Annotated in this window: 90 protein-coding genes, 2 pseudogenes, 1 CRISPR repeat array and 1 other annotated feature (2 of these 94 running past the window's edge); of the genes and pseudogenes, 64 read left to right on the forward strand and 28 right to left on the reverse strand. The window is 42.2% G+C overall.

Going from position 1 to position 115,343, the window contains the following annotated elements; translation table 11 throughout:
• The 3 genes from ACZ43M_RS02300 to ACZ43M_RS02310 all read right to left on the reverse strand — a co-directional run.
• Positions 1–1,070, reverse strand: the 5' portion of a protein-coding gene (locus tag ACZ43M_RS02300; protein ID WP_464505878.1) for a sodium/proline symporter. 394 nt of this gene lie to the left of the window's left edge; the window shows 1,070 of its 1,464 coding nt (coding positions 1–1,070); its start codon is at positions 1,068–1,070; its stop codon lies beyond the left edge, outside the window.
• Positions 1,071–1,206: 136 nt separating this feature from the next.
• A complete protein-coding gene (locus ACZ43M_RS02305; RefSeq protein ID WP_464505879.1) occupies positions 1,207–2,427 on the reverse strand; it encodes an allantoate amidohydrolase in 1,221 nt (406 codons plus the stop codon).
• Entirely contained in the window at positions 2,420–3,133 is a 714-nt protein-coding gene (locus ACZ43M_RS02310) for an L-2-amino-thiazoline-4-carboxylic acid hydrolase (RefSeq protein ID WP_464505880.1), read from the reverse strand. Before ACZ43M_RS02310 ends, ACZ43M_RS02305 begins: the two co-directional genes overlap by 8 nt.
• Positions 3,134–3,290: 157 nt before the next feature.
• Between ACZ43M_RS02310 and ACZ43M_RS02315 the strand changes: the two genes are divergently transcribed.
• The 4 genes from ACZ43M_RS02315 to ACZ43M_RS02330 all read left to right on the forward strand — a co-directional run bounded on the left by ACZ43M_RS02315 (position 3,291) and on the right by ACZ43M_RS02330 (position 12,056).
• Positions 3,291–4,172, forward strand: a complete 882-nt coding sequence (locus tag ACZ43M_RS02315) for a LysR family transcriptional regulator (RefSeq protein WP_464505881.1) — start codon at positions 3,291–3,293, stop codon at positions 4,170–4,172.
• 32 nt (positions 4,173–4,204) lie between these two features.
• The gene (locus tag ACZ43M_RS02320) at positions 4,205–6,277 is read left to right on the forward strand and encodes a DUF4179 domain-containing protein (protein ID WP_464505882.1); all 2,073 of its coding nucleotides are present in this window, start codon (positions 4,205–4,207) and stop codon (positions 6,275–6,277) included.
• Between the two features lie 99 nt (positions 6,278–6,376).
• Positions 6,377–6,618, forward strand: a binding site (T-box leader).
• Positions 6,619–6,664: 46 nt separating this feature from the next.
• Positions 6,665–9,748, forward strand: coding sequence for an isoleucine--tRNA ligase (gene ileS, locus ACZ43M_RS02325; protein WP_464505883.1), 3,084 nt, complete (start codon positions 6,665–6,667; stop codon positions 9,746–9,748).
• A 160-nt stretch (positions 9,749–9,908) separates the two neighbouring features.
• Positions 9,909–12,056: a sensor domain-containing protein gene (locus ACZ43M_RS02330; RefSeq protein WP_464505884.1), complete on the forward strand. Its 2,148-nt coding sequence runs from the start codon at positions 9,909–9,911 to the stop codon at positions 12,054–12,056.
• 95 nt (positions 12,057–12,151) lie between these two features.
• Here the strand turns inward: ACZ43M_RS02330 and ACZ43M_RS02335 are convergent, their stop codons facing one another.
• Positions 12,152–12,640 (reverse strand): hypothetical protein, encoded by a 489-nt coding sequence (locus ACZ43M_RS02335; RefSeq protein ID WP_464505885.1) that lies wholly within the window; start codon positions 12,638–12,640, stop codon positions 12,152–12,154.
• Between the two features lie 92 nt (positions 12,641–12,732).
• On the opposite strand from ACZ43M_RS02335, the gene ACZ43M_RS02340 reads away from it, so the two are divergent.
• Positions 12,733–13,323 carry a vWA domain-containing protein gene (locus ACZ43M_RS02340; RefSeq protein WP_464505886.1) on the forward strand — a complete coding sequence of 197 codons (591 nt, stop codon included), beginning with the start codon at positions 12,733–12,735 and terminating at the stop codon, positions 13,321–13,323.
• 68 nt (positions 13,324–13,391) lie between these two features.
• Here the strand turns inward: ACZ43M_RS02340 and brnQ are convergent, their stop codons facing one another.
• Positions 13,392–14,762 carry a branched-chain amino acid transport system II carrier protein gene (gene brnQ, locus ACZ43M_RS02345; RefSeq protein ID WP_464505887.1) on the reverse strand — a complete coding sequence of 457 codons (1,371 nt, stop codon included), beginning with the start codon at positions 14,760–14,762 and terminating at the stop codon, positions 13,392–13,394.
• A 420-nt stretch (positions 14,763–15,182) separates the two neighbouring features.
• Between brnQ and cas3 the strand changes: the two genes are divergently transcribed.
• The 15 genes and pseudogenes from cas3 (at position 15,183) to ACZ43M_RS02420 (ending at position 33,721) form a co-directional block, all read left to right on the forward strand.
• On the forward strand, positions 15,183–17,612 hold the full coding sequence (gene cas3 / locus ACZ43M_RS02350; RefSeq protein ID WP_464505888.1) for a CRISPR-associated helicase Cas3': 2,430 nt from the start codon (positions 15,183–15,185) through the stop codon (positions 17,610–17,612).
• A gap of 181 nt (positions 17,613–17,793) precedes the next feature.
• Entirely contained in the window at positions 17,794–18,513 is a 720-nt protein-coding gene (cas5c, locus tag ACZ43M_RS02355) for a type I-C CRISPR-associated protein Cas5c (protein ID WP_464505889.1), read from the forward strand.
• Positions 18,510–20,411 (forward strand): type I-C CRISPR-associated protein Cas8c/Csd1, encoded by a 1,902-nt coding sequence (cas8c, locus tag ACZ43M_RS02360; protein WP_464505890.1) that lies wholly within the window; start codon positions 18,510–18,512, stop codon positions 20,409–20,411. The genes cas5c and cas8c overlap by 4 nt, the downstream gene beginning before the upstream one ends.
• A 16-nt stretch (positions 20,412–20,427) precedes the next feature.
• Positions 20,428–21,291 carry a type I-C CRISPR-associated protein Cas7/Csd2 gene (gene cas7c, locus ACZ43M_RS02365; protein ID WP_464505891.1) on the forward strand — a complete coding sequence of 288 codons (864 nt, stop codon included), beginning with the start codon at positions 20,428–20,430 and terminating at the stop codon, positions 21,289–21,291.
• 19 nt (positions 21,292–21,310) lie between these two features.
• Entirely contained in the window at positions 21,311–21,940 is a 630-nt protein-coding gene (gene cas4, locus ACZ43M_RS02370; protein ID WP_464507924.1) for a CRISPR-associated protein Cas4, read from the forward strand.
• Positions 21,937–22,964: pseudogene (gene cas1c / locus ACZ43M_RS02375) on the forward strand (type I-C CRISPR-associated endonuclease Cas1c). The gene cas4 and the pseudogene cas1c overlap by 4 nt, the downstream one beginning before the upstream one ends.
• Positions 22,965–22,974: 10 nt before the next feature.
• Positions 22,975–23,265: a CRISPR-associated endonuclease Cas2 gene (cas2, locus tag ACZ43M_RS02380; RefSeq protein WP_464505892.1), complete on the forward strand. Its 291-nt coding sequence runs from the start codon at positions 22,975–22,977 to the stop codon at positions 23,263–23,265.
• Positions 23,266–23,434: 169 nt separating this feature from the next.
• Positions 23,435–27,021: a CRISPR direct-repeat array (repeat unit 32 nt; unit sequence GTCGCACTCCTCGTGAGTGCGTGGATTGAAAT).
• A gap of 505 nt (positions 27,022–27,526) precedes the next feature.
• The gene (cyoE, locus tag ACZ43M_RS02385) at positions 27,527–28,462 is read left to right on the forward strand and encodes a heme o synthase (protein ID WP_464505893.1); all 936 of its coding nucleotides are present in this window, start codon (positions 27,527–27,529) and stop codon (positions 28,460–28,462) included.
• Between the two features lie 303 nt (positions 28,463–28,765).
• Positions 28,766–28,903, forward strand: a complete 138-nt coding sequence (locus tag ACZ43M_RS02390; RefSeq protein ID WP_464505894.1) for a hypothetical protein — start codon at positions 28,766–28,768, stop codon at positions 28,901–28,903.
• 12 nt (positions 28,904–28,915) lie between these two features.
• The gene (locus tag ACZ43M_RS02395) at positions 28,916–29,377 is read left to right on the forward strand and encodes a cytochrome c oxidase subunit II (protein ID WP_464505895.1); all 462 of its coding nucleotides are present in this window, start codon (positions 28,916–28,918) and stop codon (positions 29,375–29,377) included.
• Between the two features lie 14 nt (positions 29,378–29,391).
• Positions 29,392–31,068, forward strand: a complete 1,677-nt coding sequence (locus ACZ43M_RS02400; RefSeq protein ID WP_464505896.1) for a cbb3-type cytochrome c oxidase subunit I — start codon at positions 29,392–29,394, stop codon at positions 31,066–31,068.
• Positions 31,069–31,153: 85 nt separating this feature from the next.
• On the forward strand, positions 31,154–31,783 hold the full coding sequence (locus ACZ43M_RS02405; RefSeq protein ID WP_464505897.1) for an SCO family protein: 630 nt from the start codon (positions 31,154–31,156) through the stop codon (positions 31,781–31,783).
• The gene (locus ACZ43M_RS02410; protein WP_464505898.1) at positions 31,783–32,343 is read left to right on the forward strand and encodes a hypothetical protein; all 561 of its coding nucleotides are present in this window, start codon (positions 31,783–31,785) and stop codon (positions 32,341–32,343) included. Before ACZ43M_RS02405 ends, ACZ43M_RS02410 begins: the two co-directional genes overlap by 1 nt.
• Before the next feature lie 83 nt (positions 32,344–32,426).
• Positions 32,427–32,936 (forward strand): methylated-DNA--[protein]-cysteine S-methyltransferase, encoded by a 510-nt coding sequence (locus ACZ43M_RS02415; protein ID WP_464505899.1) that lies wholly within the window; start codon positions 32,427–32,429, stop codon positions 32,934–32,936.
• 59 nt (positions 32,937–32,995) lie between these two features.
• Positions 32,996–33,721, forward strand: coding sequence for a DUF3784 domain-containing protein (locus tag ACZ43M_RS02420; RefSeq protein WP_464505900.1), 726 nt, complete (start codon positions 32,996–32,998; stop codon positions 33,719–33,721).
• Positions 33,722–34,609: 888 nt separating this feature from the next.
• On the opposite strand, the gene ACZ43M_RS02425 is transcribed toward ACZ43M_RS02420, so the two are convergent.
• Entirely contained in the window at positions 34,610–35,833 is a 1,224-nt protein-coding gene (locus ACZ43M_RS02425; RefSeq protein WP_464505901.1) for a helix-turn-helix domain-containing protein, read from the reverse strand.
• Between the two features lie 168 nt (positions 35,834–36,001).
• Between ACZ43M_RS02425 and ACZ43M_RS02430 the strand changes: the two genes are divergently transcribed.
• From ACZ43M_RS02430 to nagE, 5 genes are all read left to right on the forward strand, one after another.
• Positions 36,002–37,300 carry an MFS transporter gene (locus ACZ43M_RS02430; protein ID WP_464505902.1) on the forward strand — a complete coding sequence of 433 codons (1,299 nt, stop codon included), beginning with the start codon at positions 36,002–36,004 and terminating at the stop codon, positions 37,298–37,300.
• 260 nt (positions 37,301–37,560) lie between these two features.
• Positions 37,561–37,905 (forward strand): hypothetical protein, encoded by a 345-nt coding sequence (locus ACZ43M_RS02435; RefSeq protein ID WP_464505903.1) that lies wholly within the window; start codon positions 37,561–37,563, stop codon positions 37,903–37,905.
• Between the two features lie 94 nt (positions 37,906–37,999).
• Positions 38,000–38,962, forward strand: coding sequence for a LacI family DNA-binding transcriptional regulator (locus ACZ43M_RS02440; protein WP_464505904.1), 963 nt, complete (start codon positions 38,000–38,002; stop codon positions 38,960–38,962).
• 258 nt (positions 38,963–39,220) lie between these two features.
• Positions 39,221–39,703, forward strand: coding sequence for a PTS sugar transporter subunit IIA (locus ACZ43M_RS02445; RefSeq protein ID WP_464505905.1), 483 nt, complete (start codon positions 39,221–39,223; stop codon positions 39,701–39,703).
• Between the two features lie 169 nt (positions 39,704–39,872).
• Positions 39,873–41,318 (forward strand): N-acetylglucosamine-specific PTS transporter subunit IIBC, encoded by a 1,446-nt coding sequence (gene nagE / locus ACZ43M_RS02450; RefSeq protein WP_464505906.1) that lies wholly within the window; start codon positions 39,873–39,875, stop codon positions 41,316–41,318.
• A gap of 57 nt (positions 41,319–41,375) precedes the next feature.
• Here nagE and ACZ43M_RS02455 read toward each other — a convergent pair whose 3' ends face one another.
• A complete protein-coding gene (locus ACZ43M_RS02455; RefSeq protein WP_464505907.1) occupies positions 41,376–42,191 on the reverse strand; it encodes a PRD domain-containing protein in 816 nt (271 codons plus the stop codon).
• A gap of 221 nt (positions 42,192–42,412) precedes the next feature.
• On the opposite strand from ACZ43M_RS02455, the gene ACZ43M_RS02460 reads away from it, so the two are divergent.
• The 3 genes from ACZ43M_RS02460 (at position 42,413) to ACZ43M_RS02470 (ending at position 45,362) form a co-directional block, all read left to right on the forward strand.
• Positions 42,413–43,021: a class I SAM-dependent methyltransferase gene (locus tag ACZ43M_RS02460; RefSeq protein ID WP_464505908.1), complete on the forward strand. Its 609-nt coding sequence runs from the start codon at positions 42,413–42,415 to the stop codon at positions 43,019–43,021.
• 40 nt (positions 43,022–43,061) lie between these two features.
• Positions 43,062–43,706: a LytTR family DNA-binding domain-containing protein gene (locus ACZ43M_RS02465; protein WP_464505909.1), complete on the forward strand. Its 645-nt coding sequence runs from the start codon at positions 43,062–43,064 to the stop codon at positions 43,704–43,706.
• 141 nt (positions 43,707–43,847) lie between these two features.
• Complete coding sequence (locus tag ACZ43M_RS02470; protein WP_464505910.1) at positions 43,848–45,362, forward strand: acetyl-CoA hydrolase/transferase family protein; 1,515 nt, start codon at positions 43,848–43,850, stop codon at positions 45,360–45,362.
• Positions 45,363–45,948: 586 nt separating this feature from the next.
• Here ACZ43M_RS02470 and ACZ43M_RS02475 read toward each other — a convergent pair.
• Positions 45,949–47,787 carry a CocE/NonD family hydrolase gene (locus tag ACZ43M_RS02475; RefSeq protein ID WP_464505911.1) on the reverse strand — a complete coding sequence of 613 codons (1,839 nt, stop codon included), beginning with the start codon at positions 47,785–47,787 and terminating at the stop codon, positions 45,949–45,951.
• 270 nt (positions 47,788–48,057) lie between these two features.
• On the opposite strand from ACZ43M_RS02475, the gene ACZ43M_RS02480 reads away from it, so the two are divergent.
• From ACZ43M_RS02480 to ACZ43M_RS02490, 3 genes are all read left to right on the forward strand, one after another.
• The gene (locus ACZ43M_RS02480) at positions 48,058–48,600 is read left to right on the forward strand and encodes a histidine phosphatase family protein (protein ID WP_464505912.1); all 543 of its coding nucleotides are present in this window, start codon (positions 48,058–48,060) and stop codon (positions 48,598–48,600) included.
• Positions 48,601–48,647: 47 nt separating this feature from the next.
• The gene (locus tag ACZ43M_RS02485; protein WP_464505913.1) at positions 48,648–48,872 is read left to right on the forward strand and encodes an aldo/keto reductase; all 225 of its coding nucleotides are present in this window, start codon (positions 48,648–48,650) and stop codon (positions 48,870–48,872) included.
• Positions 48,873–48,950: 78 nt separating this feature from the next.
• Entirely contained in the window at positions 48,951–49,988 is a 1,038-nt protein-coding gene (locus ACZ43M_RS02490) for a DUF418 domain-containing protein (RefSeq protein WP_464505914.1), read from the forward strand.
• Positions 49,989–50,181: 193 nt separating this feature from the next.
• Here ACZ43M_RS02490 and ACZ43M_RS02495 read toward each other — a convergent pair whose 3' ends face one another.
• The gene (locus ACZ43M_RS02495) at positions 50,182–50,514 is read right to left on the reverse strand and encodes a redoxin domain-containing protein (protein ID WP_464505915.1); all 333 of its coding nucleotides are present in this window, start codon (positions 50,512–50,514) and stop codon (positions 50,182–50,184) included.
• A 362-nt stretch (positions 50,515–50,876) separates the two neighbouring features.
• Between ACZ43M_RS02495 and ACZ43M_RS02500 the strand changes: the two genes are divergently transcribed.
• From ACZ43M_RS02500 to ACZ43M_RS02520, 5 genes are all read left to right on the forward strand, one after another.
• Positions 50,877–51,827, forward strand: coding sequence for an ABC transporter permease (locus ACZ43M_RS02500; protein ID WP_464505916.1), 951 nt, complete (start codon positions 50,877–50,879; stop codon positions 51,825–51,827).
• The gene (locus ACZ43M_RS02505; protein ID WP_464505917.1) at positions 51,820–52,770 is read left to right on the forward strand and encodes an iron chelate uptake ABC transporter family permease subunit; all 951 of its coding nucleotides are present in this window, start codon (positions 51,820–51,822) and stop codon (positions 52,768–52,770) included. Before ACZ43M_RS02500 ends, ACZ43M_RS02505 begins: the two co-directional genes overlap by 8 nt.
• Positions 52,767–53,528 carry an iron ABC transporter ATP-binding protein gene (locus ACZ43M_RS02510; RefSeq protein ID WP_464505918.1) on the forward strand — a complete coding sequence of 254 codons (762 nt, stop codon included), beginning with the start codon at positions 52,767–52,769 and terminating at the stop codon, positions 53,526–53,528. Before ACZ43M_RS02505 ends, ACZ43M_RS02510 begins: the two co-directional genes overlap by 4 nt.
• A gap of 39 nt (positions 53,529–53,567) precedes the next feature.
• Positions 53,568–54,524 carry a siderophore ABC transporter substrate-binding protein gene (locus tag ACZ43M_RS02515; protein WP_464505919.1) on the forward strand — a complete coding sequence of 319 codons (957 nt, stop codon included), beginning with the start codon at positions 53,568–53,570 and terminating at the stop codon, positions 54,522–54,524.
• Positions 54,525–54,706: 182 nt separating this feature from the next.
• A complete protein-coding gene (locus tag ACZ43M_RS02520) occupies positions 54,707–56,167 on the forward strand; it encodes a PAS domain-containing sensor histidine kinase (RefSeq protein WP_464505920.1) in 1,461 nt (486 codons plus the stop codon).
• A 131-nt stretch (positions 56,168–56,298) separates the two neighbouring features.
• Here the strand turns inward: ACZ43M_RS02520 and ACZ43M_RS02525 are convergent, their stop codons facing one another.
• Positions 56,299–56,835, reverse strand: coding sequence for a ribonuclease H-like YkuK family protein (locus ACZ43M_RS02525; protein ID WP_464505921.1), 537 nt, complete (start codon positions 56,833–56,835; stop codon positions 56,299–56,301).
• Between the two features lie 228 nt (positions 56,836–57,063).
• On the reverse strand, positions 57,064–57,573 hold the full coding sequence (locus tag ACZ43M_RS02530) for a DinB family protein (RefSeq protein WP_464505922.1): 510 nt from the start codon (positions 57,571–57,573) through the stop codon (positions 57,064–57,066).
• Between the two features lie 285 nt (positions 57,574–57,858).
• On the opposite strand from ACZ43M_RS02530, the gene ACZ43M_RS02535 reads away from it, so the two are divergent.
• The gene (locus tag ACZ43M_RS02535) at positions 57,859–60,237 is read left to right on the forward strand and encodes a M14 family zinc carboxypeptidase (RefSeq protein WP_464505923.1); all 2,379 of its coding nucleotides are present in this window, start codon (positions 57,859–57,861) and stop codon (positions 60,235–60,237) included.
• 91 nt (positions 60,238–60,328) lie between these two features.
• Here the strand turns inward: ACZ43M_RS02535 and ACZ43M_RS02540 are convergent, their stop codons facing one another.
• Positions 60,329–62,725: a M14 family metallopeptidase gene (locus tag ACZ43M_RS02540; RefSeq protein ID WP_464507925.1), complete on the reverse strand. Its 2,397-nt coding sequence runs from the start codon at positions 62,723–62,725 to the stop codon at positions 60,329–60,331.
• Between the two features lie 428 nt (positions 62,726–63,153).
• On the opposite strand from ACZ43M_RS02540, the gene ACZ43M_RS02545 reads away from it, so the two are divergent.
• Both ACZ43M_RS02545 and ACZ43M_RS02550 read left to right on the forward strand, forming a co-directional pair.
• Positions 63,154–63,309 carry a hypothetical protein gene (locus ACZ43M_RS02545; protein ID WP_464505924.1) on the forward strand — a complete coding sequence of 52 codons (156 nt, stop codon included), beginning with the start codon at positions 63,154–63,156 and terminating at the stop codon, positions 63,307–63,309.
• A 221-nt stretch (positions 63,310–63,530) separates the two neighbouring features.
• Positions 63,531–64,859, forward strand: a complete 1,329-nt coding sequence (locus ACZ43M_RS02550) for an IS3 family transposase (RefSeq protein WP_464505451.1) — start codon at positions 63,531–63,533, stop codon at positions 64,857–64,859.
• 61 nt (positions 64,860–64,920) lie between these two features.
• Here ACZ43M_RS02550 and ACZ43M_RS02555 read toward each other — a convergent pair whose 3' ends face one another.
• Positions 64,921–65,025, reverse strand: coding sequence for a methionine/alanine import family NSS transporter small subunit (locus tag ACZ43M_RS02555; RefSeq protein ID WP_464505925.1), 105 nt, complete (start codon positions 65,023–65,025; stop codon positions 64,921–64,923).
• 1 nt (position 65,026) lies between these two features.
• Positions 65,027–66,531: pseudogene (locus tag ACZ43M_RS02560) on the reverse strand (sodium-dependent transporter).
• Between the two features lie 240 nt (positions 66,532–66,771).
• Here ACZ43M_RS02560 and ACZ43M_RS02565 point away from each other — a divergent pair.
• Complete coding sequence (locus tag ACZ43M_RS02565) at positions 66,772–68,076, forward strand: S8 family peptidase (RefSeq protein ID WP_464505926.1); 1,305 nt, start codon at positions 66,772–66,774, stop codon at positions 68,074–68,076.
• Between the two features lie 145 nt (positions 68,077–68,221).
• Entirely contained in the window at positions 68,222–68,815 is a 594-nt protein-coding gene (locus ACZ43M_RS02570) for a biotin transporter BioY (RefSeq protein WP_464505927.1), read from the forward strand.
• Positions 68,816–68,846: 31 nt separating this feature from the next.
• Here the strand turns inward: ACZ43M_RS02570 and ACZ43M_RS02575 are convergent, their stop codons facing one another.
• From ACZ43M_RS02575 to ACZ43M_RS02585, 3 genes are all read right to left on the reverse strand, one after another.
• Entirely contained in the window at positions 68,847–70,103 is a 1,257-nt protein-coding gene (locus ACZ43M_RS02575; RefSeq protein WP_464505928.1) for a GGDEF domain-containing protein, read from the reverse strand.
• Between the two features lie 436 nt (positions 70,104–70,539).
• A complete protein-coding gene (locus tag ACZ43M_RS02580; RefSeq protein WP_464505929.1) occupies positions 70,540–71,739 on the reverse strand; it encodes an MFS transporter in 1,200 nt (399 codons plus the stop codon).
• 186 nt (positions 71,740–71,925) lie between these two features.
• Positions 71,926–72,762, reverse strand: coding sequence for an aldo/keto reductase (locus ACZ43M_RS02585; RefSeq protein ID WP_464505930.1), 837 nt, complete (start codon positions 72,760–72,762; stop codon positions 71,926–71,928).
• Between the two features lie 178 nt (positions 72,763–72,940).
• Between ACZ43M_RS02585 and ACZ43M_RS02590 the strand changes: the two genes are divergently transcribed.
• The 5 genes from ACZ43M_RS02590 (at position 72,941) to ACZ43M_RS02610 (ending at position 80,244) form a co-directional block, all read left to right on the forward strand.
• Complete coding sequence (locus ACZ43M_RS02590) at positions 72,941–74,560, forward strand: M20/M25/M40 family metallo-hydrolase (RefSeq protein ID WP_464505931.1); 1,620 nt, start codon at positions 72,941–72,943, stop codon at positions 74,558–74,560.
• 238 nt (positions 74,561–74,798) lie between these two features.
• The gene (locus ACZ43M_RS02595; RefSeq protein WP_464505932.1) at positions 74,799–76,181 is read left to right on the forward strand and encodes an L-cystine transporter; all 1,383 of its coding nucleotides are present in this window, start codon (positions 74,799–74,801) and stop codon (positions 76,179–76,181) included.
• An 841-nt stretch (positions 76,182–77,022) separates the two neighbouring features.
• The gene (locus ACZ43M_RS02600) at positions 77,023–78,255 is read left to right on the forward strand and encodes an allantoate amidohydrolase (RefSeq protein ID WP_464505933.1); all 1,233 of its coding nucleotides are present in this window, start codon (positions 77,023–77,025) and stop codon (positions 78,253–78,255) included.
• Positions 78,256–78,619: 364 nt separating this feature from the next.
• Positions 78,620–79,021, forward strand: a complete 402-nt coding sequence (locus ACZ43M_RS02605) for a LytS/YhcK type 5TM receptor domain-containing protein (protein WP_464505934.1) — start codon at positions 78,620–78,622, stop codon at positions 79,019–79,021.
• A gap of 5 nt (positions 79,022–79,026) precedes the next feature.
• On the forward strand, positions 79,027–80,244 hold the full coding sequence (locus tag ACZ43M_RS02610) for an ATP-binding protein (RefSeq protein ID WP_464507926.1): 1,218 nt from the start codon (positions 79,027–79,029) through the stop codon (positions 80,242–80,244).
• A gap of 206 nt (positions 80,245–80,450) precedes the next feature.
• Here ACZ43M_RS02610 and ACZ43M_RS02615 read toward each other — a convergent pair whose 3' ends face one another.
• A complete protein-coding gene (locus tag ACZ43M_RS02615) occupies positions 80,451–81,689 on the reverse strand; it encodes an IS110 family RNA-guided transposase (protein ID WP_464505251.1) in 1,239 nt (412 codons plus the stop codon).
• Positions 81,690–82,183: 494 nt separating this feature from the next.
• The gene (locus ACZ43M_RS02620; RefSeq protein WP_464505935.1) at positions 82,184–83,422 is read right to left on the reverse strand and encodes an IS110 family RNA-guided transposase; all 1,239 of its coding nucleotides are present in this window, start codon (positions 83,420–83,422) and stop codon (positions 82,184–82,186) included.
• Positions 83,423–83,764: 342 nt separating this feature from the next.
• On the opposite strand from ACZ43M_RS02620, the gene ACZ43M_RS02625 reads away from it, so the two are divergent.
• The 5 genes from ACZ43M_RS02625 (at position 83,765) to ACZ43M_RS02645 (ending at position 89,400) form a co-directional block, all read left to right on the forward strand.
• A complete protein-coding gene (locus ACZ43M_RS02625) occupies positions 83,765–84,520 on the forward strand; it encodes an NRDE family protein (protein ID WP_464507927.1) in 756 nt (251 codons plus the stop codon).
• Between the two features lie 145 nt (positions 84,521–84,665).
• Positions 84,666–85,838: a galactokinase gene (locus ACZ43M_RS02630; protein ID WP_464505936.1), complete on the forward strand. Its 1,173-nt coding sequence runs from the start codon at positions 84,666–84,668 to the stop codon at positions 85,836–85,838.
• Between the two features lie 13 nt (positions 85,839–85,851).
• Positions 85,852–87,348 carry a UDP-glucose--hexose-1-phosphate uridylyltransferase gene (gene galT / locus ACZ43M_RS02635; RefSeq protein WP_464505937.1) on the forward strand — a complete coding sequence of 499 codons (1,497 nt, stop codon included), beginning with the start codon at positions 85,852–85,854 and terminating at the stop codon, positions 87,346–87,348.
• Entirely contained in the window at positions 87,345–88,403 is a 1,059-nt protein-coding gene (locus ACZ43M_RS02640; protein ID WP_464505938.1) for an aldose epimerase family protein, read from the forward strand. Before galT ends, ACZ43M_RS02640 begins: the two co-directional genes overlap by 4 nt.
• A gap of 4 nt (positions 88,404–88,407) precedes the next feature.
• A complete protein-coding gene (locus tag ACZ43M_RS02645) occupies positions 88,408–89,400 on the forward strand; it encodes a LacI family DNA-binding transcriptional regulator (protein ID WP_464505939.1) in 993 nt (330 codons plus the stop codon).
• A gap of 131 nt (positions 89,401–89,531) precedes the next feature.
• Here the strand turns inward: ACZ43M_RS02645 and ACZ43M_RS02650 are convergent, their stop codons facing one another.
• A complete protein-coding gene (locus tag ACZ43M_RS02650; protein WP_464505940.1) occupies positions 89,532–90,437 on the reverse strand; it encodes an SDR family oxidoreductase in 906 nt (301 codons plus the stop codon).
• Between the two features lie 191 nt (positions 90,438–90,628).
• Between ACZ43M_RS02650 and ACZ43M_RS02655 the strand changes: the two genes are divergently transcribed.
• Complete coding sequence (locus ACZ43M_RS02655; RefSeq protein ID WP_464505941.1) at positions 90,629–91,363, forward strand: sulfite exporter TauE/SafE family protein; 735 nt, start codon at positions 90,629–90,631, stop codon at positions 91,361–91,363.
• A gap of 51 nt (positions 91,364–91,414) precedes the next feature.
• Here the strand turns inward: ACZ43M_RS02655 and ahpF are convergent, their stop codons facing one another.
• The 6 genes from ahpF to ACZ43M_RS02685 all read right to left on the reverse strand — a co-directional run bounded on the left by ahpF (position 91,415) and on the right by ACZ43M_RS02685 (position 98,230).
• Complete coding sequence (gene ahpF, locus ACZ43M_RS02660; RefSeq protein WP_464505942.1) at positions 91,415–92,995, reverse strand: alkyl hydroperoxide reductase subunit F; 1,581 nt, start codon at positions 92,993–92,995, stop codon at positions 91,415–91,417.
• 14 nt (positions 92,996–93,009) lie between these two features.
• A complete protein-coding gene (gene ahpC / locus ACZ43M_RS02665) occupies positions 93,010–93,570 on the reverse strand; it encodes an alkyl hydroperoxide reductase subunit C (RefSeq protein ID WP_464505943.1) in 561 nt (186 codons plus the stop codon).
• Positions 93,571–93,889: 319 nt separating this feature from the next.
• Entirely contained in the window at positions 93,890–94,933 is a 1,044-nt protein-coding gene (locus tag ACZ43M_RS02670) for a hypothetical protein (protein ID WP_464505944.1), read from the reverse strand.
• 153 nt (positions 94,934–95,086) lie between these two features.
• Positions 95,087–95,872: a metal-dependent hydrolase gene (locus tag ACZ43M_RS02675; RefSeq protein WP_464505945.1), complete on the reverse strand. Its 786-nt coding sequence runs from the start codon at positions 95,870–95,872 to the stop codon at positions 95,087–95,089.
• 125 nt (positions 95,873–95,997) lie between these two features.
• Positions 95,998–96,969 (reverse strand): NAD(P)H-dependent flavin oxidoreductase, encoded by a 972-nt coding sequence (locus ACZ43M_RS02680; protein WP_464507928.1) that lies wholly within the window; start codon positions 96,967–96,969, stop codon positions 95,998–96,000.
• 115 nt (positions 96,970–97,084) lie between these two features.
• The gene (locus tag ACZ43M_RS02685) at positions 97,085–98,230 is read right to left on the reverse strand and encodes an MFS transporter (RefSeq protein WP_464505946.1); all 1,146 of its coding nucleotides are present in this window, start codon (positions 98,228–98,230) and stop codon (positions 97,085–97,087) included.
• A 259-nt stretch (positions 98,231–98,489) separates the two neighbouring features.
• On the opposite strand from ACZ43M_RS02685, the gene ACZ43M_RS02690 reads away from it, so the two are divergent.
• The 10 genes from ACZ43M_RS02690 (at position 98,490) to ACZ43M_RS02735 (ending at position 107,131) form a co-directional block, all read left to right on the forward strand.
• Positions 98,490–99,257 carry a YhfC family intramembrane metalloprotease gene (locus tag ACZ43M_RS02690; protein ID WP_464505947.1) on the forward strand — a complete coding sequence of 256 codons (768 nt, stop codon included), beginning with the start codon at positions 98,490–98,492 and terminating at the stop codon, positions 99,255–99,257.
• A gap of 151 nt (positions 99,258–99,408) precedes the next feature.
• A complete protein-coding gene (locus tag ACZ43M_RS02695; protein ID WP_464505948.1) occupies positions 99,409–100,386 on the forward strand; it encodes an efflux RND transporter periplasmic adaptor subunit in 978 nt (325 codons plus the stop codon).
• On the forward strand, positions 100,386–101,096 hold the full coding sequence (locus ACZ43M_RS02700; RefSeq protein WP_464505949.1) for an ABC transporter ATP-binding protein: 711 nt from the start codon (positions 100,386–100,388) through the stop codon (positions 101,094–101,096). Before ACZ43M_RS02695 ends, ACZ43M_RS02700 begins: the two co-directional genes overlap by 1 nt.
• Positions 101,065–102,240, forward strand: coding sequence for an ABC transporter permease (locus ACZ43M_RS02705; protein ID WP_464505950.1), 1,176 nt, complete (start codon positions 101,065–101,067; stop codon positions 102,238–102,240). The genes ACZ43M_RS02700 and ACZ43M_RS02705 overlap by 32 nt, the downstream gene beginning before the upstream one ends.
• An 86-nt stretch (positions 102,241–102,326) precedes the next feature.
• A complete protein-coding gene (locus ACZ43M_RS02710) occupies positions 102,327–102,998 on the forward strand; it encodes a response regulator transcription factor (protein WP_464505951.1) in 672 nt (223 codons plus the stop codon).
• A gap of 9 nt (positions 102,999–103,007) precedes the next feature.
• Positions 103,008–104,258: a sensor histidine kinase gene (locus ACZ43M_RS02715; RefSeq protein ID WP_464505952.1), complete on the forward strand. Its 1,251-nt coding sequence runs from the start codon at positions 103,008–103,010 to the stop codon at positions 104,256–104,258.
• 142 nt (positions 104,259–104,400) lie between these two features.
• On the forward strand, positions 104,401–104,748 hold the full coding sequence (locus ACZ43M_RS02720; protein ID WP_464505953.1) for a PadR family transcriptional regulator: 348 nt from the start codon (positions 104,401–104,403) through the stop codon (positions 104,746–104,748).
• Positions 104,735–105,751, forward strand: a complete 1,017-nt coding sequence (locus tag ACZ43M_RS02725; RefSeq protein ID WP_464505954.1) for an HAAS signaling domain-containing protein — start codon at positions 104,735–104,737, stop codon at positions 105,749–105,751. Before ACZ43M_RS02720 ends, ACZ43M_RS02725 begins: the two co-directional genes overlap by 14 nt.
• Before the next feature lie 97 nt (positions 105,752–105,848).
• Positions 105,849–106,394 carry a PepSY-associated TM helix domain-containing protein gene (locus tag ACZ43M_RS02730; RefSeq protein WP_464505955.1) on the forward strand — a complete coding sequence of 182 codons (546 nt, stop codon included), beginning with the start codon at positions 105,849–105,851 and terminating at the stop codon, positions 106,392–106,394.
• A gap of 110 nt (positions 106,395–106,504) precedes the next feature.
• The gene (locus ACZ43M_RS02735; protein WP_464505956.1) at positions 106,505–107,131 is read left to right on the forward strand and encodes a histidine phosphatase family protein; all 627 of its coding nucleotides are present in this window, start codon (positions 106,505–106,507) and stop codon (positions 107,129–107,131) included.
• 859 nt (positions 107,132–107,990) lie between these two features.
• Here ACZ43M_RS02735 and ACZ43M_RS02740 read toward each other — a convergent pair.
• A complete protein-coding gene (locus ACZ43M_RS02740) occupies positions 107,991–108,974 on the reverse strand; it encodes a Gfo/Idh/MocA family protein (RefSeq protein ID WP_464505957.1) in 984 nt (327 codons plus the stop codon).
• A gap of 496 nt (positions 108,975–109,470) precedes the next feature.
• On the opposite strand from ACZ43M_RS02740, the gene hflX reads away from it, so the two are divergent.
• The gene (gene hflX / locus ACZ43M_RS02745; protein ID WP_464505958.1) at positions 109,471–110,730 is read left to right on the forward strand and encodes a GTPase HflX; all 1,260 of its coding nucleotides are present in this window, start codon (positions 109,471–109,473) and stop codon (positions 110,728–110,730) included.
• Positions 110,731–110,911: 181 nt separating this feature from the next.
• Positions 110,912–111,466, forward strand: coding sequence for a DinB family protein (locus tag ACZ43M_RS02750; RefSeq protein ID WP_464507929.1), 555 nt, complete (start codon positions 110,912–110,914; stop codon positions 111,464–111,466).
• A gap of 74 nt (positions 111,467–111,540) precedes the next feature.
• Here the strand turns inward: ACZ43M_RS02750 and ACZ43M_RS02755 are convergent, their stop codons facing one another.
• Positions 111,541–115,343, reverse strand: partial view of a phosphodiester glycosidase family protein gene (locus ACZ43M_RS02755; protein ID WP_464505959.1) — the 3' portion only. 316 nt of this gene lie beyond the right edge of the window; 3,803 of the gene's 4,119 nt are visible here — the last part of the coding sequence; the start codon falls outside the window, past its right edge — the gene reads right to left on this strand; its stop codon occupies positions 111,541–111,543.

Genomic DNA, 115,343 nt, shown 5'->3' on the forward strand with positions numbered 1-115,343 from the left:
TCCTCACTTACTGAGGTTGTAATAACAAGCAATTGAGAGGAAGCTGTTGACATAATGGCGGCCAATATGCCAGCGATAATGATTCCAGCTACCCATGGCGGCAGTAAATCAAATACCATATGAGGCAAAATCATTTCTGGATCGTCAATCGTTCCTTGCTTATAGATGACAGAAGCAAAAATGGCAGTAATAAACGCGCCAACATAGACAATTAAAGTCCAAATCAATGCAACCGTTTGTCCCGTTTTCATGTCTTTTTCATCCTTAAATGCCATGAAACGTGAGCTTAATTGTGGTTGGCCGCCAAGCCAGCCAAAGAACCAGGAAAGATTCGTGAATAACATCGCTCCAAGTGCCAACCCGGTCATTCCCCCGAACCAGCTGTCTGCACCATTCCCCATTGAACTTAATGCGGTAGAAATGGATAAATCTTGATGCTGAATCTCTGTAAAGCCTGCAATTGGGACAATGATGAATGCCAAAACCATTAAAAAGCTTTGTATCGTATCTGTCCATACAACCGACATAAATCCACCCATACAAGAGTAAGCAATAATAATCAGGGCAATGATGATAGTTCCAATCGTGATATTCAATCCTGAGAATGAGAAAAGTGTTTTCCCGACACCGGAGAATTGAGCTGCTAAATAGCATGTAAAAAAGACAACCATAATGATGGACGATAACCAACGAATCAAGTTACCATGGGCGGGAAATCTAACAGCGATATAATCGGTTAACGAATAAACATTATATTTTTTCGTTTCTTTCATAAACCGTTTAGCCAAAACAAACCAGGAAAAAATGATTCCTAAAAACATTCCCGACAAAATCCATATGCCTGATAAGCCGGAAACGTATATAAATCCAACTGCGCCTAAAAACATATAGGCCGATTCACCGGTAGCCCGCTCGGAAAAGGCCAATGCCCAGCCAGGCAGCTTATTTCCCCCAAGAAAGTAATCGGCATGGTCTAAATTTTTTCTGCTAAAAAACACCCCTACGCCAAGCATAATGAAAAGATAAATGATAATTTCCCCAAATACAACCGTTGATCCTGAAAAATTCATGTTTTTCGCTCCTTGAAATAAAAGTGGATATAAATATAACTAAACATAGTGAAATAGTATGAATAAGGGCATTTAAAAATCAGAGCCTAATCTAGAAAAATAAACAAGTATATTAGGCTCTGTTTTTGCTGCTTTTTTAGTTGTCATTCAGCTTTATTATGGTTCGATATAAGACATTTGCTGCTTTTTCGATATCCTGTTCTGAAGAAAATTCCCGTGGATTGTGACTGATGCCATCTTTTGATCTGACAAAAATCATGCCAATAGGAAATAGTCCTTTAAATTGCATGGCATCATGCCCTGCCCCGCTTGGTAAGCTGACTACAGGTTCATGTTCTTCTTGAATGCTTTCTTTAATAAAGGTTTGTAGATTTTCATCACAACGAACAGGGGCAACACGCTGTAATTCTGAGATTTCTAAGCCTAAATGTCGTTCGGCTGCTACTTTTTCGGCAAACGACTTAATTTTTATTTCAACTTGATCACGGATTTTTTCATCAATATCGCGAATGTCGATTGTCCATTCCACTTCACCAGGAATGACATTCACACCATTTGGTTTTACGAATAATTTTCCGACAGTAGCGACAGCAGCTGGATATTCCTTAGCTATTTTCTCGGCTTCTGCAATAATGAGACTTGCTCCAACCAGTGCATCCTGCCGCCCGCTCATCGGTGTGGCACCAGCATGCTCGGACAATCCGGTCAATCGAAACTGAAGCCATAACGGACCTGCAATACCTGTTACACATCCAACTGCTGTATCCTTGTATTCTAGGACCTTTCCTTGCTCAATATGAACTTCTAAATAGCATTTTACATGCTCCAGCTTTGCGCTTTCAATGGCACCATTTCCCAACCCATAATCGGCAATGGCTTGTTCTATTGAAATTCCTTGATCATCGGCAATTTCTAAATTATCAGTTGTTAATGTGCCAGCAACTGCACGACTTCCGATCATGCCAAAACCAAATCGAGTTCCTTCCTCATCCTTAAAGGCAATAACTTTAATAGGATGTTTTAGTTGAATTTGTTTTTCTTTTAAGGATTGAATCACTTCAATGGCAGTTAAAACACCTAGACTGCCATCATACTTTCCTCCATTTGGAACAGTATCTATATGAGAACCAAGTAAAACAGCAGGTAAATCAGGGTATAGTCCATCCAGACTCCCAATTAGATTACCTACAGCATCATAATGAACAGACAGGCCTGCAGCTTCCATATAATCCTTAACTAATTCATTTGCACGTTTTTCATCGCTAGTGTAAGAGAAGCGATTAATGCCCCCGTCTTTGGTTCTTCCAATCAGCGATAACTCTTCTAAATGTTTCTGTAATCGATGGATATTAATCATGGTCTTCCTCGGAATCCTTTAATTGGAAACGGAAATGGCATGTTCCTTCTTCTAGAATATATTGATCATGAATGACATTAAATTTTTTGTTAAACCCTTTTGCAATGGCAGGATCGATCATTTGGCAATAGAGAATCCCATATTTGTGCATATTATCGTCGGCCCACTGTTGGCCTAATGGACATACTGTAAACGTCTGCTCAATTTCCTCAGGTTTGTTCACCGTTTCATAGGTAAATAATTCACTTCTGCCCATATCGTAGTTTGTTAAATATTGATCAATTGAGTTGTCTGCCCCGTTTACTCTAGCTCTTTGGGCAATGCCGCGGCCGCGTTTCTCACCAAATTGCCAAACCCCTTCTTTAATCGCTTTTTCGCCTTCTTCACCAAATTCATCGACTACTGCTTTTGTGATTTGAGCAAATAATTTGGCAAAGAGAGCAAAAGGGGTAAGATTTTCATACTTATTTGCTGTGTTGTGATTTTTGGGAATATACTTGAATAAGGTATGATTCTGTCCTTCCTTTGTAGCTTGTATTGCAATGTCTTCAGCATCTTTATAGCCAAAGTTTTCAAGTCCCTTTTGCAGTAATGCAATTCCTTTTTCCTTAAATTTTGAAGTAACCTGTTCATCTATTTCAGTGAATATTTTTGCTGTCATAACTTCCATGGATTGTGGGGGTATAACATGACTTGCTATACTCAAGTTCAACACCTCTTTAAAAATTTATATATTTAAAAACAATAAAACCGATAAAATTACTAGTATTTTGATTGTTATTATAAATTCAATGGTTTATATAAATCAATTGAATAATTATAATACTAAGTATGAAAAAAATTCATGATTGGGGTGTCTTTCCTTGTCTCTAATTAAATATGAAATTTTTAGAACCGTTGTGGAAACTGGAAGCATATCTAAAGCTGCAGAAACGATCGGACTAACTCAATCCGCCGTCAGTCATGCCATTGCCAGTCTAGAGTCTGATTTTGGTTTTACATTGTTAACCCGGGGACGTTCAGGTATTCAACTAACCATCAATGGTGGAAAAATATTGATATACGTAAGGGAAATATTGAAATGGAATGAGCAAATGATGCAGGAAGTTTCAAAAATTAACGGCTTGGAAACCGGTATTGTACGAATTGGTACACTTCCGAGCGTATCAATCCAATGGCTGCCGAAAATCATTAAACAATTTAATAAGGAATTTCCCCATATTGAAATAAGGTTATTTGAAGGAGATTATGATGAAATCGATCAATGGATCTTAGATGGAACCATTGATTTTGGCTTTATGTCCTTACCCGTTTCAAAAGCATATGAAGTTATTCCATTAAAAAAGGACAAACTTTTATGTATTGTACCGGATACACATCCTCTGGCAAGGCAGGAACTCATGCATTTAGAGCAGCTTAATGATGAAGCGTTCATTATGCCTAAATCAAGCATTGATAAGGATGTCCATCGAATTTTGAAAGAACATAAAATCAAACCTAAGATTAAATACGAAATTGCGGAAGATCAAGCCATCATTGCCATGGTGCAAAATGGTCTGGGGATTAGCATCCTGCCCGAAATGATTCTGTATCGCATTCCTGAAAATATTCGAATCCTTCCATTGGAGGATGATTATTACCGCCACATTGGGATTGCTGTCGCATCATTTCGGAATTTAGCACCAGGATCAAAAAAACTAATAGGTTTTATACAAGAATGGTTATATGATGGAAATAACTACTAGTTTAAAGAGAATATTTAAAGGGGGACACATTTATGATCCCAGCAAAAATGGATCCCATATCAATCATTACTTTAAGAGAAAAAAGTGTTGAGTCCGTAGTAGATTGGTTCGATCAGCATAAACAATCGTTCTATACTTTAGGTTTTTCTTATCTTAGGACTCAGCAGCAAATGGAAGAGCTTTTTTATAGAACGATTTTAAAAGTCCACAAGGAATTGCCTCAGTATAAAAATGAAACATCATTCGAAATGTGGGTAACGACCCTTTTCGTACCTATTTGCCGGGAGCTTTCTGCTGATAAAAGTTTACAAGGTTCTGAGCAAAGTGAACCGCGTCAGGATTTATTTATAGCGCTTGATAACTTAATAGAGTACGAAAGAGAAGCGGTAGTTCTTACATATATAAAAAAAATCTCTCAGGAGGAGACGGCACATCTTCTCCAAGTTTCTGTTGAAAAACTGAAAGAGTATTTATTTTCTGGAATTCAGTTACTTAGAAAAGCAATGGAGTTCGGCTCATCCTTTAATGGCTGTGAGGAGTACCATAAGGTTTACATAGATTACTTAGAAAGAACGTTAGAACGTTCGAAAAAAATTGAGTTCGAAAAACATGTATATCATTGCCAAGACTGTCAAGAGGATTTGGCTGCGTTTCAGGATGTCATGTTAACACTGTCAAGTCTTACAGAAAGGCTGGAGCATTTTCATGTACCAACCCAGTTCATGGACAACATTAAAGCCAGGCTGGCAGAAGAGGAAAAGCAAAGACAACAGAAGATCAAAAAACGTAGAAGAATAGGGATTGTTTTTGCAAGTGTGCTTGCCCTATTAATTGGTATAGAAGGGATGACAGGGTCTTTTTCCAACCTTTACTATACGTGGACAGAAGAAGACCAAGAGTTACGTACCTTTTTGAATCAGGACTTGGGTGAAAGGCTGAATCTGAAAGCGGAAAGCAATGGGGTGAAAATTAAGATTAAGGCCGCGATTGCCGATGAAGTACAGACGCTAGTTTTTTATGAAATAGAAGACATAAATGAAGACAATCAATATATGATGAATTATCAGGATGGGGTCTATGTTGAGAATGAACATAAAATCATGACTTCAGGCTTTCCAAGATACTTTCCACCGGATCTTGAATCGGAGGTAAATAAGGAAAAAAAGAACGTGTATCAAGGGAAAATGAGCCTGCTTCCACTCTCTACGGATACTGGGACAATCAAACTTGAGATAAAAAAACTTCAGAAATTGATACACGATCCTTCTAATCAGAATGGTTTTAATCCCTATGAAAACATGGATTATAAAACAGGGGAATGGAAGTTCGAGATTCCCGTGACTAAACAACCATCTAAAGAATATGAACTGAATGAAGAAACGGAAATCGAGGGGATACCGGTCCGCTTTAATAAACTATCCATTGCTCCAACAGCGACAATTCTCCAATATTCTCTTAATGTTGAACAGTCAGCTAAGCGGATAGATGCACTTAATTTTGAGCATTTGATAATCAATAATAAAAAATTAAAGGCTGATAGGTATGGCAGCAATTTTGTGGATTCACAGCTAGATATGAATTGGTTTGCTTTCCGAACATATTTTGAGCCAATCATTGGAGAAAGCCCCAAAGAAGTTCAGATTAGCTTCCAATCAGCCCAATTATCCGTTGACGACCATAAAACCATCAAGCTGGATGCTTCTAAAGTATATCCGCAAACCTTTGAATATGCAGGCAGTACCATTTCCATTGACAAGGTGGAAGTTGGAGAGCCTACAAGTGTTGTCATTAGCAATCATGAAGTTGAAAATCGAGAGTTTGAGGCGCTTAACTTCAATATTCTAGGACAGGGTGACAACGAAACTACCTCAATGGATATGAATGTTGAGGGAGTGGTTATTGATAAAAACGGGGTGGAATACGATATGGATAAACATCCAGTCGCCTATGAAGAAATCGAGCAGCCCCGTTATTTCTTTACCGTTCAGAGACTGGAATTACACAGTAACAACATTCAAGAGAAAGTGATTCCTAAAAGCCTGGAGATTTATGGATACAGCACGACAAAGTATTTGGATGATGTTGTGAATATTTCGTTAGAATAACTGTATATAAAGGGGTGCGGCTTAAGCTGTGAAGTTTTGTGATCATAACCCCTTGTTTTTATGTGTAAGGGATGGTATTATATACAAAATATTCCATTAATAAAATCAATGAAGAGAACAAGTACGTAAGGATAGAATCTACAGCGAGCTGGGGTTGGTGGGAGCCAGTGAGGAAGCCTTAACGGAAACAATCATCTCTGAGATGCAAGACTGAACACTGTAGTAAGTCTTGACGGGTTTCCGCCGTTAAAAGGAACACGTATGATAGTACGGTGACAAAGCGCTGTTGTGTTTTTCAACAGAATTTGGGTGGTAACGCGGGTAATGCACTCGTCCCTTTCTTTAGGGACGGGTGTTTTTTATTTTTCTAAAAAGGAGGTTTTGATTATGGAGTTTAGCAATCAGAAGAAAAGCAGAGTGCAGCGGGAAAAGCGGATATTGGATTATTGGGTGAGTAACCATATTTTTCAGCAGTCCATGGAAAATAGAAAACATAATGAAACCTTCGTCTTTTATGAAGGTCCGCCCACTGCCAATGGCCTTCCCCATGTTGGCCATGCATTAGGAAGGACACTAAAGGATATTATCGCAAGGTACCATACCATGAACGGAAAGCATGTGGTAAGAAAAGCAGGTTGGGATACACATGGCCTGCCAGTAGAATTAGGTGTGGAGAAGGACCTGGGCATATCCGGCAAGCAGGAAATTGAAAAGTACGGTGTTGAAGCATTTATTAATAAATGCAAAGAAAGTGTTTTTTCCTACGAAAAGCAATGGCGGGAATTTACTAGGGATTTAGGCTATTGGGTGGATATGGACCATCCATATATGACAATGGATAATCATTATATTGAATCAGTTTGGAATATCCTCGGAACCATTCACGAAAAAGGATTACTTTATAAAGGGCACCGTGTTTCACCTTACTGTCCCAGCTGTCAGACTTCCTTGAGTTCTCATGAAGTGGCTCAAGGATATAAAAATGTGAAAGACTTAAGTGCCACGGTTAAATTTAAACTTAGTGAAAATGAATATGTACTGGGCTGGACCACTACTCCATGGACGCTCCCGGCTAATGTGGCGTTAGCGGTAAATGGAAATCTTGAGTATGTAAAAGTCCAAATAGACCACGAAACGTATATCGTATCTTCAGCCAGATTGGATCAGGTAATAAAAGCCCCATATCAAATTCTCGAAAAAATAAAAGGGAAAGATTTGGTGGGACTTCCCTATCAGCCTCCATTTGAGTTTGTAAAGGTAAACACTGGTCATAGTATTGTCGCAGCTGATTTTGTGACGGACGATAGCGGGACAGGAATTGTTCATATTGCACCAGCGTACGGAGAGGACGATTATAGGCTTGTACAGGAAAACGGGCTTTCCTTTGTCAATGTAGTAGATGAATCCGGCAGATATATGGACGTGGTTACGCCGCTTGCGGGAAGGTTTGTGAAAGAATGTGATGTGGATATTGTGAAGCTGCTGCATGACAAAGAGCTGCTTTTTCATAAAGAGAAATATGAACACTCCTATCCGCACTGCTGGAGGTGCGATACTCCGTTACTTTACTATGCGACGGAAAGTTGGTTTATCAAAACAACTGCATTAAAGGCTGAATTTATACACGAAAACCAGCAAGTAAATTGGTATCCAGACCATATCAAAAATGGCCGCTTTGGAAACTTCTTAGAGGGTATGGTCGATTGGAATATCAGCCGAAAGCGCTACTGGGGGACCCCTTTAAATGTTTGGGTGTGTTCTTCATGTGGTAAAGAAGCGGCGCCAAAGAGTGTTGAGGAATTAAAGGAGAGAGGTGTTGAAGAGTTTGCACATGTTGAGCTTCATAAGCCATATGTAGATGCAATCAGGCTAAATTGCCCATCTTGTAAGGGAACAATGCATAGGACGCCTGAAGTGATTGATGTCTGGTTTGACAGTGGTTCCATGCCATTTGCCCAATACCATACACCTTTTGAAAATGCTGAACTCTTTCAAAAACAATTCCCAGCTGATGTGGTGATTGAGGGAATTGATCAGACAAGAGGCTGGTTTTATTCATTGCTAGCTGTCTCTATCCTTTATACTGGCAAAGCTCCTTATAAAAATGTGCTGGCAACGGGCCATGTTTTAGATGAACATGGACAAAAAATGTCAAAAAGCAAAGGCAATGCCCTCGATCCAGTTGATCTTATAAAAACCTTTGGTGCTGATGCCCTTAGATGGTCACTGATTGAGGATAGTGCCCCATGGAATGCCAAGCGTTTTTCCGACCGAAATGTACAAGAAGCAAAATCCAAGCTAGTTGATACACTTTCAAGTCTTTATCATTTTTATAAGCTTTATGCTGATATAGATTCCTTCAAGCCGCAAGTCCACTCAACCGGCACTTTATCGGTTATGGATAGATGGATTCTATCACGGCTGATGACAACGGCATCCCTGATGAAAAAGGAAATAGATCTTTACCAGGTAACGAACGCTGCAAGATTGGCAGGCCAGCTTGTTGAACAAGTCAGTAATTGGTATGTACGCAGAAATCGGGAACGGTTCTGGAGCCAAGGGATGACGGATGATAAATTGGCAGCGTTTCATACTTTACACAAAGTATTATTGGAGCTTACCAAGCTGTTGGCGCCTTTTGTTCCTTTTATAACAGAAGAAATTTACTTCTCGCTAACAGGAGAAAGTGTTCATTTGACTAGCTATCCTAAAGCAGTGATAGAGCTGATTGACGAAAAGCTTGAAAAACAAATGCAGGCAGTTCTAGAAATTGTTGAGCTGGGGAGAAGTGTTCGGAATAAGCATCAAATTAAAACAAAACTACCGCTTGGAAAAATGGTGGTTATCTCAAACAATCAAGAAGCAGGGGCACTTGCTCCTTTTGAAGAAAGTATCAAAGACGAACTTAATGTAAAGACTGTCGAGTGGGTTGATTCCTCGCAAGAGTTTATTGAGGTAAAATTGAAGCTCAATTTCAAAACAGCGGGTCCGCGCTTAGGTAAAGTCGTGAATCAGGTCAATCAACGTCTAAATAAAACCACAGCAGAGGAAGTAGAACATTTTCTACACACAAAATCCCTTGCTGTAACATTACAGAATCAAGAGGTTGTATACCTGGGGGAAGATGATGTTCTTGTTCAGAAAACTGCAGTCCTAACAGGTTTCTCCGAGGCCGCTAACCGGAATTTCACTGTTATTGTCGATATAAATATCAGTGATGAACTTAGAAAGGAAGGAATGATCCGCGAGTTTATTAGAGGCGTTCAGGACCTTCGTAAAAAAATGGGTTTGCCGGTTGATAAGAGAATAGACCTTTATATAAGTTGCTCGAAAGCTCTAGAACAATCAATAGTTGAACATAGTCCATTAATAAATAGAAGCATAATCCTAAGTAACCTCCATTTTTCGCCAACAGAACAAATGGAATCACTTATCGTTGGGGATGAGGAAACTCTTGTAGGAATTATGTAAAAATATCTAACCTGGGTAGTGGCTATGGTTGTACAATAAAGGCAGGCGGTAAGATATTCATTACCGTCTCTTTTTTATGTGCAATTGAAAGAAAATTTAAAAATTATGTCAAAATAGCTCGATTACTGTGGTAAAATTTTCATTAACCGGGAGGTGGTTAATGGTGTGGCAAATGGAAATAGGACTAATATTCACTTTAACATTTATTTTAATCATTCTGTTTGCAGCATGGAAATTTGCCAAACAATCCAGGCAGCTAAAAACGAGTCAACAATACTACCAGTCTCTCTATCATTATAATCCCGACATGATTTTAACATTGGATAAGGAAGGCAGGCTGACAAGTGCCAATGATGTAGTAGAATCATATGGCTATAAGGTGGATGAACTGCTGAAACAGCCCTTCTCTGCTTACGTTGTTCCGGAAATGCTAAACAAGACTTTTAAGAACTTTAAAGAGTCAATTAATGGATCTTCCACAAACTATGAGACAGCCATTTTTAGTAAAGATGGTAAGCGGATTGAATTAGAGGTAACAAGTATTCCGATTATTATTGATAAAAAAACTGTTGGTACCTATGCGATTCTTAAAGATATAACCCGATTCAAGTACGCCCAAAATGCTTTAATTGAAGCGGAATACAAATATCGAAGCTTGGTTGAGGAATCTTTAGTAGGGATATATATCATCCAAAATGGAAAATTTGTGTATGTGAATCCCCCAATATTGGAGTGGTTTGGCTATACATATGAAGAAACGATTGGTTCTAAACTCATTGATTATATCCACCCCGAGGATGTCTCGATTGTTGAAGAAAATATCTCAAAAAGATTGCAGGGCGGAATTAAAGGTGTTCGGTTTCGATATCGCGGGATAAGAAAAGATCAAAGTATCATCTATATGGAAGTCTATGGGTCGCAAACCATCTATCAAGGCATGCCAGCCATTATCGGCAGCGTCATTGATATTACTGAGCAAAAAAAGGCAGAAGAAAAGATTAGGCACATGGCCTACCATGATGCATTAACAGGGTTGCCAAACCGTTATCAGCTATCATCCCAATTTCAAAACGCCTTGTTGGATAAAAAAATGAATTACGCCGCTCTTCTTTTCCTGGATTTAGACCGCTTTAAATTGATTAATGATACGCTTGGTCATGACCTTGGGGACCTATTGCTGCAAAAGGTTTCCGAGCGGCTTCAGGAATGTGCAGGTATCGAGAATTACCTTGCCAGGCTTGGCGGAGATGAATTTATTGTATTTCTTCCAAATTCTGAACAAGAAAGCGCTTCACATACAGCGAAGCAAATTCTTTCTCGTTTGAATGAATCCTTTTTGTTAAATGAATATGAAATATACATTACTCCAAGTATAGGAATTAGTCAGTACCCGTATGACGGCGGGGATATTGCCACCTTAATCAAGAAGGCTGATTTGGCAATGCATCAGGCCAAACGTATGGGGAAAAATAATTTCCAATTTTACGAGAAGAAAACAATGGAACAAACCAATAATCGTCTGGAGATGGAAAAGGACCTTCGTAAGGCTCTGGAGCGGAACGAGTTTATCCTATACTATCAGCCGAAGTTAAGCATTGGTTCAGGAGAAATGATTGGGGTGGAGGCTTTGATTCGCTGGAATCAGCCCCAAAAGGGCATTATTTCGCCTGCGGAATTTATACCTTTGGCGGAAGAGACCGGCATGATTATCCCGATTGGGGAATGGGTGCTGCGAACGGCGTGTACCGAGATACAGGCACTAAATAAGGCTGGGTTTCCTCCGATGATTGTCTCGGTCAATTTGTCACTACGGCAGTTTTTTCAGCCGAATTTTACCCAGATGGTTGGCCAGGTTTTAAGCGAAACAGGATTATCTCCTGAAAGCTTGGAACTTGAGATTACCGAAAGTATGACGATTGATACACATCATGCCCTCATGATTGTCAATGAACTAAAAAAATTGGGCGTAAGAATAAGCTTGGATGACTTTGGCACAGGCTATAGCTCGCTGCATTATTTAAAGCAATTTCCAATCGATAAACTAAAAATTGATCGCTCATTTATTCGCGACTGTTTAACAGACGCTAACAACGCAACCATCGTAAAAACAATCATTGCCATGGCCCATCAGCTGAAAATGGAAATTAATGCAGAAGGGGTCGAGACAGAGGAGCAGCTATATTTTCTTCAGCAGAATTTTTGCAATGAGGTGCAAGGATATTTGTTTAGCCGGCCATTGCCGATTGAAGAAATTAAGCAAAACTATCACGAGATTACAAGAATGGCAAATCAATTAAGTGCATCATAGTTATGGTAAAAAAGGTAACAATCCTTTGAGGAATGTTACCTTTTTTTGGTTAGCTTTCCTTATCAAACACCAGGACATAGGTTCCTTAATTTTTGTTAAGCTAACACACCGATTAATGGCTTCAAACTAAAGTAATCCAATGCCTGATTGACATCGTGAATATCGTAAATTCTTTTTTCAACACAAAACTGTATGACTAAATCAAACGTATCGCTATCAGACAAGGAGTAACCGGCAGCACTTAACAGCTTGTCGGTGTTTTTTTTATTTAATTGAAGTGCTAGTGCCAGGGCAACAACTGTATTTTTGCTCGGGCGATAGTCCGGATTGGTGCGGATTTTTGAAAAATGGCGGCGGTCAATTCCGGCCTTTTTATAGATTTCCGAATCGGCAGCGCCATTTTTATCAATAAAGCTAAACAAGGTTTGGTTAAAGGACGGCTGGCGCTTACTTTTTATATAGTCTTGGAGCTCAAGGCTATAGGCTTCCTGTGAAACACACTCCTCCATTTTAGAAAAAACTAAACTGTTCAGGTGAAGGTCTAAGTACTTCTGCAACTCTATTAATAGCTTTTGGTCCAGCATAATTAACCTCCGAAATGTCGCCTGACAAGCGACCAAATAATGGATGAACTTAACTATTATTATAGTATAAACAAACCGAAAGGATGATAGAGATGAACAGGAATTTGACTGAAATTATATTTTTGCTTGATAGGAGCGGCTCGATGGCGGGGCTTGAGAGTGATACAATTGGCGGGTTTAATGGCTTTATTGAAAAACAAACAGAGATGGAAGGTGACACACGGGTTACAGCGGTTTTATTTGATGACCAATATGAAATCCTTTGGAATGGAGTTGAAGCTGAAAAGGCGAAGCTTACTAAGGAAAATTACTATGTAAGAGGGATGACAGCGCTGTTGGACGCGGCCGGGAAGACCATCTTGGATGTAGGTTATCGGTTGGCGAAAACTAATGAGGAAGACAGACCGGGCAAGGTAATCTTTGTGATTACAACAGACGGAATGGAAAATGCCAGCCAAGAATTTACCTATAAAAAGGTAAAAGAGTTAATCAAGCACCAGCAGGAAAAATATAAATGGGAGTTTATCTTTTTAGGAGCTAACATCGATGCCTCTGAGGAAGCTGACAGCCTGGGAATTGATGCAGCAAATGCTTATAGCTTTGAAGCATCGGAAAAGGGTGTGGAAGTTATGTACAACATGGTGAGTGAAGCAGTGTCGGAAAGAAGAAAAGGCAAGCGGTAATCGTGTCAATAAAAGATGAAACGCACTTGAAATCAAATTCAAAGTGCGTTTCTTTGTGCCAACAAAGGCTATGATGTTTTTTCACCGAAAGGAATAGGAAGGAATTTTTTTAAGAGAACAATTGCTGTACTGATTATGATCGCTATCAACGCTGGAAGAAGCCAGCCAAGCCCTTGGTTATATAGAGGCAGAGTCCGTTCGTAAAAAGCAACAATTGGGGTCAGCCATTGGAAATAATCCAATTCAAGCTGCTGACAAAGGGTTTTAAAACCATCAATCACACTTACCATAAAAGTGATAGCTGTTGCCGAAGCATAGACCAGCTGCGAATGCTTAAAAAGCTTAGATAAGAAGGTCAGCAGCATGAGCACAATGGCCAGCGGATACAGCAGCATGAGTACTGGAATCGAAAACTGGATAATGTTTGATAATCCAAAGTTGGCAATAATTAACGAAACCAGAGAAAAGAAAGCTACCCACATTTTGTAACTAACTTTTGGAAGTAATGTATGGAAATATTCTCCGCACGAAGTAATCAAGCCAATACTTGTTGTCAGGCAGGCAAGAATGATAATAATCGACAGCATGATGGTTCCAGCGGTCCCAAAATAATAGGCTGCCGTTTTTTCGAGAACGGGGCCTCCTGTATCAAATAAACCAAATCTTTCCGTGCTTGTCGCTCCTAAATAAGCTACACCAACATAGATGATTCCAAGAAAGACAATCGCCACAATCCCGGATTTTGCGGATGCGGAAAGAATACTACGGGTAGAGGTTATTCCTAACGCTATTATCGCCTGGATGACGATAATGCCAAAGACAAGCGATGCCAGAGCATCCATTGTGTTGTATCCTTCCATAAAGCCTTTCACAAATGCTCCGTTTGCATAAGTTTCATGAGGTGCGCCGATTGCTCCCATTGGTTTTACAATTACCATCACCAGTAATGCAAAAATTAAGATGATGATTGCTGGCGAGAGCACTTTCCCGATTGAGTCAACCAACTTGGCCGGGTTTAACGAAAACATCATGGTAATGGCAAAAAATAAGAAAGAAAAAATCAAAAGCCCAATTTGTCCGCTGCTATCACCTAAAAAAGGCGCAACGCCGATATCATAGGCAACGGCACCTGTCCGAGGCGCGGCAAAAAATGGCCCGATCGTCAAATAAAGAAGTGCTGTAAAAACGACACCATAAAGCGGATGTACCCGGCTTGCCAATTCCTGCAGGTTCTTTGTTCCAGATACGCCCATCGCCAGGATTCCTAGAAATGGCAGGCCAATACCTGTCAAAAGAAAACCTGCAACTGCCACCCAAACATTTGACCCAGCATATTGGCCGAGTGAGGCAGGGAAGATCAGATTCCCGGCACCAAAAAATAAGGCGAATAACATAACGCCAATAATAAAGTATTTAGAAAATGGCAATTTATTGTCCATGTACGACTTGCTCCTTTGTTTCCTATTTCACAAAGACCAATTTTACTATTCGCAAAATTTAAATGCAATATTTTTTGTGAATTTGGAATCGCTGAAGGGCTGGTAATGTGCTTTAAAGTGAATTGCCGTTGCCTTAAATATTCATTATAAAAGTAGTATTTGTTTCGGGTCCTTATTGAAATACTAAAGCTGGAATTGTGACAAATGTGTGAAAAGAGAATAAAAGAATAATGAGTTTCGTTGACAATTACCAGTTTAATTACAATAATAGAACTATAGTATGATAATTAAGGAAGTTAAAAATAACCTAGCTCAATCTACCTATATGAAAACTCCGTGAAAAGCAGAAGTTTACCATCTTTAAGGTGTCTTCTGCTTTTTTGTATGTTTTTTTCAATTGATTATTGAGGAGCGATTTCATTGGAATATATTGCCCATATTCGTGAAAGTGATCTGGAAATTCAAACAGTAGAGGAACATTTGTTAGATGTTAAGGTTTTAGCAGAATCTTATGGTGAAAAGCTTGGTATTAGGAATTTATCAGGACTTGCTGGAATGCTGCACGATTTAGGTAAATATACGGTTGAGTTTAGACAATACATAGTTGAAGCTGTGAATAATCCCGATGCTCCTCCAAAAAAGGGAAGTGTAGATCATTCCACTGCTGGCGGTAAACTTTTATATGAATTATTTCACACAGGTAAGATAATCAATCCTTACCAAGCGATAGCTGCTGAAATTGTTGGAAATGCTATTCTCTCTCATCATTCTTACCTTCAAGATTTTTTGAGTCCGGAACTGGAGTCAGATTACTTAAGAAGGGTTAAGGATAAAGATCTTGGTGAATTCGACAATAGCAAGAAAGTCTTTTTTGAAAAAGTAATGTCCGAAACTGAATTTCAAGAATATGTAGCAAAAGCCGCAGGAGAACTTGAAAAATATTTATCAAAAGAATCAAAAGAAAATTGGGGAATACAGTTAATGTTCTTAACTAAATTTATTTTTAGTTCATTAATTGATGCGGATCGGACCAACACAAGATTATTTGAGGAAAATAAAAGTAATGATGTTGATGTGGATTATGAAAAGTTGTTTGATAGCTATTATCAAAGGTTAATGAATAAAATCAATTCATTTAAAGAACATGCGAAAGTACTGACTCCAATTAATCTATTAAGAGGTGAGATGTCTGACCAGTGTGAGAAATTTGCAGAGAAGCCATCAGGAATTTACACCTTATCCATTCCAACTGGTGGAGGAAAAACACTGGCCAGTCTAAGATATGCGCTTAAACACGCAAAGCAATTTAATAAAAAAAGAATCATTTATGTTGTCCCCTACACGACAATAATTGAACAAAATGCTGAAGAGGTTAGAAAAATATTATTGGATGATATCAATATTTTGGAACATCACTCCAATGTTATTGAAGATGAGCAGGTGAATGATGAAAATAAATCTGGAAGAATGAGTATCCAACAAAAATTGAAACTGGCAAAGGATAACTGGGATTCGCCTGTAATTTTTACCACAATGGTGCAATTTTTAAATGTTTTCTACGCCAAAGGTAGCAGAAATATTAGAAGGCTCCATAATCTTGGTGAATCGGTGATTATTTTCGATGAGGTACAAAAAGTACCGATTTCATGTGTGTCTGTATTTAATCAGGCTTTAAATTTTTTAAAAACATATGCACAGGCAAGTATTGTGCTTTGTACAGCTACTCAACCGGCTTTGGACTTTGTTGAACATAAATTGGAAATTGAAACTGATGCAGAAATCGTTGAGGACTTGGAGAATGTAGTAGAGGCTTTTAAGAGGGTTGATATTATTGATCGCGCCTCAGATGAAACTTTTAATAATGAAAAATTGGCTGAGTTTATAGGTGCAAGAATGGAAGTGATCCAAAGTGTTCTTGTTATTTTAAATACAAAATCAGTTGTAAAAAATCTTTACAATCTCTTAAAAGAGCAAAAGAATGATATACCAATATATCATTTAAGTACTTCCATGTGTGCAGCACACCGAACTGGAATTTTGGGAGATATCAAACAGCAACTTAATGAGGGAAATAAAATTATCTGTATAAGTACACAATTAATTGAAGCTGGTGTGGATGTCAGCTTTGATTGTGTGATTCGATCGTTGGCTGGCTTGGACTCGATTGCCCAGGCTGCGGGAAGATGTAATCGGCATGGAGAAAATGATATCCAAAATGTATATGTAATTGATCACGAGGAAGAAAAACTGGATCGCTTAAAAGAAATAAATATTGGAAAACAGATAGCAAGAAAAATTTTTATTGATTTGAGGCGAGATAAAAAGAGTCATGGTGGGGATATCCTATCAAAACAAGCAATGGGGAGATATTTTCAAGAATTTTATACAGAATTCGAATCAAATTTAAATTATTTCATACCGAAATTAAAAAAGAATATGACAGAGTTGTTGACCGCTAATAAAGATAAATCAAATTATCACCTTGAATACTATCAAAAAGAAGGTAAGCCATTGCCATTGTTTTTAGTTAACAGTTATAAAACATCGGCAGAACACTTCCGTGTAATTGAAGATAATACAACAACAGTCATTGTGCCTTATGAGGAAGGAAAAGAAGTTATTGCGATGCTAAATGGCAATACAACCATAAGTGACCTGACAAAATTATTACGAAAGGCTCAGCAGTATACGGTTAACCTTTACAAAAATGAACTAGATACCTTAGCGGAAAATGGAGGGTTGGTCAGTTACCTGGACGGCAAAATCTTTGCCATTAAAGAAGGGGCCTATAGTAATGAATTTGGTCTCAATATTGAGAATGATAGTGTTTTAGATTCGCTAATGTTTTAAAAACCTATCTAAATTAAGATAGGTTTTTAAATAATATAATATATTTTTCAATCCACGATTTAACAGCGACACTTTATTATATCACATTGAGTAAAAATAATTGATTTTCACATATTATATAATCTTATAGGGATATTATGGAAACCAAAATAAAAAGTGGAAATAAAAGGAGGTGAAATCAGTGAGAAACTCTATAGAATTTGAAGTTTATGGAAGGTATGCTCTGTTCTCTGATCCTTTGACAAAGATGGGCGGCGAAAAGCTTTCCTACCAGGTGCCAACATATCAGGCGCTAAAGGGGATTGTTGAATCGATTTACTGGAAACCAACGTTATTAATAGTTGTGGATGAAGTTCGTATCATGAATGCTATTCGTATGGAGTCAAAAGGTATCCGGCCAATAGAATATAGTGGTGGAAATACACTTGCCAATTACACTTATTTAAAAGATGTTCGATATCAGGTCCGTGCACATTTCATATTCAACCCTCATCGACCCGATATGGCCTTTGACCGGAATGAACACAAGCACCATAACATATTAAAGCGTTCCCTAAATGCAGGGGGCAGACGGGATATATTCCTTGGAACCAGGGAATGTCAAGGTTATGTGGAACCGTGTGTATTCGGTGAAGGTGAAGGATTCTATGATAATTATGGAGAGATTCATCTTGGAACGATGATTCATGGAATTAATTATCCAGATGAAACGGGAAGAAATGAAATGGAAGTCAGGTTATGGAATCCGGTTATGAAGGATGGTGTGATTCAGTTTATTCATCCGGACAAATGCACTCAAATTCGAAAAATCACTAATACGGCTTCTAAGCATTTTGATTCAACTAATGTTGAATCAGTTGATGAGTTGTTGAAACAATTAGAAGAGGGGGTGAACGAATGAGTTGGTTACTAAATTTATATGAGACCTATGAATCGAATATTGGCCAAGTAGGGGTAATTGAAAAAAAGCATAATGAGAAAGAATATACCCTTTTGCCAATATCTCATACTACACAAAATGCTCATATAGAAGTGGAAATAACTGAAGATGGCGAGTTTCATTCCGCTATAGTTATTGATAAAAATGATGCAAGTACATTAATTCCTTGTACGGAAGACTCAGCTAACAGGGCTGGATCTAAAATTGCCCCATATCCGCTCCACGATAAATTATGTTACGTGGCAGGAGACTTTGTCGCATATGGAGGAAAAATAAAAAAAGAAGAGCCATTTACATATTATATTGCACAATTGGGAGAATGGGCTCGCTCACCGTATGCAACTCCAAAAGTTAAAAGTATTTATACTTATATAAACAAGAAAAAATTAATCGAAGATCTAGTTAGAGAAAAAATATTATTTTTAGATGCCAATGGTCAGTTAATCGAAACATGGGATAAAAAGTATGAAGCTATACATGGAGAAAAACCTGCTATTTTTTCTGCTGTCGCTGGGGGTCAAGATAGTGCTTTTGTTAGATTTAATGTTTATTCGCCTGATAGGGTTTTAAAGAAGGTATGGAAAGATATCGATATGTACAAATCATTCATTCGTTATTATCAAGACTTATTAGGTGATGAGGATATTTGCTATATTACGGGGAAAAGACTTCCTAGTACCGATAAACACGCAAACAAGATCCGTAATGCCGCAGACAAGGCGAAATTAATATCAGCTAATGACACTAGTGGTTTCACATTTAGGGGACGGTTCAATAAAGGTCCTGAAGTTGCCAGCATTAGTTATGAAGTATCGCAAAAGGCACATAATGCCCTAAAGTGGTTAATTAACCGACAGGGAAGAACAATAGATAATCGTGTTTTCCTAGTATGGGGGAACGATGATCTTGATGTCCCTAATCCATCAGAGGATTCCTTTGATATCTACTCATTTGGACCATTATCCCCGAAGGATGAGAAAAGGGAAATAGTTTATACCGGACAAGAATTTGCTAAAGAAGTAAGTAAAGCTTTAGATGGATATAAGAATAATCTATCTACCAAGTCCAAAGTCAACATTCTAATATTGGATTCAGCTACAACAGGGCGTTTGGCAGTACTTTACTATCGAAATATGCACAAGGAACTTTATCTAAATAGACTGGGAAAATGGCACTCTACCTGTGTATGGCTACATCGTTATCGAAGAAATTTAGAAGGTGACTATGTTCACTTTTATGGAGCCCCATCAACAAAGGATATTGCGTTTGCGGCATACGGCCCAAGAGCAAATGAGAAAGTAGTAAAGGGATTAATGGAACGGATGCTCCCTTGTATTGTTGATGAAAGAGAAATTCCTCTTGATATTATTAGGAGTGCTCTTTATCGGGCTTCAAATCCGGTATCAATGGAAAAGTGGGAATGGGAGAAAACCCTCAGTATTACTTGTGCCTTAATAAATAAAAAGGAGGGACATGATGTGGCATTAAATTTGGAAAATAATGACCGTGATTATTTGTTCGGCCGCTTGTTAGCAATTGCCGATGTTTTAGAAAGACGTGCATTGGGGTCAGATGAAACTAGAGCTACAAATGCAATTAGATATATGAATTCCTATTCAAAAAATCCAGCTAGAACGTGGAAAACCATTCAAGAAAGCCTGCAGCCTTATCAAGCGCGCCTCGGTACTAAAGCCCGTTATTTATCCGGGTTAATTGATGATGTCGCTTCTAGAATCCAGTTTGAAGATTTTAATAATAAACCTTTAACAGGTAAATACTTATTAGGTTTTTATAGCCAAAGACATGAATTATATCAGAAAAAGGAAAAAGTAGATTCTAAAGAGGAAACTTCAGTTTAAAGGGGGAGGAATTTATATGACTATTTTAGATCATAAAATTGATTTTGCTGTTGTAGTATCAGTAACGAAGGCCAATCCTAATGGAGATCCGTTAAACGGGAACCGCCCAAGACAAAATTATGATGGACATGGTGAAATTTCAGATGTTGCTTTAAAAAGAAAGATTAGAAACCGTCTCCAAGATATGGGTGAATCTATTTTCGTTCAATCTAATGATAGAGCAGTAGATGATTTTAAAAGTTTAAGAGAACGGGCTGAGTCAAATGCAGCACTTGAGAAAATATTAAAGTCGAAAAATAGCTCCAATGACGAATTCGCCAAGATTGCATGTGAACAATGGATTGATGTCCGCAGTTTTGGCCAAGTCTTTGCCTTTAAAAGTTCTGGAAGCGGTTCCGGTGTATCTGTTGGAATAAGAGGGCCAGTTTCCATTCATACAGCAACCAGTGTAGACCCGATTGACATTACCAGTATGCAAATAACTAAAAGTGTAAACTCTGAACCAGGGAAGGAACGAGGTTCGGATACAATGGGCATGAAACACCGTGTAGACTTTGGACTTTATGTGTTTTATGGCAGTATAAATACGCAACTTGCAGAAAAAACAGGATTTACAAATGAAGATGCTGTAAAAATGAAACGTGCACTTGTTACCCTGTTTGAAAATGATGCATCCTCTGCAAGACCGGATGGAAGTATGGAGGTGCACAAAGTTTATTGGTGGGAGCATAATTCTAAGATTGGGCAATATTCATCTGCTAAAGTGCATCGTTCTTTGGAAATTAAACATGAGGCAGAGGAACCAAAGGCCTTTGAAGATTATACGATTACCTTAAAAGAACTAGACGGATTAAGGGTTGATGTCATTGACGGAATTTAATGACGAAGATAATTATTTGATGTTATCGGGGATTCAACACTTTCAATTTTGTAAGCGGCAATGGGCACTGATCCATATCGAACAGCAATGGGAAGAAAATGTAAGGACTGTTGAAGGACAATATCTGCATCAAAAAGCGGACCAGCCGTTTATACGAGAGAAACGGGGCAATAAACTCATAGTTCGTGCCATGCCTGTAAAGTCAAGTGAGTTGAAAATAACGGGTGTATGTGACGTGGTAGAGTTTATTGAAGACAGTAATGGTGTTGAAATAGAAGGTGCTCAAGGAAAATATATTGCCTATCCTATCGAATATAAACGTGGGAAACCCAAGAAAAATGACGAAGATATTTTGCAATTGACAGCTCAAGCTATTTGTTTGGAGGAAATGCTTCTTTGTGATGTCAGCAAGGGATACATGTTTTACGATGAAATAAAACATAGAGTTGAGATTCCGTTGACGGATGATTTAAAAGGTAAAGTAAGATCAATAGTTATGGAAATGCAAGATTATTATAAACGGAGATATACGCCTAAAGTTAAAACTGGATCTTTTTGTTATAGTTGCTCCCTTCAAAATATTTGCTTACCTGAAATATTGCATAAACGGTCCGTAAAAAGTTATATTGATGGGAAGATTCTTGAATGAAAAAATTGCTGAATACTTTATTTATTAATCAACCCGATGTTTATTTATCATTAGATGGTGATAATATTGTTCTTCAAAAGGAACAGGAGAAAATAGGAAGACTGCCGCTTCATAACCTTGAGGCGGTTGTATCTTTTGGCTATACAGGAGCAAGCCCGGCCTTAATGGGCTATTGTGCAGAAAGAAATATTTCGTTAGTCTTTTTTACGATAAATGGGCGTTTCCTTGCCAGGGTAATTGGGAAAAGCAAGGGTAATGTTATTCTAAGGAAGAAGCAATATCGTATGGCCGATGATGAAGTCCTTTCGTCAAAAATTGCCCGAAATTTTATTGTAGGAAAAATTTATAATAATAAGTGGATTATCGAAAGAATGACAAGGGATTATCCATTAAGGGTAGATATTTCTCAATTTAAAGAGATTTCACAACATCTTTCTTCACTCATTAAAGAAGTCAGACAATGTGAAGATTTAGAAAGACTAAGAGGATTAGAGGGACAGGCTGCTATTAGTTACAATAAACTGTTTAATCAAATGATTTTGCAGCAAAAGGGAGATTTTTATTTCCACACTCGTTCCCGAAGACCACCGTTGGATAATGTAAATGCCATGCTTTCTTTTGCTTACACCTTATTAGCTAATGATATGGCCTCGGCATTGGAGGGGGTAGGGTTGGATGCCTATGTCGGTTTTTTGCATCGTGATCGGCCAGGGCGGGTGTCATTAGCTTTAGATGTTATGAACTGCGTGGTGTCTATGCTGATAGGTTTGTTTTATCATTAATCAACAAAAAAGTTGTAAATAAGGATGATTTTCTAAAAAAAGAAAATGGGGCCGTCATAATGACTGATAATGCTCGGAAGAAATTCTTAACCGCTTGGCAAAATAGAAAGCAGGAAAAGATTACCCATCCTTATTTAGGAGAAAAAATACAATGGGGATTAGTACCACACGCTCAAGCTTTATTATTAGCCCGTTATTTACGTAATGACCTGGATGAGTACCCGCCATTTTTATGGAAGTAGGTGTTTCATTTTGTTAGTTTTAATTACTTATGACGTTTCTACAATTAGTATTGGAGGAAAGAAGAGACTTAGAAAGGTTGCGAAAGAATGTCAAAATTATGGCCAGCGTGTTCAAAATTCTGTTTTTGAGTGTAACGTAGATGCAGCCCAATTTGCAGGATTAAAGCTGAGATTAACAGAAATTATAGATAAAGAGCGTGACAGTCTTAGGTTTTACCAGTTGGGTAATAATTATAAGACGAAGGTAGAACACGTTGGGGTAAAAGAATCTATTGATTTGGATAGTCCGTTGATTTTTTAGTGCGAAGGTTAAGCACGCATAAAATCTCAGTGGGTTTCGCACCAAATTTTTTATCTATTAATGTTGAACATTGTAGTATTTTGTTTTTTGTTCTTTAGTTATCTAAAGAAAATAGTGGTATTCGGAATCAAAAATATGCTATTTGTATTTTTTTTGATTGAAAATCGCTGTCGCACTCCTCGTGAGTGCGTGGATTGAAATCTGCTCGTTGTTACGGAATTTGATAAATGGTACCCGTCGCACTCCTCGTGAGTGCGTGGATTGAAATTGAATGTTGTTGTACATCTTTTTAGGGATGAGAGGGTCGCACTCCTCGTGAGTGCGTGGATTGAAATGACTTAATTGATGATTTCCAGTACAACACTCATGTCGCACTCCTCGTGAGTGCGTGGATTGAAATAAAGCTACAACAAAGTAGAAAATGGCAAGAAAAGGTCGCACTCCTCGTGAGTGCGTGGATTGAAATACGGGCGCACGGATGAATTTTGAAGGTGTTTTAGTCGCACTCCTCGTGAGTGCGTGGATTGAAATAACTAATTAGAAAAACAACATTGCCTTTGGTAATAGTCGCACTCCTCGTGAGTGCGTGGATTGAAATGCCCTTTATCAGTTTTGAAACTATATTAGAAAAAGTCGCACTCCTCGTGAGTGCGTGGATTGAAATAACAAGGTATGAAAAATTATCATGTACAAACAAGAGGTCGCACTCCTCGTGAGTGCGTGGATTGAAATCCGAAGGAAATCAGTAATTTCTTTTTCACCAAGGTCGCACTCCTCGTGAGTGCGTGGATTGAAATACATTTATTTTTGATGACGGATTTGCTAATGATGTCGCACTCCTCGTGAGTGCGTGGATTGAAATTAAACCGATGCTCAATAAGAAATGGGCGATATCGTCGCACTCCTCGTGAGTGCGTGGATTGAAATACTTCCAATAATTCAGCTAACTTAAATAATTCCGGGTCGCACTCCTCGTGAGTGCGTGGATTGAAATCAGTGGAAGTAACAAGCTCCTTTAGACCTATCGGTCGCACTCCTCGTGAGTGCGTGGATTGAAATCGTGGAAGGTGCGAAGTTTTGGTTTAACTGCAACCGTCGCACTCCTCGTGAGTGCGTGGATTGAAATGCTCCTGGAGTTCCCGCGCTGCCTCCCTTTTATGTCGCACTCCTCGTGAGTGCGTGGATTGAAATATCCCAATCACTCCTAGTTTTTTATTGGAGTAGTCGCACTCCTCGTGAGTGCGTGGATTGAAATGAGGAAGTAGGATTGCGTGGCAGAAAGCCAAACGAGTCGCACTCCTCGTGAGTGCGTGGATTGAAATCGGGAAAGAGGCTACACCAATATTATTGATACCCCGTCGCACTCCTCGTGAGTGCGTGGATTGAAATAAGGAAGGAGGTTGAATTGTGGACCCGATCACCGTCGCACTCCTCGTGAGTGCGTGGATTGAAATCAATGTATTAAACAGCGGGATTGCATCCAATGACAGTCGCACTCCTCGTGAGTGCGTGGATTGAAATTTGTTGGGACAGGCCCAAGTCATAAAGGAGATGAGTCGCACTCCTCGTGAGTGCGTGGATTGAAATGGTCATGGTGTAGCCTCCTTTTATTCGGTTGGCGTCGCACTCCTCGTGAGTGCGTGGATTGAAATCAGCAAGAATTAACCAAAATGACGGTAGCGTCGGGTCGCACTCCTCGTGAGTGCGTGGATTGAAATCCTAGGCTTCTAAGTCTGTCCACCCGGTTGGGAGTCGCACTCCTCGTGAGTGCGTGGATTGAAATACCTGGCACGATCTTTGCTTAAGTGAAACCCCTGGTCGCACTCCTCGTGAGTGCGTGGATTGAAATACGCTGTGCATACTTCCAGGCTTTTGTTGGCTGCGTCGCACTCCTCGTGAGTGCGTGGATTGAAATAGCAACAACAAGAACAGGCACGCATTCAAGAGTTGTCGCACTCCTCGTGAGTGCGTGGATTGAAATCAATGTCTTGCCGGATTCCCAGGAAGCACGGGCCGTCGCACTCCTCGTGAGTGCGTGGATTGAAATTCTGTAGCGAAAGTAGTTAGGAAGGTGTTACCAGTCGCACTCCTCGTGAGTGCGTGGATTGAAATCGCAATACAGAATTATTAGAAATAGACATACTGTCGCACTCCTCGTGAGTGCGTGGATTGAAATGAGGCTGAACGCAATGATTACGCAAAGCAACTCGGTCGCACTCCTCGTGAGTGCGTGGATTGAAATATTTTATAAAGTCGTTACTAACAACCGTTTTGAATGTCGCACTCCTCGTGAGTGCGTGGATTGAAATGCATATTTCGATTTGGGATGCGGAAACGGCGGGGGTCGCACTCCTCGTGAGTGCGTGGATTGAAATTGCTAAAGACCAAATTCCCGAAAGTGTCTGGCAGGTCGCACTCCTCGTGAGTGCGTGGATTGAAATTATAAGACTAATTTGTCTTTGGAATATATTAAGGTCGCACTCCTCGTGAGTGCGTGGATTGAAATCGGATTCCAGCGGGTAGCTTGAGCGTTGGGTTTGTCGCACTCCTCGTGAGTGCGTGGATTGAAATTGTATCACGACTTTGGAAAGTACTGTCATTTGCTCGTCGCACTCCTCGTGAGTGCGTGGATTGAAATTAGATATTGGCTAAATAAAACAAATATCCTTGTGTCGCACTCCTCGTGAGTGCGTGGATTGAAATCTGCATCCTTGCTGTCATTCCTGGGGATATCATCGTCGCACTCCTCGTGAGTGCGTGGATTGAAATAGGCATAGCTTGGATTAGGCGTATCTTTTCGTCGTCGCACTCCTCGTGAGTGCGTGGATTGAAATAATTTAGACAGTGAGGCCTTGGGTGATCGGCAGGTCGCACTCCTCGTGAGTGCGTGGATTGAAATATCCCACCAAAAATCCACATCTTCGAGGATGCACGTCGCACTCCTCGTGAGTGCGTGGATTGAAATGTGCATCCTAGCGGTGATACCTGGAGACATCATCGTCGCACTCCTCGTGAGTGCGTGGATTGAAATATATTGCAAAACTAATAAGGAATTGCGTCATGGTCGCACTCCTCGTGAGTGCGTGGATTGAAATGGTGACGAATACGGGATTGAAGAGTAGTAAGGAGTCGCACTCCTCGTGAGTGCGTGGATTGAAATCTCTCGTCCTTATAATCGAACACACACCGATATAGTCGCACTCCTCGTGAGTGCGTGGATTGAAATACTCTGCTGGGAAAGCACATCCCGCAACTCAAGCCGTCGCACTCCTCGTGAGTGCGTGGATTGAAATACTCTGCTGGGAAAGCACATCCCGCAACTCAAGCCGTCGCACTCCTCGTGAGTGCGTGGATTGAAATCTTGTGGTAATCGAACGAAGAAAAAGGTTTTAAGCCGTCGCACTCCTCGTGAGTGCGTGGATTGAAATACAAGATGGTACAGATTCAGAATCATATACCTTTGTCGCACTCCTCGCGAGTGCGTGGATTGAAATTTTCATCTGTTTTTGAAACGGATCCAGCAGATTAGTCGCACTCCTCGTGAGTGCGTGGATTGAAATAGCGATTGAGGCAAGGGTTATCGCATGGCTGGCAGTCGCACTCCTCGTGAGTGCGTGGATTGAAATATCAAGAAAAAGGAAACTGGCGCAAACAATGACGTCGCACTCCTCGTGAGTGCGTGGATTGAAATAAACAACCAATGTAGAATAAATTCCCCATCAAAGTCGCACTCCTCGTGAGTGCGTGGATTGAAATTTATTGGTCTTTATGTCGTTAATGAGGTGATCGTGTCGCACTCCTGAGTGAGTGGATTGAAATCTCACATCATGGAATGGACTGCAAGAGATTAGGCGTCGCACTCCTCGTGAGTGCGTGGATTTAAATCAATATCCTTATGTATTCCACGGTTGTATGGTCGGTAATACCTATTATTGTTTGAAATGCTGTTTTTTAGGTTAATCCTTTAGTGGGTGCATATTGGTAAGGATTTAGTCCTTCGAAAGATATAATTTGGGGGGCTGATTCTTTTATTTTCTGTATCGACGATTAAATTATCTTTAAGCAAATCCCAATATTCATTCTTTTTACAATTCTTTTTTTGCTATAACTTACCTCTTTAATAACAAAAATTATATTGTTACTTTAATGTCCTTCCTGAACGGGCATTGGCGATATTTACAATAGGTGAATAGTAAAAAGTATGTTAATATAAAATCAAAATGACTAATTACCCAAACCAATCATGGGGGAGGTTAATAATTTGAATCAAAATGGAATTCTTACTGCTCAAAACGGCAAAAGTACAGCAATTTCAAATAACCGTACTCGCATTTTTGCTGACATAAAGTCACTTTTTAAAGGTCCAGTGCTAATTGCCAATGTCCTCCCTGTTTTTACAGGATTTTGGCTGGCTCTGTATTTTACAAATGCATCATTTATAGACTATTTAGATGTTTTTCTTTTGACCATGATCGGCAGTACATTAGTAATGGGCGGGGCGCTTGTTATCAATAACTGGTACGATGTAGACATCGACACTGTCATGGATCGGACAAAAAACCGCCCGACCGTGACTGGTCATTTTTCTCTAAAATTTGTATTAGCACTTGGAATTGTCCTGACAGTTCTCGGTTTTGTCCTATTAATGTTTACTCGATGGGAAGCCGTTGCCTATGCATTTGTTGGCTGGTTTACTTATGTAATCCTGTACACCATGTGGTCGAAACGAAGATACACACTAAATACTGTTATTGGTGCCGTTTCCGGCGCTGTCACTCCAATGATTGGCTGGACCGCGATTGAACCTGGTTTTCATATTGTTCCAATCATTTTATTTTTGATTATTTTTATTTTTCAGATGCCGCATACGTTTGCGATAGCAATTAAGAAGTACGATGAGTACCGTGCTGCAAAGGTAGCAATGCTGCCGGTAGTCTACGGGATTGATGTCACTAAACGGCAAATGGTTGTCTATATTGCGTGCTTGCTGCCGCTGCCATTTTATCTAGGATCACTTGGCACCGCCTTTATTTTGATCGCAACTCTCCTCAATATTGGCTGGTTAATCATAGCCATCAGCGGCTTTTTTACAAAAAATGATCTAAAATGGGCACAAATCAATTTCCTTTATTCAGTCAATTATGTAACGATTTTGTTTGTTTTAATGTTCTTGGTAACTCTTCCTGCATTTAATTAAATATTAGTAAAAACTCAAGACCGTCCTTTGCATGACAAAGGATGGTCTTTTTCTGTTCACAAATTTGTCATTAGTTTGGTTGGATTTAAATTCCTTATTTCAATATAACAATTAATAACGTTAAGAAGGTAATAATGCCGTTAAAATGACCTTTATGATAAGCACTCCTCTAAAATGGCTTCGCTAAAAATAATAAATGCTGTTTAGCCTCACACTGCCTATGTGATGCAGTTCACTACATTGAGAACGATTCCTATTTATCATAAAAAGTACAAAGAACTTAACAAAAAGGGGGATCTTGAGATGGGTTCTGTAAAAGGTAAAAAAGCTCAGAAACACGAAGCTCCATTAAAAGGCACGTGGATATCATTGGGTGTAGTGTTTGGCGTCATTCTTGTAACTTATTTTGTACTTTATGGTTTATATATGGCGAGAGTATAGGGGGGATAAAAGATGCATAAGGATGAAAAGATTTGGCTTACATTAAGCTTCGGTATGATTATGATATTTATGCTTATCACTGGTTATCAGGCATTTGCATTGGAAATGGGACCGCCAAGTAACATGGAAACCATTGATCCGCAAAAAGTAGATCAAACAGCTCCATTTGATAAGCCGGGGATTACAAAAGTCGGTGAAAATGAATATGAAGTGGTTATGACGCTTGCAGCATTTGCTTTTAATCCTGCTAATATCGAAGTACCTGCTGGTTCAACAGTACACTTTACATTAACTTCAAAAGATGTTGTCCACGGATTTGAAATTGCCGGAACAAACACAAATGCGATGGTTATGCCAGGGCATATTCAAAAAATCACGCAAAAGTTTGATAAAGCTGGAAGTTATTTAATTCTTTGTAATGAATATTGTGGGGCTGGCCACCAGTTAATGTCCACAACTATTACGGTTAAATAAAGGGGGGAAAGACAATGCAAGCAACAGCAAGTAGTTTTAAAAATAAAGCTAATAAGCTATTGGGCATCAGCAAAGAAGATGCCAGAATTTCAAAAACATATATATCCATTTCATTTATCGCACTATTAATTGGTGGATTTTTAGGATTAGCACAAGGTTTAAACCGAGCAGGGCTGTTTGAACTGCCAGCATGGTTTAATTATTATCAGGTTCTTACAACTCACGGTATTCTCTTAATTCTAATATTTACGTCGTTCTTTGTAACTGGATATTTCTATGCAGGAGTGTCACATGATTTGGGTGGCCTGCTTCCAAAGGTAAGAAAGATTGTCTGGACAGGATTTGCTTCAAGCATTATTGGAGCTGTACTGGTTGTTATTCCAATCTTGATGAATGAAGCATCCGTTATGTACACATTCTATCCTCCGATGGCAGCACACCCAATGTTCTATTTTGGATTGGTGTTTGTGGCATTAGGCGTTTGGTTAGCGTGTACCGGAATCTTTATCAATGTTGCACACTGGAGAAAGAATAACAAAGGAAAGCATGTTCCGATTTTCTCTTATTTTGCAACTGGAGTGTTTGTGTTGTTATTCTTCGCGACACTATTTGTGGCAACTGAAGTATTTATGATTATCCCTTGGGTACTAGGCTGGGTAGACGGAATCAATGTCTTGGTATCCCGTACCTTGTTCTGGGCTTTCGGCCACACATTAGTAAACATTTGGTATCTATCTGCAACATCTGCTTGGTATGTAATTGTTCCAAAAATTATCGGCGGTAAGCGCTGGAGTGACACATTAACCCGCGTTGTTATTATTGCCCTAGTTGTAATGAACATTACTGGTGGATTCCACCACCAAATCATCGACCCAGGTATCGATGAAGGCATCAAATATATGCACGTATTCATGAGCTTGGCAATTGGTTTCCCATCATTGATGACAGCCTATGCATTATTCGCAGTATTTGAACGTACTGCTAGACAAAAAGGCGGAAAAGGACTTGTTGGCTGGTGGAAATTGATGCCTTGGAAGGATGTTCGCTTCCTGGCTCCATTTATCGCAATGCTTTCCTTTATCCCTGCGGGTGCTGGCGGTATCGCACAAAGCACAAACCAATTGGACCAAGTCGTTCACAACACAATGTGGATCGTCGGACACTTCCATTTAACACTAGGTATGACAGTTGCCTTAACGTTCTTTGGAATTAGTTATTGGTTAGTGCCATTTATCTCAAATCGTGTATTAACACCGCAAATCAATAAAATTGGTGTCGTTCAAACTTGGGTTTGGACTATCGGTATGATCTTTATGTCCGGAGCCATGCACTATGTAGGTTTGATGGGTTCACCACGTAGAACTTCTTATTCAACATACGGGGATCATGCAACAGCATTAGGCTGGGACCCATATTTAATGCTTCTGGCAGTTGGCGGCACAATGTTAATCATCGGGGTTATTCTTCAAGTGTACGCTGTATTCAACATGATGTTCTTTGCACCAAAAGGAGAAACTGAATTTCCAATCGCGGAAGAAGAAGACAATGCATCGAAAACTCCTTACTGGACAGAGCGCTGGGGTTTATGGATTGTTGTTATGTTAATCATCGTATCAATGGCTTACGTTATTCCATTAACCGACATGATTGTCAATGCACCTCCAGGATCACCACCATTTAAGACTTGGTAATCGCGAAGATTTTTTGAAAAAGAGATAGCTCGCTTCGTTGGGCTATCTCTTTCTATTAAAAACAATAGAGTTGGAAGTGATCGTTATGATCAATAAGCATACGAAATACTCAATCTATATCGTTTTAGCTTTTGGATGCATTCTATTCTGGTTTGGTACCGATGGATTTACTGCCTTTACGGCAGAAACAGCACGAGTCAACAAATTAATGGACGAAAAGCCGCAGTTCCCTGATGTTACCCTCGAGGATAGCCAAGGGCGCAACTATTCTTTCTCTGAATTTGAAAACAAGTATGTATTCATTACATTTTTATATACATCCTGTACGACAGTTTGCCCGCAGCTGGAAATGAACATGTCGGAGGTTTATCATAAGCTGCCAACCAAGTATTTGGGCAAGGATATTATGTTTTTAAGCATCAGCTTTGACCCGGGGCGAGACACCCCAGAAACCCTGAATAAATATAAAGATTATTTTAAAAGTGACGGGGAAACATGGCGGATGGCCCGAATATCGAATCAAAAGGAATTGGACTCTTTGTTAAAAGAGTTTGGTGTTATCGTCATACCTGATGGGAATGGCAGTTTTGCCCATAACTCCGCATTTTATCTAGTCGACCCAAATGGCAAGCTCATCGACGTAATGGATTATAAAAAAGTCGATGAGGCGGCAGCTGCGCTCACTACGATTTTGAAAAAGGAGGCGGGAGAATAATGTTAAACCAATCCTTTTATGGTTTATTGCTATTTCTCTTCCTGGCTGCTCCTCCTGTTGCCCATTTCATGGAATCAATCATGGTTGTTCACATGCATATGCAAATGCCAATGCTGGTGATTGCCGGGATGTTGATGGCCAAATTTGTTCAAGGTCGATTCCCTGCCTTTTTTGAAAAATGGAATGTCAATGGCGTACCGGGCGCCATGTTATTTTTCATAATCGTCCTCTACTGGACAATGCCGCGGACAATGGATGAAGCGCTGGGAGAAACCGCGGTAGAAATATTTAAGTTTATCAGTCTGCCATTTATCGCAGGTTTTGCTTTAAGAGATAGTTGGAAAAAGTTAAAACCGACCGGAAAAAATCTGATTCTTATTGGTTTTATCGTCATGTATTTTGGAATGGGCTTGCTCTACATCATTTCACCTGTCCAGCTTTGCAATAACTACTTAATCATTGAACAATTGACATTGGGCTGGGGGTTCGTGACGACAGCCATCTGTATTGTCATCTATATGGTTTACAATTACTTTGTCGACCCTTCAGATTATATTTGAAAAACAGCCGCATCGGTTTCTCGCCGGGCGGCTATTTTTGTATAATAAAATTAGCACACTGGATATTTGATGGAGGGAAAATTATGAGTACACAGTACATTTATTGGTCATTGTTGAAGCATAAGGATTGGCAGTTATATCTTGCGGCAACGGAAAAAGGTCTTTGTTTCGTCGGTTCCCAGGGTAAGGGCTTGGAAGAGGTCTCCTTATGGGCAGAAAAGGTCATGCCTGGGTGTATGCTGGTGGAGGATGCAGAAAAACTAAGACCTTATGCTGAGGAACTAATACAGTATTTTGATGGGAAACGAACAAGCTTTACGATTGTGTCCGACTATCATGGAACAGAGTTTCAGCGTGCTGTTTGGGGAGCACTTTGTGAAATCCCATTTGGGGAAACGAAAACCTATTCTGACATTGCTGCCCAAATTAATCGGCCCACTGCGGTTCGTGCTGTCGGAGCAGCCATTGGTGCCAATCCGGTGATGATCACTGTCCCATGCCACCGGGTGTTAGGGAAGGATGGGAAGTTGACTGGCTTTCGTGGCGGATTGGAGATGAAATCACGGCTGTTGCAATTAGAGCGGAAGGCTTAAGTGGTCTCGCAGGCAGGAAAAGAAATTTGTAAAAGTGCTTTAAAGTAAAGGGGGCGTTAATGATGACGCTATTAATCATCCAGATAGCTATGATTTTAATGTTTTTGCTGTTGGGCTGGGCAATGTTACGAAGAGAAGCTTATTGGCTGCTGTCCGGGTTTGCAACCCGCCCAAAGGAAGAACAGGAGGAACTGATTGCCAATGGTTTCCCGCAAAGGACAGGGAAGCTGATGATTGCAACGGCGGTCGGCATGCTACTATTAATGCCTTTATACTGGACATCAATTTCGTATACATTTGAAATTCAATTTGGCTTTATGATTGTGTTTCTATTGGGCGGTTTAATTTATCTATCACAATATGAAGTTCCTAAAAAAAGAAAGCGGAGCTATATTATTTCCACTTCGCTGTTTGTCATTGTCATTGCAGCGCTTGGTGTCCTCGAATATATCGCCTATAAAGACTATGAACTGATTGCCCGTGAGCAATATTTTGAAATCACTGGTGTGTACGGGGATGAATGGTCCTATCAGGATATCAAACAAGTGGAGCTGCTTGATGAAATGCCGGAGGTCACCTTCAAGCAGGACGGATTTGGCATGTCCACAATTGCCAAGGGACGCTTCAAAGTAAAAGACTATGGCAGCAGTTTGTTGTTCATTAGGAGAGATGCCTCTCCATGCATTTTTATCGAAACAGGCAAGAAAAAAATCTTCATTAACGCAAAAACCTCGAAGCAAACAGTGGAATGGTATGAGGAATTGAAAACAAAAATTGGAGATTAATTGAAGGGCAAAAGAATGGCGGTTAATTTCTTTTTATCTTTATCTTCTCTTTCTACGTGAATTTCATGAAAGAGGTAACGTATCGCCCCTCTACGTGACCGAAAATCTGAAAAATCCCCGAAAGAGGTAACGTATCGCCTCTCTACGTGACCAAAAATCTGAAAAATCCCCGAAAGAGGTAACGTAGGTCCGCTCTACGTGACCAAAAACCCGAAAGAATCACGAAAGAGGTCACGTATACCCGCTCTACGTGACCAAAAACCGGAAAGAATCACGAAAAAGGTAACGTATCCCTGCTCTACGTGACCAAAAACCCAAAAGAATCACGAAAGAGGTCACGTAGTCCCGGTCTACGTGACCAGAAACCGGAAAGAATCACGAAAGAGGTCACGTATACCCGCTCTACGTGACCAAAAACCGGAAAGAATCACGAAAAAGGTCACGTAGGCCCGCTCTACGTGACCAAAAACCCGAAAGAATCACGAAAAAGGTCACCTAGGCCCGCTCTACGTGACCAAAAACCCGAAAGAATCACGAAAAAGGTCACGTAGGCCCGCTCTACGTGACCAAAAACCTGAAAGAACCACAAAAAAGGTCACGTAGGCCCGCTCTACGTGACCAAAAACCGGAAAGAATCACGAAAAAGGTCACGTATCCCCGCTCTACGTGACCAAAAACCGGAAAGAATCACGAAAAAGGTCACGTATCCCCGCTCTACGTGACCAAAAACCCAAAAGAATTACGAAAGAGGTCATGTATGCCGCCACTGCTTGGTAAACAACACCAAAACATAATTACCTGGACGCACATAGGCTGACTATTCCCCGATGCTCGAAAAATAGTCAAAAGCGCCGTCATCCCGTCCCGTAGGCACAAAACAACTTTATTTTACGAAGAAAGCTTTATTTTTCTATAAGCATCCAAGGCAAAATCCTTATACGTAGTTGGCAGCAGCGTTGCGAAGTTTTCAACGGCTGTTTCAGCCCATTTTTCAGCCTGTTCCATGTTCCCCAGCTCATGATGGCATAGGGCCTTGTACGAATCCAAGACATAAAACAGAGAAAGGTCGAAGGGATGATGCGCATAATCCGGAATTTCCACCCTTTCAAAACAAGCGAGGGCGGCGGCAAACTGCTTTAGACCAAAAAGGGCTTTGCCTTTTTCAATCAGGAACCAATCAGCAAAAAAATCCTCCATTTCCGGGTGAGCAAAAAATAAATCGATCATTTCCAAAGCTTTGTGATAATCGTGATTGTCCCCATTTAGCGACATGACCTGGAAGAGCTTATAAAAGAGTTTCGATTGCAAATCATCGGCAAATTCTCCGTATTGCTTTAATTTCATAACATAGTGCTCTTTTTTTTCATGATTGGGCATCATTTCTGCTTGTGCTGCCGCCAGCCGGTATAAATCATCAATCCGATAAAAAATCCGGTGCGTTTTTGAAAAATCGATCGCACCTTCCATTACTCGCGTTGCCGATTGTGAATCACCTACGGCAAAATGCAGCACAGCCTCATGGTAATCCAAATCAAGCCGGGTAATAGGGTCAATATAAGCATGGTTTGTTTCAAGTTCAGTCCGTTCATGAAGAAGGATATTTAACGAATCTACATAGTCATGCTCAATAAATTTCATCATCGCCTGGTAGATGCCAATATCTGCCCGCCGCTTCGTTAAATTCATCTCGTCATACAATTTCGCTGCCCGATCTAAATAGAGCTCCCACCCGCTAATTTTTTCGCGATAAAGACAGCGGCCATATATATCCAATAACCTTGCTGCTTCATATCCTTGCGAAAGGTTGTCAAGATAGGGCTCAATCAGGGTAATCAGCGGTTGATATTTTTCGCTTCCTTTCACTTCCTCAGAGTGAAAGAGTTTTTCAGCTTGTTCAAGGGTATCCCTCAATTCCTGAGTAGAAACCTCTTCAAGAAGATCGGAAATTTCCACCTGCAGTCGTTTGGCGATATAAGCTAGGCTTTCCATCGATGGCATTGCTTTATTATTCTCGATTAGGCTGAGCATGCCTTTTGTCAATTCGTCCCCAGCAAGAGCCTCGAGCGTCATTTTCTTCTGTTTTCTAATTTTCCGAATCTGTTCACCTAACATCGGTACTGTCACTCCTTGGAGCCTTAGTAAGTACTAAGCCTTGGCACTTAAGTCATTCATTATTTTACTATATGTTTAATTATATTAAACTTTTTCTTGAAATGGAAGAAGTTTCATGTTATGATTTGTTTAATTAAATTAAACTTTTTAAAAAGGCAGGGAAATGAAATGGACGCTAGCTTTAAATTGAAAAAAGCGACGTATCATTTATGGACGTTTACCATTAGTAAAATGATTTCTTCGTTTGGTGCGCAGGTTTATGCCTTTGCGGTTAGTTTCTATATTTTACAAGCGACAGGATCGGCAACGAGCTTTGCGGCAAATCTTGTCTGCAATATCTTGCCGCGGACGCTGGCGGCGCCGTTTGCAGGTTATATTGTAGATAAATATCCTCGAAAGATTATTGTCATTGCTGCCCAGCTTGCGACAACCCTGGCAATTGGCGGATTATTGGCTGTCAGTTTGACCTCCGGTTTATCGTTGACCGCCATTTATATCACTTCCTGTATCCTATCGTTAACCTCCATGTTCTCTGGTGTGACCTTTACTTCTTCAGTAACCGGGCTTGTTGACGAGGCGAGAGTGCAGCGGGCGATGTCCTTAAATCAGATGTCAATTTCCTTTGCTTCCATTGCCAGTCCGGCAGGTGGAGGCTTGTTGTATGGTGCTGTTTCAATGCCGGTCTTTTTGATTACGTATATGATTGCGTCTGTTATCGCTGTTTTACTCGAATCCACCATGAACTTTAATCTATTTGCCAACAGGAAGGAAACAGCTGAAGGCGAGCAGAAAGAATCAATGTGGCAAAGCATGAAGGCAGGGGTCAGTTATCTGAAATTGCAGCCATTGCTGATGGTGATCATCTGGGTTTCATTGTTGGTCAATTTCCTGTTTGGTGCTTTTGAGGTAGGCTATTCCTTTGTTTTAATTGAAAAATTAAAAATGGCTTCTCAGCACTTCGGTTTTACCCAAGGGGCCTTTGCTGTCGGGATGCTGCTTTTTTCGATTTATTTTTCAATAAGAAAAGAAGTGAGGTTCCCGCTGATCGTTGCCAAGCGAGGTATTATTGGGATGGGGATAATCATGGGGGCCATCGCACTGCCGTTGTTAATAAAAATGTCCTATAACGGATACTTTGGCTATTATACGTTAGCAATGTTTGGTCTTGGATCATTGGTGATTATCGTTAACACCCCAATGCAGGTCATGATGCAAAAACAAATTGCCGATGATTTTAAAGGTCGTGTGTTTTCTATTCTCGAAACGATGGCGATGGCGTTAATGCCGCTGGGAATGGTGCTCTACGGTTTCTTATATGATGTATTCCCGGCATATTGGGTCCTAATTTTGTCAGCTGCTCTATTGGTTGGCGTTGTGTTGTTCATGGTGAGACCATCCGTAATCAGGAAGGCACACCCAGAGCCTGGGGAGAAAACAGCTGTGAAACCGGAGCTGAGTGTTCAATAATAAATAAAATAATTACGGTAAGACCTTTGCCTGGACGGTGAAGGTCTTTTTAAATTTTTCTCTTGCTATGAAACGCATTTCACAACTTACACTTTATGTAAATCAAAGGGAAGTGAGGAGAAGTCAAATGTTTGAATTGATTGCATTATGTTTGATTATTTATTTTTCCGCTTACTTTTGCTTAAAAGAGTCAGGACAATCCATAGAGATAACACCATTAAAATCGTTTGATGATTATTTTCCTAAGTGAGGGAGTGAGGATGGTGGAATTTCATAATAAGATGTTTAAGTGCAGGAATGCTTTCGGGCATCGGGATATTACGAATGAAACGATGTTCTTTTATAAACAAAATGGTGCCATCATTCAAGCTAAATACTTTGGGGGAAGGGTTAAATATGGCGAACTTATTGGCTTAATAACCGAAAAAGGTGTCCTCCAAATATCTTTTAATCATTCCAATACTGCTTCTCAATATTCTGGGGGCGTTGCGACATTCATTCCTGAAGCAGGGAAGAACCAACAAATTATGCTGCAAGGAAAATGGACCTGGGGCGATGGTACAAACCTTGAGGAAGAATTCATAATGGAAGAGATAAGCTTGTAACCGTCGGAATTTTTTATCGGCGGTGTTTTTGTTTTCTGGCAATTTGCAAAAAATTGGTTTACTATTTTCTTAACAAAATAAATAAGGTGTTCATATGACAAATATTAAGGATCTGGCCAAAATGGCTGGTGTATCGGTAACGACTGTATCCCGGGTCTTGAATAATCACCCATATGTAAAGGAAGAAAAACGGCAAGCGGTCCTAAAGGCCATTGCCGAAAGCAATTACCAGCAAAATATAAATGCTGTGCACCTTAGCAGAGGGAAAACTTTCCTTGTTGGCGTGATGATGCCAGTCTCTGACCATCCGTATTTTGCGGCACTAGTTACCGGGATAGCTAGTGAGGCGTTTAATCATCAATACAATCTAGTGTTAATCCAGACAAATTACGAACTGGAGAGGGAAATTGCCGCACTGCAAATGCTGAAACAAAAACAGATTGATGGCCTTATCATCTGTTCACGTAATTGTGATTGGACCACGATTGAAGAATATATTCCCTACGGTCCGATTGTATTGTGTGAGGATACCAATGGTAAAAACGTTTCAGCCACGTTTATTGACCACTACAAGAGTTTCATGAAGGCGCTTGAATATTTGTATGGAAAGGGCCACAGAAAAATTGGCTACTGCATTGGCCGCAGAACGGGCACGAATAGTAAATTTCGTGAACAGGCCTATCGGGATTTTTTGAAAAAATACAGCCTGCCATATAACCGAGATTATGTTTTCGAACAATGTCTATACTTGGAGGATGGTGATCGGGTTATTCGGGGGATTTGCGAAATGGCGGACCCGCCTACGGCCTTGCTCGTGACGAGTGATCAGGTGGCGGCAGGAATTTACACGCGTGCCAAACAGCAAAAAATTTCAATACCGGACGAACTAGCCCTTATTGGCTTTGATAATCATCCAATAGCGAAAATGATGAATATCACCACAATGGAAATTCCGCTAGTCGAAGTTGGCAAGAAGCTGTTCCGGCAGGCCATCAACGAAAGTGAAATCACCTATCGGGAAATTGCCGTCAAATTAATTGAAAGACAGACAGTATGAAAAAGGTGTCAGTCACGATATTTTACGATTGTTACCGTTTACAAAATATTTTGTTTATGTTAAGCTAAACATAGTTACATATCGATCACATGTTACTGATACGATCAGGCATGGTGGTAAAGTAGAAGGAATCATTCTGTCCTTTTATTATACCCCCATGCCTTTTTTGCATTTTGCGGCCGCTTATTAAATTTATTCTTTTTATTAGGTAAATAGTAATAATGCGGACATTCATTTCATAGTAAGGGAGTAATAAGCATGTTTAAACTTTTTAAAAAGGCAAAAGAGCTGGAAATATACACACCGGTCAATGGCAAAATCATTCCGCTTGGAGAGGTTCCCGATCCGGTTTTTAACACGAAAATGCTTGGTGAAGGGGCAGCCGTGGTACCTTCCGGGGGAGATATTCATGCACCTGTCGACGGCAAAATCATCCAAGTCGCACCGACACAGCATGCGATTGGTATCCTTGCTGAGGATGGCTCAGAAATTTTGATTCACGTAGGGTTGGAAACGGTGGCATTAAAAGGTGAGGGCTTTAATCCGCTTGTTAGTGAAGGAGATAAAGTCACTGTTGGCCAGCCGTTGTTGGAGGTTGACTGGGATTACATCACCCAGCATGCAACTAGCGCAGTCACACCGATTGTCATAACCAATAGCCACGATAGCAAAAAACAATACGACATTACAGGGGAAACCGAAGGGGTTGCCGGCAAGACAGTAATTATCACAGTTAAGTAAACAGGCACAGGGTGTGAGCAGCCCGGCAAAAAAGGTGCTGGGCTGTCAAATCGTTAAGGAGGTGATTTTTTTCAAACAGTAAGCAGGGTGCTTTATAGTTTTAGGTATTATTTTTTCTCATTAGTTTTTTTATAACACTATTAATCTATTTTTAAGGGGGTAATACAAAATGATGAAATATCTTCAAAGACTTGGCCGTTCGTTGATGCTGCCTGTCGCAGTTTTGCCGGCTGCCGCAATTTTGATGGGTATTGGGTATTGGATCGACCCGACTGGCTGGGGTGCGGATAGTCCGCTGGCCGCTTTCTTGATCAAAGCTGGGTCCTCGATTATTGATAATATTCCAATCCTGTTTGCTGTCGGTGTTGCGTTGGGAATGGCGAAAGAAAAGGACGGTTCTGCAGCCTTGAGCGGTCTGGTTGCCTTCCTTGTTGTAAAGACATTGTTATCAACAGGAACTGTTGCCATGCTTGAGGGGATTAAACCGGAGGCTGTTGACGCTGCGTTTGGCAAAATAGAAAACGCTTTCGTCGGGATTCTTTCCGGTATTGTCGCTTCAATGATGTACAACCGTTTTAGCCAAGTTAAGCTGCCGGATGCGCTGGCGTTCTTTAGCGGTAAGCGGCTTGTGCCGATTATGACGGCTGTCTCGATGATTGTGGTGTCTGCCTTATTGTTCTTTATCTGGCCTGTTATTTATACTGGATTAGTTTCCTTTGGTAAAGGAATCGCTGAATTGGGCGCTGTCGGTGCCGGACTTTATGGATTCTTCAACCGTTTATTAATTCCAACCGGTCTTCACCATGCATTGAACTCCGTATTCTGGTTTGACGTTGCCGGCATTAACGATATCGGTAACTTCTTGTCCGGTAAGGGTGAAAAGGGTGTTACTGGTATGTATCAGGCCGGTTTCTTCCCTGTTATGATGTTTGGTCTTCCGGCTGCAGGTCTTGCTATGTTCCATACTGCTAAAACAAAAAAGAAAAAGCAAGTGGCTTCACTAATGCTGGCTGCCGGTTTCGCCGCCTTCTTTACGGGGGTAACTGAACCAGTCGAATTCGCGTTCATGTTTGTAGCACCTGCACTTTATTTCGTACACGCTGTTTTGACAGGTATTTCTCTATTTATTGCAGCAACATTCCACTGGACTGCCGGCTTTGCATTTAGTGCCGGATTTGTTGACTTCTTCCTAAGCTTAAGAAATCCAATTGCGAACCAACCGTACATGTTGCTCGTTCAAGGTCTGGTATTTGCCGTTATTTACTACTTCCTGTTCCGCTTTATCATTACAAAATTCAACTTGATGACACCTGGTCGTGAAGAGGATGATGATGAGGCTGTAACAAGTGGCGCTCAAGCGGGCAATAATAAATTCGCTTCCATGGCATCCACCATTTATGATGGACTTGGCGGAGGCGCAAACGTTACATCCATTGATAACTGTGTCACACGCCTTAGAGTCGAGGTTAAAGACATGAAAGCTGTTGACCAGAAGAAAATCAAATCGACGGGCGTACCGGGAATCAATGTTGTTGGCCCGCAAAGCATTCAAGTCATCGTTGGGACGAACGTACAGTTCGTGGCAGATGAGATGGCAAAACTGCATAAGAAGTAGGCTTTAAAAAACTAACGCTTGGATGGATCCAAGCGTTTTTTTGTGCATCTATAAAATTTATTTTCGCAGCCTTTCGATATGCAGGGTTAAATAACCAAGTTCATGTTCCGGGAGAGTGATACCGTAATTCCGCGCCAGCTCGGCGGCCACCTTTTTGGCACAGGCGAAGGCTGTCGTAAATTTCCCTTTAATCATTTTCAGCATCTCGTCATCCATGGAATAGCCTTCCGTCGTATGGATTCTCGATATGGAAAAACGGAGATGGGTGATGAGGCGCTGATACGATAAGTCATCCTCATCTAATGGGATATGGAGGGTATCCCTGATGGTCTGGACCATGCTGCCCAGAACGGCGGTTTGCCGGAGCGTTTGCTTCATATCCCGGCCTTGAAGCTTTGCAGTATGAAGGTGCAGCGCAATATAGGCGGCCTCATCAACAGGCATTTTTACATTGGTCTTCTCCTCAATATGTTTAATGGCCCATAAGCCGATTTCGAATTCCTTTTTATAAAGGAGCTTAATTTCTTGAAACAGTTTATTTTTTATATGGATCCCGTCACGAACCCGCTCAATTGCAAATGACAAGTGGTCAGTAAGCGCTATGTGGATATGGTCATTTAGCTTTGTCCCCAGCGTCTTTTCGGCATAGGTGATAATTTCTTCAGAGAGGGCAAAATGGTCCTCTGGTATTTGCTGCAGCAGCTGATGGAATTTTTCATTTTCCTTTAGGACAAACAGTTTTTCAATTCTGGCGGGATTAACGATGTCATGCTTCTTTTTATGAAAGGCAATACCAGCGCCGATAGCGATCTTTTCTTCATTTTGATCCATGACGACCACGGCGTTGTTATTAAGGATTTTTTTGATTTTCACTTCTGGACACAACTCCTTGGTCTGTCTTCCGGATTAGTGGGAAATCGCTGATGACGATCTTTAAGGGGCTAATTTAGGTGGATAGCTAACCGCGGAACAAATCATTCTACTTTAGAAATTCGACATAATTTTCGTTACTCCTGCAGGCCAGCCATAAAATCTGATAAACTGATGATTATAGAGGCACGTTATTTGTTATTTTACCTGACTGGGAGTAGCTTATGAAGGAATATTACTATGATAAATTGCTGAATATCAAAACAAGAGGGGAGCAGCAGGGCTTTCATAACTCGCTGCATTACCATCACTACGAGCCGACGCCATACAGTGCGCTGGAGGAATTGTTTAAACACTATGAATTGAAAAGTAGTGACCGTGTGGTAGATTTTGGCTGTGGACGAGGAAGACTGAATTATTATATCGATTATTTTTTTCATGCTTCTGTGACGGGTATTGAAATGGATGAGGGTCTGTTTGAGGCAGCGGTGGTTAATCGTGACAGCTACGTGCGGAAAACGAAAAATCATCGTGACAGGATTCACTTCCATTGCTGCTTGGCCGAAGAATATCCTATTGATTGTCTGGACAACCGGTTTTATTTTTTCAATCCGTTTTCGATTCAGGTTTTTCGCAAGGTGATTAATCGGATTCTAATGTCAGTTGAGGAGTCCCCCCGGGGTATAGATGTGATTTTATATTATCCTTCAGCAGATTATATTTATTATTTGGAAAACGACACTAGCCTGCAACTGGTGCAGGAAGTCAAGGTTCCATTTGTTTATGAACACAATCAGAATGAGCGGTTTTTAATTTATCGTCTGAGCATGTAGGCTAAGGGTATCTAGGCTGTTGAAACAGAGGTGATTTGGGATGGAGAGTATTACGGTTGTTTCGTTGTTGGATGTGATTAGTGAGCTGTTCTCGGAGGAGATTTCAATTGCTGTTTGTAATACACGGGAGTATATATACTACCGGCCGAGCAAGCGGATTGATTTAAAAATCCGCCCCGGTGACCTGTTGAAGGAGGGGACAATTGCGTTTAAGGCGGTACAGTCGAAACAGAAGGTGTCGGAATTTATTGACCGTGAGGTGTTTGGCGTTCCTTACCATGGCATGGCGGTGCCGTTTTTTCATGAAGGGAAATTGGAGGGCTGTGTGACCGCCATTTTCCCGGCACTGACGAGCGGGAAATTGGTCGTGACGATTAAAACACAGGATGGGTGGATTCCGGTTCCATTTTCACAGGTTATCTATCTTGAGGCCAGGGAAAAGAAGACGTTTGTTTACGCAGAGGGGCACAGCGGTACCCATAAATATTCACTTCAGGATTTTGAGTTCCAGCTGCCAAAGGATGATTTTATCCGCTGTCACCGCTCGTATATTGTCAATGTCAATCAGATCAAAGAGATTCACCCTGATACCCACTCGACTTTTATTTTAACGATGAAGAATGGGGATAGGGTGCCGGTGAGCCAATCTTATTCGAGCTATTTTCGCAGACTGTTAGGATTTTAGTTTTTAAGATAGAATTAGCTGCTTTAGACAGCAGATTTTCTGTCTCGTCTGAATATTCCGTAACTAATCCCCAAATTATCTAAATGAAAACTTTTATCGGTTAAAATGAAAATAAAATTCCATTGGGGAGTGGGATCAAATATGGAAAACAAATTGGAGCGAATCAGAGATAAGCGGCTGTTAGACCGTGTGGTTACACCTGAAGAGGCTGCATCATGGATAGAGGACGGCATGACGCTGGGGTTAAGCGGATTTACACGTGCCGGTGATGTGAAAGCGGTTCCGTTTGCGCTGGTGAAACGTGCACAAACAGAATCATTAAAAGTGAATGTTTATACTGGGGCTTCTTTAGGTTCTGATGTCGATAAACTGTTTGCAGAAGCTGGGATCCTTGGGAAGAGACTGCCATTTCAGGCTGACCCGACCATGCGCAGTAAAATTAATAATGGCGAGCTGATGTTTGTCGACCAGCACTTGTCACACACAGCAGAATTGGTCCGTGCCGGAGTAATGGAGCCTGTCGATTTCGCCATTTTGGAAGCGTATTCAGTTGCGGAGGATGGAATGGTGATTCCAACTACGTCAGTAGGGAATTCGTTATCGTTTGCGTTAAATGCCAAGGGAATTATTGTTGAAATCAATATGGCTCATCAGGTTAACCTTGAAGGACTGCACGACTTGTATGAGCTGGGGAAACAAGGGGAGCGCGGCCCAATTCCGTTGACAGGGGTAAAAGACAGGATTGGTACTCTTGGAATTCCAGTTGATATTGATAAGGTACGAGGTATTGTGTTTACAAATCAGCAGGATTCACCATCTACGATTGTCCCGCCGGATGAGGAAACCGTAATAATGGCCAATCATTTAATTGACTTTTTACGGGCAGAAGTGAAGGCTGGGCGTCTAACTAATGAGCTGGCACCGCTGCAGTCCGGGATTGGTTCGGTCGCCAACGCTGTACTCCACGGGATGTTGGATTCGGAGTTTGATAATCTCGAGGTGTACTCGGAAGTATTGCAGGATGCTGTGTTTGATTTAATCGATGCCGGCAAGGTCCAATTTGCGTCGTGCTGTTCGATTACGTTGTCTGAGCAAAAGATGAAAGAGGTTTACGGAAATTTTGAAAAATACCGTGACCGCCTGATTATGCGGCCGCAGGAAATTTCCAACCATCCGGAAATCATTCGCCGTCTCGGGCTGATTTCGATCAATACTGCATTGGAATTGGATATCTACGGGAATGTCAACTCGACCCATGTGTTAGGGACAAAGATGATGAATGGTATTGGCGGATCGGGGGATTTCGCTCGTAATGCCCGACTGGCGATTTTTGTAACTAAATCAATTGCCAAGGGTGGTAACATTTCGAGTATAGTGCCATTTGTTTCACATGTTGACCACACTGAGCATGATGTAGATGTCATCGTAACAGAACAGGGTTACGCCGACTTGCGCGGGTTGGCGCCAAGACAACGGGTGGAATTGATTATCGAGCGCTGTGCCCATCCGCTGTACCGCCAGCAGCTGCGTGAGTACTATCAGGAAGCGCTGACCAGAGGCGGCCAGACTCCGCATGTGCTCGAGAAAGCCTTCTCATGGCATACCCACTTTGCAGCGATGGGAACTATGCTGCAAAAGATAAAGGAAACAGTTTAGATATTTAATAGAAAAAGAGGCTGTGGTCGACTAAAGGGTTCCGTTTCCTAACGCTTAGCGTTAATTTTGCACAGGAAAATGCAAAGCAAAATGTGATCCTTTTTGCACATACAATGTAGTGCAATTTTTAAGACTAGAAGGATTAAGAACATTAAACATAGCAAGGGTTTCTACCCTTGCTATTTCTTCGGATTGCGTATTTAAGAAGTTTGTAAGTTATTTCTGCCTCTCGTATCGATGGTTGGGTAAGTATGAGAATTGCTAAGCGGAGAATTTCCGCCTAATACATAAAAGGGAAGCTTAAGTAGGGGAAATAAGAGGACAAATTCCGGTTAACTGCTCTAAATAAGATAAAATCTAGAGATTTGGATAAGATAAGCGGAAAATCTCCCCCTATTCTTAAGGAAATATGGGTATTTCCCGATTTAGCCGGAATTCCTCCGTTTATTTTTCATACTTAGTGAAATCAACATTCCTATAAATTAACAAAACTCCAAATTACCATACAATTTGAGGGTCATTTTGCATTACATTTTTAATGTTTGCGATAGTTAACGGAACCTGTCAGGGGTCGACAGCCTCTTTTTTATGGCACTACCGGTAAGATGATGTGCGATGGGTAGGTTTTGCTGTTCAGAATCGTAGCGATTCCCCCAAGCTGGTTTAGCAGCGACGGGGCCGGCGACATCGAATGCGGGAAGTCGCTTGGTCCAATCGCAACGCGGAGACGATGCCCTTCTTTGATCACGATGTTAGTAGGGAAGATTTCCACATTTAATTCCATAACTTCACCTGGTTTTACCTCTTGGACTGCTTCTCTCGTGAACGGATGCCATGGCTGAACATTTTCCCCGTTTAAATTACGGCTTTTGCTTCCATCAACAGCACGGTGGGAGGCAGCCAGCCAGCCTGCTGTTATTTCACTTGAAGTACCATCCGGGGCGACATCGGTTACTCGTACTGTCAGGACCAATTCATTTGCGGTCGTTTTGGCGAAGATTTTTGCGGCAATTGGGCCTGAGATTTTTAAATCACTATTAAGGATTGGCGTTGTATAAGTGATTTCTGCCAGCTCTGTTAAGCGATTGTCTTTTGTACACGGGAGATAGCCAAGGGCCCCCGCTGTCCATTGCGCAGAGCTTCCGGAACAGATTCCGTTCAACGGCTGCTGCAGCATGGTCGTTCCAGTTTCAAGCACGGAAGGTGTATCCTTGGTTAACAGCCTTCCGCCTCTTAGATATAGTTTCTGTGCTGATGCCTGCGGATTCGGCCAATCTGCCTGAGTCTCGAACTGGTTTTCACCTAGGACATATTGGGTAACATCGGGAATCCGCTCGACATTGGTGTTCATATTTTTTAAATATTTATCAAACCATCTTAGAGCAATTTGCTCTAGTGCTGGTACATTATTTGCCGGTAATCCATCACCATAGGTAAGATGGGTCCAGTTGCCAATCAGTAATTTCGAGGGTACACCTGTTGATTTTAATTTTTCATAGAGAAGTGGTGTCCCGCGCTGGAAAATGTCATGCAACCCGCCGGTGAAAAAAGCCGGAACTTTCACTTTGTTGACGACTTGTAACGGAGAACGCGTCGAGAAAAACGTCCCGTCGTAGGCAAAGTCGCCGCCGGTTAACGCGGAACTTAGCGTGTTAACAGGGAAGCCTGTTATTTGGCCAATATTTTTCAATAGAACCGAGCCTGCCATGACCGGGTCAGTTAATGTATAGGTCGGCGGCATTAGGCCGCTTGACGTGACAAGTCCAAGCCATAGCGGGATAAATCCGGTGTTGATCAGGCCGCCGGACATCATAATGTCACGATAGGCATCGCCCATTGGCACAATGGGAAAAATGGCTTTCAATCCTTTTGGCTGGTAGGCGGCGGTGAAAATTTGATTGATGCCCCGATAGGAAGAGCCATATAATCCGACATTTCCATTGCTCCATGGCTGGCTGGAAGCCCACTCAACCAATTCCTTTCCGTCTTCTTGTTCCATCGGGCCAAAGGAGTCCCAAATCCCTTGGGACGAGCCGGTGCCGCGGACATCGACGACCATATGTACATAGCCGCGCTTAATAAAATATTCGTTACGGTGTTCGCTGCCGGTGCTGTTTTTACTGTATGGTGTTTGTGTCACGATGACCGGGAATGGACCAAAGCCATCCGGAATATGAACATCTGCCGCTAAAATTGTCCCATCACGCATCGTGATAAATACATCCTTTTGAGTGGTGTAGCTGGAATACTCTTCGGGCCGATCATAGATCGTATCGTCCCATTTTTGTACGGGTTTGCTAATTACCGGCGGTTTGGCCGATAACTTTTGAGATTCAATGAGGTCAGCGTGCACTAGAACCGGGGACATCATACCAGTCAACATCATAAGCAACATAACACCAATACGTAACCTTCGCCACTTCATAAACAACCTCCTAACAGAATAATAGCAGTACCGCATCGTACTACCTAGATTTTACGAATATTTGGAAATGAAAGAAATACTGGAAAGTGCCTATTTATACCAATTCGTACTACACCCAAAGGAGTAATAGTGGTATTGGTGTCAGGCACCATTCGTGGACATTTGTCCGTGTGGAGTGGACACGCATTAAGATAGAGGATTTTAGCACGGGATGGCGAATTAGATGTTAGAGATTTTTACTGTTGTGGAAGTTGTGGAGTGGGGGAGAAGATGGTGAAGCGGATTTATGTTGTGCGGCATTGTGAAGCGGAGGGGCAGCCTAGTTTGGCGCCGTTGACGGAGAAGGGGTTTCAGCAGGCGGACGAATTAGCCCGGTTTTTGGTTGATGCGAAGGTGGAACGGGTTATTTGTAGTCCGTTTCTGCGGGCGGTGCAGTCGATTGAACCAGCAGCTAAACAAAAAGGGCTGCAGGTTGAAAAGGATACCCGATTAACGGAGCGGATCTTAAGTACTAAGGTTTTAGAAGATTGGCTATTAAAGCTTGAAGCGACCTTCGAAGACTTGGATTTAAAATTTGATGACGGAGAGTCCAGCCGAGAGGCAATGGGCCGAATTCTTGAAGCGGTAAAAGAAGTCTTAGAAGGTGAGGTTGAAAATACCCTGATTGTGACCCATGGGAATTTGATGTCCTTACTATTACACTACTATCAACCTTCATTTGGATTTGAAGAGTGGAAGAATCTAAGTAATCCGGATGTTTACCTATTATTTTTTGATAAGAGTGAAGTGGCAATTGAACGTATTTGGCGGTAAATTATTTAGTAGTGGAACAAGATTGGTAAGGTATAGGAGTAATCATAATGTTGTATACAAGTTTGGGAAAAACAGAAGTTAGCATCCCCAGAATTGGGCAGGGGACCTGGACCTATGGAGAGAAGAAGAGTGATGCCTGTGAACAGGTCAAAGCCTTAAGATTTGGAATCGAGAATGGGCTGACCTTAATTGACACGGCAGAGGAATATGCCAAAGGTGGTGCTGAAGAAATCGTTGGGGAAGCCATTCGTGATTGCCGCAAAGAGTTCTAATTGTGTCAGGCAGGCATCAATGGGAGTGATTCCACTAGTGGAACCGGTGTCAGGCACCACTTTAGAGGAGATGTTCTAATGAATGTAAATCGGCGGATTGATGTGCTGGATTATTTGCGGGGGTTTGCGCTGCTGGGGATAGTGCTGGTGAATATTGGGCCGTTGTTGTTTGTGAAGGTACCGGAGACAGGTTCGGCGGACGGGGCCTATTGGCGGTTACTGTATATGTTTGTGGAGGGACGTTTTTATACGATTTTTACCTTTTTGTTTGGGATAGGATTTTATATTTTTATAACAAGGGCCATCGCAAAAGGGAAGAACGGATACCTGCTATTTCTCAGACGTGCAGTCATATTATTTCTATTTGGATTGATACATGTAAGATTCCATCCTGGTGAGGCCTTATCGGTGTATGCCGTCTGCGGTCTGCTGCTGCTCCCATTTTACAAGGTTCATAAAGTGATTAACCTTGTGGCAGGGGTCGCGTTGTTGATTGTTTTTGGCTTACTATCATTTAAGCTTTTCATCGTGATTCCCGTCATGCTTTTGGGAATTGCAGCGGGGCAATTTCAAGTATTTGAAGACCTTCCTAAAAACATCCGAAGTATAGCTGTTTTTACAGGAATTATGTTTGTCTTAAGTGCGGCCGGGCTGATTTTTCAATTCCAGTATGCCCCGTTTGTATTCGGAACTGTATCGGAAGCAGAATTCAAGGAGACACAGATGTTTATCGAAATTGGAATCATGGTGGGTCCGATTGTTTCCGCGGTTTACGCAGGCTCGCTAATTTTAGTATTGCAGTTTCCGTTAATTCAAAAGCTGCTTTTACCGTTAAAAAGCTGCGGCCGAATGGCACTGACGAATTACATCATGCAAACTGTCTTTATCTATCTGGCGGGATATGCCTTCGATTTATTCGGTAATATCACATACCTGCAAACCTTGTATATCTGTATCGCTATCTATGCCATTCAAATTACCTTTAGCGTCATCTGGCTGCGTTATTTCCAATACGGACCGTTGGAATGGATTTGGCGGGCCGCCACTTATTTGCAGATGCCGCCGTTTAGACGTGTTAAAGCTCCGGAAGATAGACTGAGAATCTGTCAGCAATGATAAAAGCCGGGAGTACATTTACCCCGGCTTACTTTAATTTCTCTAATTCCGAAAAAACTGCTTCATAATCTTCCTTCTTATCAGCCTTGAACGAAGTATTTATGTAACTGATGATCCCATCCCTGTTCACAACAAACACAGAGCGGATGGCGACTTCACCTTTTTCGTTGAACACCCCATAGTTTTTAATCGTCTACCTGTGCCAATCTGATAATAACGGATATGGCAGTGTTCCCATACTTGCGGCAAAAACACGGTGGGAAGGGAGATGGTCGGCGCTAATGCCAAGTACCTCCGCGCCCAGTTCCTCGAATCGTTTGTAGTCCTCTTTCCAAGAGGTTATCTCTTTCACTCAGCCAGGGGTAAAGTCCATGCCATAAAACGCGAGCACAACATTCTTTTGCCCGCGATAATCGGAGAGGGCGATTTTCTCCTTTGTCGTTGCGGCTAACTCAAAGTCAGGTGCGGGATCTCCAACTTTTAATAATGGTTCCAAGCAAACTCCTCCTTCCGAAAAAATAAGCACCCTACTAGTTTCCCCATCATGGTAAAAATTAAGACGGGCAAAGGAAATTCATCCGATTTATGAGGTTTACACTGTATTTATGTCACAAATTAGTCAAAATTGAGTGAAAATACTTCTCATTTATATATTGACTTCAAATGTGACTTTGCTATAATCAAACATGTAAGTGATAATGATTTTCAATTTCACCTGATCCTTGTTTGAATCTAACTAAATAGAATAAGTAACGGCCTTTTTTTATAGACTATGATGATAATAATTCTCAGTTATAGCTTAATAAAGCCTTTTTTTATACATTTATGTGATAATGATTCTCAATAGAAACTTAGTAAGCTAGAAAAATAGAATGTTTGGGGACAGCCATGAAAAAACGATATTTACTGCCTGCCTTAATAGTTTTATCAATCATTTCATTATTCGTTGGTGTCAGCAGCATTTCGCCGATGGACCTGTTGGATGTTCAATCAGAGGAGACACAAATTTTCCTAATTAGCAGACTGCCGCGCCTAGTTGCCATTCTTCTTGCTGGTGCGGGAATGAGCATTGCTGGATTGATTATGCAGCAGCTGAGCCGGAACAAATTTGTCTCGCCGACAACGGCGGGGACACTGGATGCTACCAGACTTGGGATTTTAGTTTCGATGCTGCTGTTTGCAAACGCTTCGATGCTAGAAAAAATGGCCGTAGCCTTTGTGTTTGCCCTTGGCGGAACATTCCTGTTCATGCAAATACTCGACCGCATCAAGTTTAAGGATGCCATCTTTATTCCGCTGGTCGGTCTCATGTTCGGGAACATCTTGTCTTCCGTTACAACATTTTTTGCTTACCGGGCCGATGTGATTCAAAATATGTCGGCGTGGCTGCAAGGCGATTTTTCAACGATTATGAAGGGAAGATACGAACTCCTTTACATAAGTGTTCCGATTCTAATCATTGCTTATTTATATGCGAACCGATTTACCGTCGCCGGAATGGGCGAAGATTTTTCAAAGAATCTCGGGCTTGCCTATCGCCGGGTCGTCAATATTGGCTTGATTCTGGTAGCCTTGATTACCGCAACCGTTGTTCTAACGGTCGGAATTATTCCGTTTTTAGGTTTAATCATTCCAAATATCATTTCGATTTTTAAAGGCGATCATTTGCAAAAAACATTGCCGCATACCGCAATTCTCGGGGCGATTTTCCTCTTGGCTTGTGACATCTTGGGCCGGTTAATTATTTATCCTTATGAGATTTCAATTAGTCTCATGGTCGGCGTGATTGGCAGCGGCATATTCTTATATCTGTTATTCCGGGGGAAGGCTAATGCGTAACTCGATGAAATTGGCCAGCCTCGCGATGGTAGCTGCGGGATGCTGTGCCTTATATCTATTCCATGAATTAAACGGCAGCTTTGACTATGCCTTGCCGCGCCGGGTACTAAAAGTGCTGGCGATGGTCATTACTGGGTTCAGTATTGCTTATTCAACCGTCGTGTTCCAGACCATTACCCATAACCGAATCCTAACTCCAAGCATTATGGGATTGGATTCACTTTATTTACTGCTGCAAACGGTGATTATTTTTTTCCTGGGTTCCGGTCACACCATCATCGTAAATAAGCAAATAAACTTTTTAATCTCTGTTGCCGCGATGATTCTGTTTGCGTTGTTGCTGTATAAGTTTCTTTTAAAAAAAGGCGGACAGCAAATCTACTTCTTGCTATTAATAGGAATTATTGTCGGAACGTTTTTCTCGAGCATTTCAACGTTCTTCCAGGTGCTGATTGACCCAAATGAGTTCCAGATCGTTCAAGACCGCATGTTTGCGAGCTTCAACAATATCAATTCGGATTTGGTCTGGCTGGCGGCGGGAGTCGTAGGAATTGTTGTGGCCTATGCTTGGCGCTTTCTGAAATACTTAGATGTGTTATCGCTTGGGCGGGAGGTAGCTATCAACTTAGGGGTTCCTTACGATTCGATTGTCAGGCAAATGCTGATTATTGTTGCCATCTTTATTTCCATTTCGACTGCGCTTGTCGGACCGATTACCTTTTTTGGCTTAATTGTCGCCAACCTGTCGTACCAATTTTTCAAAACCTATAAACATTCGGTGCTGATAACCGGCGCGGTGCTGATGAGCATTATCGCCTTAGTCGGCGGGCAATGGCTGGTCGAGCGAGTATTTACGTTTTCGACGACCCTAAGTGTCATTATTAACTTTATCGGCGGTGTCTATTTCATTTATCTACTATTGAAGGAGAGGAAAGCAGCATGATTCAAGTACTTTCACTGTCAAAGTTTTATGGAAAAAAGGCGGTTGTTGAGGATGTATCGGTGACGATCCAGCCGCGAAAAATAACGTCCTTTATCGGCCCAAACGGGGCGGGGAAGTCGACCTTGCTGTCAATGGTCAGCCGACTGCTGGATGCTGATACCGGTGAAGTCTTAATGGATAAAACCGATGTCCGAAAAATGAAGTCCAACGACTTCGCTAAACGGGTGTCGATTTTAAAACAGTCTAACTATATGAATGTCAGACTCACAATTCGCGAACTCGTATCGTTTGGCCGCTTTCCGTATTGTAAGGGACGGTTAACTGAAGAGGACGAGCGGATTGTTGAGCAATCGCTGGAATACATGCACTTGACCGATATGCAGGACCGGTATTTGGATGAATTGTCCGGCGGCCAGCGCCAGCGGGCGTTTATCGCGATGGTCATCGCTCAGGATACGGAATACATCTTACTCGATGAACCGCTGAATAATTTGGACATGAAGCACTCGGTCCAGATTATGAAGATTTTGCGCCGTCTCGTTGATGAGCTTGGAAAAACGGTCGTCATTGTCCTGCACGATATTAACTTTGCTTCCGTATATTCTGATTGGATTGTCGCAATGAAGGATGGCCGGGTAGTAAAGGATGGTCCGACTGAGGAAATTATTCAGTCAGCTTCCTTAAAGGAAATTTACGATATGGATATTCCGATTCAAGAAATGGGCAGCTGCCGTATTTGTGTATATTTTAATTCTTAGGCCGTACTTGGAGCCTACAACATAAAGGAGAGATATGCTATGAAAAAATGGAGTTTACTAGGGATTGTTTTTTCAATCATTTTGATATTAGCTGCCTGCGGCGGTGCTAAGGAAACCTCACAGTCCCAAAAGACATCTGGGAGCAAGGGAAACACCTCAGCAGAGAAGGTGACGATTAAGCATCAATACGGTGAAACCGTTGTAAAGAAAAACCCTGAAAAAGTAGTTGTCTTTGATTTTGGTATCCTGGATACATTAGATGAGCTAGGTATTGAAGTAGCAGGTCTTCCTCAGGCAGCCATTCCTGATTATTTGAAAAAATATGCTGATAAAAAGTATACAAACCTCGGCAGCTTGAAAGAGCCTGATTTTGAAGCGATTCACGCCATGCAGCCGGATGTTATTTTTATCTCCGCTCGTCAAGCAGAGTTATATGATCAATTCGCAGAGATTGCTCCAACAGTATTCGTTGAATTTGACTATAACAAGTACATGGAATCGTTTGAAAAAAATATGAATCTTGTTGGTGATATTTTTGGAAAGGAAGACCAGGTTGCCGCTGAATTAAAGGATATTAAGGCCAACGTTGCAACTTTAAATAAAAAGGCAAAATCAGCAAATGAAAAGGCACTTATTTTATTAGCAAATGAAGGGCAAATCAGCGCCTACGGCCCAAGCTCGCGTTTCGGATTGGTTCACGATGTATTTGGGCTTGGTGCTGCTGATGAAAAGATTGAAGTATCCACACATGGCCAGGTCGTAACATTTGAATACATTATGGAGAAAAATCCAGACGTATTGTTCGTCATTGACCGTAATGTGGCTGTCGGCGGCGATGCAGGCGCGAAAAAAGTGGTTGAAAATGAACTTGTCGAAAAGACAAATGCCTTCAAAAATGACAAGATTGTTTACCTTGATGCCAACACTTGGTACTTAAGCGGCGGCGGTTTAAAATCGATTAAATTAATGGCTGAAGAAATTGAAAAAGCACTATAACGAAAAGAGTCAGGTATAATGCCTGGCTCTTTTTTGTATCTTAACCCGTTCTGGAGTTATCGGGATGGTAATGCCAACTGAGTAAAAAGTGGGATCGTTCCTCTTTCAAAAAAATTCCTTTTCTTAATCCTAAAATTCTGTAAAATGGAGAAAGATAGGATGATAGGTTTGGGGAGATTGAAATGTCGAAGAGGTATCCGGTTTTTTTGAGAGAATACGAGTCTTTAGTATATGATCCGGAAGAACTAATTAATCTATTTCTTGATAATACAGCTGATGGAATTTGTATCGTGGATATGGAGAATCGGTTCATACGTGTAAACCGGATGTTCACTGAAATATTTGGCTATACCGAGGAAGATGTTATTGGGAGAAGATTTGATGAATTTCCTAACCCAAACGAAGTTAAGGAGATCATCCACTCAGTAAAACAGGGGAAGTCATTTCATAATATCATTGCGCCGCGTTATCACAAAAATGGAAATATGATTGATGTAGCTGTATCTTATTCGCCTTTTCGTAATACTGCAGGAGAGATTATTGCGACTTTGGCGATTTACCGTGATATTACCGATAGGGTGAATATGGAAAGAGAATTAAAGCAGGAAAGAGAACTCTTAAAATTAATTACCGATAACACGACGGATTTAATTAAAATTCTTTCAAAGGATTTCAAAGTTGTCTACGTCTCACCTGCCTATGAAAAAATATTTGGCGCCCCGTTTGAAAGACTGATTGGACAAAGTGTATTAGACTTAGTCCCCGCGGAGGAACAGGAAGAGTATTTGAAATTGTTTCCGTATGGAATAGGAACCACGGAGCCCAAACTTCTTCAACAAAAAATACAAACTTTCAATGGCGAAACAATTTATGCAGAATTTAATATATCACCTATCTATAATGATAAAAATGAGATTGAATCGTATGTTTCTGTGGGTAGAAATATAACTGACCGTGTCAATAATGATCAGACCATACGCAATTTGGACCGTCTCTCTATTATTGGTCAATTGGCTGCTGGGGTAGCGCATGAAATACGGAACCCATTGACCTCGTTGAAGGGTTTTTCAAAACTACTAAAAGGGTCGCCGGAAAAGGATAAACAGGATCGCTATTTATCTATTATTATGAATGAACTGGACCGGATCGATATGATTGTCAATGAGTTTATGTCACTGGCCAAACCGCAGGCAATCCAGTTTGAACAGGTGAACCTTCATTCTATATTGGAAAGCACAGTCAATATTCTGCATCCGCAGGCTTTATTGCACAATGTTCAGATTATCAATCATTATCATAAGGATGATATTGAGTTACTTTGCAGCCGGCATCAATTGAAGCAGGTTTTTGTGAATTTCCTAAAAAACGCGATTGAGGCGATGCCGAGCGGAGGCAAAGTTCATATCCGCGTCCAAAAACTGAAGGAAAAGCAAGTCCGAATTTGTTTTGCAGACGAAGGGGCGGGGATTGACAGCGAACTCCTGCCATACCTTGGAACACCTTTCTACACCACAAAAGATAAAGGAATCGGCCTCGGCCTAACCGTCAGCAACAAAATTATCCAAGAACATCGCGGCACCATGAGAATAGAAAGCAAGCCTGGCCAAGGCACAAGCGTCGAAGTGGAACTTACATATATATAGGGGTAAAAGGAGAAATGGTGTCAGGCACCACTTGTGGACATTTGTCCACCGTGGGCGGACAATTTTTAATGGCTTTGAAGCTGATGGTCATGGTGTTCTTGTGCTGTCGGGTGCTGGGGATGTTCCGTGTTTTATTTGGTATAGCGGTTGGCGTAGCTTGAGGCGACGAAGGCATCGGGTTTGATTTTCGGTTCGACACCCATGGATTCCATTCGGGCGACCATTTCGGTGACAAATTCGCTCGTTTTGTTTCGTTTGCCTTCCCCGATATCAATATGCCCCTCCACTGTTAAGGTGGCACCCGAATAAACATGAGGAAGAACAATATTAATCAGTTGAGTTTTTCGCTCTTCTGAAAACAATGCCACGATTTCTTCAGTTAAGGAAAGTTCCAAGGAAATTCGCTCATGCAGCTGAGTCATCTTTCGCGGAACAATTACCCTTCGGATACAAGCCCAAACACCTTTCCCCATATTTTGAATTACAATTCCCGTGATAAAAGTCGTATGAGAGCGATGAACCTGAGAATCCGTTCCGACCATTAACCGGAAATGACCGCACGGATCACTCTCCATGAATTCTACAATCCTCTCAAATACCTGCTCAAACGTCATTCGCTTTTCTTGAAGATTTTTAAACAAGGGGCCGGCTGGCCTGGGATTTATCATAAACACCACATCTTTCATTGTAAGTCTTGATGTTGATACTATATTTTATGGAAAAATAATAATTGGCGTGCAGCAGATGAATGATTCTAGGTATCCCTCTAGGTAAGGCTTATTGTTAATAAATATTAACGGGGGCTGACAGGTATGTGTATTTTATTAAAAATTAGAACAGGCACTACCGAAGGGAGCTAATAATAAGAACTCCAGCGGCAATGCCTGTACCTTTTTTTATAAGATTTGCATTTTGATTTCTCTAATTTGCTCGATGTGGCGGTCTTCGTGCAGGTAAGTGGTTTCAATCCACTGATAGAGTGGCAGGTAACCAAACACAGGGTGCTTTACCGACCGTTCAACCAAAATAGAAGGCTCTTGTACTTTATTCATGACATCCAGCATCATGGCTCGTGATTCATCTAGCATATCAACTAACTGCTGCTTTTCGAATGGCTCCTCTCTCGGAATCACCATTTCTGGCGCGGGGAGTTTTTTGGAACGATCATTAAGGAGCTGTATCTGCTTAGGATCGGCCTTTTTGGCATCTTCCTTCTTAAGCCCGTATAAAATTGCTTTCGCAAATGATACCTCTACAAGATGAAGATGATGGCAAACCTGGGCCACACTCCAGACATTTTCCACAGGGACCGTATTAAACTCTTTGTAACTAAGTGAAGTAATTTCGTTCAATAACTTCGTCCGGGTTTCTGCTAATTTTTCTTTCATCAACTCTAATGGAACCATTTTGTTTACTCCCCTCTATTTGGTCAAACCTTGTTTCTAATCTCTTACTCTTTATATTCGGGCTCTTATAAAATATTCCTTTTGCAATAGAGGGATTTACTTGAATTTATGTTTATAAAATTGGAATATAAGACATTGCCATTCATAGAATAGTAATGTCTGTTTTCGCTACTTTCCTCCTACAAACTTTTAGGAGAAAGGGTGGATGCATTTTAGTAGAGAAGAATTTAAAATTTAATAAATATTCATTTCTGTAAATAAATATTCAAAAACTGGAGGTTTGAAATGAAAAAGAAAAAAGTTGCTGGCTTGTTAGCCATAAGCTTACTTACCACCGTTCCATTGTCAGTTGGTTTTGCCGAGGGACCAAAGTGGACATACGTCAATACATACGAAGAACAGGATGGCAGTCTGTTTAATAGTGAAAACTATGATTTTGTAAAGTTCTCGCAGATTGGTACAAAATTAAAAGAAATCGAGAAGCAGTCAAACCGGGTTAAAGTTGAGGTCCGTGGTACGTCTGCAGATGGCCATCCTTTATATGTTGTCACGATTGCTGACCCGACAACCCAAGGCAAGTTTGGAAAAATTCAAGCGTTACGGAAGCAAATGTTTAAGAATCCAGGGAAGGCTCAAGATTGGATTGCCGCCAACCAGGATTTTAAAGTACCAGTTATGATCAATGGTTCCATACACGGTACGGAATTTGTCGGAAGCGACGCCATTCTTCAGTTAATTGAGCGCTTCGCGACCCAAAGTGACCCGGAGACGAAGAATATTTTAGAAAATAATATACTTATTTTTAATGTGGTGCAAAATCCTGACGGACGTGTCGATGCCACCCGCTTTAATGGGGAGGGAATTGACTTGAACCGTGACTTTATCACCCAGTCACAGCCGGAAACTCAAGAGACCGTGCAGCTGATAAAAGAATGGAATCCCATGGTGTTCCTGGATACCCATGGATATGTCAAAAACTATGGACCAAACCTTCAAGGATTAATCGAGCCTTGTACGCCGCCGCATAATCCTAACTATGAGTATGATCTGTATAATAAGTGGGCGTTCCAGCAAGCAGAGGCAATGGAAGCGGAAATCATGAAGGAAAAGGATAAATTCTCGGGTGACAAATTTTACCCGACTATGAAGGGAGTCTACATTCCACAGCGTAATGATGCGGAAGGCTGGGATGACTACCCGCCAATATTCACTCCAATGTATGCGATGTATCATGGAGCTTATGGCCATACATTAGAGGCGCCGACAAATGATTGGGATGGGGTCCGCTGGATGTACAATGCCATCCTTGGGGCACTTAAGTTTGCAACAGATAACAAGCAGGCGATGATTAGCGATCAAATTGAAATGTTCAAGCGCGGCATCAATTTTGACCATCCGTTCCATAAGGACGGCTTTTTCCCGAAAGCTTATATCCTTCCAGTAGATGATAATGATCCGACGGTCACTGAGAAGGCCGTTAATCATTTAATGAACAATGATATCGATGTAGTGCAAGCTGTGAAGGCATTTACTGCTGATGGAAAAACGTATCCGAAAGGCACATATATTGTAAAAATGGACCAAGCAAAAGCAGGCTTAGCCAATACGATGCTTTGGGATGGGGAAGACATCTCGGATGATGTCTCAGCTATGTACGACATTTCCGCATGGAGCCTGCCTGAGCTTTGGGGCTTTGAAGCGGTGCCTGCACAAAACTCGGTCGATGTCGTCACGACAAAGGTCAACCAGGTTACTAGCCAAGGAGCGGTGATTGGCAAAGGGCCATTTGTAATTCCGAACAGTTCCGTGAAAGCTATTAATCTTGTAAACACACTTCTTCAACAGGGCGTAACCGTGAAGCGCGATCCACAAGGGAATTTTTACACAGAAGCTCCAGCCAACAAAATCTCGGCGGCAGTAAAAGTATCTGGATTGCAGGTTGAGAGTACCGCAAATGTTCCGGCAGATGCTGTTGAGCTGAAAAGTCTAAAAGTAGCGATCTTGAAGGATGGCGGCATGGGAAAACAACAATCTCACAGCGGCACAAAGCTCGCTTTAAAGCGGCTAGGCTTCCAGGTTACAGAGGTAACACCAGTGGAAGTTGCTGAAAAGGGCTTAAACGGGTTTGATGTGTTTGTTTACAGTGGCAGTGAGAGTCTGATTTCGACAAACTTATCAGCAGCCAACAAAGAATTTGGCTTCCAAAACGCCGGACAGTTAGACTTATTTAAAAATAATGTCACCAGCTTCGCAAGCAGCGGCGGAAAATATATTGCAGTTGGCGCAGGTGCATCTCGTGCCACGAAAACACTAGGGCTGACTGATGATGTCATCAATACGGCCGGTTCAAATAGTAACGGGATCGTAAAAGTTAACTATGAGGGGATTGGCTTGACTGCAGGTTATAAGCAGGATGATCTTGGCTTCGTTTACCGCCCGGTTTGGTATACTGGTACCGACAATGATGAAGTGGCGGCAGCACTGGCCAATACCGATGACTTCTTTATGGCTGGTCACTGGAGAAATAATAGTGGGGCAAAAGGCAAGGCAGTAATCGTCAAAGAGAAGGATAAGGACGTAACCTTGATTGGTCTCGAAGCCGGCTTCCGTGACCACACCGACTACCTGTTCAGACTGCTGTCCAATACAATTTTTGAAAAATAATCAATTAAAGAAGTCTGGTTCCCTAATGGAGCCAGGCTTTCTTGTTGCAAAAAAAGAGCTGCCCCCGTGAGGGACAACCCTTTTTCAAAAATTACTTGATTGTGATGGTTACAGAATTAAAGTTATTTCCATTGCTAAGTGGATTGTAATTTTTCTCGATGTTGCCGGCGGCGTCAACTGCAAACCACTTGATGGTAGTGGTTTTATCAATCTTTAAGGTTTCTGAAGGTTCACGCGTTCCTGCTAATGTAAGTTTAGTAGATTCGAAGGTTGGGCGGCTTCCATCTAAAGTATAGTAGATGGTGGCTGCTTCACTTGTATCGAATGCCACATCAACTGGACCGGAGAACTTACCGCTTCCTGGGACTGCTTTTGTGGAAGGAGGCTGCTTGTCTTTCGACTGGTTATAGGCAACTTTGATTAAACCAATCAAGCCGTTAGCGAATTCCATTGCCTCCTCATGGCCTTCCTCGAATGCCGGCTGGAATCCAACTCCTCGCCATCTTTTCGCTTCTTTATCCCATAAATCAGCACCAACCTCAAAGTTCCAAGCGTAGATCCCTTTTTCATACCAGAGATAATCGGCTGAGTTTCCTGCTGCCGAGTACAATACGTCTGGAATCGGGCCGGTACGGCTTGGCAGAATGACCGTACCGCGGTGATCTTGAATATCGTTCAAAATCTTGTCAGAGGCTGCCCAATAGAAGGCTTCTTCACCTGCAGACGGACGAGGCAGGGTTACACGTTTTGGATCATAAGCACCAGGGGACCACATGAAGTAGCCGCCATAGCTGTGGATGTTCATCGCAAACTTGATATTTGGATTCTGGTCAGCCAGCCAGACAAGGTTTCTTCCTTCCGGCTCCGAGTTTTCAGCAGGTCCAGCATAGGTGCCGCTTAAACAGTTAGTGGTGGACGCACCGACATATCCATCAAAAGCGGAACCGACAGAGTGGTTGCGGTTCAGGTCAACGCCCCAAGAATTTCGGTTCCCTGGATCAGATTGAGTTGGACCGCAGTAATTGGTCATATTTTTTCGTTGGCTATTGAAGTCATAGAAGCTGTAGTGTGCCCCATCCGGGTTAACAGACGGTACAAGGAAAATATCCAAATTATTCACCAATTGCTTTGTTTCGCCGTCATGAGCGTAGTTACGAAGCAGGCGCTCAGCCGTTTCAAGCGTAACAAGCGGTGTTACCCACTCACGGGCATGCTCTTGAGCATAACCAAGGACACCTGGTTTGGAGCCGTCACGATGTTTCCCAATCCGGATTGCCTTTACCGTAAACGGATCACGGGAAATATTGGCAGGCGCACTCAATCCATCGGTTAACTTTACTGCAGCAGGTACGACTGCCCCTGATCCTGCATTACCGCGGTATGTAGTCGCGGAGACAAGGTTGCTGGCTTGAGCATTTAGAGCATCGACAACTTGTTTTGCTGTGCTAGTAACATTACCTTCAGAATCAGTAGCTAAATCTACTAGAATCTTTTTGCCATCAACATTTACTTTAAGTGGGCCGTTGTTGGCACCTGGATTTTTGAAATCAACCGAAATATCATTCCCGCCTTCATGCCCCCAGGCCTTTGAGGAAACTACAACAGTCGAATTTGTTATACTGCCAATTGTGGCTTGTGCCAGACGGCGATAGCCATTTGTTTTGTTCGGCATGTCGATAATTTCTACTAAATCAGGGAATTCCTTTGCTAGTTGTTCAAAGCGGCCGTAAAGCTCTGTTGGATCCATATAATGGTCTACAAAATCCTTTACATAGTGCTTCTTCGGGCTGCCAGGCTTGTCCGCTCCGAGCCATTCTGTTACAGATGCGGCAGCAGTTCCGCCAAGATTGCTGGTAATGGTTACAGAATCCGGAATAGCGGTTACTGGAACTTCAAATTCATGATACATATATTCACCAGCATCAACGAATCTGGAAAGTGTAGCAGACTTTTCAACCCCGTTTTCTTCCCAAGTCGCTGTTAATGCAGTACTGGCGGCTGTGCCGGCACTGGATTTAGCCTCAACATAAAGGAATGTGTCAGACTGGTTGGTATAGTGGTTGGCACGAAGGATCTTTACCGTATCCTCGGAAGCGGCGAGACTGGATTGCAATTGCATAACTGCCTGCCTTTCAGCAACCCTGTTGTTCCATTGGTTTTCAGTAATCAATGTGTCCTTTACGGTAATTCCGTGGAGCTTTAACATTTCAATGTCGGTTTTGGTGACGACTGCATCCACCTCAAACTTGCCATCATGCTCATGAACCCTGTGGGTGAGGTCAATGCCAAGCTCAAGCAATTTTTCCTTTGCCTTCTCATTAGGAACCACCAATTGAACAACTGAAACTGATTCCTCCGCTGGTAATGGAAGGTTCGCTTGTTCAACCGCTGCGGTTGGAATGCTGAGGCCTGGAGTAAAAGTTGTTAACCCCAGTCCGGCCACGGTGGTCATAACCATTAAATTTCTTTTCCATTTTTGCCTTTTCATCACGAAAATACGGCACCCCCTAAATTACATCAAAATTTTTGTGGAACAAGCTTATTATAAATGTAGTTTTCAGAATATTTTGTCACAAAATCTTGACGTACCTTAAGATTCGTCCTACAAAAATCTCAAGTGCTGCAAAAAGCTGAATTATACTATTAAAACTTTTTTCTGGTATTTAATACCCGAATATAAAGAACTATTGGGATTGAGAGTTACATAATAATTCTTTAGTATAAAAAAATGGGAAATTTTTCAGATATATTTTAATAAACTCAAGGGTGACTTTATTAAACTAGTTAACTTGTAGTATGCCGTCGATATTTATGCTTATTTGAAAATTATTTATTAATTACACATTTGTCCATCAATCTTTACCCTAGTTCAACATTTAATAAAGAAATGAGATTTTTAGGATAGGGTGGTTGAAAATGGCGAAGCGAAATCGGGGGAAAACAATCAGTCACTTGGAAAATGTCCGGGGAACATGCCCACTCTGCGGCAAAACAGGAATCAAACTCCTATACCCACACAAAACAGAAACCAACCAAACCATCAAAGTCTGCAAGTACTGCCGCAGCAAATAAGGTTTTCGGGATAGGTAGGTGTCCGCCTGGGGTGGACACTGTCCACGAGTGGTGCCTGACACCATTACAAATATAAGCACCACCAAAATACAAAAAAGGATTGAGCAGGTTAGGTTACCTTAGAATGGTACCTGTAGGTAGGACACTTGTAAAAAAGAGTGTTCAACCTGCAGGTATTTTTTATATACTTGAATTTCAGAATATGGGGATTAGGGGACAACATGAGTAAAATAACTTTTTCATCTAAAGAGATAAATACACTACAAAAAAATCCAAATGTACAGCGTGTCAGCGAAAAATCCATTACCTATACAGAAGAATTTAAAAATAGATTTATCGATGAATACCAAGTCGGCAAACTCCCACGTCAAATTTTTGAGGAGAATGGATTTGATGCGGACGTCATTGGCATAAAACGAATTGAACAGTCGGCCTGTAGGTGGAAAAAAGCCTATGAAATGAATGGCTTGATCGGGCTTACAGATACAAGAAAAACATCCTCCGGCAGACCTTTAAAACGGGAGCTTACACCCTCCGAAGTAATTGAGAGACAAAGAGCCAGAATTGAGCTATTGGAAGGGCAGGTAGAGCTGTTAAAAAAGCTAGAAACGACCGAAAGGAGGCTGCTAAACGCAAGCGAGAATCTAAATCCAAATAAGGCATATCAATTGATCCAGGAGACGCTTGAGCAAAACGGATTTAAGGGAATGACTAGGTACTTTTGTGAGCTTCTGGGTGTTTCCCGGTCTGGATACTATAGTTACATGAAGGCTGCCTCTGTTCGTGAAGCAAGGGAGAAGTTAGACCTCGAAGCGAAGGAACTCATTTTAAAGGCTTTTGACCGAAGAGGATATAAGAAAGGTTCACGCTCCATCAAAATGATTTTGAAGAATGAGTTTGATGTTAACTTCAGCCGTAAAAAAATCCGGAGAATAATGAGGAAATATGGAATTGTCTGTCCTCACAGAAAGCCAAATCCATATAAAAGAATCGCCAAAGCAACAAAGGAGCATCAGGTCGTACCAAATAAGTTAAACAGGGAATTTAAGCAAGGTGTACCAGGGAAAGTATTATTAACGGATATTACATATTTACCATATAACGGAAGTAGTATGGCCTATTTGTCAACCATAAAAGACGCCTCCACCAATGAGTTATTAGCTTATCATATTTCAGATCGTATCACTTTAGATATCGCAACAAAGACCATCGATAAATTAATGAAAAATAAGAAAATTAGTTTACATTCGGAGGCATTTATCCATTCTGATCAAGGGAGCCATTACACAAGCCCAAGATATCAGAAATTGTTAAAAAGACATGGTTTAGACCAGTCAATGTCTCGGAGAGGAAACTGTTGGGACAATGCCCCGATGGAGTCTTTCTTTGGGCATTTAAAGGATGAGGTAGACTACCAGTCTTGTAAAACATTAGATGAACTGGAGGCGAAAATAAATCATTACATGGTTTACTATAACAATTATCGATATCAATGGAATTTAGAAAAGATGACCCCTATTCAATATAGGAATCATCTTTTAGCTTCATAACTCTTTTTTTCATGTGTCCTTGACATGGGTGCCAGATTACCTTCTCAATCCTTTTTAGTTTTTATGATTTTTTTGATACTCGTACGACGTTGAGTATGCTGGCTGCGAGGCCGCCCCAGATTATGACGATTCCGACGACCATCATGGTGATTGCGCTTGCTGACATTTTATGCAGCCTCCTTTTCTTCTAGTACGGTACTTGTTGTTTTCCATTTTTTAAAGGATAGGAATATACCGGTAACAATTGTTACGGCGACTACTGCCAGCCCGGCATACATAATCAATTCGGCAGGATAGCCTTCGTAATTTTCCTTTACGTTTTGGCGGATGTTGTCAAACATCATATAACCAAGAACGAGCGGAGTAACAACACTAAGACACACTTTCCACCACTTGCCCGTACGCAAGTCGGAAATTTCATTGGCATGCTGCTGCAATCCATTTAATCCTTTAAAGAACCATGCAATTAATACAACCTCAACAAAGCCTGCAATAACTACACCAAAGTTATTGATAAAGTAATCGACAACATCTAGTAAATACAATCCGCCATTTGTGGCAAAAAGTAAGGAGATTGCAGTTGCGGCTAATCCGCCTGTTAAAACAGCTTTTGTCCGAGAAACATTGAATTTTTCCTGAACACCGGCAACAAAAGTCTCAACGATTGAAATCAATGATGTCATCCCGGCAAAAGTAAGGGATAGGAAGAACAAGACTCCGAATAATGAATTCATACCAGGGAACTCATTGATGATGCTTGGGAACACCACGAACGCAAGACCAATTCCGCTGCTAACCACTTCATCGATCGGCACGCCCTGCTGCTTGGCCATAAAACCAAGGGCTGCGAAGACTCCAATCCCGGCAAGTAACTCGAATCCTGAATTGGCAAAGCCAGTAATGAACGCGTTGTTATTAATATCCGATTTCTTTGGCAAATAGCTTGCATAAGTAATCATGATGGCAAAGCCTATCGATAATGAGAAGAAGATTTGCCCGTACGCGGCAATCCAGACTTTTCCGTTTAGAATCATGTCCCAGTTCGGCTTGAAAAAGGCATTTAAACCTTCGGCTGCACCGTCAAGCGTTAAAGCGCGGACCACAATGGCCAAAAACATAACACAAGGGTAGGAAGGAAAATCTTGTTTAACTTTTCGATGCCCTTTGACACACCGCGATATAAGACGAATAGAGTCACACCCCAAACGAACAACAATGGAAGGACCACACCCGGAACAAGTCCACCGATTTCACCAGGCTTTTCAGATAGCTTCAATACACTTCCAAATAAAAACTTGCCGGGGTCTGACCCCCATTGGCTGCCGAATGAATAGATGGCGTATTTTACAGCCCATGCAATAATGACGGCATAATAGGTACAGATGACAAAGGAAATCAATACCTGCCACCATCCCAGCCATTCCGCTTTCTTATTGATGCGGAATAATGAAAGCGGTGATGAGCCTCTATATTTTTGACCAATCGTAAATTCTAGTATTAATATTGGTATTCCTGCTGTTAAAAGGGCAAATAAATAGGGGAAGAAGAAAGCCCCTCCGCCATTTTCATATGCCACTGCTGGGAAGCGCCAAATGTTTCCTAATCCTACTGCTGAACCAACAGCCGCCATGATAAATCCGTATCGCGAGCCCCATTGCTGACGTTTTTCCATAAGAAGTTCCCCCTAAATAGCTGTCTATTTTTAAAAATTCAGATAATATTATTGTTATCTCAATATAACTTCAATTTCACCATATGTCAAACTTTTTCGAAAAATTTATCTATTTGGAATTATTACCGAAATTATCACCAATTAAATAACAAAATTCACAAGAACTTGGACAAGTACCGTTACCATACTTTCAAAGTTTCATAACTTATCATAAAAAGGTATGAAAGGATGAGAGTATAATTGTTTGGTTTTTCAATGGTACAAATGGTACGGGCAAATGCCAATAAGCTGGACAGGGATTTGCGCGATCAAGTCTTAAACTTGTACAAGCCGTTCAAATGGACGCCATGCTTCCTGCATAAATATTTTGAGGGATTTCTTAAGTATGCACGAAAAATGTCCGTTATTATTGAATTTGAAGACGGCTGCCATGAAGCGGGATGCCAGCAAGTAAGCAAGGTGCTGGGACAGCATTTCCGAAACAGCATGAAGCGGGAGATATCAAGTGTTTCCTGCTACAGTGCCGAAGTGACGCCAAAAGGCTTAGAGGAGGTTCTATCAAGCTGCCATCATGTCAAAAAGGTGTATTTAAACCGGGAAGTACAAGCGCTGCTAAATGTCGCTGTGCCTGCAGCAAATGCCGATAACGTTGTTAGAAATAACAAAGTGTTAACAGGAGAAGGAGTCACAATTGCAATCATTGATACAGGGATTCATCCTCACCCTGACCTGGGAACCAGAATTAAAGGATTTGTCGACCTCGTAAATGGGGAACAGAATGCTTATGATGATAACGGTCATGGCACGCACTGTGCTGGGGATGCGGCAGCAAGCGGTAAATATGCTGGTCCGGCTCCAGGTGCAAATCTGATTGGTGTAAAGGTTTTGGATAAATTGGGCTCTGGCTCTTTGGATACGGTTATGCAAGGGGTGGATTGGTGCATTAAGTACAATGCCGGCAATGCTCCTGAAAAAATCGATATCATCAGCATGTCATTAGGCAGCAGAGTTGTGCCTGGTGAAGATTTAATGGTAAAAGTTGTTGAAGAAGCATGGGATAAAGGGATAACAGTTGTCGTGGCGGCTGGAAATTCAGGGCCGCAGCCAGGAACAATTTCAAGCCCAGGTATTAGTAAAAAAGTGATCACTGCAGGGGCACTTGATGATAAAAATACGGTCGATCGCAGTGATGATGATGTGGCCAGTTTCTCCAGCCGTGGTGTTCAGGAAGTGGACGACGCCATGGAAAAGCCGGATATCTTAGCCCCGGGAGTGAATATTACTTCCTTGCGTTCCCCTAATTCCTATTTAGACAAGCTGCAAAAATCGGCCCGAGTAGAAAATGATTATTTTGTTTTGTCGGGTACTTCAATGGCAACACCTATTTGTGCGGGTGTTGTGGCTTTAATTAAACAGCAGAAGCCTAATGCAACACCTGACGAAGTAAAGGGACTTCTGAAAGCTGGTACCGATCTTTGGAAGGAACGCGATAACGCGGTGTACGGTGAAGGCTACATCAATGCTGAAAGATCTGTTCCTCAATAATCATAAGGTCTCAAGCGGGCTTCAATAAGAGCCCGCTTAAATTTTTGATTTTATATGTCAACTTATAAAAAAAATAGTTGACATATATGTTTTCTCCCATTTATTTTTAATATAGGGGAAATTTAAAATAGGGTGGGAGAAATGAATGGGTAAATTTAGGGCACTTGATATTACGCTTGTAGGAATGTTTGTGGCATTAATGGCTGTTGGCGCGAATATTACTAGTATTGCACCATTTTTGGTGGTTGGGGGAGTTCCAATCACACTGCAAACCTTTTTTGCCATATTGGCAGGGCTGGTTTTGGGCAGCCGGCTTGGTACGGTGGCGATGGTCGTTTATGCATTGGTTGGCTTGGTAGGGGTACCTATTTTTGCGGGCTTTACAGGAGGATTAGGAATTATAATCAGACCTACTTTTGGGTTCATTATTTCCTTTATTCTTATGGCCTTTATTATTGGGAAAATGGTTGAAAAGAATAAGAGCTTTCCTATGTTTATCGCAGCAGCTTTGGTTGGTATGGTTGTCAACTACCTGTTCGGTACCAACTGGATGTATTATGCTTACAAATTCTGGGCCGCTGCACCGGAAGGTTTCACCTATAAGATGGCCTGGTTGTGGATGGTGCCACCGCTGCCGAAGGATGCTATCTTAGCTGTATTCGCCGGTGTCATGGCTTTCCGGCTTGAAAAGACGGTCCTTTCTAAAGGGCAATTCAAGAATCTTAAACGCGCATCGTGATTTGTAACCAAAAAAAGTGGTCCTGCCTTTTTTAGGCAAGGACCACTTCTTTGTTTTCAAGAAGGCCGTTTTTGAAGGATACACGATTTTTTCCATACTGCTTGGACTCGAACATGAGCTCATCGGCAAGGATATAGGCTTTTTCCATTGAGATGTATTCGCTAACCTTGTAGTAATAGAGCCCGAATGAAGCTGTATAGAAGATCTCAATATTTTCTCCGTTGTATTCAGCATTAACTGAGCGATGCTGTATTCCGCTTTGGATTTTATGAATTAACGCAACCGTTTCCTCAAAATTACGATTCCTTAAGCAGAGGGTAAATTCCTCCCCGCCGCTTCGGAATAAATAATCTTCTTCATCGAGATAGCTTTTTAACGTAGAGGCAAAGTGCTGAATCACCTTATCGCCGACGGCATGATTATAGGTATCGTTTATGACCTTAAATTTATCAATATCAGTAACGACAATACCAATATTCTCCCCGGTGCTGCTTAACTCCGCCATTTTTTTATCCATAAACGTACGATTATAAACACCTGTCAGGAAGTCAGTGTAGGCCATTTGCTCAAACTTGTCCCGTTCCAGTTTCGTTTGGATATTTAATGATCTTTCATAGAAGGAGCGGCTGACAACATAATTTAACAGAAATAGGATAATCAGCATCTGCCATTTTCCTTCCTGAAGGAAAAGATACAACAGTCCATTGGAAATGGCGACCTTTCCAAAATCAAGGAAGGTTACCCGTCTAAAAATAAAATCGAATGCTTCTTTTGAAGATTTCAACTCCCCTAAAATAATAAAAACAATCACTAAGGAAACACCTGATAAATAGGTGGTAAGGGCAGATAACAAAAACATTAGAATCCAGAACCCAAAGGGAAACGCTTGAAAGCTTTCGAATAAAGGTTGGAATAAGTAAAAGGCTAGGCAGTTGATGACGACAAAAATACCGATATTATAAAAGGTATCAGTCAATTCGCTCTCGTCTGCCGTCTTATTCCATTTTCGAAGCACGTAGACGGTAAATCGGTACAGGAATTCAAAGATAAACAATCCAAGCGGTCCGGCAAACAGGACCATGGACAAACTATAACTGATTCCATAATCAATATTCGTGCTGCCATTTTTATAGAATACCCTCAGACTGAAGTAGAGGCTTGAGAATAACCAGTATATGAACAACGCTTTAAGATATGTAACGTTATCAACTAATAGAGAAGCTGAACCTAAAGCTATCGCTAGGGCAGCCACAAATAAGGAAATGTCGTATAGCTTTGCCTTATGCAAAATGGTTCAGTCCCTTCTTGATTGAATCTATCGTCGTTTTTGATGAAGATTTTGATTTCATTGTAGCAGACCTGATGGTAAGAGGTGAATTGGAGACTCTTTTCCAAAAAATGTGAGCTTGTCCGACATATATAAACAATCCCCCATTTATATTTTACAAAATTTTTCAACAATATCGTATATTTTTTTGAAAAAATTAAAGTAAATAAATCATCTCCATCTGTAATTAATTTCCATTCTGTTTTTTTGAGGTTGGTAATACCTTATGTAAAGGGAATATGTCGTACCAGGCGAGGATCTATGAGGGAAGAAATATACATGAAGCTTGCGGTCGACATTGCTTTGGAGGATGTGTTGCGATATGGAGGAGGTCCATTCGGAGCGGTTTTACATGTAAAAGCACCTTCCTGATGAGGGAGGTGCCTATTAGGTTGGACTATTCCGCCTGGTTAAGTCCAAATGTCTGTTTGTTTTTCACATAAAAAATAACGGTAATGACGATTGTAATGATGCCGTAGAGAACTCCCATAAACTGAAGGCCGATAAGGTCCAGCAGGAATCCAGTCAATAACAGGACAACTTGAAAGACGATGCGGTCGAGCATATTCCGAAACGAGAAAAAGCGGCCGTGGAATTCCTTCGGTACCTTTGTTTGAAAGATAGTGGCGGCTGTCGGGAAAAAGCATCCCACTGTAAAGCCAAATATCACAAAGGTTAGAATCGTCATGAGCGGCAAATCGGCAAAATAAAGCAGCAATTGCGATAAACCGATGAAAAAGGAACAGGTAAACAAAATCGTATAAGGCGAGATCTTACTGCTAATTTGTTTAATGATAAAAGCCCCGGCCATAAATGAAACTCCCTCTGCCGTATAAATCCAGCCTTTAATCGCTGAACTGTCCTGCAGCTCACTGATGTTAATGACTAATATATTAAAGCCGCCAAGAAATAACAATGGGGCAAGGGTCATTAACAGAGTCATGAACACAATCGGAAGATTTTTTATAATCGGGAATACATCTTTGAAACTTGTTTTTGTATTAGGTAATTTCCTAATTGGGTTATCCTTGTCTTTACTTTCATCGATATTCAGGAACCAGGTCAGAATTAGTAGAATAATGTAGGCGACCAGTGAGCCTGTATAAAGCATGGATAATGGCACGGCTACCAGCAAAATTCCGGCAAGTGCAGTTCCTATAATTCGTGATAACGTAGATACATTCATATGGACACCATTCATCTGGAGCAGTTCCCGATCAGAAACGATGATCGGTATCGCCGCTTGAAGGGCAGGAAAATAAAATGCAGCCGATATCTGAAGCAAGATGAGAAATACAAGCATCCACCAAACAGAACCGGTCGCGATCGCAATTAACATAAAAATAACACTGACAGCGCGGACGATACCGGAAAGCAGCATTACCGTCTTTTTGCTGACCTGGTCGGTAAGCCTGCCGGCATACGGACCAACCGCAATTCCCGCTAAAAGGCCTGCAGCGAGTAGAAGCGATTTAAGAAAATCAGAAGGAATCTTCTCCTGCATAAACTCCAAGTTCCCAATAATCCCAAGCCAAAGCCCAAGACCCGCCACAAACTCCCCCGTCAAAATAATCCAAACATTCCTGTTACTCCACATTAAACTTCCTCGCAATCTCCTAAACTATGTGTATCAAAGATACTACAATTCCCACGGTATTAAAAGGAGAATTGAGGTAGAGAAAAGGTGTCAGGCACCACTTGTGGACAATTGTCCGCCTGGGGTGGACGTAATTTCCCCCATGGTGCCTGATACCCTATTGTACGGAGGCTCCTGTAAATCTATCTAGATGGTTGGGTAGACTTGGTCGGGGTCGGAGCCAGTTCGCATATCCTTGTTTAGTCCGCTGATTGCTGCCATGTCTTCTACTGAGAGTTCGAAGTTGTAGATATCGGCATTTTCAGCAATTCTGCTTGGTGTTATTGACTTCGGAATGACGATAATATCTTGCTGCAGATGCCAGCGCAGGATGATTTGTGCTACAGTTTTTCCGTACCGCTCTGCCATCTCTTCCAGCACCGGATCCTGCAGAATTCTGCCTCGCCCAAGTGGACTCCAAGCCTCAACGGCAATGTCGTGATCCTTTAGGTATTCCCTTAAAGGCTCCTGGGTTAGATACGGATGCAGTTCAACTTGATTCACCATCGGCATCACATTTGCCTTTGTGTTTAATCTTTCAAGATGTTCAATGTGGAAATTACTCACACCAATTGCCTTAACCATTTTTTCCTCATACAGCCGTTCGATCGCCCGCCACGTATCGAAAAAATGCTTTTGGCTTGGCCAATGGACCAGCAGCAGGTCCAACTGGCTCAGCTGCAGGTCGACCAGCGATTCCTCAAAAGTAAACAATGTTTGGTCATAGCCTTGATTGCTGTTGTTTATTTTGGTTGTAACAAAAAGCTCCTTTCTCGGAACCTGGCTTTCATGCAAAAGCTCCCCGAGCATTCCTTCATTTTGGTACATTTGTGCTGTATCAAACGAGCGATATCCAACCTCCAATGCCTTCAACACTGCCGTCTCCATTTCACCGGGGTCGGAAATTTTATAAACACCAAAGCCATGCTGCGGCATTTGTACACCATTATTTATTTGAATTGTATCTGTAAATGCTTTGCTCATGCTGTTCCTCCTAAAAAAATCTCCTGTCATTAAGTATAGCGTTTGCAAAATGTTTATGAAAGCATGGTTAATATTTTGCCTTATAATAAACAAAAAGACTGATGGTCATATTATAAGTTTTCCTATAAGGGAAAATCACCACGTTTTTTTAAGTATGGAAGTGAAGGAGATTGGGACAATGGCACAATTAAGATGGGGAAGCCCGAACAGCTTGCGGGAATTGCTTTGCAAAATGGTGGCTTGGAAAAGCATGACGCTGACACAAGGGGAGCGGGAGTTTCCGTCCAAGGTAATGGCAGAGCTCGGTAAATTAGTCTATTTCCAGGACCATCGTGATTACTTAGAGCTGCACGATGCAGATTTGGGCCGGCGCTTTTTAACAGCGTTGTATAAACATCACAGTGCCTCAGAGACCATCGTATTAATCAGTCACTTTGATACGGTGAATACAGAGGAGTTTGGTGATATTCAGGAGTATGCATACCGCCCCGAAGAATTGACGAAGCTGCTCTTTGACAGAATAGATGAGCTGCCAGAAGAAGCTAGACAGGACCTGCTATCTGGTGAATACCTGTTTGGCCGCGGCACAATGGATATGAAAATGGGTCTGGCTATGCATATGGGACTTATCGAAAAAGCATCCGTCGAACAATGGCCAATTAATCTCCTCCTGCTGACAGTACCCGATGAAGAAGTCAACTCCGCCGGGATGCGGGCAGCCGTTCCAAAGCTGTTGGAATTACAGGAGAGGCATCGGCTTACGTATAAGCTATTTCTAAACGGGGAGCCGGTCTTTACCAAAGAGCCTGGCGATCGAAACTATTATGTATATTCAGGCTCGATTGGAAAAATAATGCCGTCCGCGCTGTTTTATGGCAAGGAAACACATGTTGGCGAACCGCTCCGCGGCATAACCGCACCTTATATCGCCTCATTTTTAACACAGAGGATGGAATGGAATGGTAGTATGCAGGAATGTGTGCTTGGAGAAACGACACCGCCTCCAGTCACACTCATGCAGAAGGATTTGAAGCTGGAATACTCAGTTCAAACGCCTTACCGGGCAGCGGCCTTATACAATGTGTTTTTAATGAAGCGGAATGCGGAAGAAATCATGGATACATTTGAAAAGATAGCCAAGGATGCAGCGCAGGCTTGCAATGAAGCGTATCAGGAAATCTGCCGGGTACAATCAGCAGCCCCGATCGGCATTGTCAGAGTTTTGCGCTATGAGGAATTGCAGAAGTACGCACTGCAAAAATTGGGAGAGGTGTTTGTACAGTCAGTCAAGTCTTCGGTTCAGGAGAAAGCGGAATGGGACGACCGGGAAAAGTCTTTCCGTATTGCGGATACGTTAATGATTGAATGTCAGGAGCTCGCACCGGCCATTGTCCTGCTATATGCACCACCCTATTATCCAGCGGTAAATACCTCTGAAGATCAGTTGGTGAAGCATTGTATCGAATTTGTGAAGACTCAAGGATTTGAAAAATTTGGATTAGACGTCAACCAGGTCCATTATTTCAATGGTATCTGCGATTTGAGCTATGTCAATTATCAGGATAATGGTGAAGGGTGGACAGTCTTTAAGGAAAATACACCGGTTTGGGGCAGCAGCTACAGCATCCCATTCACTGAAATGAAAAGGCTGAAGGCACCCGTTCTAAATGTCGGCCCATTTGGCAAAGACGCCCACAAACGAACCGAACGCCTTCACATCAAAAGCGCCTTCGAAGAAGTTCCCGCACTAGTCGAAGGCATGATCAAATCTACTATTGGCAAAGAAGTAAAGGGGTAAAGCGTAGAAATGGTGTCAGGCACCACCCGTGGACAAAAATCCGTTTTTGTCCACCTGGGGCGGACATTGCTGTTTTTTAGAAATTTTATTGAGCAAGGATGGCGGGAAGGTATTTTAGTTTCCCGAACTACATATGTATGAAATATCAAACGTTTGATGAAGAGTAAACGGAATTCCGACTTTGCGCATTGGATTTTAGGTCTTAGTGTTTGCTACTACTAAGAAGGGAAGGAAGAGCATGAATACTTTTCTGATCATCATTAACATTGCCGTTCTGCTCCTGTTGATGTATGGCCTGTTCGTGATGCAAAAGAAGCATGTTTCGTTTTCCAAGCGCGTCTTTGCGGGGTTAGGATTAGGTATTATTTTTGGGATTATTCTTCATTCGATATACGGAACGGAATCTGAGATAACAGCGCGCTCGATTGAATGGTTCAATATTGCTGGCAATGGATATGTAAAACTGCTGCAAATGGTGGTGATGCCGCTTATTTTCGTATCGATTGTCGGGGCGTTTTCAAAATTGAAATTAACGAAAAACATTGGCAAGATCAGTTTCCTCGTGATTGGAATTCTGCTTGGCACGACCGCGATTGCGGCTGCCATTGGAATAGGCTCCGCCTTGAGCTTTAACCTAGATGGTGTTCAGTTAACCGAAGGAGATGCGGAAAAGGCCAGGAATGCCGCACTTGAAGAGCGGGTTCCAGCAGTGGAGAGCATGACGCTGCCACAGCAAATTGTTGACTTCATTCCAAGCAATCCGTTTCAAGATTTAACTGGTGCCAGGCCGACATCAACGATTGCGGTGGTGATTTTTGCAGCGATTATCGGAATGGCCTACCTTGGGGTAAAGCGAAAGGAACCGGAGCATGCGGAGCTTTTCGCCAAAATCATTGATACGGTCTATTCAGTCGTCATGCGGGTTGTCACCCTGATTCTAAGGTTGACGCCATACGGAATTCTTGCAATTATCACAAGGGTGGCGGCCACAAGCGATTATGGTGCCATTGTGAAGCTTGGAACGTTCGTCATTGCCTCCTATGTCGCACTCGTGATTATGTTTATCGTTCATATGCTGCTATTGATGTCAGCAAAACTGAATCCGTTTAATTATGTAAAAAAATCAATGCCAACATTAACTTTTGCATTTACGTCCCGGACTAGCGCCGGAACACTGCCAATGACCATAAAAACGCAGACGAAGGATCTAGGTGTGTCCGAGGGGATTGCCAATTTCGCAGGCTCATTCGGATTGACGATTGGCCAAAACGGCTGCGCTGGGATTTATCAGGCAATGCTCGCCGTCATGGTTGCGCCGGCAGCCGGTGTGGACCCTACAAGTCTATCATTTATTCTCACACTTATACTCGTGGTAACCATCGGTTCATTTGGTGTTGCTGGAGTAGGCGGCGGTGCCACATTCGCGGCCCTTATCGTCTTATCCGTCATGAACCTGCCAATCGCTATCGTCGGGCTCCTGATCTCCGTCGAACCGTTGATTGACATGGGGCGTACCGCTTTAAACGTCAGCGGCGCGATGACAGCAGGCGTCCTCACAAGTAAAGTCACAGGCGAACTCGAAACAGACGTCTACCACCAGCCGGACATTGTCGAAGCCTAACCTTTTGATTGAAAAAGAGCTCCAAGCTGCTGCTTGGGGCTCTTTGTAAAAAGGGCAGTTCTACGTGACCAAAAAAATGAAAAGAAGGCTGAACTGGTCACGTAGAGAGGTTCTACGTGACCAAAAAAATGAAAAGAAGGCTGAACTGGTCACGTAGAGAGGTTCTACGTGACCAAAAAAATAAAAAGAAGGTTAAATTGGTCACGTAAAGAGGTTCTACGTGACCAAAAAAGTGAAAAGAAGGCTGAACTGGTCACGTAGAGAGGTTCTACGTGACCAAAAAAATAAAAAGAAGGTTAAATTGGTCACGTAAAGAGGTTCTACGTGACCAAAAAAGGGAAAAGAAGGCTGAACTGGTCACGTAGAGAGGTTCTACGTGACCAAAAAAGTGAAAAGAAGGCTAAATTGGTCACGTAGAGAGGTTCTACGTGACCAAAAAAATAAAAAGAAGGTTAAATTGGTCACGTAGAGGAGTTCTACGTGACCAAAAAAATAAAAAGAAGGTTAAATTGGTCACGTAGAGGAGTTCTACGTGACCAAAAAAATGAAAAGAAGGCTAAATTGGTCACGTAGAGGAGTTCTACGTGACCGAAAAAATGAAAAGAAGGCTAAATTGGTCACGTAAAGAGGTTCTACGTGACCAAAAAAGGGAAAAGAAGGTTAAACCGGTCACGTAGGGCATTTTTCAAATCGCGACACCCAAATCATACAATCTATCAAACAATTTCTATGAATTTTATGATGTTTTGTCTAATGACATCTTCCAACAAGGGTCTATAATTAAAATTAACTGAATATTTTTAAAAATGGAGACGAACCAATCCAAAGGAGGGTTAAAATAATGCAAAAACAAAAAATCCAAATTAATAGGGCACGGCTGAAGCAAGAGTTGGAGCGCTTTGCAGAGTTTGGCAGGACGGAAAACAATGGTGTCACTCGGCTTTCTCTGTCAGACGAGGACCGCCGCGTGCGGGATTACTTCCGAACTTGCTGCGAGGAATTAGGGATGACGGTCAAGGTCGACGATATGGGCTGCATGTACGCCACCTTGCAAGGAACGGAAAACAAGCCGCCAATCCTGATTGGTTCCCATCTCGATTCTGTCAAAAAAGGCGGCCGTTTTGATGGAGTCCTTGGTGTCCTGACCGGGTTGGAAGTCGTCCGGACATTGGTTGACCAAAACATCAAGCCGAAAATCCCGATTACTATTGTGAATTTTACCAATGAAGAAGGGGCAAGGTTCGAGCCTTCGATGATGGCTTCCGGTGTTCTCTCTGGAAAATTTGATAAAGCAACAATGAAGGCAAAGAAGGATGCTGACGGCACAACCTTCGGTGAAGCCCTCAAGGAGATTGGCTACGAAGGCAGTGTAGAAAATCGACTCATGGAGGCATCAGCCTTCCTTGAACTCCATATCGAGCAAGGCCCGATCCTCGAATCGGAAAAGCAGACCATTGGTGTAGTAGAATGCGTCGTCGGGATGGGCTGCTTTGAAATTGAAGTCACTGGTGAGTCCAATCATGCCGGGACAACCCCGATGAACATGCGAAAGGATGCCCTGTTTGCTGCCAACAACCTCATCAACGAAATCCGCACACGTTTGAGCTCGCTTGATCCTGACCTGGTGTTTACCATCGGCCGGGTAAATGTGTATCCAAGCATCCATACCGTCATTCCAAATAAAGTCGTGTTTACACTTGAGGCTCGCCACAAAGACATGGAAATTGTTAATACCTTTAAGGCCTTCGTTCAAAGTCTGCAAAACTTTAGCAACAATGAGGGCTGTGAGATAAAGGTTACCAAATTGTGGGACCGTGAAACAGTTTGGTTCGAGCCGGAGCTGTGCAATCTTTTAGAACAGTCCGCCGAAACATTAGGCTATACCCATAAACGCATGGTCAGCGGTGCCGGACATGACGCCCAGTTCATCGCCAGCTACGTTCCAACCGCAATGCTGTTTGTTCCAAGTGTGAATGGGAAAAGTCACTGTGAGGAAGAACTCACCTCATGGGAGGATTGTGAAAAAGGGGTAAATGTTATTCTAGATACGGTTCTAAACCTGTTAGCAAAGTGATTCGCAAATAAAACAGCGATTTCCGCAACTAAATCGTTGAAAGTCCCGAATAAAACTACGAAAATTGCAAATAAAACTACGAAAATCGCAAATAAACTTAAACCCCGCTGAACTCACGGCAGGGTTTTTTTCTTTTTTTAAAAAGCAAAACCATCAGTAAAATGAGTATTTTTAAACGAATCAAGCCAAGTGGATTGTCGATACCCACAAAGGGAACATTCGCGTGGAAAGTGTTTTTGGAAAGGGCAGCACATTTGTCATTGGGATTCCGCAAATAAACTTAAATGTAAAATAAAGGAATGTATTCCATTAAAAGATTATCTGATATATGATAGAAAATATACTGGATAATGGGTGTGGGCCATTGAATCTACTAGACTACGTTGTTAATCTTTCACTTTTTTCATTATTAGTTAGTGCACCATTAGTAATCCAATCCTTCTTTCCTTTTAAGCCGATTAAACATCAAAGGCTCATTGGCGGAATTTATGGAGGGATCGTGTCAGCCATCCTTGTAGTATTATCCTTCGAACGTGAAGGGTATGTATACGATATACGCTACGCTGCAGTCATTCTCAGCTTTGCTTATTTAGGACCTGTTGGCGGCCTGATTGCGGCTGCTTTTTCTATTGCGGCCAGGCTTTTAGCCGGTGGTCACTGGTTAACACCTGTAATTGGCTGGCTTGTCATCATCGCTGGTTTTCTTATCGTGCATTTTTTGACAACCAAGCTTAAGGCTGTAAAAAAACGGTCGCCTTATTTTTGATTTATATGATTGTTTACATCATTGATGTCCCAATCATTTTTAATGTCTTTCCAGACAAGCCGATGTTCCATTTCCAATACATTCTGTTTGTTATGTTGGGTGTGATCTTGGGCGTTTTACTAATTGAGTCGTATCTAAAGCTGTATCGGTTAAATAATAGGCTGCTAGAAACGTATAAAATGGTAGAGGAGAGCGAATCCAAGTATCGCCTTATCGCGGAAAATACCTCCGACTTGATCAAGGTAATGGATAAGCAGCATGCGATCAGCTACTTTTCCCCGTCACATCAGCTTGTTTTGGGTTATGATATGTCTGAATTAGAGGGCAAAGAATTATGCTGTTTCATTCATCCTGATGATATCGAGATGTTTAGAAATACTATTCAGGGCATGTTCCAATCGAAAGAGTCGCAAGCGATGGAATTTCGCTTTCGGCACAAGGATGGCATCTGGCTTGAATTTGAGTCCCGTTGCGTCCCCGTTGAAGGAGAAAATCAGGCTGTCGAACATATCGTCATTATTAGCCGTGATATTTCTGAACGGAAAAAATCAGAGGAAATCCTGCTTCAATCTGAAAAACTATCGATTGTTGGTGAGCTTGCGGCAGGAATCGCTCATGAAATCCGCAATCCGTTGACAACGATAAAGGGATTTATCCAGCTTCACAAGTCGACAAATAGTAATTTTGAGTATAGTGAATTGCTGCTGGGTGAGCTTGAGAGGATTGAAACGATCACGAGCGAAATGCTCACGTTGGGCAAACCGCAGGCGGTTAAGCTGGTCACCGCAAATTTGCGGGAGCTGATTCAAAATACAATGGAGCTGCTCTCCCCGCAAGCATTGATGAACGGAATTCAGTTTCAAATGGTCTCAGATGAATCGCCGTTTTATATAACTTGTGAAAAAAATCAGCTGAGGCAAGTGTTCCTGAATATCTTTAAAAATGCCATGGAGGCGATGCCAGAGGGCGGAGAAATACTGGTTCAGCTTCAAAACGGTACCCCGGGTGAATGCGTTGTTTCGGTCAAGGACCATGGCTGCGGCATTCCAGAAGAGCTGCTGCCGCGTTTGGGCGAGCCGTTCTACAGTTTAAAAGAAAAGGGAACAGGACTCGGCATCATGATCTGTCATAAAATTATCAAGCAGCACCATGGCACAATCACCTACCACAGCAAAGAAAACGAAGGAACCCTAGTAGAAATAAGATTGCCGTTAGAACAGTAAGGGAAAAGGCGAAGTGAAGCTCCTCAGTGAGGGTTCCTTCGCCTTTTGTTTTAATAGACTATACTAATTAAAACCAGCTAATAGTTTGTCAACATTTTTCAGTAAAAAGTTAAAAATACACGTGTTATACTAAAAATAAGCATGCCAAATAACCTTCCCTCACTACTATACTGGAAGGTTTTGTTTTATTTAGTTATATATAGGATTTAATCCATATCATGGAAATTTGTTTTGCTTTTTAGTAAGGCATAAATCCAATGTAATAACTTATTAACACAGGCAATGACAGCTACTCTATAAGGTTTTCCTTCGTCTCGCTTTTTGTCATAAAAAGCTCTTAACCTTTTGTTACGTGGGATGATTTCTTCTGTTGTTTTCTTCCTACGAGAATCACGTATCCCACTTTGAACTGCCAGATATAAAGCATGTCTGAGCCTGATAGAACCTCGTTTAGTGATACGGTTTTTCGAGGCGGTAAATTTACCTGAGGAATAAACACTTGGATCGACTCCTGCGAATGCTATCAGCTTTTTTGCGTGATTAAACCGATCTATCTCTCCAATTTCGGAAATAATCGTGGCGGCGATTTTTTCTCCGATCCCAGGGATAGACTGGATAATCTTATATTCTTCAAATTCTTTAGCTAGGGCATCTATTTCTGCTTGTAACTTCGATAGATGCTCTTGGTATTGAAGAATTATATTTGCCAGTATTTCGATATTGATAATATGACTCTGATATAAGTTTTTTTGAAACGGGTTACGAAGGGCCGCATTTCTTAATGCTTGGGCCTTTTCTTTTGCCCATTTTTTCGAGCGACTATGGCACAGTGAGGTAATCTTAGCTGCTATTTCACACTCGCTTGCACTTAACACCGCTTCAGAAGTTGGAAAAGCTAGAAGAGTAAGCAATGAAACCTTTGAAAATAAACTCCCGAATACACCTTTAAACTCAGGAAAAACCTGATCCAAAATAGCGTGAAATTGTAACTTTGTTTGAGCTGCTACTTCAGCTAAAGACTCTTGTTGCCTTGTAAGATTTCGAAGGTTTAAAAGTTGTATTCCACGCTTTTTGTGGGGCTCTAATTCCTCTTTATAATACAATTCACATAAATGGTAAGCATCAATCGCATCCGTTTTTACCTTTCTAAGACTTGAACTTTTAGCTCTATGAGAAATAAGTGGGTTCACAATAATATAGACATAGTTCTGTTCCTCCAAAAAATGAACAACAGGAGTATGATAATGACCTGTCGATTCCAACACAACCGAAGGTTGATGACCACCTGTTATTTTTTCAAGTTCTTTAAGGAATCTCAATAACTTCCCCAGGCCATCAAGATTATGTTTAAAACTAAATCCCTTACGATACGGTTTCCCCTTATCTAAAAAGCCCTGAACTTGGCTTTCCCCATTTGCTACATCCAGACCTACGACTGGATTCATGACTTAATCTCCCCCTCCAAAATATAGTATTAGTCGGTAACCCCTAAAGCTCCTTGTAATGTCATAGGTTCGCTTGTTAAACGGGATCTGCGTCCCAACCAGCCCGAAACATGTTCATACAAGTAGGGGGTGAACAGTTTTGATTTCGGGATCAAGTCCCACGTTTGAGCCGTTCTACCCCGACTACCGCTATAATAAGACTAATAAGAAAAAGGTCAACCAGAAAAATCTGGCTAACCTTATATTACGAACGTTTGGATAACTTCGAAACCACGAGGATATCATGTTATCCGTAAGAGGGAAATCAAATGGGATATACTAATCAAACATTTGATTGAAGCACTACCGAAACTAATTAAAACCAGCTAATAGTTTGTCAACATTTTTCAGTAAAAAGTTAAAAATACACGTGTTATACTAAAAATAAGCATGCCAAATAACCTTCCCTCACTACTATACTGGAAGGTTTTGTTTTATTTAGTTATATATAGGATTTAATCCATATCATGGAAATTTGTTTTGCTTTTTAGTAAGGCATAAATCCAATGTAATAACTTATTAACACAGGCAATGACAGCTACTCTATAAGGTTTTCCTTCGTCTCGCTTTTTGTCATAAAAAGCTCTTAACCTTTTGTTACGTGGGATGATTTCTTCTGTTGTTTTCTTCCTACGAGAATCACGTATCCCACTTTGAACTGCCAGATATAAAGCATGTCTGAGCCTGATAGAACCTCGTTTAGTGATACGGTTTTTCGAGGCGGTAAATTTACCTGAGGAATAAACACTTGGATCGACTCCTGCGAATGCTATCAGCTTTTTTGCGTGATTAAACCGATCTATCTCTCCAATTTCGGAAATAATCGTGGCGGCGATTTTTTCTCCGATCCCAGGGATAGACTGGATAATCTTATATTCTTCAAATTCTTTAGCTAGGGCATCTATTTCTGCTTGTAACTTCGATAGATGCTCTTGGTATTGAAGAATTATATTTGCCAGTATTTCGATATTGATAATATGACTCTGATATAAGTTTTTTTGAAACGGGTTACGAAGGGCCGCATTTCTTAATGCTTGGGCCTTTTCTTTTGCCCATTTTTTCGAGCGACTATGGCACAGTGAGGTAATCTTAGCTGCTATTTCACACTCGCTTGCACTTAACACCGCTTCAGAAGTTGGAAAAGCTAGAAGAGTAAGCAATGAAACCTTTGAAAATAAACTCCCGAATACACCTTTAAACTCAGGAAAAACCTGATCCAAAATAGCGTGAAATTGTAACTTTGTTTGAGCTGCTACTTCAGCTAAAGACTCTTGTTGCCTTGTAAGATTTCGAAGGTTTAAAAGTTGTATTCCACGCTTTTTGTGGGGCTCTAATTCCTCTTTATAATACAATTCACATAAATGGTAAGCATCAATCGCATCCGTTTTTACCTTTCTAGGACTTGAACTTTTAGCTCTATGAGAAATAAGTGGGTTCACAATAATATAGACATAGTTCTGTTCCTCCAAAAAATGAACAACAGGAGTATGATAATGACCTGTCGATTCCAACACAACCGAAGGTTGATGACCACCTGTTATTTTTTCAAGTTCTTTAAGGAATCTCAATAACTTCCCCAGGCCATCAAGATTATGTTTAAAACTAAATCCCTTACGATACGGTTTCCCCTTATCTAAAAAGCCCTGAACTTGGCTTTCCCCATTTGCTACATCCAGACCTACGACTGGATTCATGACTTAATCTCCCCCTCCAAAATATAGTATTAGTCGGTAACCCCTAAAGCTCCTTGTAATGTCATAGGTTCGCTTGTTAAACGGGATCTGCGTCCCAACCAGCCCGAAACATGTTCATACAAGTAGGGGGTGAACAGTTTTGATTTCGGGATCAAGTCCCACGTTTGAGCCGTTCTACCCCGACTACCGCTATAATAAGACTAATAAGAAAAAGGTCAACCAGAAAAATCTGGCTAACCTTATATTACGAACGTTTGTTTAATTGAGCAGAAACATAGTAAATCTTAGAGGTGGCGGGATAAAATAAAAGAAGGTAAATTTTTCAAAAAGGCTGTGGTGGCGATGTGTTTAATTTTGTTTGCTTATAAGGTGCATCCTGTTTATAAATTAATCGTGGCGGCAAACCGTGATGAGGTATACAAAAGGGAGACTGCTCCGGCCCATTACTGGGAGGACCATCCTGAAATTCTTGCTGGGCGTGACCTTGAAAAAATGGGTACGTGGATGGGAGTCACCAAAACAGGACGGTTTGCCGCGTTAACGAACTACCGCAATCCCCAGGAAGTAGCCGAAGGGAAGCGTTCGCGAGGAGAACTGGTCGCTGATGCGCTTTTGTATAATGGCAATGTGCAAGAATACATGAAAGAACTTTTGGAAAAAAAGGATCTCTATCCAGGCTACAACTTGCTAGCTGGAGACCAAAATGAACTTTACTACTATTCTAATATTGGCGGAGAACTTCAAAAACTTGAGCCGGGGATATATGGCGTCAGCAATCATTTGTTAAATACCGAATGGCCGAAGGTGCAAAAAGGCAAGGAGCAATTATCAAAAGTGATGCATGGCAAACAGGAAATTCTGATCGACGAGCTATTCTCTCTGCTGCAAAGCGCTGACCCTGCTCCTGATGAAATGCTGCCAAAGACTGGGGTTTCATTGGAGATGGAGCGAATGCTGTCGCCGTTATTTATCAGCAGTGAGCACTATGGTACCAGAAGCTCCACCGTCATGTTGATGGATGGAAATGTAGTTCAATACATTGAGCGGGTTTTTACGAAGGATGAAGTGAAGCAACAAAAATTTACGCTTCAAATATGAAGATTAAATGCAGTGGATTCCTATTAAAGGGAATAGCTGCATTTTTTTTATTTCGATTTTAGTAAAACTTTTACTAAAACAATTGCGGAGTTTTACCTGTGGGGAGTAAAATAAAAGCATAATAGTATGCAGGAGGATACCCAATATGAACGTAACTGCATTGAATGAAACATTCCAAGCTGTATTTAAAACTTTACCCGAAAAAACGTTTTTCGCACCTGGCAGGATTAATTTAATCGGGGAACATACCGACTATAACGGCGGTCATGTTTTTCCTTGTGCGATTACCTATGGGACCTATGCTGTTGCCCGAAAACGGGAAGACCAGCTTGTTCGTGTGTACTCCGAAAATTTTCCGGATAAAGGGATTATTGAATTTAGCTTACAGGAGTTGGACTACGACAAGGCTCATAATTGGGGTAACTATCCCAAGGGGATGATTCGCTATATAAAGGAGGCGGGCTACGGAATCCCCAATGGATTCGAGTGCGTCATTAAAGGGAATATCCCCAATGGTGCCGGACTATCGTCTTCTGCTTCAATTGAAATGCTGACAGGAGTTTTAATAAAAGGGCTGTTCCAGTTAGAGATCCCTACCTTGGAGTTAATCAAGCTTGGCAAGCGGGTCGAAAATGAATTTATCGGGGTAAACAGCGGGATTATGGATCAGTTTGCCATTGGCATGGGCAAAAAGAATGCGGGTATTCTGTTAGATTGCCAGACTCTTAAGTATGAATACGCCCCAATTCAACTTGAAAACCACAAAATCATTATTATGAATACAAACAAACGCAGGGAGTTAGCGGATTCGAAATACAATGAACGCCGTGGTGAATGTGAAGAGGCACTAAGCCAGCTGCAGCAAAGGCTCCCAATCGAAGCACTTGGGCAGCTTTCCCAACAAGAGTTTGAGGAGAGCAAATATCTGATTACCAATGAAACTGTCCGCAAGCGGGCAAAGCATGCAGTCTATGAAAATAGGAGAACAATCAAGGCACTTGAGGAATTAAAGGCTGGAAATTTGATTGCCTTCGGTCAGTTGATGAACCAATCACATGTCTCACTGCGAGACGACTATGAGGTGACCGGAGTCGAATTGGATCGTTTAGTAGAAGCTGCCTGGAATCAACCGGGAGTTCTTGGTGCACGGATGACGGGTGCCGGTTTTGGCGGCTGTGCAATCGCAATCGTTGCTAATGAAACAGTTGAAAGTTTTATAGAGAATGTCGGTGCTGCTTATAAAGATAAGATTGGCTATGAGGCAGAATTCTATGTTGCGAGCATTGGTGACGGGGCAAAAGAATTAGAAATGGTATGAGAGGGTGAAGAGGATGATTCATCAACGGATTCAGCAGCTGCTTAATCAAGCGCTTGCCGCCAAACTCTTGGCGCAGGAGGATGAAATCTATGCCCGCAACCAAATCCTGTCACTGTTGCACCTGACGGAGTTTGTGGAAAGTACTCAAGAAACCCATCTGGAGATTCCCGATCTACTTGAAATGATTATTGATTACGCCTGTGAGCAAGGAATTGTTGAGGATATTTTTGATGAAAGAGAGATTTTCGCGAGCAAAATCATGAACTGTTTAATAGCAAGACCATCAGAGGTCAATCGCAAATTTTTTGAAAAATATTTGCAGAGCCCGGAGGATGCAACAAGGTATTTTTACGAGTTAAGTAAAAATAGCAACTACATTCAAATGAAGCAGATTCAGAAAAATATCGTATACAAGGCTCCCACAGAATATGGCGAGTTGGATATAACGATCAATTTATCAAGGCCGGAAAAAGACCCGAAAAGTATCGCAAGGGAACGTCAGGTGAGGCAAACATCCTACCCGAAATGCCTGCTTTGTGTTGAAAATGAGGGCTACGCCGGCAGAATTGGACATCCGGCCCGCTCGAACCACCGAACGATTCGCTTGAACCTGCTGGGGGCGCCTTGGTATTTGCAGTATTCACCGTATGTTTACTACAACGAGCACTGTATCCTGTTATCTGAAGAGCATACAGAGATGAAAATCAGTCCGACGACCTTTTTGCGCCTGTTGTCGTTTGTCGAGCAATTTCCGCACTATTTTTTAGGCTCGAATGCCGATATTCCCATCGTTGGCGGCTCGATTTTATCCCATGAGCATTATCAGGGGGGCCATTATCAGTTTGCGATGGCAAAAGCATCGGATGATTGGACCTTTGGAATGGCAAGGTTTCCTGATGTTTCAGGTGCTGTTGTCAAATGGCCGATGTCCGTGATTCGTCTTCAATCTAGGCGAATTCACTCGCTTGTAGAGGCAGGCGAACACATACTGATAAATTGGAAAAATTACAGCGACCCATCACTTGATATTATCGCCAGGACAGGAGAGACTCCACATAATACAATTACTCCGATTGCCCGCAAAGCCGGTGACCTATTCCAACTGGACTTGGTGCTGCGGAATAACCGCACGAATGCGGAACATCCGCTGGGAATATTCCACCCTCATGCTGATGTTCATCATATTAAGAAGGAAAACATCGGGTTAATTGAGGTCATGGGACTTGCCGTACTGCCTGCACGATTAAAGGATGAACTGGCGGAAGTTGAGAAGTATATCCTTGGAAAACCAAGTGCTGTGGCTGCTTATCATTTGGAATGGGCGGAACAGTTAAAGACGCGTTTAGGCAATGCAGCGAACGAATCCAATATCGAAACATTAGTCAGAGAAGAAGTAGGGATGAAGTTTTTGAGAGTATTAGAGGATGCCGGTGTGTTTAAACGGGATGAAGCGGGAACTGCCGGGTTTCGCCGATTTATTCAAACAATAAGCGGAGGGGGGAACCTATGAAAATCGTAGACACAGTATTTGGCCATTACCATGGGGAGCCCGTGTTGGAATATACGTTAACCAATGATTCAGGAATGTCGGTATCTTGTCTGAATTACGGTTGTGTGATTACAAAAATTATCGTACCTGACCGCAACAATAATTTTGAAAATGTGGTTCTTGGCTTTGATAACTTTGATGATTACTTGGAATTGTCGCCATACTTCGGTGCGGTGGTGGGCCGGGTGGCAGGGCGGATTAAGGACGCCAAGTTTGAACTTGATGGAGAAGAATATCAACTGGCTGCCAATGAGGACCCGAACCATTTGCATGGCGGAAAGCAGGGGTTTAACTCCGTTATTTGGCAAACGGAGCGCATTCAACAAGACGATGCAATTGGTTTACGTTTTTCTTATCTAAGTCAGGACGGCGAAGAAGGGTATCCAGGAAATCTGGATACTAGTATTATCTATCTTTTGTCCAATAGTAATGAGTTGACCATTACTTATCAGGCGAAAACAGATAGAAAAACACCGGTAAACTTAACGAATCACTCGTATTTTAATTTAAGCGGCAATGTGAAACGGGATTGCTGTGAGCATATTCTTCAAGTGGAAAGTGATTCTTTTCTGGAACTTGGACCTGATTTGATTCCTACTGGGAAGATGCTCAACTCAAAGGGAACTCCATTTGATTTTAATCAAGGGCGTTTACTTCAGTCTGGTATCAAATCGTCTCATCCGCAAAATGTTCTGGCCGGAAACGGGTACGACCATCCGCTCGTTTTTAACAAACCCGGGGAAAATACAATCACGTTAAGTGATAAAGAAAGCGGCAGGTCACTTTTGGTGACAACAGATCAGCCTAGTGTAGTTGTTTATACGGGAAATTACCTTGAGGGGCCGTATTCGATATCGGGTATCATCGCAAAGAACTATTTGGGTGTATGTCTGGAAACACAGGGGCTGCCGGATGCCGTCCACCAACCGGATTTTCCGTCTGTTGTTTTGAATCCGGGGAAAGAATATTATACAACAACGAAGTATCGGTTTTTTTCTAATAAAATAGGAGTTTGAAAAAATGGCAACAATTAAAGATATTGCAACAAAAGCAGGTGTATCGATCGCCACTGTCTCAAGGGTGCTGAATTACGATAATACCCTGTCTGTCAGCGATGAAACGAAAAAACGAATTTTTGAAGCGGCAGAAGAACTGGATTATAAGAAAAAAGCAGGTGGCCGCAAGCCAGAGCTTGGGAAGATAGTTCTTTTTCAGTGGTATACCGAAAAGGAAGAGCTTGAGGATTTATATTACATGTCCATTCGATTAGGCGTGGAAAATCGCTGCAGGCAGCATGGAATGGGAGTGGTCAAATACTTTCAGGAGAGCTTGGAGGAATTAAAACAGGAAGAGATTCAAGGACTGATTGCCATCGGGAAATATAGTCATAAGCAGGTTGATGAACTCTCCTCTGTTACGCAAAATATTGTGTTTGTCGATTTCTCCCCTGATGAAGAGCAGTTTGATTCTGTTGTCGCTGATTTTGAACATGCTACCGTAAAGGTCCTTGACTATTTGCTGGATAAGGGTCATAAACAAATTGGCTATCTTGGGGGCAGGGAGGAGTTTAAAGACCAAACCTCAGCCATTGAAGATCCACGGGAGCGGGCTTTTAAGCGGCATTTAGCGGAACATGGACTGTTAAATGAAGTCTTTATGTATACGGGGACGTTTTCAGTGGACAGTGGCTATTCGCTTATGAAAAAAGCCATACAGGAACATGGGGACAACCTGCCGACCGCGTTCTTTGCCGGGAATGACCCGCTTGCAATCGGGGCCTTAAGGGCGCTGCTTGAAGCGGGAATCTCTGTACCGGAACGTGTGAACGTGATCGGTGTTAACGATATAAGTGTCTCGAAATATGTATTCCCCGCCTTAAGCACGGTGAAGGTTCATACTGAACTAATGGGAGAGACCGCCGTTGATACGCTATTAGAACGAATACAAGGCAGGCAAATACCCAAAAAAATAACCATATCCACAAAACTCATCATTAGAAATAGCAGCCTATAAAAAAGCAAAATCGATAGAAAAAAAAGAAAAAGCAGGAAAACTATTAAGGAAGGCGAAATTGTCCATCTGGGGTGGACAATTTCGCCTTTTTGTAGCTCTTTTCTCAACGTTTGTTTGCTACTCTGTTTCTGTTATGAGGTGATAAAGTCGCCCCCGTTGACGTGCAGGGTTTGGCCAGTGACATATCTGGAGTCATCGCTGGCGAGGTAGACGTAGGCAGGGGCGAGTTCAAAGGGCTGGCCAGCTCGTTTCATCGGTACATCAGTACCAAAGGTTGTGACATGCTCGGCGGAAAATGATGCTGGAATAAGCGGAGTCCAGATGGGGCCTGGGGCAACCGCATTGACTCGGATTCCCTGTTCAACGATCGATTGGGAGAATGAACGTGTAAAGGATACGATGGCCCCCTTGGTAGCGGAGTAGTCGATTAATGTTTTTTCACCCCGATAAGCAGTAATGGAAGCAGTGTTAATAATCGAACTTCCTTCTTTAAGGTGGGACATTGCCGCCTGAGTCATAAAGAAATACGAAAAAATATTGGTTGCAAAGGTATGAATCAACTGCTGCTCCGTGATATCTGTCAACCGGTCCTGTGGGTATTGAACAGCACAATTGTTAACGAGAATATCCAGCTTTCCAAATGTTTGCAACACCTGTCCAACAACCTTGGTGCAATTCTCTTTAAAGCGCAAGTCTGCAGGGATGGCCAAGCAGCGTCTGCCAATTTCCTCCACTCTTGCCTTGGTTTCCTCTGCATCTCGCTCCTCATAGAGATAGGCGATCGCGATATCTGCTCCTTCCTTGGCAAAAGCGTAGGCAACAGCGCGGCCAATCCCGCTGTCACCTCCGGTTATGATGGCAATCTTGCCCTCGAGCCTTCCACTCCCTTTATAATTCGGATTCTCGGATATTGGTCTTGGGTCCATTAAGTATTCAAGACCAGGCTGCTGGTCCTGATGCTGCGCCGGAAAAGCCAGCGGCTGCTCCTCACATTTTGTTTCTTTGCCGTAGTATGGATATATCGGATAGTCTCTCATGTAAGTACCTCCTTAGGCGTTCATCTAGAACACTATATTCCAAGATGCTCCGGGAGTGACAGTACTAAAACAAAAGCACATCTCTATCCCCTAAATAAGTTTTTCTTATTGTTTTTCTTAAAAACTATGAAATTTATTTATCGCCCTAACAGGAATATACTGTAAATGAAAGGAACAAGGGGGTGCAGTACATGGAATACATTGCTCTATTTATCATTGGAATTTGTGCGACAACAATTGGAACATTGGCAGGTGGAGGCGGATTAATTAGTCTACCGGCCATGTTGCTTTTAGGACTGCCGGTCCACTCCGCGATTGGTGCGAATAAAGTTTCGAATACAATAAGTTCTTTTTCTAGCTTCTATCATCTATATAAAAAGAAAGAAATCTCGCTAAAGGAAGCGTGGTGGATTATCCCTGTCAGCCTTGGCGGCGGGGCAAGCGGCGGTTTTATTGCTTCAAGGATATCGGCAGAAAATTTGTATATCATCGCTATTATTCTCTTATTTTTTGCGTTCATCACATCGTTTAATAAGAAAGGGAACTTTGCAGGCCAAGAGAGTCTGAAAGCAAACAAAATCAGCGTGCCCGGTCTCTATGGCATTGGAATTTATGACGGCCTGTTTGGTCCGGGGCAGGGGACGCTAATGTTATATTTGTTCGGATTTTTGAGTATCGCCTACATCAAGGCGGTCGGTTTGGTCCGCCTGGCCACTTTTTCGAGCTGTTTTGGTGCAGCGCTTACTTACATCGCCACGGGAAAAATAATTTGGCCGCTAACGCTGGCTCTTTTGCTCGGTTCCCTGACAGGAGCACAAATCGGTGTACGGATTGCTGAAAAATTGCAGCCGAAATTTATAAAGCCGATCCTAAGAGTCGTCACAGTCGGATTGATTCTTCAAATCATAGTCGAGAAGGTAATCTAGCTTCAATATAAAAGGGAATTGAACAAAAATCCAATTCCCTTTTTCCATCAATTATTGATGAACTTTTTCTTTTTTCTGACTGCCTGCATCGGCGTTCGACCAATCGTTTCGGATGATATAATCGAATGCACCAAGTGAAGCCGTTGCACCAGATCCCATCGAAATGATGATTTGCTTATAGGCGCTGTCAGTACAGTCACCTGCGGCAAATACACCAGGAACGCTGGTTGCACCATGCTTGTCGACAACGATTTCACCCATACGGGTTTTTTCAAACGTATCATCTAACCAATCGGTATTAGGTACAAGGCCAATCTGAACAAATACACCTTGTAATTCAACGTGGTGCTCTTTGCCTGTTGCACGGTCAATATAGGTAATCCCGTTGACCTTATCAGTACCGGTAATTTCCTTGGTTTGAGCGTTTTTAATTACCGTTACATTTGGCATACTAAATAGTCGATCTTGCAGGACAGAATCTGCCTTCAGTTCCGGAGCAAATTCAATAACCGTTACATGCTTGACAATCCCCGCTAGGTCAATGGCCGCTTCAATACCAGAGTTTCCGCCGCCAATAACGGCAACGTCTTTTCCTTCAAATAAAGGACCATCACAGTGAGGGCAATAAGCCACGCCTTTGTTTTTGAACTCCGCTTCACCAGGAACGTTGACATTACGCCAGCGGGCACCTGTTGACAGGATGACGGTTTTGCTTTTTAAAACAGCACCATTTTCCAGTTCAACCTCGATATAGTCTTTCTTCTCCAGACGTTTGGCACGCTGTAAATTCATGACATCGACGTTGTATTCTTTCACATGCTCTTCAAGACTGGCCGCAAGCTTCGGACCTTCGGTATATTTCGTACCGATGAAGTTCTCAATGCCGAGCGTATCCATAATCTGACCGCCAAAGCGCTCAGCCACGATACCTGTACGAATACCTTTACGAGCCGCATAGATAGCTGCACTCGAACCAGCCGGGCCGCCGCCAACGACAAGCACATCATATGGCTCTTTGCCTTCAAACTCTGATGCATCAGCGGTGCTGCCCATCTTGGCAAGGATTTCTTCAAGTGACATCCGGCCGCCCCCGAAAGATTCTCCATTAAGGAACACAGTCGGTACTGCCATGATATTCTTGCTTTCAACTTCAGCTTTATATGCCGCACCATCAATCATCGTATGAGTAATGCCAGGATTAAGGACACTCATTGCGTTTAGTGCTTGGACAACATCAGGGCAGTTATGACATGTTAAGCTGACATACGTTTCAAAGTGGTATTCACCTTTCAGGTTTTTCACCTGGTCAATGACTTTTTGATCAACCTTAGGAGCGCGTCCGCTTACTTGCAGGAGTGCCAATACTAATGAAGTAAATTCGTGTCCAAGAGGAACACCGGCAAAAGTGACTCCGGTTTCCTCTCCAATACGGTTCACGCTAAAGCTTGGTGTTCTTTCTAATGTTGTTTTTTCTAGTTTAATTCTAGGTGACATAGACACAAGTTCATCTACAAGTGCCAGCATCTCGCGGGAAACATCATCGGAACCTGCGCTGACTTTAAGCAGAACGTCGCCTTCTAATAATTGAAGATATTGAGCTAATTGCGCTTTTATATCTGCATCTAGTATCATTTTGATCTAGCTCCTTAAATTTTGCCGACAAGGTCAAGGCTTGGCTTAAGTGTTTCTCCGCCTTCTTGCCATTTAGCAGGGCAAACTTCGCCTGGATTTTTGCGTACATATTGTGCTGCTTTGATTTTGTTAACAAGTGTGCTTGCGTCACGGCCGATACCGTCTGCGTTAATTTCCATAGCTTGTACAACACCATCTGGATCGATGATGAAAGTGGCGCGTTGAGCAAGACCTTCGTCATCTAAAACATCGAATAAAGTAGAAATTTTGTGTGAAGGGTCGCCAATCATTGTGTATTGAATTTTGCTGATGGCTGGTGAATGATCGTGCCATGCTTTATGTGTAAAATGAGTATCGGTTGAACAAGAGTATACTTCAACGCCAAGGTCCTTTAGAGTACCATATTGGTTTTGCAGGTCTTCAAGCTCAGTAGGGCAAACGAATGTAAAGTCTGCTGGGTAGAAGCAAAGAATGCTCCATTGACCTTTGAAAGTTTCATCAGATACACTGACAAAATCTCCGTTTTTGTAAGCTTGTGCTACGAATGGTTGTACTTCTTTTCCAATTAAAGACATGTTAAATCTTCCTCCTAGATAGGTTATATAGTAACTAATTACTTTCTTTTAATAATTAGTTATTTAAAATAATTCTAATACGATACATATTATTATATATTTTGTCGTAAATTGTCAAGCGATAGACCCTTTAATTTTTCAACCTCCAATTATCCATAATCTATACGCTACTATTTTAGGTTTTTTATAGGATTGATATACTCTCTTTTAAAAAATAAAAAAAGAGTTTTAATAGTAGAATGCTAATTTCAATTAGTAATATCAATTCTCAATAAAAGGAAGCAGGGGAGTGGTCAAAAGAACCGTCCCCTGCTTCCTTTCACAATTTCCCTATAAACGTCAATGACTTTAACTCTTCCGCATCCGTTCCGCCGTCCAGGATTTTTCGAACATCATTTAGTGTGTCTTTAAGTTCAACGGATTCCCCCTTTATTCCGGTGTACGCTTCCGCAACATAGAACGGCTGGGTGAGATAGGCTTCCAATCTTTCACCGCGGTTGTAGGTCTCCAGTTCAGCGGCTGGAATCCCGTCCAGCCCCCTAACGTTAACCAAAGAGCGCAATTCCCGGTAGCGGCGCAGCAGTTTTTGCGCACGTTGTTGAATGGATAGATGGTTTTGGTCCAGATGCGCGCCTTCCAATACGGAAGAAGTAGAGTAGATAGGGTTGACCGCAGGGAATTTATGCCGTGCTGCAAGGTCAAGGTCAAACTGAAATAATGTTTCAAGAGGACCATAAGGAAGGTCTTCGTCTACAGCACCACCCTTCAAGTCGAGAAGAAAGGTTGTCACTGATTGGATGTTGGTATTGTGGAGTTGTTCTTGGAGTTGATAAATTTCACCAGTGAGTACATGTGTGCGATCTGCTGTAAAAATAACATCATTATTCTTTCCAAGCGAAACAATTTGTTCAAAAGCCTTATCGATAGAATCGACAATGGCATCAACATCATCCGTAATATCATTTATTTCCGGATGATCTCCTTCCGGTTGCAGCAAAATGATGGAATAGCCTTGTTTCTTTAGACGATAGTATAACTCACCCAGCACGACTAGCTGACCCATTCCAGGCCGTGCCACTAATCCGACAGTTCCGCCTTTTGCGATAGGTGCAAATAAATCAAGCGTCTTTATTTTCGTTTCAATCATTTCTACCGACTCCCCCCGTAGTATCAATTCATCCAAACTGCATTGGGCCAATGAGGCCAGTGTCACCAAGGTACGAATTTCAGCGCGTCCGATGGGAATTTTCCCGGTACACAAGTTGGAAACGGTGGCTGGACGCAGGCCAACTGATTTAGCTGCACTTGTCAGGTTTGGTACCCTCCTGCGCAGCAGTGATACATTTAATCGTAAATTATCCAAAATTTCCACCTCCTTACTTTATATGGTAATATATTTTACTTTGTAAAGCAACAAAACGTTACTCTTCGGAGTAATAATTTTTACTCTTAACAAAAAGACGGTTCTGCAATTCCAAAATTGGAAGCACAGAACCGTTCACTAAATCACATCATACTAGCGTTTATGAAATTCTCTTTCCTCACCATAGCCAAGTGTGACGACATCTGTTTTGGAATAATCCTTTAATAGTTCTCTTAACTCGTGGTCTTTATCAATCATATAGCCAACCACAGGGAAGGCTTGCAGCAGCTGGGTCAGAGATTCTGGTGAAGGTGCTGTCTCATTTGATGGGAAGGTGTGACTCGGGATGACATACTTTACTTTTAATAAATGTTTAACGGCAAATGCAGCTTCCTTCGGCCCCATGGTGAAAAGCCCAGATGAAGAAAGGATGGCAATTTCAGGATCGTAGACATCTTGAATCAGCCTCATGTCGGACATCAATGCGGTATCGCCCGAGTGGTAAACTGTGTAATCATGATGAAAGTCAAAAATATAGCCTGCTGCCTCACCTGCATAAACAGGCGGGCCTTCTGTTTCACCGTAAGAGGAAGTGTGTTTGGCCGGTACCATTGTTACCGCAACATCACTAAGTGAAACAGTTCCGCCCGTATTGATTGGAAGCACATTTTTCATGCCCTTTTGAAGCAGGATTAACGCCAGCTCATACTGTGCCACAATCATGATGTCCTCCTTGTGGGCAACGAGCTTAGAGAGACCGCTGGAATGATCGAAATGGCCATGGGTTAAGAATACACAGTCAATAGATTTGTAGAAATCGACTGTATCCAAATGCGGAGGAAACCCGGGATTTAAATCAAAAAAGGGATCGATTAAATAGTTTCTTCCTTCATTGCTTTTAAAAAGATACATGGCATGCCCAAGCCGAGTTATTTTCATTAAAACACCCCTAATAGTTTTTATTACAATCTATTTATAAATGGGAAAAATATACCAAGTTATAGAGGCGTACAAAAAAGGTACCGGTCCTAAAGGGGGATTATCTTTAGGCCAGGTACCTTTCATTACATGCAAGCTTTATATTCATTCATGATGTTGTTGATAATGGTTTTTACGGGAAGGATTTCTTTGATTTCGTGCACTCTTGCCCCAGCAAAGACAAGGCCGTTTTCGCAATCACCATTCATTGAAGTAACCAAGGAATCCATTGTGCAAAACCGATAAGAGCAATTCTTCAGGCAATCAATACATTTCTTTATTTTCACCTTTTTTTCATCTGAAATCAGGTCAGTAAAATGGTTTTTGATTGCACGCCCTTGAAGTCCAACCGTTGTTTTTACCAAAATCAAATCTTCCTTGCGGGCATGTACGTATTTTTCTTTAAAGGATAGCGGTGCATCACATTCTTCACTGGCAACAAACCGCGTCCCCATTTGTACTCCGGATGCACCCATCTTTAAGACTCGCGCTAAGTCTTCACCGTTCATAATCCCGCCTGCGGCAATCACAGGAATCTTCACTGCTTCCACTACTTCAGGCAAAATCTCTAACATAGGCCGGTCAGTTCCGAGATGTCCGCCCGCTTCATGACCTTCGACAACAACCGCTGAGGCCCCAAGACGCTCCGACATTTTCGCAAGTCTGGCTGAGGAAACAATGGAAATTACAGGGATCCCTGCTTCCTTACCCCAAGCATACATATCCCTTGAGATTCCCGCCCCTGAGATGATGAAATCGACCTTTTCTTCAATAGCTGCTTTCATTTTTTCAGCGAAATCACTCATAGCAAAAAGCACGTTAACCCCAATATAGCCGGACCTCTCAATTTGTTCTCTGGCCGTCCTGATGTGTGACCTCATTTCCTCTACTGTAATCCCGGTTCCCGAGATAATTCCTATACCACCGGCGTTTGCAACAGCTGATGCCAAACCGCTTAAGGATATTCCTACGCCCATACCACCTTGCATAATGGGAAATTTCGGCATCATGTGACCGATCTTCAACTGTGGGAAATTCAAGCAAAAACCCCATTTCATCATTATTTTGTAGGATACCTTAACATTGTAGCAATAAAGTATCATTGATGAAGTGAGGAAATTAACACCTGCTCCTAATAGTTGATAAAAATTAAGTAGGGAAGAACCATGCTTCCTACACCTTAAGAATACACAGCAACGCAAAAATCATGCTGATGGCTGCGGCTAAAAATAAAATCCCGAATCCCCAAAAATCAATCAACAAGCCCAAAACTGGCGGGGAGACGATTGCAGCGAGTGAAGAGACCAGATAATATAATCCAGTCCGTGTTCCATTCCGCTGTTGGCTGCCAGTGGCGACTATAAAGGGGTAGGCATTAATATTGATACAGGCCCAGAACATTCCGCCAACCACAAGAAAAAGCCTCAAAACTATCAAGGATTCAACACTATTCAGCAAAGAAAAGACGATAAACAATCCAATGATGCCCGTGATGATGATTTTTTTCTCGCCAAATTTCGCTCCAAGCAGGCCGCTGGGAATGGAGGATAGGACGAAGCTTAATGAAAAAAACGCGAGCGAGAAGGCAGAGGCACTTTTGGACAGGCCGAGTTCTTTCACCCCATACAAGGTAAACAACGCTTCCATTCCCTGAATGGCCACAAACCAAAAGAAAATGGAAGCTAACAGGAAAATAGTAGCGCCGTTCAATTCACTCTTATAATCAAGTTTTATCTTAGTGGTTATCGTTTGCGGCAAGGCATCGCGGTTTTCTTTAATATTTTTATAAATTACTGTTAACGCCGCCAGGAAAATGGCCGCAACCAACAGAAATGGCAGGGCTTCAGCCATATTAAATAAAAACGCGCCAACACTAAACGCCAAGATTGCACCTAGTCCGCCCATAAAATTGATGATCCCGTTCGCCTTTGTCCGCTGCAGCTCCGGAGTAATATCAGGCATCAGCGCAATGGTCGGAGAACGGAAAATTGCCATGGATAAATTCATTCCTACCATAAAAACAATTAAAGTTATCAGGTTTGTATGGAAGGGAATAAGAGCGATAAATATAGCAGCCAATGGGGTCCCAATCAGTAAATAAGGCATGCGCCGGCCAAACCGTGTCTCGGTGGTGTCGCTGCGGTGACCAATATAAGGCTGCAGAAATAACGCGAAATAATTATCAATCGTCATCAGAAATCCGATTAATGCAGTGCTTTCGAGATAATCGTTCAGGAAGAAGGGAACGAAGCCGTTGTATAACGACCAGCCGATACTAATGCTGAAAAAACCAAACCCCAATAGCCAAATTTTCCTCATCTATAAAGCTCCCTTCCTGTTGTCATTTTGAAACATGAATGAGGTGGGGGGATAGGGCAAAAGAAGCAGAAAATGACCGAATGCTATTATCTTATGCGGGGTTTTTATTGTATTGCGTGTTCGTTTCCAACTTAATCCCTATAAAAATATAAAAATATTTTTAAAAAAGGTGTTGACGGATATTACCAATTATAATATTATCATTATTGAGAATGATAATAATAAAAAACAAGGGGTTAATTTTAGGGGGAGAAAGAGTATGGTCAGTACTGGAACGATTGTTGCGATGTTTGTACCGATTGTGTTTTCAATTGCTTTATTTGTGGGATTGATTTTGTATTATCGTAAGAGAACGGGGGTTGCGGCTAAGCCGGTCATCATTGGTGCAATCGGATTTGTAGTCATTACTCAGGTTTTGGAAAAAGTGTTGCACCTTGTTGTCATCAGCGCTTTTCCAAACTACGCCGACCATCCAGTGCTGTTTGGATTATACGGTGGTATGGCTGCTGGAACATTTGAAGAACTTGGCCGGTTCCTGTTATTCACTTGGCTGTTGAAAAAGTATCATGATTACAAAGGCGGCATCTCATTTGGAATCGGATGGGGCGGCATCGAAGCAGTTGTCCTGATGTTGATGATGATGGGTACAAATATTGCGTATGCGGTTTTGATTAATTCGGGCACATTTGAGTCCACATTAGGGAGTCAGATACCTGCCGACCAGGTGGCGGCCATTAAGGATACAGTATTAAGTCAGGGAATATCATTCTATTTATTGAGTGCAGTGGAACGGTTCTTTGCGGCATTCCTGCAGATTGCCTTCAGTTTATGGGTATTAATCGGTGTCGTGAAAAAGAAATTTTCCTATGTCATATTTGCAATTTTGATTCATGCTGCTTTTGACTTTCCACTTGTATTTTGGCAAACAGGCGCCTTTACAAATATGTGGTTACTCGAGCTATACGTGGCCATCGGCGGAATTATAGCGTTTGTTTTAATTAAAAAGGCAAGACCTCATCTGCAGTAATTGACTCAAGGACTCTTTCGCTATGCGGAAGGGTCTTTTTTTGATTATTGCTTTAAGGAAATCTTAAGGAACAAACATAATAATAGGCTTATTCCAAAAATAAAACATGTCCGGGCGGCGAAACCCTGGATTAAAAAAGGAGTAAGCCAAGATGAAAAAATGGATTTTAATATTGGTTAGTGTAGTACTAGTGGGGTATGTCGGCTATCAGTGGTACAACTCTAAAACAAGTACGACGGAGGCGGCCGCGGAACAAACACGAACTGCCACCGTACAAAAGGGAAAAATGGAAGTGAAGATCAGCGGTTCGGGAACGGTTGGGGCAGTAACGAGCGTTGATATCAAAACAAAGGAAAATAATAAGACCATTGATGAGGTACTGGTAGCAGCCGGTGAAGAAGTAAAAGCTGGTGAGGAGTTAATTACCTATACTGATGGGAGCGACCCAGTCACAGCACCTGCTGACGGGATCATTACTACCCTATCTGCTTCTGCGGATGACAAGGTTACATCAGGACAGGTTGTTGCTCATTTAACGAACTATAATGACTTGCAAACTGTTGTTCAAGTGGATGAGCTGGATATCAACAAGATTCAAGCCGGCCAGACCGTCAGCCTCACAGTCAGTGCGGTACCAGATCAAACCTACACAGGCAAGGTAACAACTGTCGCGGCAGAAGGGGCATCCTCTAACGGAGTATCTACCTTTGATGTAACAATTCACTTTGATCAAATTGATAGCTTAAAAGTTGGAATGAGCACGGAAGCAAGTATCCTGACCGCAAGCAAGGAAGATGCACTCTATGTTCCACTAGATGCCGTACACAGTGGCAGCGGCGGGAAATATGTCATTGTTCAAAGTTCAAGCTCTGATGGTCAAGCCTCCGGGACGGAGCAAAAAACAGTAAAAACCGGTTTGGCGAATGAGGACTATGTGGAAATCACTGAAGGCGTCTCTGAAGGAGATGTGATCGTATTGCCACAGCTGGCGGCTGACAGCTCCTCATCGTCACAAAAAGGCATGATGCAAGGCAGCGGCTTTGGCGCTCCAGGGATGGGCGGCATGGGTAATATGGGCGGCAGCATGAGGGGACCCGGCGGACAAGCTGGTGGAAGGAGCGGAAACTAATGAGTAATCCTATCATTGAAATCCGCAGCCTGATGAAAACCTACAAGCTTGGCGGTGAAACAGTTCATGCCCTAAATGATGTGTCCATCAAGATTGAAAAAGGTGAATTTTTGGCGATTATCGGTCCTTCAGGTTCTGGGAAATCCACCCTTATGAATATGATTGGCTGCTTGGACAGACCGCAATCGGGGAAATACCTGCTAGATGGCAAGGATATCGGCAAAATGAATGATAACCAATTGGCGAGTATTCGTAATCAAAAAATCGGATTTATTTTTCAAAACTTTAACTTGTTAACGAAATTAACAGCACTGGAGAACGTTGAACTGCCGCTGTTATATGCCGGTATGTCGGCAAAAGAGCGGCGTGAACGGTCAATGGCGAGCTTAGAAAAAGTCGGACTAAAAGAACGTGCGGGACATTTGCCGACTCAGCTATCAGGCGGTCAGCAACAGCGGGTCGCGATTGCCAGAGCGCTGGCGGGCAATCCGGCTATTCTCCTCGCCGATGAGCCGACCGGTGCACTTGATAGCAAAACAAGCAAGGAAATATTGCAATTGATGAAAGAATTGAATGAAGCAGGTCATACGATTATTTTAATTACGCATGACTTGGCGATTGCCAAGCAGGCAAAACGAATGGTCAGTATCCAGGATGGACAGCTGCTGGAAAGCGGGGGTGAGCTCCTTGAGAGTTTGGCAATCTATTAAAATGGCGCTGCGAAGCATTAAAGGAAATAAGCTGCGCTCGGCGCTGACAATGCTCGGGATGATCATCGGAGTTTCCTCTGTCATTGTGCTGGTGTCAATTGCCCAAGGATCTGCGCAAAATGTCACCAGTCAAATCAACCAGCTTGGTACGAACCTGTTAACCATCAATACGTTTGGGACTGATTTATCGCTAACCGAGGATAAAATCAGTGAACTGGGGGAACTGGACGGGGTTAAAGCGATTTCGCCGGTTGTTTCCGGACGGGTGAATGTGAAAAAGGACAGGACATCTTCACAAGTTACCTTAACAGGGACGAATGCCGACTACTCTGCCGTTCGTGATACAAAGGTGAAGCAAGGTCGATTTATCACGGAGCTTGATAGTGAATACCGACAAAAAATTGCCGTCATTGGTTCTGAAACAGCGACTACTTTTTTTGGAGCAGAAAATCCTGTTGGCCAATATCTTCAAATTGAAGGAACGTCATTTAAGGTAGTTGGTGTTCTCGCTTCCAAAGGGAGTTCGATGGGGCAAAGCGGCGATAATGTCGTCATCGTGCCGCTCAGCACCGGGCAGCGCCTTGTCAAAAGCACGACGATTAACCAGGTCTACCTGCAAAGTAAAAGCGAGGATCAGATGGACTTTGTTATGAACGAGGTAAAAATGACGATGGCCAGCCTTTATCCTAATAAGAGTGATTCCTATAGTGTCACAAACCAGCAGGATATCATGGATACGATGAGTTCGGTTTCCGATACGATGACGATGATGCTGGGCGGAATCGCTAGTATCTCTTTGCTGGTCGGCGGAATCGGAATTATGAATATCATGCTTGTTTCCGTGTCGGAACGGACGAAAGAAATTGGGATTCGAAAAGCGATTGGTGCAAAACGGCGCGATGTGCTGCTGCAATTTTTAATAGAAGCGGTGGTATTAAGCGGTGTCGGCGGACTGATTGGCATTCTCAGCGGGATAGGCTTGGGTAAAATACTATCGTTAACCATGGAGTTAGCTGTATCATTTTCCTCATCGGTGATGTTAGGCGCCTTCCTGTTCTCATTGGTTGTCGGTGTCGTATTCGGGGTGTTCCCGGCCAATAAAGCGTCGAAACTGAACCCGATTCAGGCACTAAGGTATGAATAATCCTTGAAACTAGCGGACCGCTCTGTTGCGGCCGCTTTGTTTCCTATATAATGTTTGGTAGGAAAAATTTATTGGAGCGGAAAAATATGCGATTACTAGTGGTAGAAGATAACCTCCCCTTGTTAGAATCCATCGTTCAGCTGTTATCGGATGAATTTGAGGTTGATCAGGCAACGAATGGTGAGGATGCCTTATTTTTAGCGATGCAAAATATTCATGATGCGATTGTCCTTGATGTTATGATTCCGGAAATCGATGGTTTTGAAGTGCTGCAAACCATCCGCAAGGAAGGGCTGAAAATTCCTGTTCTGTTCCTAACCGCAAGAGATTCTCTTGAAGACCGTGTTAAAGGGCTGGACTTCGGCGGCGATGATTATTTGGTCAAGCCATTTCAGGCAGCAGAGCTAAAGGCAAGAATTCGTGCGCTGCTGAGACGGAGCGGCAGCCTGACGACAAATCAAACGATTCAGTATCGGGGCATTGAATTGCTTGGAAAAGAACGCGATATTCTTGTCGAAGGGGAACATATTAAACTGACCGCAAAGCAGTACGAGCTGCTGGAATATTTAATCCAAAACAAGGGTGCGATCCTAACAAAAGAGCAGATTTATGACCGGGTCTGGGGCTTTGATTCCGACACGACGATTGCCATTGTCGAAGTGTTTATGCACCATCTCCGCAAAAAATTGGAGCCGTACGGCTATCATGCTGACATCAAAACGATTCGCGGTGTTGGCTATATGCTGAACGAAGAGTAGGTACAAACCATGTTTCGGCAAACACATATTAGGCTTACTTTATTAAATTCATTAGTTTTTATCGTGTTAATCAGCATTCTTGGGAGCATTATTTATGTTTATACGGACCATAGGTTATACGAGGATGTAAACCGTTCGCTGCTGGAGTCAGTTGATCGTTCTGAACAGCAGCTGCCTGGACTTGGTGATAATCGTAACCTTCAAGTGGGCCCGAAATTTTTGAAGCGGGATCCAAGGATCATGACGCTTTTTTGGCATAACGGAGAAATTCTTGCCGAACAAGGCCGTGAGTTTGAGCTGTTTCATGATCAATTGGAAAAGATTAAGCCAAAGAAATTAAATTCCCTGCAGGATGTGGAAGTGGCCGGATTTTCCTATCGCTATATTGCGTATGAAGTCGACACGAGCGCGGGGAAGGTAAGTGTTCAATTCATCCGCAATGTGAATTCGGAAAAGGAGTTATTGGACCGGCTGTTATTAATCATGCTGATTGGCTGTGGTATCGGGATTATTTGCGCGGTGGCTTCCGGATATTTCTTGGCTGGCCGGTCCCTTGTCCCGATCAAAAATGCCTGGGATAAACAGCAGGAGTTTGTTTCTGATGCTTCACACGAATTACGGACACCATTGGCGGTCATTCAGGCAAAAACCGATTTGCTGTTCCGAAACCCAAATGCGACGATTCAGGACAGGATTCACGATGTTTCAACGATTTCAAAGGAATCAAGGCGGCTGTCGAAGCTGGTCACGAATTTATTGACACTGGCACGCTCAGATTCTAATCAGCTAGAAATGAAAAAGCAGGAATTTCAGCTGGAAGAGCTGTTAAAAGAAATCATGCTGCAATTTGAAGACATTGCCTTATATCAAGAGAAAGAGCTTGGCTTGGATGCCCCAGAGGCCATCAAGTTTTGTGGGGATAAAGAACGCATTCATCAACTGATCGTGATCCTATTAGATAATGCTTTGAAGTATACAAATAAGGGTGGGGAGATTCAGCTTTCCTGCCGCCAAAGTCATTCGTCGGTATCTCTTATGGTAAAGGATAACGGGATTGGGATTCCGGAGCAGGACATCCCGCGGATTTTCGACCGCTTTTTCCAAAGTGATAAGGCCAGGACCGCCGCAGAAGGAACCGGTCTGGGGTTGTCTATTGCCAAATGGATTATTGATAAGCATCATGGGAAGATAAAAGTGAACAGCGGGTTTGGAAAAGGGACGACGATTGAAATTACTTTTCCAAAAACACAAAAGAACTAACGTCCGGATTTTTTGAAAATCCAGGCGTTTTTTTTATTTTTGCCCAAGCATTTTTTCAGGTTTTCAATAATATGTATGGAGTAATGATAGATGAAATCCATTACTGTATCACACACAGTATAGTACCGGAGGTGGGGAAAGCATGAGTTCACTGTTGGATTCATTCACGACGGAACTGAGAAGAGGGACACTTACGCTTGCCGTGCTAAGTCAATTAAGTTCACGCCAATACGGCTATTCGCTGGCCCAACGGCTGGAAGAGGCCGGTGTTTCCATGGAACAAAGCACCTTATATCCACTCCTGCGCCGCTTAGAAAAACAGGAGCTCGTGACAAGCAGTTGGGATACGACTGAAACCAGGCCGCGAAAGTATTACGTTTTAACAGACTACGGCATGGAGGTCTATCAGCAATTGAAACAGGAATGGAACAAAATGACGCTTGAACTGAAAACCTTATTAAAAGGAGAGGACGACAATGAGGCTGATTGAGGCTTATATATATGAAGTGACTAGGAGGCTTCCGGAAAAATCCCGCGATGATATTGCCATGGAGCTGCGGTCGACGATTGAAGATATGCTGCCGGAACAGTATACAGAAGAAGAGGTGAAGGGTGTGTTGTCAGAGCTTGGTGATCCTGCTAAACTAGCCGCCAGCTACCGCGACACGCCGATGTATTTGATTGGGCCAAAAGTATATGACGTTTATATTCAAGCCTTAAAAAAGACGCTGCCTTGGGCGATTTTGGTGACAGTCATCATTCATGCAGCCACAGGAATTATGGGGATTTCTGGCGATGAGGCGGTGTTGCCTGAGGCACTAAAGATATTCGGTAATATCATTGCCAATGTTGTTATGGTGATGATGTATACTTTATTTTGGATCTCTGCTGTTTTTGCTGTAATCGATAGGGTTGGTTTCTCAAAAAGTGGTCAACCGCTGCCGACCGGCAAGGCTCCATGGACACCGGATGATTTAGAAAAAGTTGAAATCAAACCGCGGCGTGCAGCAATTTTAAAAGGGGAAGCGGTATTCGGGCTTATTTGGACGGCAATTTGGTCCATAGCTTATTTCAACGCCGACCATCTTGTAGGGATTTACCAATCAATAGACGGTGACGGGCTGAAGTTTGTCATGCCCCTGGCTAACCAAGATGTATTATTGTCGTATTGGCCTTTCGTGGTCCCGCTTATTTTGCTGGAAGTCGGCCTGGCGGTTTATAAGTGGAAAGCTGGTCAGTGGACGATGAAACTGGCTGCCGTAAACACAGTCATTCATATGGTCGGCGCTGTTGTCATCCTTGTTATCGCTAGTAACTCGAATTTAATTAATCCAGCGGTCATTCCCTATATCGCTGAATCAATGAATATCACAGTTTCATCGATTTTCGGTGAAACCCTATGGGTAATTATGTTTGCCGGAGTTGTACTTTCCATAATAATTGAAGCTTTTGATAGTTTTCGAAAAGCTAGAGGCACTTCGGGGCGGTATTAAAAATTTGTCCCTTTTTTATGAAGAATTTTAAGAAAATCTTAAGGAACTCCCTTCATAATGAGACCATCAATGGATGATGTGAAGGGAGAATTATTTAATGAGGAAAATGAGACAAGCACACTTATGGATTGGCTTGATTGCATCGGTTTTGATTTTTATGGAGTCACTGACAGGACTGATAATGAATGAACCATGGCTGATTGGACAAACACAGATGGAAGGTGGGAAAGGGAATTTCCAGCCGGGGCAGATGCTGCCTGGTCAAGGAGGACAGGGAATGCCTTGGGACTCCGGCCAGACTTCTGGACAAACTTCTGGACAGACATCAGGACAAACGCAAGGGCAATCCCAAGCACAAGCAGGGAATGGTCAATTCCAAGGCCGTCGAGGATTCGGCGGTGATGGAACATTTGCAGGCGGACAGCGTCGCGAAGGTATGGGGCAGGGATCGATGATGAGTATGATCCGCGGGCTTCATGAAGGAAGAGTTGGCACAACAGATATCACTTGGTTAATTGATTTGACTGCTGTGGCAATGATGTTCCTAACCGAATCTGGCGTTTATTTATCAGCAAAAATCCTTGCTGCCGATCGAAAAAGGAAAAAGCGCAAAGAAGGAAATATGGAGCCGATGGTTGGCTGATTTTTAGTGATTAGGAGGCACTCCCAAAAATGGGGTGCCTTTTATCTGGCTTTTCCTGCTTGTATGAACTATAGTTATAATATTCAGAATAATACGTCTAGGGGTGGAGAATGATGAATATTTATGTAATCCGCCATGGGGAATCACAGCACAATGTTGACAGGACAGTGATGGCGCATACCCATGATTCGCAGCATAGCTTGACGGAGCTTGGTTTTAGACAAGCCCAAATAACGGCGGAATTTATGAAACCATTATTAAATGAAAATACAGTGATTTACTGTTCACCGTATTTACGAACAAAGCAAACGGCAGCGGCGATTACCGGACAGCTTTCGGAGCAGGTGCCGTTTTTTGAGAACCCGCTAATCAGGGAATGGGAGCTGGGCAATCTTTACGATTTTGATAACCGCACTCCTGAGGCGAAAAAGGAATATAAAGCTGCCGGTCAGTTCTATTTTCGCTATCAAAACGGTGAATCACTGGCCGATGTTTACTTGCGGGCAACCATGTTTATGACTGGTGTTATTGAGCGAGTGAAGCGGCAGGGACGCTACGAAAATGTCGTGGTCGTCTCTCATGCCGCCTTCATGCACATGCTGATCGCCTACCTCATGAACCATCCAATCGACAGCCTGCTAAACTTCAAACCAATCGAAAACGCCTCCGTCCTCAAAATAAATGAAGTCGATGGTGACTACCAATATGAAAAGATCTTTGTGCCGACAGTCGAATAGGAAAAAGTTGGGAAATGGTGTCATGGGAAATGGTGTCAGGCACCAGCCGTGGACACTGTCCGCGTGGGGCGGACGGACAATTGGAAGGTTTAGTACTCATAATGTGAAAGAGCCGCTTTGTGGGCGGCTCTTCGTTTATCAAGAAGGGAGGCTGTGTGATCTAACTCGTCATAAAAGTTTCCTTATGACGCGTATTCCAGAAATTTTTAGTCAAACACGTCATGAAAGTAGTCCTCATGACGCGAAATCCAAAATTTCTAAGTCAAACATGTCATGAAAGTAGCCCTCATGACGCGAAATCCAAAATTTCTAAGTCAAACACGTCATGAAAGTGGTCCTCATGACGCGAAATCCAAAATTTCTTAGTCAAACATGTCATGAAAGTAGTCCTCATGACGCGAAATGCAAAATTTCTAAGTCAAACATGTCATGAAAGTGGTCCTCATGACGCGAAATCCGAAATTTCTAAGTCAAACATGTCATGAAAGTGGTCCTCATGACGCGAAATCCAAAATTTCTAAGTCAAACACGTCATGAAAGTGGTCCTCATGACGCGAAATCCAAAATTTCTAAGTCAAACATGTCATGAAAGTAGCCCTCATGACGCGAAATCCAAAATTTCTAAGTCAAACATGTCATGAAAGTGGTCCACATGACGCGAAATCCAAAATTTCTAAGTCAAACATGTCATGAAAGTAGCCCTCATGACGCGAAATCCAAAATTTCTAAGTCAAACATGTCATGAAAGATGTGCTAACTAAGAAACTGAAAGAAATCCAAATCTTTTTCGATAGCTTGGAGCCGCTTTGTTGGCCGCTATTTTCAGTGCTTTAAGTACGAGGTTCTCCTTTTTCGGCTGTTAATTTTTATTGTCTGCTTCAAAGACGATGCCAGCGTCGTTTCTGGCTTCTACGAGCGCTTCCATGACGGTGCGGCTGTGGTCGAGCAGTTGGTAGCAGGTATCAAAGTCTTGGTTTTGGTAGAGTTCGCGGAAATCCACTAGTTCGTAATACAGTTTATTGGTTTCATTCTGTTGATTTAAGACAGTTTCATTACCTTCCGTATGCACTACCACAGTTTGGCAGCCATTTGCTCCATCTACATGAATATAGCCTTTTTCACCTTGAATTAGTGCAAAGTTCATACCGTTTGTATCTTTGCAGCCGACGCACTCAGCGATAAAGTCAGGGTATTTCAAAACCAACACTCCCGAAGTATCGATGCCGTTGGGATGCTTGTTGGCTGTATAGCGAATGGATTCAGGTGTTCCAAACAGGTTCATGACAAAGTGCAGGTTATAAATGTTAATATCAACAAGGGCGCCCCCGGAAAATTTCGGATTAAAAATATTCGGCGTCTCACCCGCAAGCAGGGCGTTGTATCTGCTTGAGTATTGGCTATAGTTACACTGGATCATTCTTATTGGTCCCAGCTTGGCGATATTTTCTTTGATTAATTGATAATTTGGCAGGTGAATCGTCGTAATCGCCTCAAACAGCATTAACTTTTTTTGTTTTGCTAATTGTGTCAGGCTCTCTAACTCCTGGACAGTTGAGGTAAATGGCTTTTCGCAAATAACATGCTTCCCATGTTCAAGGGCCATGTAGGCATGTTCATAATGCAAGCTGTTTGGTGAAGCAACATATATGAAATCAACCTCCTGGTCAGCGAACAGTTCTTCCAAATTAGTATAGATTTTACCTATATCATATTTATCTGCGAGCGGCTTGGCGGATTCCTGTTTTCGGGAATACATTGCCACGCAATGGGCACCATCAACTTTGCTTAGTGCTGATAGAAATGTATCCACAATGAATCCTGTTCCGATTGTAGCAATATTCATTAACAATTCCTCCGATCTATGTACTCCATAACATAATAATGTATTTCGGGATGATTGCCAACTTAACAGTAGGGTATGTAAAACATTTCATTGATTTCCAATTAATGTAATGCTATGATAATAGTAATTAGAGTGAAACGGAGGTTTTCCTAGTGATTTTTCGCAGAATTCGATTCCAACATTTGAACCGTTAACTGAATAACGTTCGAGTCTCTGCCTGGCCGCAGAGTAAATGGGATTGGTCTGCCTAATAGAGGAAACCTTTATTTAACATACGTGAAATAAAGAGGGCTCAAGCGACCCTCTTTTTTGCTGTCTTTAAAAATAGCGATGCATCCGGATTTTGCCGGTTCGCAACAAAACATCCCAGCAAGAAGCAACTCCATTCCAAAGATGGGGGTTTTTTCGTGATGCTTCGTTCCCTTCCATTTACTTTGCCACAGGCGGATTGCCCTGTGTTTTTTATTTTTCAAAAAGGAAACGGAGGAATCAGGCTATGAGAGACAAACGAAAAGCACTGACTGTCGGGGTTAATATCAATCATCAAGGTGATTTCCAATACTCCATGAAGGAGCTCGAGAACCTTGCCGCTGCTTGCGAAATTGAGGTGGTCGGGGAAATTACGCAGAATTTAAATCGTATCAACAAAACACATTATATCGGTACGGGGAAAATCGAAGAGATCGTCCGGCTTGCAGAACATACCGGGGCTGAGCTTATCGTCTTTAACGATGAACTGTCAGCCTTGCAAATTCGCAATCTAGAGGAAGCACTGGGCCAGTCCGTCATTGATCGAACTCAGCTAATTCTGGACATCTTTGCTCAGCGTGCCAAAACAAGAGAGGCACAGCTTCAAGTCGAAGTCGCACATCTGAAGTACCAGCTTCCAAGGATTGTGGGCTCTAGGGAATCATTGGGCCGCCAAGGCGCAGGAGTGGGGCTGAAGAACAGGGGTGCCGGTGAAACAAAGCTGGAACTGGACCGTCGAAAAATTGAAGCCAAAATCGCAGCGCTCAACAAGGAATTGGAGACTCTCGTCGCGCAGCGCGAAACCCGGCGCAGCCAGCGCAAAAAGAGCGGCATTCCGCTTGTTTCCCTCGTCGGCTACACCAATGCAGGCAAATCAACGATCATGAATGCCATGCTGCGAGGTTCACACCAAGCTTCAACTGCTAAACAAGTTTTTGAAAAGGATATGCTCTTTGCCACCTTGGACACCTCGGTGCGAAAAATAAAGCTCCACAATCATCCGCCATTTTTGCTGTCGGACACGGTTGGGTTTGTTGATAAGCTGCCGCATCATCTAGTCAAAGCATTCCGTTCCACCCTTGAAGAGGCAGCGACAGCGGATTTGCTCATCCATGTCGTCGATTACTCAAGCCCGCAATATCAGAAGCTGCTTGATGTAACGAATAAGACCTTGCAGGAGATCGGAATCAAGCAAATCCCAATCATCTATGCCTACAACAAAGCGGACTTGGAAGACACCGACTATCCGATGGTGGAGGGAAACAATGTCTATCTTTCTGCCAAACAGGGAGTTGGATTGGAGGAACTGACAGACCTAATTAGTAAGCATATTTTTAAAAATCAAATCCACTGCGAAATGCTGATTCCGTTTGACGATGGGCGGCTGGTGACTTATCTCAATGAAAACGCAAATGTTCTGGAAACAAGCTTTGAAAACGACGGCACCAAGTTAACGATTGAATGCAATCAATATGACTTTGAAAAATATCAGCAGTACGTGATTTAGTATCAGGCTGACCCTCCGATACCGGGAGGGTCTTTAGCACCTTTAAGAGGGGGAATATTAATGAAGGTTGAAGTATTCATTCGAATCTAAACTTTAAGCAGGTTGAGGGTGTTACTTGCTATCAATACAGTTTAGTTAATAGTAATGATTTAAACTAGGGGGTATCAAGTTGGACTTCGATATGGATTTATTATTAGTCGTTGATCAGAAGGAAGGTTTTGGACCGGAGTTTGGCAAGTTAGTTTCGATGATGGATTATGCGCGGTTTACGACGCTTGACGAGGTTAAGAATTTGACGATTGACGAGCTTGATTTCCTGTTTGATGAGGAGGCCAATTCAATTGGGATGCTGCTCGCGCATTTGGCTGTCGTGGAACGGGTATTCGAGATTGTAAGTTTTGAAAGTCGCGACCTTACAGATGAAGAATTAGAACCGTTGCTGCCGGGACTGGATTTAGGAATAAAGGGCCGTGAAAAATATAAAAGCTACCCGATTGAATACTATCTGAAGGAATTGAACGATGTCCGAAATACCACTATCGAAAAATTTAAATCATTGCCAGATGAATGGTTATATGAGCGGGCACCTTTTTGGTGGAACAAGCCGGCGAATAACTTCTTCAAATGGTTCCACGTGTTTGAGGACGAAATAAATCACCGAGGGCAAATCCGGATTATCAAAAAAATGATCAGGAAACAAAGGGCGGAAGCAGAACAAAAAACAACAAATGCATAAGGGAGTAATCCCGCAGTACAATAAAAAGCAGAATGACCAGCATCAGTCATTCTGCTTTCAATTTTTCTATAGATTTATTCAGCCTCATCCATCTCGTAATCTTCATTCACAACCGTAAATTCATCAATGACCTCGCCCTCAGAGGTGACTGTTTTAATGGTGATCGTGTCTTTGTCGACCTTGGCGCGAAGCGAAACAGCGATGTTGTCCATATTGACGTATTCAAATTTCTCATCAGCTACGGCATCATAGTGTTTCAAACCCGTTGTGCCTGACACGATATAGACCGTACCGTTATGGTCATCCACGCCATTTTTAAGCTTTTTCGTTCTGCCATATGAATGGTCATGACCGGAGAAGACAATATCTATTCCCAGTTCATCGACAACAGGCACCAATTTTTCCCTCATAATCTCATTGCCGCCAAATGGATTCGTAAAATATGGCGGCTTATGGGTAACGAGGATCTTCCAAGGTTTATCCGACTGTTTAACATCCTGCTTCAGCCACTGAAGCTGTTGTTCAAGAACCTTGTCATCACTAGTGAACCCTAACACGCTGATATGGATGTTATTATAATCAACCGAATAGGTGCCGCCCTTGTCAATATCCGGCCCATTGCCCGGCGAGTTAAAAATCGCCTTTGCAGCCTGAGCATTGACATCGCCCATATATTCATGGTTGCCTAAGGTTGTAACAAGGTCGGTAGATCGGATGCGGTCATAGGTGCTAAGCGTGTTTAAGGCGTCATCCCATTGCTTAAACTTGGAGGCATCATCAATTAAATCACCGACATGGATCATAAACGCCAAATTATTATTGTTCAAATCCCCCAAAATACGATCAAACAAACTTAAATCAGAAGGGGATTGCGTATCTCCCAAAACAGCAAACTCAAAGCTTTGCTTTCGCTTCAAAGTGGCGAACTCTTTCAGGTCGGTCCAGTTCTTGCCGTCACCGGCGCGGTAAACATAGGTGGTGCCTTGCTGAAGTTTTGTTAAAGTCACTTCATTCACTCTGACAATCCCGTTCTTCTTGATATCTTGCTCCCCCGAGAAGACTTGATCGCTTGAGGAGCCAGACTCTGTTTTCAGTGCCTTCTCTCCATCTTTATCAAAATCCTGTTTCCGGGCGTATTGAACGATGGCCGATTTTCCTTGAGCTAATGGACTCGACATCCAAGTAAAGCCTTTTGATTTATAAGGGTCGCCGGCAGCTACCGCTATTACATTTTTAAGTTCTGTCTCAGCAGCTAAAGGCGGATAGGTTTGCGTATTGACTTTGAACGAATATTTTGCATCCTTCACGGCATATAAAGCAAGTTTCTTTACTTCGTCCGTCACTGCATCAACCCGCAGCAATCCGTCACCATTCGTTTTTCCAAGTGAAATAGGATCCTTTACACCTTCAATGGCTGCAAAAATTTCCACATCCTTAACCATTTCTCCGTTGGCATCCTTTACTGTCATTTCCACAGGCTTTCCTAGTAAAATAGGCTCCGCAGTAACAGTAAACGCTCCGGCGACAGCGATATCTGCTGGTTTCATCGAAAAGCTGGTGACAAAGCTTGCATCTTTTGGCTCTTTAAAGCTTAAATTAGCTTCCATTACTTCATAGGTTAATTTGCTGCCTTCCGTTGTCGATGCCGGAATTTCAATTTGAATTACAGCGGTATCGGCTGCAGCGCCGCCCGCCCCATCATTCACAAGATTTAGGCTGAGAATTCCAGTCTTGGCATCATAGCTGGAAGTGCTGGACGTAAAGCCTTCGGAAAAATGAACTCCCTTGACCGGGAAGCCCTTATCGATTTGCAGCTTTATCTCCGAACTAGAAATTTCACCAGGTTTATGGGCTTTTACGGCAATCTCAAACACATCGCCAAGATAGGCTTTTTCCTGCATCGGTGTCAGCTCAATATTTGCGGATCCGGTATTGACGGTAAAGTAAGCTGTTTTTATCGCCTGGTTGCCAAATTGATCGGGAACCAGCAATGTTACCTTATGGGTGCCGTCGGAAAACTTTAGCCCGGTTAATGACACATAACCATCCATATCATAGGAGAAGTGACCGGCAGCCTTTGAAAAATCAACCCCATCAATTAAAATCCGAATCTTGCCCCAATCTATCCCTGTTTTAAAAGGATCTTCCTCATATTCTTTGACATCGGCCCGCAGGTTGATGGCATTTGTCGTGTACGCTTTACCATCTACATTAATTGATTGGATCACCGGTGGATATAAATCGTCGACTTTTTCGCCATATACGGCCCGGATATTATCGATATAAAGGGTGCCCTTGGTCATCGGTCCGGTGATTCCCGACTTTGTTGACATCAAGCGGATGGTTTGGGTTCCGGACAGTTTATATGGACCGGTAAAGGATGCCGGAATTTCAGCCTCGACATATTTCCAGCCGGTCCAATCGATGCCGGGCTGTTCCTCGGTCAAATTAATCGTTTGATTTTTATTATTTCCATCGACAATCAGCATGCGCAGCCAGTAGCCATGAGCTTCTGGTGGTGCATAGACCCACATGCCAATCCCGGTTGGTTCGCCTTCAATCGGGGTGTTGGTTCCTGGACCGGCGTAAACACCGAGCGTCGTTCCAGATTGTGCACCAGTTAAATCGAAATCAAGCTGCAGCGATTGGTCCCCGAACCTTACTGGTGCAGGATAAGCGGATAACCCGACAGTTCCCTTTTCACCGCGTCCTGCTGTAGCGGTTTTCCAACCGCCAAGCCCGTCTTCAAAATCGAACATCACCTTCGGAAGCATACCGACAGATACCTTGATTTGGGCTGTCAAATTAGAATCTTTCAGGGAGGCGGTAATGGTACCAGTAACATTTTGGTCACTAGTGTGGAGCACGCCATTCTCATCGATCGTTCCCATACCCTCAGGGATCTCAAACTGGATATCCTGTAAGCTCCATTTCAGTGCTCGTTTTTGAAATTTGGCGATGAGGCCCAAAGGCTGCTCGCTGTTTCTGGCCACGGTCAGTTCCTTTGAAGTGAAATACAATTCATCGGGCTTTTGTATTTCAATGATGGAGTTACCCACTTCTTTGCCTTGGTACTTCAATACCACATGGAACTGGCCTGTTTTTCCGCTAGAGGTAAAGAATCCAGTGTCATTTATCGAGCCAAAGGATGAATCCGATAGTTCCCAGGTCAAACCTGAACCTGGCAGCGGCGCGGATGCCATCGATTGGTCGCGTCCTTTTGCACTAAACTGAATGGTCGATCCCGGTGTAAAGGATTGATCGTACGGCTCGATATGGGCAGAGTGAAAAGCATGGTCGGAGGTCTCTTTCGTTACCACCAGCCATGAGTTTGCGACACTTCTTTCCGTCCGGTCCGATGGCGAATTATCTAATTGGAGATTATCCCCACCGAGCTCACGAGTTAAAAAGGTAGAAGACCCGCCGCCATCTAGGTTCAAGGCGGATACCGCCCCTAAATCTATCATTAATTGGGCCAAGTCGGGCATGGAAATCCCTGCGGAGTAAGGCTCCTGCCTGCCGTCAATCACGGTAAAGAACACATCTCCGTCTGCTTTAATCCCGACAGCCGTCCTCGGCTCTTTATCTGCTCCAGTTTGCGGAGTTTGATAGATTTGGCCATTTTTTACAAGAATGGCGTTGCCGCCAAGTGCCTCTTGAATTTGGTCTTTTATTCCTTCGTATTCAGCGTTGGTGCCAATTACCGCCTCACCGGATTTTTTTATTCCGAAAAAGTTCCACGATGAACCAGCCTTGCCTTTTACAGCTTGTCCATCTTTATAAACGATTCCATTCGGTTCACCCGTGGCCATATTATAAAAATCTGCATTGACAGCAGCGACCACTCTATGATTTTCACCGTCTGCCGCTGCAGCTT

Source organism: Neobacillus sp. B24 (assembly GCF_055381825.1).

What these genes read in the sequence shown, in the direction of transcription:
- ACZ43M_RS02305 (WP_464505879.1), bottom strand. Translation starts at nt 2,427, where the DNA reads ATGATTAATATCCATCGATTACAGAAACATTTAGAAGAGTTATCGCTG.
- ACZ43M_RS02320 (WP_464505882.1), top strand. Translation starts at nt 4,205, where the DNA reads ATGATCCCAGCAAAAATGGATCCCATATCAATCATTACTTTAAGAGAA.
- ileS (WP_464505883.1), top strand. Translation starts at nt 6,665, where the DNA reads ATGGAGTTTAGCAATCAGAAGAAAAGCAGAGTGCAGCGGGAAAAGCGG.
- ACZ43M_RS02330 (WP_464505884.1), top strand. Translation starts at nt 9,909, where the DNA reads ATGGTGTGGCAAATGGAAATAGGACTAATATTCACTTTAACATTTATT.
- ACZ43M_RS02335 (WP_464505885.1), bottom strand. Translation starts at nt 12,640, where the DNA reads ATGCTGGACCAAAAGCTATTAATAGAGTTGCAGAAGTACTTAGACCTT.
- ACZ43M_RS02340 (WP_464505886.1), top strand. Translation starts at nt 12,733, where the DNA reads ATGAACAGGAATTTGACTGAAATTATATTTTTGCTTGATAGGAGCGGC.
- brnQ (WP_464505887.1), bottom strand. Translation starts at nt 14,762, where the DNA reads ATGGACAATAAATTGCCATTTTCTAAATACTTTATTATTGGCGTTATG.
- cas8c (WP_464505890.1), top strand. Translation starts at nt 18,510, where the DNA reads ATGAGTTGGTTACTAAATTTATATGAGACCTATGAATCGAATATTGGC.
- cas7c (WP_464505891.1), top strand. Translation starts at nt 20,428, where the DNA reads ATGACTATTTTAGATCATAAAATTGATTTTGCTGTTGTAGTATCAGTA.
- cas4 (WP_464507924.1), top strand. Translation starts at nt 21,311, where the DNA reads ATGTTATCGGGGATTCAACACTTTCAATTTTGTAAGCGGCAATGGGCA.
- ACZ43M_RS02390 (WP_464505894.1), top strand. Translation starts at nt 28,766, where the DNA reads ATGGGTTCTGTAAAAGGTAAAAAAGCTCAGAAACACGAAGCTCCATTA.
- ACZ43M_RS02395 (WP_464505895.1), top strand. Translation starts at nt 28,916, where the DNA reads ATGCATAAGGATGAAAAGATTTGGCTTACATTAAGCTTCGGTATGATT.
- ACZ43M_RS02400 (WP_464505896.1), top strand. Translation starts at nt 29,392, where the DNA reads ATGCAAGCAACAGCAAGTAGTTTTAAAAATAAAGCTAATAAGCTATTG.
- ACZ43M_RS02405 (WP_464505897.1), top strand. Translation starts at nt 31,154, where the DNA reads ATGATCAATAAGCATACGAAATACTCAATCTATATCGTTTTAGCTTTT.
- ACZ43M_RS02410 (WP_464505898.1), top strand. Translation starts at nt 31,783, where the DNA reads ATGTTAAACCAATCCTTTTATGGTTTATTGCTATTTCTCTTCCTGGCT.
- ACZ43M_RS02415 (WP_464505899.1), top strand. Translation starts at nt 32,427, where the DNA reads ATGAGTACACAGTACATTTATTGGTCATTGTTGAAGCATAAGGATTGG.
- ACZ43M_RS02420 (WP_464505900.1), top strand. Translation starts at nt 32,996, where the DNA reads ATGATGACGCTATTAATCATCCAGATAGCTATGATTTTAATGTTTTTG.
- ACZ43M_RS02425 (WP_464505901.1), bottom strand. Translation starts at nt 35,833, where the DNA reads ATGTTAGGTGAACAGATTCGGAAAATTAGAAAACAGAAGAAAATGACG.
- ACZ43M_RS02430 (WP_464505902.1), top strand. Translation starts at nt 36,002, where the DNA reads ATGGACGCTAGCTTTAAATTGAAAAAAGCGACGTATCATTTATGGACG.
- ACZ43M_RS02435 (WP_464505903.1), top strand. Translation starts at nt 37,561, where the DNA reads ATGGTGGAATTTCATAATAAGATGTTTAAGTGCAGGAATGCTTTCGGG.
- ACZ43M_RS02440 (WP_464505904.1), top strand. Translation starts at nt 38,000, where the DNA reads ATGACAAATATTAAGGATCTGGCCAAAATGGCTGGTGTATCGGTAACG.
- ACZ43M_RS02445 (WP_464505905.1), top strand. Translation starts at nt 39,221, where the DNA reads ATGTTTAAACTTTTTAAAAAGGCAAAAGAGCTGGAAATATACACACCG.
- nagE (WP_464505906.1), top strand. Translation starts at nt 39,873, where the DNA reads ATGATGAAATATCTTCAAAGACTTGGCCGTTCGTTGATGCTGCCTGTC.
- ACZ43M_RS02460 (WP_464505908.1), top strand. Translation starts at nt 42,413, where the DNA reads ATGAAGGAATATTACTATGATAAATTGCTGAATATCAAAACAAGAGGG.
- ACZ43M_RS02465 (WP_464505909.1), top strand. Translation starts at nt 43,062, where the DNA reads ATGGAGAGTATTACGGTTGTTTCGTTGTTGGATGTGATTAGTGAGCTG.
- ACZ43M_RS02470 (WP_464505910.1), top strand. Translation starts at nt 43,848, where the DNA reads ATGGAAAACAAATTGGAGCGAATCAGAGATAAGCGGCTGTTAGACCGT.
- ACZ43M_RS02475 (WP_464505911.1), bottom strand. Translation starts at nt 47,787, where the DNA reads ATGAAGTGGCGAAGGTTACGTATTGGTGTTATGTTGCTTATGATGTTG.
- ACZ43M_RS02480 (WP_464505912.1), top strand. Translation starts at nt 48,058, where the DNA reads ATGGTGAAGCGGATTTATGTTGTGCGGCATTGTGAAGCGGAGGGGCAG.
- ACZ43M_RS02485 (WP_464505913.1), top strand. Translation starts at nt 48,648, where the DNA reads ATGTTGTATACAAGTTTGGGAAAAACAGAAGTTAGCATCCCCAGAATT.
- ACZ43M_RS02490 (WP_464505914.1), top strand. Translation starts at nt 48,951, where the DNA reads ATGAATGTAAATCGGCGGATTGATGTGCTGGATTATTTGCGGGGGTTT.
- ACZ43M_RS02500 (WP_464505916.1), top strand. Translation starts at nt 50,877, where the DNA reads ATGAAAAAACGATATTTACTGCCTGCCTTAATAGTTTTATCAATCATT.
- ACZ43M_RS02505 (WP_464505917.1), top strand. Translation starts at nt 51,820, where the DNA reads ATGCGTAACTCGATGAAATTGGCCAGCCTCGCGATGGTAGCTGCGGGA.
- ACZ43M_RS02510 (WP_464505918.1), top strand. Translation starts at nt 52,767, where the DNA reads ATGATTCAAGTACTTTCACTGTCAAAGTTTTATGGAAAAAAGGCGGTT.
- ACZ43M_RS02515 (WP_464505919.1), top strand. Translation starts at nt 53,568, where the DNA reads ATGAAAAAATGGAGTTTACTAGGGATTGTTTTTTCAATCATTTTGATA.
- ACZ43M_RS02520 (WP_464505920.1), top strand. Translation starts at nt 54,707, where the DNA reads ATGTCGAAGAGGTATCCGGTTTTTTTGAGAGAATACGAGTCTTTAGTA.
- ACZ43M_RS02525 (WP_464505921.1), bottom strand. Translation starts at nt 56,835, where the DNA reads ATGATAAATCCCAGGCCAGCCGGCCCCTTGTTTAAAAATCTTCAAGAA.
- ACZ43M_RS02530 (WP_464505922.1), bottom strand. Translation starts at nt 57,573, where the DNA reads ATGGTTCCATTAGAGTTGATGAAAGAAAAATTAGCAGAAACCCGGACG.
- ACZ43M_RS02535 (WP_464505923.1), top strand. Translation starts at nt 57,859, where the DNA reads ATGAAAAAGAAAAAAGTTGCTGGCTTGTTAGCCATAAGCTTACTTACC.
- ACZ43M_RS02540 (WP_464507925.1), bottom strand. Translation starts at nt 62,725, where the DNA reads ATGAAAAGGCAAAAATGGAAAAGAAATTTAATGGTTATGACCACCGTG.
- ACZ43M_RS02545 (WP_464505924.1), top strand. Translation starts at nt 63,154, where the DNA reads ATGGCGAAGCGAAATCGGGGGAAAACAATCAGTCACTTGGAAAATGTC.
- ACZ43M_RS02550 (WP_464505451.1), top strand. Translation starts at nt 63,531, where the DNA reads ATGAGTAAAATAACTTTTTCATCTAAAGAGATAAATACACTACAAAAA.
- ACZ43M_RS02555 (WP_464505925.1), bottom strand. Translation starts at nt 65,025, where the DNA reads ATGTCAGCAAGCGCAATCACCATGATGGTCGTCGGAATCGTCATAATC.
- ACZ43M_RS02570 (WP_464505927.1), top strand. Translation starts at nt 68,222, where the DNA reads ATGGGTAAATTTAGGGCACTTGATATTACGCTTGTAGGAATGTTTGTG.
- ACZ43M_RS02580 (WP_464505929.1), bottom strand. Translation starts at nt 71,739, where the DNA reads ATGTGGAGTAACAGGAATGTTTGGATTATTTTGACGGGGGAGTTTGTG.
- ACZ43M_RS02585 (WP_464505930.1), bottom strand. Translation starts at nt 72,762, where the DNA reads ATGAGCAAAGCATTTACAGATACAATTCAAATAAATAATGGTGTACAA.
- ACZ43M_RS02590 (WP_464505931.1), top strand. Translation starts at nt 72,941, where the DNA reads ATGGCACAATTAAGATGGGGAAGCCCGAACAGCTTGCGGGAATTGCTT.
- ACZ43M_RS02595 (WP_464505932.1), top strand. Translation starts at nt 74,799, where the DNA reads ATGAATACTTTTCTGATCATCATTAACATTGCCGTTCTGCTCCTGTTG.
- ACZ43M_RS02600 (WP_464505933.1), top strand. Translation starts at nt 77,023, where the DNA reads ATGCAAAAACAAAAAATCCAAATTAATAGGGCACGGCTGAAGCAAGAG.
- ACZ43M_RS02610 (WP_464507926.1), top strand. Translation starts at nt 79,027, where the DNA reads ATGATTGTTTACATCATTGATGTCCCAATCATTTTTAATGTCTTTCCA.
- ACZ43M_RS02615 (WP_464505251.1), bottom strand. Translation starts at nt 81,689, where the DNA reads ATGAATCCAGTCGTAGGTCTGGATGTAGCAAATGGGGAAAGCCAAGTT.
- ACZ43M_RS02620 (WP_464505935.1), bottom strand. Translation starts at nt 83,422, where the DNA reads ATGAATCCAGTCGTAGGTCTGGATGTAGCAAATGGGGAAAGCCAAGTT.
- ACZ43M_RS02625 (WP_464507927.1), top strand. Translation starts at nt 83,765, where the DNA reads ATGTGTTTAATTTTGTTTGCTTATAAGGTGCATCCTGTTTATAAATTA.
- ACZ43M_RS02630 (WP_464505936.1), top strand. Translation starts at nt 84,666, where the DNA reads ATGAACGTAACTGCATTGAATGAAACATTCCAAGCTGTATTTAAAACT.
- galT (WP_464505937.1), top strand. Translation starts at nt 85,852, where the DNA reads ATGATTCATCAACGGATTCAGCAGCTGCTTAATCAAGCGCTTGCCGCC.
- ACZ43M_RS02640 (WP_464505938.1), top strand. Translation starts at nt 87,345, where the DNA reads ATGAAAATCGTAGACACAGTATTTGGCCATTACCATGGGGAGCCCGTG.
- ACZ43M_RS02645 (WP_464505939.1), top strand. Translation starts at nt 88,408, where the DNA reads ATGGCAACAATTAAAGATATTGCAACAAAAGCAGGTGTATCGATCGCC.
- ACZ43M_RS02650 (WP_464505940.1), bottom strand. Translation starts at nt 90,437, where the DNA reads ATGAGAGACTATCCGATATATCCATACTACGGCAAAGAAACAAAATGT.
- ACZ43M_RS02655 (WP_464505941.1), top strand. Translation starts at nt 90,629, where the DNA reads ATGGAATACATTGCTCTATTTATCATTGGAATTTGTGCGACAACAATT.
- ahpF (WP_464505942.1), bottom strand. Translation starts at nt 92,995, where the DNA reads ATGATACTAGATGCAGATATAAAAGCGCAATTAGCTCAATATCTTCAA.
- ahpC (WP_464505943.1), bottom strand. Translation starts at nt 93,570, where the DNA reads ATGTCTTTAATTGGAAAAGAAGTACAACCATTCGTAGCACAAGCTTAC.
- ACZ43M_RS02675 (WP_464505945.1), bottom strand. Translation starts at nt 95,872, where the DNA reads ATGAAAATAACTCGGCTTGGGCATGCCATGTATCTTTTTAAAAGCAAT.
- ACZ43M_RS02680 (WP_464507928.1), bottom strand. Translation starts at nt 96,969, where the DNA reads ATGAAATGGGGTTTTTGCTTGAATTTCCCACAGTTGAAGATCGGTCAC.
- ACZ43M_RS02685 (WP_464505946.1), bottom strand. Translation starts at nt 98,230, where the DNA reads ATGAGGAAAATTTGGCTATTGGGGTTTGGTTTTTTCAGCATTAGTATC.
- ACZ43M_RS02690 (WP_464505947.1), top strand. Translation starts at nt 98,490, where the DNA reads ATGGTCAGTACTGGAACGATTGTTGCGATGTTTGTACCGATTGTGTTT.
- ACZ43M_RS02695 (WP_464505948.1), top strand. Translation starts at nt 99,409, where the DNA reads ATGAAAAAATGGATTTTAATATTGGTTAGTGTAGTACTAGTGGGGTAT.
- ACZ43M_RS02700 (WP_464505949.1), top strand. Translation starts at nt 100,386, where the DNA reads ATGAGTAATCCTATCATTGAAATCCGCAGCCTGATGAAAACCTACAAG.
- ACZ43M_RS02710 (WP_464505951.1), top strand. Translation starts at nt 102,327, where the DNA reads ATGCGATTACTAGTGGTAGAAGATAACCTCCCCTTGTTAGAATCCATC.
- ACZ43M_RS02715 (WP_464505952.1), top strand. Translation starts at nt 103,008, where the DNA reads ATGTTTCGGCAAACACATATTAGGCTTACTTTATTAAATTCATTAGTT.
- ACZ43M_RS02720 (WP_464505953.1), top strand. Translation starts at nt 104,401, where the DNA reads ATGAGTTCACTGTTGGATTCATTCACGACGGAACTGAGAAGAGGGACA.
- ACZ43M_RS02725 (WP_464505954.1), top strand. Translation starts at nt 104,735, where the DNA reads ATGAGGCTGATTGAGGCTTATATATATGAAGTGACTAGGAGGCTTCCG.
- ACZ43M_RS02730 (WP_464505955.1), top strand. Translation starts at nt 105,849, where the DNA reads ATGAGGAAAATGAGACAAGCACACTTATGGATTGGCTTGATTGCATCG.
- ACZ43M_RS02735 (WP_464505956.1), top strand. Translation starts at nt 106,505, where the DNA reads ATGATGAATATTTATGTAATCCGCCATGGGGAATCACAGCACAATGTT.
- ACZ43M_RS02740 (WP_464505957.1), bottom strand. Translation starts at nt 108,974, where the DNA reads ATGAATATTGCTACAATCGGAACAGGATTCATTGTGGATACATTTCTA.
- hflX (WP_464505958.1), top strand. Translation starts at nt 109,471, where the DNA reads ATGAGAGACAAACGAAAAGCACTGACTGTCGGGGTTAATATCAATCAT.
- ACZ43M_RS02750 (WP_464507929.1), top strand. Translation starts at nt 110,912, where the DNA reads ATGGATTTATTATTAGTCGTTGATCAGAAGGAAGGTTTTGGACCGGAG.